We start from the raw sequence: 111249 nt of genomic DNA, 5'->3' as shown, positions 1-111249 counted from the left end.
AGCCGACACAGTTCTACGGTGCGTGGAACGGCGATTGGGCTGTTTGGGGTGGCGCTTCCTTCAAGGTTACCGAAAAGGCCACGATCAACGGCCAGGTTGCTTACGAAGACGAAGGCACGGTTGCTGCCGCTTTGAACGTAGCTTACGAGCTGGTTCCTGGTTTCGTAATCACTCCTGAAATCGCTTACACCTCCTTCGGCGACGACCGCGGTGTAGCAGACGACGCATTCGGCGGTGTCATCCGCTTCCAGCGTAACTTCTAATCCTTTAGGGGATGGGGTATGAAGTCCGGGGGCTTAGGCTCCCGGATTTTTTTTGACTAATCGATATTTTTAGATACAACTGAAGTGTCGCCGGTGTCGTAGAAGGACTGCGGCGCCGACCCCGATGATGAGATCTCCAGTCGCATCATTGTTGACAGACGGTGGGCCTCACGGCTCACCGTTTCTCGTTTAAAGGGTTGACGCGGTCCCGTCACGACTGGTCAATCTATTTGGGTGTCATGCCACGCGCGGCGCCGAATGTTTCAGTAAATGGTGATACCGATCAAACTGCGTCGCACCTGACAAAAGCATCCCGTCCATGTTCGCCGCGACATTACAGAAAGAAACGAACCGGCTGCGTTTTTGCTCCTACGTCGCCGCGATGACTATGGGTGAAGCACCGTCCCGCCAAGCTATCCCTAACACATGGAAAAGCGCCAGCCGGTCTATTCCAGCATTACCTGCATGCATTCCGGCTGCAAGGCTGGGAAGCGTTCGGGAGAGACCTGAATGGAGGCAGTGGTGAAGCTGACAATCTTTATACCTGTCCCAACCGAAGGCGCATAGACTTGAGGGGTGCGTGAACAAGCGTCTCGTTACCGTAGCGCCCATGTGCCCAATTTTGCTCTGCACCAGCGCGCAAGCGGCGGGGCCGCGCAACTGGACTAGCGGAGACAACCAAGTCAGTTGCTGGCTTGGTCGCAAGTCTCCCGGGGCTCCCAGAATTGGTTGCTTGCTCATGGAGCGGCTCAAAGCGAAAGCAGGAGCCCTGTGGAAAGCGCAGTCGTCCGATGCTATACGGAAATGGAGCCAAACTCCGGCAATCGCATAGACCCATCCACGCCCATCGATCGATTTGGTTTACCTCTTGCACGCTCTCACATCGCGTCTGACGTAAGCATCAATGCTCGGGCAGGATTGATTGACTGAGGCGGGATTCAGAAGAAGATTCACATTGTAACCATGGAATAGTGCACTGCAATCACTCTCCAAACATCCTGGCGGCAAACCCAAACTCTGGTATAGGCAATTTTTGCCGCGAACATTTCACCATAATATGTGCCGCTAACTCTTGCGCGCAGGGAAACCGACGCGGCATTGTCCAGCAGATTTATAACGCGGTCATAGACGTCCAATTGCTCCAGCTTCAGGATCCCTGTCCGATGGGCCTCAAGTTCTTCAAGCTTGCCCACTCTCCTGCCGAGGTGATCGATGAAGGTGACATCATCAGCGATCAGCGCATCCAGCGCCTGGACATCACCTGCCAGCGTGGCGGCCCTCAGTTGCCCTTCCAACATGTCGATCGTTAATTCATTCGTCATGGTCACCAATCATTTAGCAGGGATCCGCTCCAGCTTCACGAGCCTTCTCGGCCACAAGGGCGTCGATTGCGCGTCGTACTTCGGTAAAACTCCATCCGGATAGTTCGGCTTCATCGGCAATTGCCAAGATTTCCTTCGTTGAAACCTCATCTAAAAATCGTTCGCGTAAGGCTTCCATACAATGAGCATAGCGATGTTCGGGGCTTTCATATTCCACGTCCGTCAAGGGACCAACAATTGCAGCTCGCATCATAGCGGTAACTCCATCAACGAAACACTAACTCCGATTAATTGAAACAGTTCCGCAATGGCATTCTGCCGGCGTTGGTTATGGTGATCATAAGGGGCGACTTCGCCTGCTATTACGCAAAGGCCCATCACAGGAGCCAACCCGTTCGCGAGGATGTACAAGCATACGCCCCTATGCGACTGCGATGACAAGGACGCCGATCAGGAGCCCCACGCACGCCGGAGTTGCTCGGCCCCCGCTTTCGAACTGCATTGTCTCGAAAGACGGCACAAATTCATCTTCGTCCGAGCTGGAGAACACCAAAACGATGAGGTGTGCCCGCTGACACCCATCGATGATCGCTGCGGGAGATCGGGTGCCAGAGCGTTCACGGAGCAAGCTGACATTCGGATAAGTCGTTTATAACAACGATGGAATGCGCGGGATGCAACTCACTGCAACTGCGGCTTTCGCAGAAAACTGTTGCGATCGGCCGATTTCACCCGCAGCCATGCTTCGCGGCCGTTGCGCAGCACTCTCATGGAAATCTCTGCCCCGGCAGAGCCGCTCGTCCACAGCTTCCGGTAAAAATCAGCCAGCCCATCAATCCCCTCACCTCGGATCTCCGAGATGATGTCGCCCGGACGCAAGCCCGCTTTCTCCGCCGGCCCCCCTTGCGTGACGCTAATAACCACGACTTTACCGTTGCTCTCGGCGGAGAAAGCTCCGAGCCAGGGCCGTGGCGGCTTGTTGACCTTTCCGACAGTGAGAAGATCATCAAGGATCGGCGGCAACAAATTGATCGGCACGATCATATTGACGTCTGCAATCTCGCCATGTCTGCTCATTTGCAATAGCAGCGAGCCAATGCCCAAGAGCTTTCCGTCCGAGCCAATCAGTGCAGCCCCTCCCCATGAGGAATGGGCAGGCGCAATGAAGATCGCTTCGTCCAGGACGTACTCCCAATAGCCAGCAAATTCCTGCTTGGCGACAATGCTGACGCGGATGCATTGTCCGATCCCGTCGGCAAGCACAGCGAAATCGCCTACCTTGGCCTCGGCTGCGTTTCCAAAGGCCACTGCAGAAAGGCCAAGCGGACCAAGCGCCTGCACCAGCCCAAATCCTGTTTCTTGATCGTAGGCGAGTGCATGACCAGGCACGACATGCCCGTCGTGGCGCATCAACCAAACCTCTTCAGCTTCAATAATCAGATAACCAATCGTAAGGACGAGCCCGTCTTCGCGAATGACCACGCCGCTGCCCTCTCGCAGGGTCCCCAACGTCGCAGCTGTGAACGCGTCATCGAAAATTGATGAGCGCACAGCTACAACGGACCGCAAAATCGTATCGAGACTCATGGTTGTCAGTCCTGGCCAGACGCGGCAAACGATGCGACCGCGCAAAGCGGGAAACATGTCGTCCAATATAGGTATGAGCACGCGTGCCCAGGCACAAGGCCAAGAACAGAAATGTCTCTGCGGCCGCAGACAAGCGTCACTATTGCTGCTGCACTTTTCCGTCGAAAAGCGAAGGAAATTGCCGCGGCTGGCACCGGAGATATTGATCAGGTGCAGAAACGCTCTCGCCAAAATGCGCTGCCGCATGCCATGGCCATCTCGGATCGTAAAGAATGGCTCTTGCTATAGCGATCAGGTCGGCGTCGCCGGTGCCGATGATGGCTTCCGCCTGCTCGAACTCGGTTATGAGACCAACTGCTATTACAGGCATCCGGGTGGCAGCTTTGACGGCTCTTGCAAACGGCACCTGATAACTTGGGCCAACAGCGATCTGTTGATTAACTGCCAAGCCGCCGCTCGACACGTGGATGGCGGCGCAGCCGCGCTGTTCGAGAGCTTGTGCAAAGGCGATTGTTTGATCAACGTTCCAGCCCCCGTCGGTCCAATCCGTTGCCGATACCCGCATGGTGACGGGGCGATCGGCAGGAAATGCTTCGCGCACGGTCTCAAACACTTCGAGCGGGAACCTCATGCGGTTTTCCAGGGTGCCGCCGTACTCATCCGTTCGTTGATTTGAGAGCGGCGACAGAAACTGATGGAGGAGATAGCCATGCGCTCCATGGATCTGAACCGCCGCAAGGTCGAGCCGCGCGGCGCGACGAGCCGAATCGGCAAACGCTGCACGCAGCCGAGCCAGCCCATCGCGGTCAAGTGCCATCGGAGCATCATACGATGCATGGAACGGGATGCCACTTGGAGCCATCGTCTTCCAACCGCCCGGTTGGTCTGGGGCGATCTGCCGGCCACCCTTCCAGGGGACTTCGCTCGAGGCTTTGCGGCCCGCGTGTCCGAGCTGTATGGCGATTGGCATGTCTGACCAGCGGCGCACCCCGTCAAGGGTTCGGCGCATGGCTGCTTCGCACTGATCCGAATAAAGGCCAACGTCGCCGTAAGAGATGCGGCCTTCCGGCGAAACCGCCGTCGCTTCGATCGTCAGAATACCGGCACCAGAATGAGCCATTGTCCCAAGGTGAATAAGGTGCCAGTCAGTCATGTGCCCGTCTTGCGCCGAGTATTGGCACATCGGTGCGATGACAATGCGGTTGCGCAAAGTCAAACCGCCAATCGACACTGGCGAGAACAGCTTCGTTCCACTCATAAATCCTCCAAAAATCTTTGCTTTCCACAATTGGTATCTGCCCCAGCAGCTACCTCGTCTCGTTTTTGGCAACCATTGCCAGTGGTGCCGACATGGGACGTTATCACACAAGCCTTGCAACCCTATCAAGTTCCCGCCGATTGCCAGCGGATGTTTGCTTCGAGGATAGGCATGCAGGCCCTGATAGCGTGCTCGCATACATCGCCCTTCCCGGCCCTTGCGTTGCTGGCGGCTAACGCGTCGCACTTGGGGTTGCATTCGGTCGTTGTGCTGCCGCTATCGGCGCGCAAAGCCCAAAATGCGAAAAGCGGTGTATTGAGCGAACGCATTGCGTGTCTAATACCCGGGACATTGTAGAAGGAGCCACCAATGCCCGGCGAGAACAGCCGCCCTCATCGACCTTGACACCGAGATTGTTGCAACGATCTAGAGCCTTGCGGGAAGAACTATGGCTCAGGGCACATGACTTCATGACGCGAGCGCGGGTTGTTCAAGCCCCAGCCCATGCGGGTATATTCCAAGCGTCAAGGTTCACTGTTGAGGCCATTGTATTGCCTTGTCGCCGACGGCGGTGGTGTAACTGCCGTCTTTCCGCCGATGCCGATGTCGCTGCTTTCCGTTCCTGGCGCTGCGGTCGATTGCGATTCCACCTGTTTTGGCATGATGGACCTTGCAGTCGATTTGGCTGGCAAGCTTCGAGGAATTCAGCTCTTCCTCGGTCATACCAGACTTGAAAACCACAGGTTCGTTATCTTGGGATTGAGGTGGACGACGCCCTGCAACTTTCCGAGGAAATTGAACGATGAAAATGACCATCGGCTTCCAAGCCGATGGTCGCGCCTGCCAAACGCCGTCTTTGCCAGAAGCAAATCAGGACCGCTCGCATTGGCAATGCCGACGTTAGCGTGTTTGGCTGCTCTCACACCGGATAGCCAAAATCGTCAACAGGAGCACGATCCTGATGTGCTATTCGTCGATCTGCGGCTCGACGAGCCTTGCCAAGTTTCGCAGCGACTCTTGCCAACCAAGATAACAAGCCTCAGGTGGAATGACGTCTGGCACACCTGCCTGCGTTATATCCAACTCGGTCCCGACCGAAACTTTGGTCAACGTCACAATGACCTCCATTTCGCCAGGCAGGTTGGGGTCGTCGAATTTGTCCGTATAGCGCAGGCGTTCGCCTGGGACGAGCTCGACATATTCGCCGCCAAAGGCGTGGCTTTTGCCGGTTGTAAAGTTGCGGAAGGACATTTTGAACGTGCCGCCGACTGTCGGTTCCAAGTGATGCACCGTGCAGGCAAAGCCGTTGGGGGGAAGCCACTTGGCGAGCGCGTCCGCCTCGAGGAACGCGCGATAAACCTTTTCTGGGCTGGTTGCCAGAACGCGATGCAAGCGTATGGTACTCGGCATAATCGTGATCCTTTTGAATTGACAGTATGGACGAGCCTAGGACGAACGAGGCATTGTTAATCCGACACCGGATCAATCTTTATTGAACTAAAATTACTCAGACCTTTTGACCAAGATCAACAGGGACCGCTGGAAAAACGCCGCTATTACGACCTGTCGAAGAGAGCTGGCCTATCAATCAAGATATAGCGTGCCAAACGGCCACTCATGTTCGCTAATTAATGTGGCCCCCCGCGCTGAAAAAGATGCTTTGACCAGCAGTCAGCGGATGTGCCTCTCCGTTGACCACAGCGGTCAGTTCGCCCTCAATGAGGTAGATGGCTTCATCGTCCTCGGCGTGGACGTGGATCGGCGTCTTCGTGTTTCCGCCGCTGATGTTTTCAAAGAGGCAAAACTGGCCATTGGTCTGCTTGCCGGAGCAGGCGCTTCATCACCACGCTGGCCAAAACAAAGTCTTTCGTTTCTATGCTGCTCGTAGCAATCATCCTGATTCGAATATTAAAGGTTTCGCTCGACCTAACGGTCGGCTCGGTGGATTAATGTCCCCTGCCATCGGCTAAGTGCGACCCGACTTAAGCGAAGGTGACGATTGGAACGAATGAGGCCGGAGAGCGTAAGTTCCAGATGTGTGCAAGCCCCACATTGAGAGGGCTCAGCCAGGCTCAACGGCAAATCCGTGTGCTCACCACTCGGCGTAGCCATAAATGCAGTTGAAAAAAATCCGCAGCGTTCCGGCGGCTGTCGTCGTCTGCGCAGCGCGAACGTTACACATTGCCTTCGCCTGGAGCGCAACTGTTGCACACGTGCACTGGTCATCCTCAAGTTCACGTCACATAATGCGCCTCCTGCGCCAAGAAGATATCTGGGACACTGAGGCAGCAGAGAGCTATGACACGCCGCATGCGGGAATGTTCTCGCCTGACGTGTTGCAGCCAACGGTCGAAAGCTTGCGCGCGAGGGGAGAGCCCTTGGATTCGCGATTGGAACCGGTCGCGTGGCGGTACCGCTACACGAGCGAGGTGTTGCGGCCGGAATCGAACTATCACCTGCAATGGTAGCGCAGCTGCGCAAGAAAGCCGACGATGCGGCGATCCTTGTTGTTCTTGGTGATATGGCGACAACCGTCGCTGCGGGAAACTACTCGCTTGTGTATCTGGTCTTTAACACAATATCGAACTTGTTGACCCAAGCCGAGCAGGTTAGTTGCTTCCGCAACGCGGCGCGCCACCTGGTGCCCGGCGGACGCTTTGTGATTGAGCTATCAGTGCCAGACCTGCGCAAGCTGCCACCAGGTCAGAAGGCGGTCGTGTGGCAGGCAGAACCCGGTTATATTGGACTGGACACTTATGATGTCGTGCGACAGCACGTCGTATCGCATCATTTCAAGTTCGGCGAAGGTCGGCAATCCCGAGTGTTTCGCACCCCTCACCGCTACATCCGGCCCGCAGAACTGGATCTCATGGCTCAGTTGGCCGGGTTCGAACTGGAGAGTAGGCACGCGGACTGGGTCGGGTCTGAATTCACTGCCGAGTCACGTTCGCACGTATCCGTCTATCGAATACCTCTTGAACGTCAGGCCCAAAGACAAAAAACTGGCGCGTCTGCGGTCAAACTTGCGACCTGGGACTCGGGCTAAGCGAATTATCGCATCACAAAAACGCAGAGCGATCATCGGCATACCCGGCAAAAGCCTCGCAGCCACTCGATCCCAGGCGTTCGTACAGGCTTAAGGTCCAGCCGGCAGTGACGATCGTTTGCCGATCGCTCTTACCCGAATGGTATAATTGACACTGTTGGATGCTCTGGCAATCTGATTGCGCGCACCGGAAGCAATTCCTTTATGACCCAACAGATCATCTTGGAATGATATGCTCCCGTGGCCGCCTGTCATGTTTCAGTCAGGTGAAATAGCGACCTGGAGTGATGATGCGAGTACGCGATGGGATCAGCCGGGATCTGGTCAGAAACGCAAACGATCCTTTCTTTCTTGCTTCCGCCGAAAAGCGGGCGCTTCTTCGCGAAGCATCTGCGGCAATCCGTTGCTACCAGGCGCTGGCGGCCATCTCAGGTTCAATGACAAATGATCCGGCGCGCAATATCGCGGTTCAATTGAGTCAATTCGCTGATGATCTTGACTTCCGCTACGCTGACGAAACGAAAGCGATCATGATTGAGGCCGCCGATACCATCAGACTTCTGCGGCTGATGCTCGGCATCAGGCAGGAAAGCGTTTGAGCCTCGGAGCCTTACAACCACGATCCGAGCATGCCAAAACACAACGCCGCCGCAGCAATGGCGAGTATTGATGCTTTCCAGACATGCGCGCCAAAGGCCATCGTGCCAAAGATAGACGCATAAACTGCCTTGGCCAGCGTGTTGGACAGGACCGCAATGGCGATGGCCAGCGACGCGGTCTGTACCGAAAGGGTCGGCAGCAATCCTGCCACTGCTATGGTTGCCGCATCGACGTCCGCAAGGCCTGACAGCGCTGAAGCGATGAACAAACCGGCGTCGCCAAAAGTCTCGCTTGCTGCGCGGGCCAGAAATCCCACACCGACGAGAACCACCGCCATCTTGACAACCTCATCAAGATCAAAGGGATTCTTTGGCAGGACCTCCTGATGCTTGGCTGAACTTTGCCGGGCAAGCAGAACAGAATAGACCAGCATGGCGGCGGCGGCGGAAAACAGAACCGGAAGAAGCTCTGAGGCAAGTGGCCGTGCCAACACAATGACCAAAAAGCTGGTTCGGACCATCGAAACGGCGCCAGCACTGATGGCACCGGCAGCAAGCGGTCTCGTTAGATCTTCACTTGCCGAACGCCGGGCGTTTGAAATCGTTGCTGCCGTGGATGAGATCACACCGCCAATCGCACCGGCGACAATTTCGCCGCGCGCACTACCAAGCAGGCGCACGGCGATGTAACCGCAAAAGGAAATTGCAGCCAGGACAATGACCATGATCAGGCTTTTTGACGGTGAAACACCTCCGAACGGTCCGACCGGCTCAGATGGGACAATGGGAAGAACAACAAAGGAGAGCGCCAGAAGGATCACGGCCGAGCGCAGTTCGGACCAGCGCAGTTTGCGCATGGAGGCGTGGAGAAATTCCCGGCTCGCAAGCACTGCGACCAGAACTACGCCACCTGCGGAGGCGACGGTCATGCTGCTCAGAACGGCTGCACTTGCAAGAGCGAATGTGAGCATCGCAACCACAACCGACGTCGCGCTGTAGTTCTCGTCTGCGATTGCCTCACGCAACTGAAACACCGCAAAAACCGCTGTCAGTGTCACCAGAAATCCGACCACGACAATCCCCGGGATGCCGCCGGGTCGCGCAAGAAAATGTTCGAGTAGTCCGGCCACGCCGCCGAGCAGACCAATGAGTGTAAACGTCCGAATGCCAGCGGTACGGCTGCCTTCCTCTTCGTCCTTTTCACGCCAATGCCGTTCGACACCAACCGCAGCACCGATAGCAAGCGCCAGGCCCATGCGTTGAAATATTTCGATGTCTTCCATAGCCGGAACTATCCGCAGCATATCTGCGGCCCGTCAAGGACAGAATTTGCGGTTTGTCCTTCAACTAAGAACTGCTGTAAGGACAAGCACCCCAACACGCAATAGTACCCCCTTTTTGAGGCATTCGTGCAGGCGATATTAAACCCGGTTACCCCTGGGCTTTGCGCGCCGTATCACATCCACCGGGTACGCCGGGATTGTTGGTTATCCAGGTGCGCAAGGTTTTTCAACAATTCGCGTCCTAGGCCATCGGTGTTAAGGAGAGCCCACGACGTTTGAGTTTTTTCCCCGTTTCCCATTGTTGCGGATATGAGCTGCCAAATTAATCTGGCAGCTCATATCATGCTATGGCGCTTAGCTCTTCAATCGGGAATTGCACAGGCTGTAGTAGCCGCCACCCTTTTGAATCCATTTGAGACCACCAAGGGAGTTCCTTTCCTTGTTGGCGTAATATTGCGCGAGGCATGTGTGCATCCGGGCCTTGCCTGGACTTTCGGTCGAATATTTCGTCGCAACGGCGCTCGGAAAGGACACGCCGCGCGGAGCCGCCGTCGTCGGGGCAGCAGGCTCATCCGTATAGGTAGCCGTATCAGCCGTCGGAGCTGTATCGTCATCGTTTGCCGCGGACGCGCCTGCACTGCATTGTGCCTTGCGGAAATCATTCCATTTCAGACCGCCTAGCGTGCCGGCGCTCTTGGCTGCCTGATATTTTGCACTGCATTCCTTCATGGATAGACCAGAGCCATCGCCACTGTCTGATGGAGCGGTGGCTGTTGTCGTCGTTTGTGGAGGTTCCCGGTTCGTCCCTGCCGGCGCACCTGCACTGCACTCAGTCTTGCGGAAATCATTCCATTTGAGGTTGCCGAGCGTACCTGCACTTTTGGCGGCCTGATACTTGGCGCTGCATTCCTTCATGGTTAGGCCGTCGCTGTCGTTACCGGTTGCAGCTTTGGTGGTTTTGGTTGGGCTTGCAGGAGCTGCAGCAGCAGAACCGGCATTGCACTCAGCCTTGCGGAAATCATTCCACTTTACGCCACCCAGCGTTCCCGCATCTTTTGCAGCCTGATATTTGGCGCTGCATTCCTTCATCGTCAGGCCATTGCCCCCATCGGCGCCACCGGTGGCCGTGGATGTTGCGGTATCGGCCTTTGTCTTGCTTGCCGCCTTTTTCGTGTCCGTCGCTGGGACAGCATCAGAGCCACATTGCGCCTTTCTGAAATCATTCCATTTCAGACCGCCAAGCGTTCCCGCCTCCTTCGCTGCTTGATACTTGACGCTGCATTCCTTCGCAGTGAGTGCGTAAGCTGGTGCAACGGCAACTGATGCCGCGGCAAACATGCCAGCCAATACAAGATTTCGGATGATTGACATTGTAAACTCCCTCAAGTAGCCGGAAGCGCTCGAACGCGCGACCTGCAATGCTTTTCCTTCCCAAGACCGGGAAAGGAAATCTACCAAGCCACCTGTCTTTGTTCTTGCTAAAACTTTGCCTTATTATAAAAAAATGTATCGTTGAACTATAAAGTGTGAAGTATCACTTTTCCCATGAAAGCATGTGCCGATGGGCAGAAACACAGGGAAATGTGATCGAGCTTAGAAATCGACGCGCGGGGTGTCCGGCATAGGATTTTCAAAAAGCATCCAGAACGAGACGCCGTGGGCCCCTTCGTACCAGGCTTCAAAACGGCCAAGCGCCTCACCAATGGCCTGGGAACCGTCCGGCATGCCTTGATCTTGGCCAACCGAGACCCGATGAAGTGCAATGACCACGGGCGCAAAACGCGCAAGCGTTTTGTCGCGCGTTTCACTATCCGACAACCAGCCAAGTCTGACCCGCACCAGAGCAAGCGCGCGGGCGACTGCGATTTCCTCACCACTTTGCCCAACTGGATCGCTGGTGTCGTCCACCTGCGGCTTGGCAGCCTCGGCAACCGACCGCATCAAATTCATGCGGCGAAAAGCGATTGCCCGTTCGCGTTCGAGCGCTGCTATGCGGGTTGCAGCCTCGCGCCGATATGCGACCTCCAAAGATTGTGCTTCATCGGCTGCTTTCTGGAGCCGCTCGATATAGGTGGCAGCGGCTGTCATCGAGAGCTTCCGGGGTTGGTTGAGGATGGCGGAAGAGAGTGGGAGTCGAACCCACCAAAGACCGTCTCTCGGCCCCTCCCGGATTTGAAGTCCGGACGCCCCACCGGGGACGTTTCTCCTCCAAAAACAACGTTTCTAGCCCTCGCACCATCAATGGGACCGGCAAAGAAATCCAGACGGTTCCGGTTAACACGGCGAAGATCACCGCGGCGTAATGTGATGCTGTGGTGATCGAAGAAATCAAGGATCTGAATTGCAACCTTGCGGCCATTTTCAACGCGGTCTCGAAACTGTGCAGCCGTGAACCAGCCTTCAGCAGTGGCCAAGCTCACCTCGGCGGCAATCATTACCATTTCCGCAACCGTGCCGCGCAGAAAGAAATGGTCATGCGCTATTTCGTGCACCTTGCCCATACGACCGCCGAGCTTCAGCAGCTGGCGCACCCGCGATTCTGGCATGGCGAACAATTCAGCAAGGTCGCGGACGCGCGGCGGGCGAAACCGGTCGGCACCGCCGAGCAACGGCTCGATCTCTTTCCAGAATCGTTCATCCGCCGGGGCCATCGTCACTTCATGGCCGGCAAGACGGACCCAGGCTCCTTCGAGTCCAATATCACCGCTACGGGCAAGACTTTGCAGAGCTGAGCGGAATGCCGACAACGGCAGCCGTGGCTCAAGCTGCGACCGCAGCCGTTCAATACCTATCCCCAACAAATCCGGATTGTCAGCATGGAACGTTGCGAGCCGATCCAGCAAATCTCGTTTGAATTCCTTCCAGTGCCCCAACGACATGGCAAAAACCGAAGTCTCCACGGACAACTGCACAACACCTGTTGCTTGCGCCAATGCACTCACATCCTTCCACGCCATCGCCCTGTCGCGGGCGAAGGCAGTAATATCCAGATAGAATGGTGATACCGCCAGCAACGCTGCCATCGCCCGATCCGGCTCGATCAACTCTTGCGCGTCGAGCTGTGCCCTTCGCTCCGCGGTGCGGCGCTTGCGGCCCGGAGGGCGCAAATCCACAAAGCGCCCACCTCCGATCGTGCGTTGTGCCGATGTATCGCGAATAACGTAACGGTCACCAACCGCTGCGGCCACCGGCCGGTCAAGCACAAGTTGTACGCGTGTGCGGGTTCCAGGTGCTGCCGGCTCATCATCCAGAAGGACAATCCGAGCGCCGACCTCGGTGGACGCATGATGAAGCCGCACCGGAAACCAGTGACCGATCGGCTTGCGTTCGCAACCAAGCACACGCAATGTCGCGTCAATCCGGTTTGTTGGCGCGTACAAGCTGCTGTCGAGCACCATATCGCCACGCGTGATGGCAGCTTTTGATATATCTGCGCCAACGAGATTGAGAGCACAGCGATCGCCGGCTCGGCCGACTTCACTTGGCCGGTTTTGTGCATGGATCGAACGAATGCGGGCTGAAAGGCCCGAGGGGCTGACGGTCACATGACTATCGACTGATACCATTCCCGAAAGTACAGTCCCGGTTACGACCGTGCCTGCACCGTGTATTGTGAACGAACGATCGACTGCCAGGCGGAAACCGCCCGCTGCGCTGCGCCGGGTGAATTGGCGGGCAGCACCAACAATCACTTCGCGCAATGCCGCAAGACCTTGACCCGAAACCGTTGACACCGCGATTATCGGCACATCACGAAGCGCTGTGCCTGCAAGCTCGCTTCGTATTGTGGTTTCAAGCTGGATGAGCCGTTCTTTGGGTACAACATCGGACTTTGTAAGCGCAACAACACCATATTCGATACCAAGAAGGTCGATGATTGCCAGGTGCTCGTGCGTTTGCGGCATCATACCGTCATCGGCAGCAACCACGAGCAAGGCAAAATCGATGCCGCTGGCTCCCGCGAGCATGGTGTGGATGAACTTTTCATGTCCCGGCACATCTACAAAGCCAAGCGTCTCTGCCCCCTCCACGGGCATATAGGCAAAGCCGAGATCGATCGAAATGCCGCGGGCCTTTTCCTCTTTCAGCCGATCTGTATCGACGTTGGTCAGCGCCTTAACCAGCGATGTCTTGCCGTGGTCGATATGCCCTGCCGTACCAACGATCATGGCAGGCCCGCCTCCATGACCTCTGGTCTTTCAGCAAGTCGCTCGGCCTGGGCAAGTTGGTCTTCATCGAGTGTCGCACGCACCACATCAAAGAAGGGCGCCGCTAGTGCGCTGCCGCCTTGGCGCGCCATTAGCAGCCACATGAATGCCGCGACGGGATCGCGGACGACACCGTTTCCCAGATGGTAGGCGGCGCCAAGCATTGCTTGCCCGTCGGCGTCGCCAGCTTTGGCACCAAGCTGCCACCAGCGAACCGCCTCCTCCGGGTCACGCGGCACCCCGATTGCGTTGTGGTAGAGCATTCCCAGCCGCGTCATCGCGGCGGCCGAGCCATTTTGGGCGGCCGCAAGTGCCCAACGACGTGCCTGTGCGGGATCTGGTGCCACGACTTCGCCTTCCAGGAGCATCCAGCTCAGCATGTCCTGAGCATCGCAGTCGCCTTGTTCGGCCGCCTCACGATAGAGTGCTGCTGCCTGTTCGTGATCTGGTTCGATGCCCTCGCCCAAAAAGAGCAGGGTTGCCAGGTTGCGCTGGCCCACCGGGTCACCGGCTCGTGACGACAATGTCAGCCAGTCATGGGCGAGGGCAGCATTCCTCGCAACACCCAATCCGCGGGCAAAACATGCGCCGATATTGTTTTGGGCCCGCGCATTTCCCTCCCTGGCCAAAGGTTCCCATAGGAAGAGCGCCGTTGCGTAGTCGCCCTCCTTGGCAGCCATTAGCGCGCGCCCCATCTTCCCCTCACACGAGGCGTCATCCTCTGCTTTTTTTCGCGAGAACCGGCTAAGAAGGCTCATCATCCGACCATCCTTTGGGTGATAGATCAACCCCAACGAGATTGGTGACAAAACCAGTTTCGTCTTCAAGGCAACGCAGATCCAAAACGAGCGATCCGCGCTCGATACGGCCGATGACCGGCATTGGCAGCTGCCTGAGTGCTGATGCCAACGTCGCCAGTGCGCGGCCACTGCTCTCGATCGGTGTCAGCGCCAAGCCTGCGCTCGGCACCGTGGCGAGCGGCAAAGCGCCTGATCCGATCTGACTTTCGCATGCAACAGCCGAAACGTTGAAAGCGCCGTTTAAGGCCTGTTCTATCACAGGCACCAATCGTTGCGCTTGCGCGTCGATTTCACGCTGCGAACGGGTAAGCAGTCGCATAGTGGGGAGGCGTTCGCTCAGGCGATCGGGATCGCGATAGAGCTGCAAAGTCGCCATCAGCGCCGCAAGGCGGATTTTGTCGACACGCAACGCCCGTTTCATCGGGTTTGTGTTGATTTTCTCAATGAGCGACTTGCGGCCTAAAATAAATCCGGCTTGCGGACCGCCCAGCAACTTGTCGCCGGAAAAGGTCACTATGTCGGCACCCTCATTGAGAGCTTCGCGCACGGTTGGTTCGTGGGCAAGCCCGAAACGGGTGAGATCTATCAATGTACCGGAACCGAGATCGTTGACCAGAGGCACGCCCTTGCGGCCAGCAATGGCGGCCAACTCACGTGCGCCCACGTCCTTGGTAAAGCCTTCGATGCGGTAGTTTGAGGTATGGACCTTCAATATCAGGCCAGTTTCGGGGCCAATGGCCTTGTCGTAGTCGCTTGCATGGGTGCGGTTCGTGGTACCGACCTCGATAAGACGAACACCGGCGCGCGCCATGATATCCGGCATACGGAAAGCGCCGCCGATTTCGATCAGCTCACCGCGCGAGACAATGGCCTCCCTTCCCAATGCCAGACTGTTCAGGACCAAAAGGACAGCTGCGGCATTGTTGTTGACAATCGTCGCATCTTCCGCCCCGGTGAGTTTGCAAAGGAGAAAGCGCAGATGATCATCGCGTTCACCACGGTTGCCGCTGTCAAGATCGAATTCGAGAGATACAGCCTCGCGCATGGCCACCATTGCAGCCTCGATCGCCGCTGGCGCAAGCAATGCGCGACCAAGATTGGTGTGCAGCACGGTGCCGGTCAAATTGAACAGCGGCCGGAGCGTTGATTGGTCATCCGCATCAAGTCTGGCAAGCGCGGCAGCCACAATGTTTTCCCCAGTGGGAGCATTCCGGCCCTCACGGATTGCGTTACGCAAATCCGCCACTATAGTTCGCAGCGCTTTTGTGACGGCAGGTCGGCCAAAACGCTCGATTGCATTGCTCGCTGATGCCAACTTCAAAAGCGCATCCATCGAAGGAATGCGGCGCAAATTGGCGTTGCTATCCATAACCGCCCCCTAAAAGCCGGCTAACAGTGGAGAAAAGCCACCGCGATGATAGGGTCCCTCACGCATCAGCAGGTCGAGGCCAAGGCTTGCCACGTCGTCGGCAACAGGATCGACCGCGGCTTCCTTGTTCTGGTACAAGATCTTCGACCAGCCCAGGCATTCGTCGCAGGTTTCAGCCTTGATGACGCCGCTTTGCCCGTGGATTTCCTGATAACCGATGCCCTTGGTTGATCCGCAAAGCACGCATTTGACACGGACATAGTGCCAGAGCGTGCCGCACAGGGAACATGAGCAAAACCGTGCGCCGTGAGAACCGGGCCAGCCAACGACCATTGTCGACGCCGGCATGCTGCCACACACTGGGCAAACGCCATCAGCCACCGGCGCCAGCATTGCCAGATCGAGAACAGACGCAAGCCGGGCAAAGTATACCTGGAGACCCGCCCACACAAAAACATGCTCAGCAATCGCATCTGCGGGCAGACTATTGGAAAACACGCTATGCGCCATGGCGAGGCGTTGGACGTGATCGGCGGCGGTGACGTGAGCAAGCGCTTTGGCTGCGTCAACCGGCTTGTCGATTGCGGTAGCGGCAGCGAACAAGCGATCGAATACACTGCCAACTGCCTTGTCGCCCGCTAACGTGCTTCGGTCCAGCAGCGGCATTTCAAACGCGCGCGCCCGTGCGATTGTCTGCGTGTCGGGTCTTTCGGGTCGCGGCAGACCCGACTGGATATCACTTTGGACGGTCGCGAGTCGGGCAAGGAAATTGAGATAAGGAGCAAGATTGCTGGTCTCGGCCAATTGGCGCAGACGTGCCGCTCTGACGGAGAAAAACGAGGCAGGATCAGGAAGACGCGCAAAGGGAGGTGACGCAACATTTCCAATCACTGTCGGATCCGGTACGACCGCACTTTTGCGACTCATAGCACTCCCTCACGAACCACCCGGGCCACGTGGACCGAGATATCTCATCTCGCCAACACCCCTTCTATTCGGCGGGCGTTCTTCCGGATTTGTCTTTCGATGCTTTCGCGACCAGCTCACGCAACCACTTGCGATGATGCCGCCACGCCCAACCCCCGGTGACGGAGCCGCGGGTCATGGCCCGTATTGTACCACGTACCCAGATCGCTGCGTAGACATGGATTATCCAGACACTGATAGCCAGAATAGCTGCCATTGAATGTATCAGCACAGCCCACCGCTTCTGCTCGATCGTCGTTAAGGCGAAGAAATACTGATCCCAGATCACCACGCCACTCGTTATGAGCACGACGATCAGGATCGACATTGACCAGAAGACGAGTTTTTGCCCGGCATTGTACTTGCCCACTTCCGGCAAGCGTTCGTCGTGTGCAGTCAACACATCCCGAATGCGCGCAAGCCAGGTGCCATCGTCCCGTCTCCAAAGGTTGGCCTTCCAAAAGCGGACAAACAGCCCCAAAAAGCTGAAAAACAGCACCACGCCGATCCACGGATGGATGATGCGCGTCAAGGGACCGCCACCAAAAAATCCGGAGAGGAAAAACAGGCGCGGGTGAAACAAGGCCAGACCGGAGAGAGCCAAAAGCACAAGGCTTGTCGCCGTAATCCAGTGATTGATCCGCGCTCCGGCGGTATAGCGATCAACTGTAACGGGTTTGCCGGCATGAACACTATCGCCCTTGCCCACATCATAATCCCTACTCATGGACGCCGCTCCTCTCCGGCCAACCTTTCCGCTGCCTCCTCGTCCCCTTGGGAAACGCGGTTGGGTCCCGCAACCAGATAGTGCATGAACCCAGTCGCCGCTGCGAGGCCGATCACGGCAAGACCGGCGTATTTGGTGACACCTTTCCAGGCCTCGACGACCGGGCTGATCCTCGGATTGCTCGGCAGACCGGCGTAAATTTCCGGCTTGTCTGCGTGATGCAGAACGTACATGACATGTGTGCCGCCGACCCCCGGCGGATCGTAGAGGCCCGCATTGGCAAAACCACGTGATTTCAGATCGGTGATACGTCCTTGCGCGTGCTGCTTCATTTCCTCCTTGGTGCCAAACACAATTGCCTGCGTTGGGCAGGCCTTCGCGCAAGCCGGCCCTTGCCCTACGGCCACTCGGTCGGAGCAGAGCGTGCATTTATAGGCAGTATGATCGACTTCAGAGATGCGCGGAATATTGAACGGGCACCCCTTAATGCAGTAGCCGCAGCCAATACAGTTCTCGTGGACGAAATCGACAATGCCATTTGAATATTGGACAATGGCGCCTGGCGCCGGGCAGGCCTTCAGGCAGCCCGGATCCTCGCAATGCATGCACCCATCCTTGCGAATAAGCCATTCCAGATTGTTCGTCTCTGGATTCTCCCATTCGGTGAATCGCATCAAAGTGAACATGTCCGGCGTCAGGTCATGCGGGTTTTCGTAAATGCCCGTGTTGACCCCTACTTCCGGATGCGTGTCATTCCACTCGATACAGGCCGTTTGGCAAGCCTTGCAGCCGATACACTTGGACACGTCAATGAGCTTTGCGACCTCACTCTGGCGCTGGGCCGGCGGTGTCACTGTTGACGCCGACCGGCGGATCAGGTCGTGTTCACCGAACTTCGGGGATTTAAGCTGGGTGGTGGGATTTGGAACAGGCGGGAACATGGCGGCCGTCTCCTATGCCACTGGCCCGGCGATGGGCTCGATATTGACCAGGAACGCCTTGTATTCAGGCGTCTCGATATTGGCGTCACCTACAAAGGGGGTGAGCGAATTCGGACCGAAGCCTTTCTTTGCCGCTCCAGTGAAACCCCAGTGCAGTGGTATACCCACCACGTGAACCGGTTTGCCGTCGCAGATCAAAGGTTTGATCCGCTTTGTCACGACTGCCTTGGCTTTGATGGATCCGCGCTTGGACCACACTCGCACCCATCCGCCTTTGACGATGCCCCTCTCCTTGGCGAGTTCTTCCGATATCTCGACGAAGAATTCGGGCTGCAGGACGGCATTCACCCACACATGCTTGGTCCAATAGTGGAAATGTTCGGTCAGACGGTAGGATGTTGCCGCATAGGGAAACTCCTGTGATGCGGGCTCGGCAAATTGCGCGAAATCGCCCGCGAACACCCGCGCTGCGGGATTGCCGCGTACATTCGGGGCAACGAAGTTGGTGACCGGTGATTCGAACGGTTCATAATGGGCCGGAAACGGACCGTCGCGCATCATGCCACGCACAAACAGGCGTGACACACCCTCGGGATTCATGATGAATGGCCCGACATCCGACGGCTTGGCCGTCGGAGCGATATCCGGCACATCATAGCCAGACCATTTCTGCCCGTCCCACTCGATCAGCTTGCGGCTTGGATCCCATGCCTTGCCCTTCAAATCCGCTGAAGCCCGGTTGTAGAGAATGCGGCGGTTGACGGGCCAGGAGAACGCCCACTTGGAATAAGCGCCGGTTTCGTCGGGGTCGGACGTATCCCGGCGCGCCATATTGTTGCCGTTCTCATTGAAGCAACCGGCGTAAATCCAGCAGCCGCTCGATGTGGAACCATCATCACGCAGCGCAGCAAAGCTGGGTACCAGCTTGCCTGCTTCGGCAACCACCTTGGTCGGATCGCTCGGGTCATAGACAGTGGCATAGGCCCTGCCATTGATTTCCTTGGCAAGCTCTTCAGCAGTCGGCTCGCCCGGATCGCCATAGGACCAGTCGAGATTGACGATCGGATCGGGGAAGGCTCCTCCTTCCTTGCGATAAAGGTCTCTCAGGCGCACATAGATCTGCGCCATGATCCAATTGTCCGTCTTCGCTTCTCCAGGAGGCGTGCCGCCCGGCCAATGCCATTGCAGCCAGCGTCCGGAATTGGTCAGCGAGCCCTCATCTTCAGCAAAGCATGTGGAGGGCAGTTGGAAGACCTCCGTTTGGATTTGCGAAGGATCAACATCGTTAAACTCGCCGTGATTCTCCCAGAACCGCGAGGTCTCCGTGTCCAGGGGATCCATCGTAACGAGGAACTTGAGCTTCGACAGCGATGCAGTCAGCTTCGTTCTGTTCGGAGCTGCGAGCAGTGGATTGAACCCTTGACAAATATACCCTGTCATCTTGCCCTGGTTCATAAGTTCGAAGGCGCGCAGCACATCGTAGCTCGGGACATCAAGCTTGGGTAACCAGTCATAGGCAAAATGGTTTTCCGGCGTCGCCGCGGGACCCCACATGGCTTTCAGGAAACTGACGAAGAACTTCTTGTAGTTCTGCCAATAGCTCATCTGGTTGGGCCGAAGTGGTTTGAAACCGCGTGTTGACATGTAGCTGTCGAAATCCACCTCCTTCTCGGTCGGCAGCGTCATATAACCCGGCAAAAGGTTGGACATCAGCCCGACATCGGTGAGGCCTTGAATGTTGGAGTGCCCGCGCAGTGCGTTCATGCCCCCGCCGCGCACGCCGATATTGCCCAATATGAGTTGCAGCATCGCCATCGAACGGATGTTTTGCGAGCCTTTCGAATGCTGTGTCCAGCCAAGCGCGTACATGGACGTCATCGTCTTGGTCGGCGTTGAACATTCCGAGATCATCTCGGCCACCTTCAGGAACTTCTCCTTGGGTGTACCACAGATGCGCTCGACCGTTTCCGGCGTGTAGACCGAAACATGCGCCTTCAGCAGGTTCCAAACGCAGCGCGGATGCGTGAGCGTGTCGTCCACCGTAGCGTACCCGTCATCGCCGATCACATAGTCCCAACTCGACTTGTCATAGTCGCGCTTGGTTTCGTCGTAACCGGTAAACAGGCCGTCCTTGTATGCGAAGCCGTCCTTGACGATGTAGGCGGCATTGGTGAATGCCTTGACATAGTCCCACTGCACCTTGTCGTTCTGGATGCAGTAATTCATGACGCCGAGCAGGAAGGCGATGTCCGATCCCTGGCGAATCGGTGCATACACATCGGCAACCGATGCCGAGCGCGTAAAGCGCGGATCGACGACAATCAGCCTCGCACCACGGTTGGCCTTGGCCTCCGTGACCCATTTAAACCCGCAAGGGTGCGCTTCAGCGGCATTGCCTCCCATGATGACAACAAGATCCGTGTTCTTGATGTCCGTCCAGGAGTTGGTCATTGCACCACGGCCAAATGTTGGGCCCAAACTGGACACCGTTGGGCCGTGTCAGACACGTGCCTGGTTATCGAATACCAGCATTCCGGCGCTGCGTACGACTTTGTAGGTCACAAACGCCGTTTCATTCGTTGTTGCGGAGGCGGCGAGGAAACCAGTCGTGGTCCACCGGTTTACTGTTACGCCGTCATTGTTTTTCTGGACAAAATTACCGTCGCGATCGTCCTTCATCAACCGGGCGATGCGATCGAGAGCTTCTTCCCATCCGATGCGTTCGAATTTGTCCGAGCCAGGCCTGCGAACCATCGGATATTTCAAGCGAGTCTCGGCCTTGACGAAATTGAGAAGCGCCGACCCTTTGGGGCAAAGCGTGCCACGATTTGTCGGGTGGTCGCTGTCGCCCTCGATATGGATAATCTCGGCCTGTTCGCCTTTTCTAAGATCACCCTTTGAGTACATGATTATGCCGCATGCAACGGAGCAGTATGGACAGGTGTTGCGCGTTTCGGTGGTATTCACGAGTTTGAAAGCGCGGATCGCTTCAGCATGTGCTGTCTCGACTTCACCAAAGCCAAAGGCTCCAAGCGCCGTACCCGCAAAACCCGCGCCGGTCGCCGCAAGAAACTGGCGCCGCGAGAGTTCCATGTTCATAGAATGTTACCTCCCCTGTAAGCCGGCTTTGCCAACCCAGCATGCCGGAGATGAGAACAACATCGGCATTTAAAGACAAAATCCTACCTGAGCATATTTTATTGTCAAATCAATAAGAAGCGATCAAATATGAATGGAAATCTCAAATTAAAGATGTGCGGTGGTGAACATAACCAATGTTGTCGATATTGTGCTGTTCGCAACTCAAGCAATGATAAATTGACCTTCGGTCCCAAATGGACAAGAATAGTCGCGTGAGCTTGCTTGTCGCTCCCGAGTTCGGGGCAGTCCTCATATCCTTCCGTTGCAAAGCGCGCCCGGAAAGGGCGTCTTTATTGGGCTGCGCGCCCCTTTCACAAATCACGAAAAGCTTTCACCCCATACATTTCAACTGTCTGCCAGCGCCGTTGATGTCGTCAAATCGGGAGGGCTTAAAATGTTAGATCGTCGCGAATTTCTAAAGGCCGGTACCGCAGCGAGCGTGATCGCCGCAATGCCAGGAAAGGTCTTTGCTGACCCTGCTTTTGCGCCAAGGCCCGGCGCGTGGCGGACCTTCGAAATCACCACCCGTATCGAGCTATCAGGGACGGAAGGCTCCGGGCGCGCATGGGTCCCGCTGCCAGGCTTCAGCGCCAGCGATTGGAATCGGTCAGAGACAAGCACCGTTACGACCAACGCAGCCAGCGCCAGAGTCATGCACGGTGCACCCGATGACGCTGACATGCTGCTTGTCGAGTGGAAAGCCGGCCGGGGCGCGCCAGCTGTCGAGATCATTAGCCATGTAGCCACGCGTGATCGTGCCATGGATCTATCAAGGCCGGGAAGTCCCACCCCGCTAATGTCCGCCGAGCGTGCACGATATCTGGCTGGCAGTCGATTTGTCCCCGTCGACGGCATCGTCGAGGAAACATCCAACAGGATTGTTGGTAGGATAACAAACGAGGTTGAGAAGGCGAGGCTGCTTTACGAGTGGGTGGTCGCAAACACCTACCGGAACCCCGCCACACGTGGCTGCGGTTCCGGCGATGTCGCCGCCATGTTGAGAAGCGGCGACCTTGGCGGAAAATGTGCCGATCTGAATGCTCTTTATGTCGGCCTTGCCCGCGCCGCCGGTCTTCCTGCGCGCGACATTTACGGTTTGCGGGTCGCGCCGTCAAATTTTGGTTACAAGAGCCTCGGAGCGAACAACGAGATCGTCACCAAGGCGCAGCATTGCCGCGCCGAAGTCTATCTTTCCGACTTTGGCTGGGTGCCCGTCGATCCGGCGGATGTGCGAAAGATGATGCTTGAGGAGGTAAAAAGCGGTCTGGGCGCTGACGATCCCAAGGTCGTCGCCGCGCGTGAGACACTGTTTGGTGCCTGGGAAGGCAACTGGATCGCCTATAATGATGCCCGCGACGTGACGCTGCCCAATTCAAGCGGACCGGCGCTGGCTTTCCTGATGTACCCGCAGGCGGAAGTTGCCTCGGTCAGGCTCGATTGCCTTGAGCCCGACGCGTTCAAATACTCGATTCGCTCACGGGAAATCACGATCTGACGAACGACTGGCAAACCCACGCAGAGGATATCATGGATGATCGAACTTCATCGTCGCCGGTACGTCTTACGGCGCTTGCCCATGGTGGCGGCTGCGGCTGCAAGCTCGCGCCTTCAGTGTTGCAGCAATTGCTTGCAGATCAACCTGCAGCTGGGCCGTTCGCCCGGCTGCTTGTGGGAACCGAAACCGGGGACGATGCCGCTGTCTGGCAGCTTGATGACGAAACCTGTGTGATCGCGACTACAGATTTCTTTATGCCGATGGTCGATGATCCCTTTGACTTCGGCCGGATCGCGGCGACCAATGCGATCTCCGATGTTTACGCAATGGGCGGAAAACCAATCATGGCACTCGCCATTCTCGGCATGCCGATCGACAAGATATCCGCTGAAACGGTACGCGAGATATTGAAGGGCGGACGTGCGATATGCGCACAGGCCGGTATCCCTGTTGCCGGTGGTCATTCGATCGATTCGCCGGAGCCGATCTACGGTCTGGCAGTAATAGGCATTTGCCCCGTTGCCAGCCTGCGGCGCAACAGCGGCGCCAGGCCTGGCGACACCCTGATCCTGACCAAGGCCCTCGGTGTGGGGATTTACTCCGCCGCGTTCAAGAAAGGTATGTTGCCGGCGCACGCCTATGGCGAGCTCATTGCATCGACGACACTTTTGAACCGTATCGGTCCCGAACTCGCCCAGGATGCAGATGTGCATGCTATTACGGACGTCACCGGTTTCGGCATTCTCGGCCACGCCCTGGAGGTTTCGCGTGGTTCGAACGTGCAGATCTCGCTGCGCACCGACGATATCGCCCTTTTTTCTCTGGGTGCCGAGCTAGCGCAGCAGGGGTTCGTCACCGGGGCATCTCATCGCAATTGGGCAAGTTACGGCAAAGAGGTCGTCTTGCCCAACGACTTCCCGCCGTGGAAACGTCACGTGCTTACGGATCCTCAAACCTCCGGCGGCCTGCTTGTTTCATGCAGCGCGCAACGGGCGACGGGCGTTCTCCAAAAGATAGTGGCTGCAGGCTATCCGGCGGCCCGGATCATCGGTTCTGTAGGCGCGCCGGGATCAACTCATAGCCTTCAGGTAGTCTAGCTTCGGGGAAGAGGTCACCCAAGGCATTGCCGTTGTTTGAAGGTCAGGTGCGTAGGACCGTGCTGACAGTGTCAAAAGATCCGGGCAGCTCAGTGAGGACCACCCCCAGTTTGGCAGATATTTCCGAGGCAGACTTTGAGAGCGACTTCGCACAAAATTTCCGTGACCCTGATGCCCCGAGGGATGTCCAACACATCTAGAGGCGGGAGGCGAGAACCTTATCGACACGCCGATGGTCAAGGTCGACCACTTCAAAGCGCCACTCGTCGAAATTGATTGCCTCACCCGTTTCCGGAATTCGTTCCAATCGATCGATGATAAAGCCAGCAACGGTTTCGTAATGACGGGTCTTTGGAAGGTCGATGCCCAAGAGCTCTGCCATTTCATCGGCGGGCATCCAACCGGCAAGCAACCAGGAACCATCATCGCGTCGAACAGCCTCCGGCTCGGACTGATCTTCGTCGGAGCGGAATGCCCCAGCTATCGCGTCAAGAATGTCAGCAGGCGTCAGCAGACCTTCGAAGTGGCCATACTCGTCATGAACGAGCGCCATCGGCACATCCGAGTCGCGCAAGACTTTCAGCGCTGCCAAAGCATCAAGCGTATCGGGAACCACGGGAGCACGGCGGATGTGGTCGCGTATCACAACCCGCGAAGCGGATAGTAGCGCCTCGACCATGTCCTTCAGCATGATGACGCCAATGACATTGTCGCGGTCGTCGTCAAAGACGGGCAAGCACGAATGATTGCTCGCGATGAGCTTCCCCTTGAGTGAAGCGACGTCTTCGTCAACCTTGACCATCTCGACGTCGGTACGGGGTGTCATCACGGCGCGGACACTGCGGTCGCCGAGCCGGATCACCCCCGAGATCATCGAACGTTCTGCTTCTTCGATCACTCCAGTACTGCCGGCCTCGGCAACGATCGTGAGAATTTCCTCATCCGTGATGGCGCTTTGCGATGCGGTTGAAACCCCCAGCAGTTTGAAGACGCCACGCGTCGAGGCATCGAGCAGCCAAACGGCAGGAGCGGCAACCCGAGACAGCATATTCATGGGACGTGCAATAAAGCAGGCGATGCGCTCGGGATTCTTCAACGCCAGATGTTTGGGAACGAGCTCCCCGACGATAACGGAAAGATAGGTGATGATGCCGATGACAAGAGCATATCCTCCAGGCTGGGCGATATCGGGGCGAACGCCTGCGCCCGTTAGCAATTCACCCATCCGCGCCCCTAGGGTCGCACCGGAAAATGCACCGGCAACAATGCCGACAAGGGTGATGCCGATTTGGACTGTCGAGAGGAATTTACCCGGACTCTCGGACAGGGCAATTGCGGCTTGCGCGCCGGCGACGCCGCGATCGGCCAGCATTTCAAGACGTATTTTTCGCGCCGAGACCACAGCAAGTTCAGAAAGTGCGAAAACGCCATTAAGCACGATGAGGAAGCCAACGATCAATAACTCAAGCATATGTTTTGGACGTGCCTCTCCGACGATTTCAGTACGGAGGGTATGTTTCCCGTCTGAAAAGCCAATCTATGATCCCGCGCCCCGTAATCCAAGCCATTTCTCGGCAGCGTCGCTCAAGATGAAAACGATCCTCAACGCAAGCCAATATGCAAGCTGGCGCAGGGAATACGCGGCGGTCAAACCCGGCCCAAGCACATAGGTTGTGGCAAACGAAGATTTATTCAGTTCAGTTTCTCAAAATGGCGCCGTTGGGTGATAGCTGATAACCACAATGGCGTCGGTTCAATGTCCAGCATACAGCAACCCGGTTGGTATTAAATTGGGAACGATAAAATTAGCTGCGAGTTGTTGAGGTGCCAAATTGAAACCGGAGCACCAAAATGAAAACGCTTGCAGAGCTATTCGAACACACCCTCAAAGATGTTTATTACGCCGAAAATGCTATCGTAAAGGCTCTTCCAAAAGTGTCCAGCGCGGTAAAGAGCGCAGAGCTTAAAAAGACCTTAGACCAGCACCTGGAGGAAACAAAAGGACAGATCAAAACCCTGGAGAAGGTTTTCAAGACGATTGGCCTAAAGCCGGAAGGCCAAAAATGCGATGGTACGGATGGTCTGATAAAAGAGGCCGATGGCGTCATTGCTGATGCGCAAGGTGTCGCTTTGGAAGCTGGTGCCTTGGCCGCATGCCAAGCTGTAGAACACTATGAAATTGCCCGTTACGGCTCTTTGCGCGAATGGGCAAAAGTTCTCGGAAATGAAGAGGCGCATGTTTTACTGAGCGAGATTCTTGATCAAGAAAAGGCGGCCAATAACAAGCTCACCAACTTGGCAGTCACCTCAATCAACAAATAGCACTTTGCTGGAGTGCACGATTGGCGAGGACGACCATCACCATTATCCGATCAGATCGATGCGGAGTTTGAAGTGGTCACCTCGTCGTCGGTCCTACTTCACCTCGCTACCATATCTAGACACCTTCCAACGCAACTATTCTGGTTCTCGCGCATCGTTCGCGGATGCCTTGAGACACTCGCTGCGACATCTGCAATGAGGTGTACCGACACATGGCGGCAACGCCTTGAAAGGTGTGCTGCGCGCAACATACGCCTTTCCCCTAATCATGGCCCAAGCGGCCATCATCGTGCCGCATGGAGAATAGAGCAGCAATCGTTCAATGCGCGCAGCTTTCTCATCAAGCCGGTGAGGCGATGGCCAGAACGATAGCGATTGCCAGCAATAGCGGCCCCATCCATCTGAAATGGCCTACGAGGTTTGCAAGCCAAGCATTCTGCGCACCTTGATTTGGGGTGGGAAACGAAAGATAGCCAAAGCCGACGGCTGCCATCCATAGTCCGGCGCAAAACATAATGAACTCGTCGATGTAAGCTGCAATCACGCCCGCTTCTCCCTGGAGTCGGTCCAACTTGCCAATTTTCAATGCCGGTGCATGAGAACGCTGGCATGAGAAGTTCGCGCAGGCTGTGGCCAAAGGCAAGAGCGAAACGAATGCATACGCCGGTTCCGGTTTTTAATCCCAAAGCCAGAACGCCGCTCGATCAATGGACAATGATGACATTGTCGCTCTGGTGAGGAAGCCGAGAGCCTAAGGTGTGACATGCCCCCTGTTTCGACCGAGAGCCTCACCAACAAGCGAAGAAGAAGCCCGCCAATTGGTAGTGGCCAATGAGAACGTTGCGGTGTCCATATTAGCTCGTGTCTCGTCTACAAATTTTACGGCGAAAGATCCAGCAGGGCCGAATAACACAAAGAATTCAATAAAATGTGCAGGTGGGACGCTGTGTCGTAACGTAATGATCTTTGCACGCGCCAAATAACAGTTAGGAAATTTGGACGAGGACAAGGTGCATCATTCTAGCCCAATATGCTGAAAAACTTACTCTCGTGGCGGATATACTTCGCAATCCGATTACTGCATAGTCGCGCGCGAACAGTTTTAAGCATCAATAGCTGTCGGCAAACAATCATCTATTACGGATAAGATTCCATGAATGCTCCCCCCTGCTGGGCAGCGTTCAACGATCCCTGCTGCCTTCATGATCACCGTGAAGTCCTCAAGCATCAATGACTCAAGCTGGCTGAAGCAGCATAACGGGGCAGAAGCCAACAACACCAAAATCGTGCTTTCAGATTTTAAGGAGCTTGCGAAAATGGCTGATTCTATTTCCATGCAGCGTGATTTTTGGAACAGATGGAATGCGTCGACGCGGGAGGTGCACCTCGAAGAAGTGTCTTTCCGTCAGGCGCAGGTAGTACGAAGCTGGCTGGCGCAGACACCTGGCATTGAGCGCCGCATTCTGGAGGTGGGCTGCGGAGCGGGCTGGTTCTGTGGTGAGCTAGCGGAGTTCGGCGAAGTTACGGCGACCGATCTTTCCGACGAGGTATTGGCAAGGGCTCAGGAACGTCTGCCCAATGTGAGATTTATCGCCGGAGATTTCATGCAACTCGACTTTGGAGGCGAAAAGTTCGACGTGATCGTCGCTCTTGAAGTTCTCTCCCATATAGCCGACCAGCATGCATTCATCGCCAAGCTTGCCAGCCACCTGCATGATAACGGTCAATTGATGCTGGCCACGCAAAATCGCCCCATCCTTCAGAAATACAATCGTATCCCGCCACCAAGTCCGGGCCAGCTTCGACGCTGGGTGGACAAAAAAGAGTTGACCTCGCTTTTGTCCAGGCACTTCGAGGTATTGCAGCTGTTTTCGGTGACACCCACAGCAAACAAAGGGTTCATGAGAATATTGCATTCCCGAACCCTCAACCGGCCCATTCGAGCCCTTGTTGGCAATAGACTTGACCGCTTGAAAGAGTCTATTGGTCTCGGCTGGACGCTTATGGCGCGGGCACGGAAGAAACCAGTGCCGTGAGCCATTGAGAAGATTTTGAGCGGTCTATCGTTCGCGACTGGTTACGGTCGAGAATCCGAACCGGCCGGCGTTTTCTCACCTGCGGTGTGTTCGCGCTCAATCGCGTTTAGCAATTGCTGAATTCGAGCATCTCCGCCGATCCTGTCGAGGTCCGAGTCATTCCTGAACCACATGACCTGATACGACGAACTATTGGGTAAAACCCTTTGCAAAAGCTCGATGGCTTGGTCAGTGTCTCCGATGATCGAATAAACGCAGGCGACATTGTATTGTGCCACAATGTCGTTAGGGTCGATCGCCAGTGCACGCGCTGCCCACTCGCGGGCGCGCTCTTTTTCGCCAAGATGTGCCCATGCAAGCGCACCGCGGTGGGCTGGACCAGAATTTTCGGGATTGCGACTGAGCGCCCGTTCTGCTCGCCACACACCGATGCGTGCCCAACTTTCGGTTGCCGCGGGCTGTCCCAGCGAGCGATAGGCACTCATAAGGTGGATCGGCGATATATAATCGTCCGGCCTGATCTGGGCGGCACGTTTGAAATAATTGACAGCCTCCTCGAAGTTTCCGTGCATGAAGAAAAAACGGGCATAATGAAAATGTGCCTCGTAAAGATTGGCGTCCAGAGCAAGCGCGCGCTCGAAGGCGGCAACGGCCTGCTTGTCGTGGCCATTTTGATGCAGCGCAAGTCCCCGGGAAGCATGGGCCTCCGCCAGGTCCGGGTCGAGCTCGAGTGCCTTCGCACTGGTGGCCATGATGCTGCTCAGCGGAAAATCATCAGGTTGCCAGTCCCGTAACGCCGCGTCGCAATCGGCTATGCCGGCATAGGCGCGGGCGTAGCCCGGGTCCAACTCCACCGCCTTGCAAAACATACGCCGCGCCAGATGCAGATAAGTCTTGGTCCAGGCATGGGAAAACTGGCGGCCACGCAAATAATACGTGTATGCTTCCACATTAGCAGTGGGTTCGCACAAAATGGCCCTCTTCTCCTCCGGCAACAATTTAATCTTTAACTGGTTCACGATCGCGTGCGTGATCTCATCCTGGATAGCAAATATGTCGGTAAGGTCGCGGTCATATCGCTCGGCCCACAGATGTCCCCCATTTTTTGCATCGATAAGCTGGCCGGTGATACGGATGCGCTGTCCCGCTTTACGCACACTGCCTTCCAGCACGTAGTGAACACCAAGTTCCTGTGCCAGCTGCTTTACCTTGACCGATTTGCCCTTGTAGGTGAACACGGTGTTTCGGGCGACAACTTGAAGGCTGGAGACTTTCGACAGGTCCGTGATTATGTCCTCGGTAATGCCGTCAGAAAAATATTCTTGCTCCGGGTCCTGACTCATATTCGTAAACGGCAGCACAGCAATGAACAGTTGGTGCCGATCAGACGAGCCTGGCCCGGCGGAACCTTGGTTCTGCGCCTGAACCGGAAGACCAAGCGACACGGTGTAGACCCGTACATTCTGTTTTATGTTTTTTAAAGAATGTTCGCCTTTGTCCTCAAATGCCAGATTCAACCGGGAGCCGACCTGGTCGCGCACTGACGCCGAAACGGCGATACCGCCGGGCTCGGCAATTGCTTCGAGTCGCGAGGCCACATTCACACCATCTCCGAAAATATCGTCATCTTCGACGATCACATCTCCAAGGTTGACACCGATCCGGAACTCGATGCGCCTGTCCACGGACACAGCCTCGTTGCGCTGGCGCATGTTTCGCTGGATTTCGGCTGCGCAGGCAACGGCGTTTACAACACTTGGGAACTCGACCAGCATGCCGTCGCCGGTGACTTTCACAATGCGGCCTTTGTGGTCGGCGATCTTTGGCTCGAGTAGCTCGTTTCGATGACGCTTGAACGTAGCAAGCGTGCCAGCTTCGTCCGCACCCATAAGACGACTGAAGCCGACAATGTCTGCAGCAAGTATCGCGGTCAGTCGACGTTCCAAACAGCCCCCGTTTTCATTGGATCTAGCCCCTGAAGGAACTTAGCTTTTTCTTGGGCACCTGTCGTGTCCATACTTTTGGTTAGTTGGCAGCAGGCTGCATGACATTAAGGAGCAAGGATCCCCCTGCCCTTTGGCGGAGAAGGTTCGAAATACGGCATCGATGATTTCACCGAGGTCAAGTACGTCTGTCTTGGCGGGATCGCCTGACGGTCCGCCTCAAGAACGTTGACAAATCTAGTCGCCGGAGCCCTCGCCATTCGCCGCACTCGCCTCAATCGAATTGTGAACGCGTGGTGCTTTTTTTCCGGCTTTTCGTAAGCGCTGTTGTGAGGTTGCCCGCCGATTGGTGCGGCACGTTTCTCATTTTCTCAATAACTACAGGCTAAACCCGGCAGCGAAATAAAACAGTGCGGATATGACTGCAGCCGCCGGCATGGTGACCAGCCAGGCAATGACAATGTTGCTGGCTAATCCCCAACGCACCGCCGAGACGCGCCGGGCCGCGCCAACACCGATGATTGCCCCTGTAATCGTGTGGGTCGTGGACACGGGAATTCCGAGCCATGTCGCTCCGAATAATGTCAGCGCCCCGCCAGTCTCGGCACAGAATCCTTGCATCGGATTGAGCCGGGTGATTTTTGAACCCATGGTATGAACGATCCGCCAGCCGCCAAATAGCGTGCCGAGCGCCATTGCCGACTGGCAGGCAATTACGACCCAAAATGGGACAGTGAATTGGCTTCCAAGATAACCTTGCGAGAAAAGCAATACGGCAATGATGCCCATGGTCTTTTGCGCATCATTGCCGCCATGCCCGAGCGAATCCTGGGGCCATGGAATGCGCTGGCCAATGCATTTTGTTCGAGTCGTCCCGCGTCGCCTCTCGTGGCGTGCAGGCCATCCACCTTGCATGGCAGCAAGTTCTCAGGTCGGGAAACAACCTCTCGCTGGATCAAACAATTGACAGCCGTGAGATCAAACGGCACATTTGGCCGTCGAGGGTCATTCCTTGGCAGTGAGGCTCGGTCCCTCTCCATTCGGAGGGCCACTCCACCGGGTCTCATTAGCCAGTCATGAGGGGGAGGTGCTACAGGAATATCCTCATCAAGAATCACTACCCGCGTTCTGCCATCCTCAGTCTCGGTCGATCCGCACTCGTCTTCTGAAATGCCGAAATCTGAGACCTTCCCCGCAGGAATCCCCTCCCGAAACAGGCTGCTATTTACGGCAACATTTCCAAATCGCGACGTTGGCGCGCCGGAGCGTCTGTTGCTGGCGCGATTCATCTTATTATCACTATGGACCGGATGACGAAGACGCGGTGTGGCATTCGCCGTGCTGGATTTGGGGCCTTGTCAACTCAGGAGCAATTCCAATCCGGGATGGAGTTTCTTGAGGTTGGGCAAAGACTTCGACTGCCAGGGAATTTCGGACGTTCCCTTTATAATAAGTTGGATATTGTGATGTTTGCGAACCTCTATTGTGAACTTGGCCAGGAGGTTGATGCCAGACGAGTTGAGAAATTCGAGATCCGATAGATCGAGTGTGATGGAATCGGGTGTCGAAGCCAGAACGCTTATCATCAAGGACAAAATTGGTGCATACGCCTCGGAACTGGCCAGCCGCACAACTCCGTCGAAGTGAATGTCGCTCCCCTCGGTCCACACGCGATACTGATCTGTTTTAATTTCCATATTTGAATTCATTTCACTTAATGATGAAGTTGTGAGATTGGAAGGGAAGCATATATTTCCAGCGAGACCACGTCGGCCTGGTCGGCGGGACTGAATATCCAGGCGAGCCGTGCGCCATAGTCGCTCATCAACGTTAACAATCCGAGACCGGAGCCCGTCGACTGGGGATCGGCAGCATTGGCCTCGAGCTGTTGAATGAGGAGGTCAGATGGATCTCCCACTGTAATCTGTGACAAAAGACGCTGAAATTCAGTGGCTGTATCGCCATCAACATCGTTCGAAATCTTGACCTTGAAACTCTCCGAATCCATCGACGCCTCGAGCATGATCTCACCCGGCGCGCGAAACTTCACTGCATTTTCCATCAACTCGTTGACAAGATACCCGACGCTGTGGCGAACTTCCCTGTAGTCGTTGCGAGAAGACTGAAATCGCACCGCGAAAAGATCGGCGATAAAGTCGGCCGTTGTTGCGCAATGGTGCCAAGAGATGTCGAGGGGTCCGTCGAATAACCGAACGCGGCTAACGCTTTCGTTCATGCCAATTGCCAGATCCGCTGTCCCAAACAATGTCGTCATTGCTATGTGTGCCTCATAATCACGAGAGTGATGTCATCATGGATCTTCTGGGTGCCAATATGGTCCATCAGGTCTTCAAGAATTCCAGTCTTGATCTCTTCTGCGCTTCCACCATAGCGTTGACGCGCACTTTCGCAAAGACGATCAATACCGTAAAGCCTTCCATCGAGGTCTTCCGCCTCGGTCACGCCGTCGGTGTAAAGCACAATCACGTCGCCCCGACTGAAGGCGATGGTGTGTGTTTCAACGAAGGGCAAAATGTCGAGTTCAAGACCAACTGGCAATCCCAAATTGAGTGTATCAATGCGCTCAACTTCACCGCCTGCCCGAATGACAAGCACCTCCTCATGCTGGCCCGACAATGTCACCCGTTCATCCTCATAGTCGAGGAAGGCCAAACTGAGATGCTTGTCGGTGTTTGTACGTTCTATATTCTTGAAGATCGCTCTGTTCAGTCGATCCAAAAACTGACGCGGGTCACAATCGCCGGTTTCTTGCAACGCGCGTGCCACCGACTGAACCATCAGCATCAACACACCGCTCTCCAGTCCATGACCCGTTACGTCGCCAATTCCGATCTTGATACGAGACCCGTTCTGCAAGACGTCATAGTAGTCGCCCCCTACTTCGTCGGCCGGCCGCATATAGGCAACGATTTCGATCTGAGAGATCGCTTCAAGCTCGTGCTCCCTCGGCAACACCATCAATTGAATTTGTCTGGCAACTGCGAGCTCTGCCCCCAGGCGCAGATTCTCGTCTTGCAATCTGCTGTTGAGTGCAGAGATCTCTTGGTTCGCCCCCTCAAGCTCGCTGGTTCTTTCGTCAACCAGGCGCTCAAGGTTTTCCGTATGGAAGCTAATCTGCTCGGCCATCCGGTTGAACGCAGCACCTGCCTCTCCAACTTCATCGCGTGTGGGAATGTTCACCCGAACTGAATAGTCTTGGGCCTGGAGCCGTCGCGCGGCGCCGGCAAGCGCGCTCAGGCCCGCCGTGATCCGCTTTGAAATTCCCAGCACTGCCGCAAACACGATCAACAGTGACACTGCAATTGCGATGATCTGGTAGATCAAAATGCGGTTTGTTGCCCGGGATATGCCGTCCTGAGCTGCAAACAATGCGGCATAAATTTCCCGTTCGGGAACGACGATCCCAACTGACATTGTTTCCGGCTTTATCGGTCCCGAACTCCAGAGATTTGTCGACCGCAATCTTTTGAGAACGACAATATAGGGAACGCTCTCACCCTGGCTATCGAGCATAATGTGCTGAATGACACCGTCATTGTTCTTGTCGAGAGGCAAGGAGGTAATGGCCGGCTGCGTGCTGTTCCTCAGGGACCTTTCGAGGCCGGTGACACCTTGCGTACCCGTGTCGCTGGATGATTTAAGGCCAATGATCGTCTCACCGGCCGGATTAATGGCGACCACATTGCCGTTCGACATTGTCAGGAAGCCGAACCCGGTTCCAGCGATCTTCACGTTCTCGACAATCTCGGCGAGCTGATCGAGCGTGATATCTGCTCCGGCCGTACCAGCGACGCCGGTCCGATCCTTTGTCCACAAAGGATTAAAGAAGCTGACGATCAGCTTTCCGGTGATGGCATCCGTGTAGGGGGCAGTCTGCGTGATATCGTCGGCGACGGGGCGCGAGGCCGGATCGCTGGCCCATTGTTGCCAGGAGCCATAGATTCCTGGAAAGAAAAATTCCCAGAAGTCTGCCTTGTTATGGCCTGGATAGAGCCGGTCGAAGGTCTGGGCCTGTTCGGTATAAGGTGCAGTGCGGAAGATCGGCTCTTCCTTAGGTCCTATATAATACATCTGCAGCTTGGACGACCCGCCAGCCAGAAGGCTCGGTGCCACGAGATCGAGCACCGCACTGTTGTCGATCACCTGCTGAACGTCGGGCAATGGGGTGTGATCGGGACCCAGCAAATAGCCCCAGACGCTGACCACGGACGGCGCCCCGGGCAGGTTCTGCGCCCAATCGCCTTGGCGGTCGTAGACCACCGAAACGGAACCCGGGGCTTGCCGCGCCAAGGTCGCTCCGATCTGTTCTTGCCTGGCCGGCTCGTCAATCTGGGATTGAAGAACGCCGGCCAACGTTTTGACGTCCGCATGCACCCGGTCAAGCAGGAGATCAACACGCGAAGCGGTCGACTCGGCGTAAGAGCGAATATATTCTTGGTTGGCGGTTGTCAGACCTTCACCAACCTCTAATGCCGCGTCCTGAGACAGCTTTTGCACGTTCCACAGCGCCAAGCCGCCGCTGACGAGCAGGTCGAACAGAACTGCGCCTCCAACGACCAGCACGAATTTCGCCCGGAAGGAGCGTAGACCGAAGCGCTGCGTTTTTTCGCCCTCGCCACTCATAGCGGCCTACGTCCCGAAGCGACCCAGATCGGCCAGCCAGCATAGCCCTTGGGGTGAAGTGCGGCGAAGATATGGTCCTGAAATCCCTGCCGGAAGCGTTCGATGAACTCCGGATCATCGCCGCGGTTTTTGGCCATGTCGCCAGCATAGACGTTCTCCCACGCCGCAATCATATCGGCGAAGTCTTGCGGATCACCGTCAAGGTTCGTGACCATGAAGGATTCGACGCGGATGTCGTCGAAACCGGCCTCGGTCAAATATCGCCGGCTCTTGGGTCCCAGCTCGACGTCCATCTCAAAATGCTCAAACAGCTTTGCGACCTCGTTATAAGTCCACTGAATGCTGTCCGAGCGCGGTTCGCCGAGGCAGTGCGAATTCTTTTCGTTGGTGATGTAGACCCGCCCACCTGGTTTGCATATCCGGTACAGTTCCTTCAGGATGAGCTCGGGTCGATTGAAGATTTGCAACGAATGCCGGCACGTCACCAGATCAAACTGTTCTTCGTCGAGCAACATTTCCGATGCGTCACCATAGGTGTATTCAATGCCCCGAATATCGAAGGTTGCCGCCACGCTTCGCGCATAGGCCAGACTTGATCTGGAGTGGTCAAGGGCAACGATCCGCGACGGTTGAAACTCCTTTTGCACCAGTACGGCAAAATCGCCGATCCCGCAGCAGATGTCGGCCATGACGATCCCTGACTGCATGCCATGGCGTGGCAAAATCGCCCGCTCATGGCGCCAGGTCATCTTCGTCTGTGTGCGAAGGATCGGGATGAACCCGCCTTCTTCCAGAAAACTCTGGCCCGGATAAAACTCGCTGTCGTACTCCTCGACGGTGATGTTTGGTTCAATTCCGCTCAAGCGACGGAATTTCTGTGTCGTCCATCCAACGACACTGGACGTGACAACCACGAACTTCAGATCGGGGTAAGCGCGACAGGCATCAATGATCACGCGTGAGAACGCATGAAACGCCGTGTTGTTCATTTGCGTCAAGCGTCTGATGTTCACATAGAGAACGCCCCGAACCCGACTGATGGAATCCTTCAACAGCGCAATACTGGGCGCAAGCTCATCAATCGTTTGGGGCCTCACCACCCCTGAAATCGAAAACTCCTGATTGTTCACGTCGTATCGCGCCTTGAAATGCGGAACGAGCGGATCGTAGGGGGTCAATGTGGCATCTCCTCGAGTGAGAGATCTACCAGCAGCGTGATCATGTCTGCGTCGGCTTGTCCAAGCTGCAACGTCGCGTTGTAATTGACAGCCAGCTCCAGCAGCACCACTTCACGGCTAGGCGCAACATCGCCCGATACGGAGCTGAGGTATCGCTCCTGGGTATCAGGATCAGCCGCATGCGACACCACATTTTCATAAAATTGTCGCTCGTCCTGTGTGCACGGGAAGGTCAATTCGATCCTATCGGTGGCGCCCTTGCGTGACACTTTACAGGCCAAGTCACCGCCGGAATGGCGCGTGCGGAAGGTGACTTCCAACAACTCATTAAATGCAGATGAAAAAAGATTAGAGTGCCGCACGGAATCTGATCGGTTGTGGCTGATCATGCGTGCCAGATAGGTCGCTATGTGGTCGCAGTGAAACCAGGCCGAGAGGAATGCCTTAATATCCATGTCGAACTGGATCACCGGTTCAAAGATAGCTTTACCGGCTACTTGCTTTGCGCTCACACCCATTGGCCTTCCCCCTTTTCATTCACAACAACAGAGCCGACCGGAGTGGCGGCGCTCCAAAACGGCACGATATTGGATATTTGATCCCGCGCGGCTTCGCCACAACTCTTTGCGTCGCTCCTCTCCAAACCAGACCCTTCCTGTTCTAAAAATTCCGCGCCCTACATCGCCCGGTTCTGCCCCTCGCTCGTTCCAACTGCGCTCGGCACGGACCCTCGGATAAAATCGCGCGTGGTTTCCCCTGGCAGTGGCCGCCCGAGCCAATTGCCTTGCAGATAGTCACAGTCCTCCTCGATCAAGAAACGCGCTTGTCCCGGCGTCTCGACTCCCTCGGCCGTAACACGCATCCCAAGACCATGTGCCAAGCCTATGATTGATCGCACGATCGCCTGGCTCTTTTGGTCGGTTTCCAGATCACTGATAAAGTATTGATCAATCTTTAAAGTATCGAACGGGAAGTTCTTCAGGTAACTCAAGGAAGAATACCGGGTGCCAAAATCATCAAGGGAGATGCGGATACCTAAGACATTCAAAGTATTTAACGTGTCTATATTGTCGACTGTCTTTTCGAGCAGGACGGTCTCTGTTATCTCAAGCTCAAGCCGGTCAGCCCGCAGTCCGGCCGCGTCTATGACCTGTGCCACTGTGTCAGTGAGCGCTCCGCTCAGGAACTGCGCGGGCGACAGGTTCACGGCGACCGTCATCCAGGAAGGCCATGTTCTTGCCTGGCGACATGCCTGTTCCAGAACCCACCGGCCAATGTCATCCATCAGGCCGTCGGTTTCGGCGATCGGTATAAAGACACTCGGAGGGATGGTTCCGACCTCGGGATGATGCCATCGCAACAGCGCTTCGAAGCCCACCACCGATGAGGGGGGGCGAAAAATCGGCTGATATTCCAGATGGAGTTCACCATTGCGCAGCGCAGACCGAAGGCTGCGGCGCAAATTTTCGCGCTGCTCAAGCAGCAGCAGCATCGAGCGATTGAAGATCCGCGCGCAACCCCGTCCATCCCGCTTGGCCGCGTAAAGAGCAATGTCCGCGGCCCTCATCAGTTGCTCGCTCTCCGTTCCGTGCTCCAGTCCGAAAGCGATCCCGATGCTCGCTCCAATGAAGACCGGAATGCCGTTGATGAGGAACGGAGCCTTAAGGGTATCGACCAACGACACGGCGAGGCGCTCGGCCTCGGCAGGCTGCTCTTTGCCCGACTGGATGACAGCAAACTCGTCCCCCGCATAGCGATATGCTGACTCGCCCCCCTGCAACTGGTAGCGGATACGGTCTGCGACGAGCTGAAGCAACGTATCACCCGCGCCATGGCCGAGGGTGTCGTTAACGGCCTTGAACTCGTCAAGATCAATTTGCAGCAGGGCCACCTTCTCCTTGGATCCGTCGACACCCGAGAGGGCTTGCTGTAGCCGTTCACTGAACCGCCGACGATTCTCCAGTCCGGTCAGCGGGTCATGCGAGGCCTGATGCAGGAGCGTCTCATGCTCTTGCGTTTCCCCCGTGCCTTGTCTGCGAGGCTCCGACGTTCTTTCAATGATTCCCAGCCAGTCGGCTGCACCAAAGAGAAATACACGGCCGCGTGCTTCGCTCGACGATACCTCCAGCTCAACATTTGCCGGAGGCCCCCCGTTGAGCACGCGGTCCAGTGCGGCGCGAAGCTTGGGATCGCGGAAGCTTGGATAAATCTCCCAGATGGCGGCGCCTGGCGCGGCCACGCCTCCACTCGTACCCTTGAGGTCAGTCGAGGAGTGTGTCAGCCGGAGATCGCGGTCGTAGAACGACACAATTTCAGTCGTGTTTGCCAAAAGGTTTCCGAAACGCGCTTCGCTTGCAGCTGAATGGCCTGACGCCCGCTTCCTTTTTGCTTTGTCACTCGATGCCCTTCGGCGCAAAAGCCTGCTCCAAAATTGGGAAAAAATCCGTATCGTCCTACCCCTACACTGACGGTAGATAGCATAACCGTAAACGGGAGCACAAAGAGTTTTGGCTTTGTGCGTTAATGGCCACCCATCTAGGGCCATCTGTTGAGCGCAGGTCGTTTGACCTCGTCAATCCGTGCAAGCGTCTTTATGATCTAGTCCAGTTTCGGTGCGTAGCTTGCCGGATCAACACGCGCCGGGCGGCCAGCAAGATGCAGTGCGCTGGTCCGATTTGGCGTCCTGGCTATCACCTTGCCTCCCTTAATCACAGCAAGACGCGTCGCCTTCAGGCGGATTGCTTCAATCGTGTCGACGGCTTGCAGCAACACCATGTCTGCCTTGCACCCGACATCAAGGCCGTAGCCTTTAAGATTGAGAATTTTGGCGGGCTCGGTAGTCACAGCAGCAAAGCATTGGCGCATTGCGGTACGGCTGGTCATTTGCGCCACGTGCAACCCCATGCTCGCCACCTCCAGCATGTCACCCTGTCCCAGAGAATACCATGGGTCCATCACGCAATCGTGGCCGAAAGCCACCGTAACGCCATGGGCCAGGAGTTCTGGCACACGTGTCATCCCGCGGCGTTTCGGATATGTGTCATGGCGACCCTGTATGCCAATGTTGATCAGCGGATTGGCTATCGCTGCAACTCCGGCTTCTGCAATCAGCGGCAGAAGTTTGCTGACATAGTAGTTGTCCATCGAATGCATCGATGTCAAATGCGAGCCCGTCGAACGTCCGCCAAGGCCAAGACGCAGGCTTTCAAAAGCCAGCGTCTCAATATGGCGTGACAGCGGATCATCGGTTTCATCGCAATGCAGGTCGATCATCAGGCCGCGTTCTGCTGCAATCTCACAAAGCGCTCTCACGCTTGCCGTGCCATCAGCCATCGTTCGTTCGAAATGCGGAATGCCTCCCACCACGTCCACGCCCAGATCGAGCGCGCGTTTGAGCAAGTCAACGGCACCTGGGTAGCGGTAATAGCCATCTTGCGGGAACGCGACGAGCTGGAGATCAATATAGGGTGCGACCCGTTTCTTGACTTCGAGCAGCGCTTCAACCCCCAAAAGGCGTTCATCACAGATATCGACATGCGTGCGTATCGCAAGCAGACCCTGCGTGACTGCCAGGTCGCAATAGCGCAGCGCACGATCGATGACGGCTTCATGGGTAAGAAGCGGCTTCAGTTCGCCCCAGATCCGGATGCCGTCAAGCAACCGCCCGCTTTCATTGAACCGCGGCTGGCCGACGGAAAGGGTCGCGTCCATATGGAAATGGCAATCGACAAAGGGCGGCGAAACAAGCAAGCCGCCGGCATCGATAATCTCACCCGCATCGCCGCCCAACTTGTGTTCGACGGCGACGATCTGGCCAGATTTCACACCGATATCAATGCCTGTGCGGCCATCAGGTAAGGTTGCATCGGTGATTTTTACATCAAACATGAGGTGCCCCTTTTTCTCGTAACGACGTCAGTAGCGGACGAGCTTGCGTTTGAAGAGAACCACGATCATGAACAGCCAAAGCGCTGACGACAACATAATCGCTGCTCAGGTGGTTTCTGAACCTAAATCCGCAAATTGTCGTTACCTCGGTTTGGGGATACACCTTCGTGGGCGGCTGGCGCCTTTGCTCTGCGGATACTGAGGGCGATTGCAACGTAGGCTATACCTGCGATCATTAAGGCGATTCCGGCAATGGAGCCAGCCGGCAAACCTATTGTCAGGGGCAATTTCAACAAAATTCCTGCGCTTGCACAAAAGGCAACCACTCCCGAAACGGCGAACCAATACCAACCCTGCGCTTTTCTTACCTTGAATGAGAGCGCAATTTGGAAAACGCCTTGAATGAAAATCACCGAAGCAATAAGCAGGGTGATCGCCATGGCCCCCTTCAATGGGTTGAAATAAACCATGAAACCGCCAATCAGCTCCACGAGCCCGGTAAGTTCTTGCCAGACAAAGCCCGTCCAGTTCTTGACCTGCAGCGATTGAATTATCTTCACTATTCCAACAGCCATAAGAATTATTCCAAAGACAACACTTGATGCAAATGTCGAAACCGCTGGAACGGCCACCGAACATGCGCCGCCAATAAAAAGAGCCAGTCCAAGGACAAGAAAGCCCTTCCACTTTTTGTGTGCAATGCTGCTTGGATCAGAACCAAGATCGCTCTCAACGGCTGCATCCGCCATTGCCGTTACCCCCGTCCACAACATGAATTCAGATTTGTGAAATTTAAAGATGGTTTCACGCAATGAATTGAGAGAACCCGCACTCAGTGGCCTATAGCTGCCGCCCGCGGTTCCGCCGGACAATCATGCGGACGATAAGAACCAGACCAAGCGCAATCAGCGCAATACCCGTCGTCAGGTATTCGGTCGATCCATACCTGTAACCCGCCGCCGTCAGCAGAAACCCCAAGATGATGGCAATCAATCCGCCAAGCTTCTTGAATAATGAGATCGGGTTGGGACCGTTTTTGGCCATATTGAACCTCCGATTTGCTGGTTCCAGAACAACCTTCCTGACCGTTTGATCACGGCACTTCTGCTATCAGTGCTCGAGATGTCACTCATTCCATCGCGTGCTCTCCAATGCCGAACAGGCGGCGCTTCACGGTTTCCCTTATCGTCTGGACGAGAACGTAGAGAACAGGGATCAGCACAAGGCCCACGATCGTGCCCAAAATCAGCCCGCCGAACACAGTCGTTCCAATCGAGCGCCGACTGCCGGCTCCCGCGCCCGTCGCGATTACAAGAGGTATGACCCCGAGAATGGATGCGGCGGCCGTCATCAGCACCGGCCGAAACCGCTCGGATGTTCCGGCCATGGCTGCTTCCATTGTGCCCATTTTCTCCTCGCGTCGTTCCTTGGCGAACTCAACGATGAGGATTGCGTTTTTCGCGGCAAGCCCGATCAGCAGCAGGAGACCGATCTGAGCGTATATATTAAGATCGATGCCACTCGCGAGAAGCGCGAAAAGCGCGCCAAAAACCGCAACGGTCACCGACAGCATCACCGCCAGGGGGATAGTCCAGCTTTCATATTGGGCAACGAGGAACAGATAGGTGAAGAGGATACCCATGAGCACGATGATTGTGATCTGATTGCCTGCCTGCTTCTCCTGAAGCGCTAGTCCGGTCCACTCATAGCCGAAGCCGGACGGCAGCACCTGTTCCGCCAGTGAAGCCATGGTTGTCAAGGCCTGCCCCGTACTGGCTCCCGGGGCGGCCTGTCCATTGACCGCTGCAGCAGGGAAAAGGTTATAGCGGCTGATGGCGTTGGGGCCATAGGCCGTCGATGCGGTCAGGAGCGCCTGCAAGGGAACCAGTTCCCCCCTTTGGCTGCGGACCCTCAACCTCTGGATATCTTCAATCCGGCTGCGGAATTCCGGCTCGTCCTGCAGGCGGACCTGATACACCCGTGAGAATATGTTGAAGTCATCGACATAAGATGAGCCCAGATGCGCCTGCAGTGCGCTGAAGATCGTTGCCGGGGAAACACCGTATAGTTCCGCGCGCTTCCGGTCGATATCCACGAAGACCTGGGGAACGTCGGCGGAGAACGTGCTGAATACACCGGCCAGCCCGGATGTCTGATTTGCCTTGACGATGAGCCCCCGCATCACTTCAGCCAGCTCTTCCTGGCTTTGGCCGGCGCGCGCCTGCAGCCGCATGTCGAAACCGCCGGTTGTGCCGAGGCCGGGGATTGCCGGGGGATTGAAGGGCACGATGGACGCGGTCGAAATCCTCGCAAACTGCGTGCGCAGGCGGCTCATGACGGCGTCAACACTCTCGCCTGAACCGCGTTCGCTCCATGGCTTCAGCGCGGCGATGACCATGCCAGTGTTTGATCCACTGCCGCCGATCATGCTCATACCGGAGATGCCGATGGAGTTGGCGACGCCGGGTGTCCGCTGCAACACCGACACGACGCTCGCCAGAGTCTGTTGCGTCCTCTCGAGAGAGGCCGCATTCGGAAGCTGGACGTTGACGAACAGGTAGCCTTGGTCCTCCGCGGGCACAAAACCCGTCGGCAGCAGACGGTAAAGCCCATAAATGCCGCCGAAGACAGCAAGGACGACAACCGCCGCGACTGGCAGCCTTGTGCCGATAGCGGAAAGCAATTTGAGATAGAAGTCGCGCGAGGCGGCAAGACCCCGATTGAAATATTTAAACAATCTGAAGCGCGCGGGCTGCGGCGGCCGGAGCGTGAGCACGCACAGTGCCGGGCTCAGGGTCAGGGCATTGATGGTCGATAGGGTGATGGTGATGAGGATCGTGACCGCAAACTGCTGATAGAGCTGTCCGGTAATGCCTGGCAGGAAAACAATCGGGACAAAAAGGGCCGCGAGCACAAGTGTGGTCGCGACGATAGGGCCCGTAACCTGCCTCATCGTGCGTACCGTTGCTTCGTGTACCCCCAGTTGATCCTCTTTCATGATGCGCTGCACGTTTTCGACGACGATAATGGCATCGTCCACGACGAGGCTGATGGCGAGAACCATGGCAAAAAGCGTGATCGTATTGGCGGAATAGCCGAGCAGGTAAAGAACGGCAAACGCTCCGATCAATGACACCGGAATCGTCAACGTCGGAATGATTGTCGCACGCCAGTCCTGCAAAAAGATATAGGTGACAGCGACCACAAGCGCGAAAGTGATCGCGAGCGTGAGGCCGATTTCTTTGATGGTCTCGGTCAGAAATGATGTCGTGTCGAAGACGACCGTATAGGCCATGTCTTCAGGAAACTGGGTGGAAAGCGTTTGCAGTTGGGCGCGAACTGCATTTGCGACGGCAAGCGCATTGGCGTCTGAGGATTGGTAGATGACGACAGTGGCACTCGTCTGTCCGTTGAGCGTGGAGGCGGTGTCATAGGACTGCGCGCCGAGTTCCACCCGGGCAACATCGCGCAGTCGAACAATAGCTCCGTCCTTGTTCGTGCGAATGACGATGTTTCCGAACTCCGTGTCGTTTGCGAGGCGGCCCCGCGCCGTCACCGTAAGCTCAAGCTGTTGACCACTCACAGAAGGCGCAGATCCCAGCTGGCCCGCTGCCGCCTGCACGTTCTGGGATTGGATCGCAGACGTCAGGTCGGCGGCCGTGATGCCGAGGGCCTGCATGCGGTCAGGATTCATCCAGATCCGCATGCTATAGAGAGGTCCGAAGACGCTTGCCTCCCCAACACCGGCCACGCGGGCAATGGCGTCCCTGACGTTGATCGTCGCGTAATTACTGATGAATATCTCATCTCTTGTTCCCTTGGGCGAATAGAGTGCGATTCCCATCAGCATGCTTGAGGAGCGGCTACGCACCGACACGCCCGTCTGCGTGACCGCAGCTGGAAGGCGCGCCGTCGCCATGGCGACGCGGTTCTGCACGTTCACCTGGGCTATCGCCGGATCGGTGCCCACTGCAAACGTCACGGTGAGCGAATAGGTCCCGTTGTTGCTGCTGGATGAGGACATATACAGCATGTCTTCCACGCCGTTGACCTGATCCTCGATCGGCGCGCCGACGCTGTCGGTAAGCACGCTCGCACTCGCGCCGGGATAGCTTGCCGTGACCTGCACTTCCGGCGGCGTGATCTGAGGGAACTGGGCAACGGGAATTTGCGTGAGCGCCAGCGCCCCGGCAATGGTCATGACAACAGCGATCACCATGGCCAATCTCGGCCGTCCGATAAACGGCGCGGAGATGTCTTTCATGGCTTCGTCCCCGATGATGCCGGCATCGGGGAACTGCCCCCCCCGGGCGCGCCGCTGACGTCGGTGGCTTTTACGACGGAACCCTGAGGGGCATTCTGGATGCCCTCCACGATCAGTCTCTCTCCGCCCTTCAGACCGTCTGCGACGATCCAGTTCCTGCCCGATTGCTCGGACACGCTTATGCGGCGCATCGCCACGCGGCTCGTGTCGTCAACGACAAACACAAATTTGCCGTCGCGATCTTGCTGTACGGAACCGACCGGCACCACGGGGCGCAGCGTCTCTTTAACGTCTTTCGCCACTACGGTTACGAATTGACCCGGAATGAGAAGCGACTGCGAATTGGGAAACTGTGCGCGGATGGCGATGGTACCGGTCTGTGCATCGATTTCATTGTCAAAGTATTCGATCTCGCCCGGCTGGCCGTATTGATCGCCGTTCGACAGGCGTAGCCCCATCGTGAACTGTTGGCCAAGTTGGTCCTTGCTCAGTCCTCCGGCTGCGGCGAGCAAATTCATTATCGTCCGGTCGCTGACGGAAAACACCACGCGGATCGGATCCATCTGGACCACGCGGGCCAACGCACCAGACGATGTTCCGACGAAGCTCCCCACCGCAAAACCCGCGGTGCCGATCCGTCCGTCGATTGGAGAAGCAATCCGTGTATAGCTGAGATTGAGCTCAGCCTGGCTGACCCTGGCCTCAGCCGACATGACTGTGGCCTTTGCCTTTTCCAGCGCAGTCTCGCTCTGCTCGAGAACGGATTGCGAAATCGTTCGCCCGCTCATAAGAGACCGGTTTCGCTGCAGCTGCCGCTCGGCATCGAGGAAGGCGGCCTGTGCGCCGACGAGAGCAGCCTGTGCGTCTTTCAGCGCAATCTCGTAACTGCTCCTTTCGACAAGGAAGAGATCTTGTCCCTTTCGGACGGTCGACCCCTCGTTGAAGAGCCTGCTTTCCAGGAATCCGTCGATGCGGGTCAGAATATCGACGGTATTGAGCGCTTCGACGCGCCCTACGAATTCAGTGGAGCGCGAGGTGTCTTCGATGGCCACGGGCGCGACACCGACCACGGGAGCATCCTGAGCAATCGCACCGCCTCCAAGGTTCAAGGCAACGAGGACTGCCAACATGGTTCTTCGAAGCCAATTCAAGTTTGGCACCTGAACTACCTCCTTCTCGAAATCCTGCGGACATCGACGACGCGGCCGTTGCTTTGCCTGACGGCAATCTCGAACCGGGAATTTCCTCGCCATGCGCGATAAACAAAGAACCGACCACGGCAATCTATGCGCAGGATGTTGCGAAAGCCGCGATTGCGCAGCAGCCTTTCGCCCTGGCTGCAGGTTATCCCCCTGCCCCTGTTGAGATTGGTTCCGATGGTGATGCTGACGGACTGGGCAATGGCGACGGTGGGCAGCGCCACTGGCGTCATCAGCAGGCTGACAACAAGTCCGAGCGTGACAAAGAAATTCTTTTTCAAGCTTTCCTCCATGACGATTGGCGGTGGGAGCATTGAATCTCGAAGGCCGTAACGGTCTGCCGATGAAGCAGGTCAGCACGGACGAAACAGCTGGTACAATACGTTACAGCCACGAACGGGCTTGTCTCAACCGATTTTGCTATGTTTGCCAAAGATTGGGATGCTCGGCTTATTACTGGGATTCTCAGCCGATCATTGGGGTAGCCCAGTGGTGACGCTGCGGTGCCTCCGTGCGGCCAGGAATGGCTAGGCTGACGCTGCTGGCATTCCTTACGCAAGAAGTGCGAGCTATCGAGCTGGTGATCCTCGCGATCTAAAGTCGACCTGACATGGCATAGGCCATTGACTGGACCTGATCTCTCACGACCGTTTGGCTTACTTAGATATTTGCGTGACGAGCATAGCCGGGCGGGGTGGCCACGCTTCGGTTCGCAATCATTCCAGGCTGAAATAGACGTGGAGCATAGTATTGGGATTCCATGCTGATTACGAGGCCGCCGGCGCAGCGCTAGAGTGACAACCCGGCGCCAGCCGGGTTAACACGACGATCTTGGCACGAGCGTGTGAGCAACATGGATTCAGCTACGAAAGAGCATTTTTCCGTCTGGACATTGATGGCAATGGTTGTGGGCTCGATGGTCGGGGCCGGGATTTTTTCTTTGCCACAGGCCTTCGGACGCGTAACTGGACCATTTGGTGCACTGATCGCATGGTCGATCGCCGGTACGGGCATGCTGATGCTGGCTTTCGTGTTCCAAACGTTGTCACGGCGAAAACCCGACTTGGACGCAGGCATTTATGCTTACGCCAAGGAAGGGTTCGGCAACTATCTCGGGTTTCTGTCAGCTCTTGGCTATTGGTCGGCGGCCTGTCTCGGCAACGTTTCGTATTTCGTGCTGATCAAGTCGACACTTGGCTTGTTTTTCCCCGTTTTCGGTGATGGCAACACACTTACGGCGATTGTTTTTTCGTCAGCCCTTCTTTGGATTTTTCATACGCTCATTCTGCGCGGGGTCAGGGGTGCAGCCGCTATCAATACCCTCGTCACTTTCGCCAAGATTATCCCGATTCTTCTTTTCATCTTCTTTGTGGCCAAGGGATTCCACACTGATATATTCGCCAGCAATTTCTGGGGCGGTGAGGATGTGAATTTTAGCAATGTCGCCAATCAGGTCCGCGCGACCATGCTTGTGACAGTCTTCGTGTTCGTCGGAATCGAAGGGGCCAGCGTCTATTCCCGTTATGCGCGCAACCGCAATGATGTCGGTGTGGCAACACTCATGGGGTTCCTGGGCGTGTTGTGCCTGCTTGCTCTTGTTACGATCCTGTCCTATGGCGTCATGCTGCGTTCCGATCTTGCAGCACTGCGCAACCCGTCTATGGCCGGCGTTCTTGAAGCGGTCGTTGGACCTTGGGGCGCAATATTTGTCAGCCTGGGTTTGTTGATTTCTGTTTTGGGCGCCTATCTGTCGTGGGTGCTTCTCGCCGCAGAAATTCTGTTTTCGTCATCCAAATACGAAACCATGCCGCAGTTTTTGTCACACGAGAACAGGAACGGAGTGCCGGCCAATGCCTTATGGCTCACCAATATCGTCGTCCAGACATTTCTGATCCTGACGCTTTTTACGCAGTATGCGTTCAGGCTGGCGCTCGAGCTAACCAGTTCGATGATCCTCATCCCCTACCTCCTCGTGGCTGCCTACGGGTTTAAAATTGCCTGGACGGGCGAAACCTATGACAGGGATCGGGCTGGCCACAGGACCGATCTGGCGCGTGCGGGCATAGCCCTGGCATACACGGCCGGCCTGATTTACGCAGCCGGAGCGAAACACCTGCTGCTATCGGCCGTGATTTATGGTCCCGGCTCAATTCTATATATCATTGCACGGCTGGAACGCAGAAAAGCCCTGTTTGCGCCAATCGAAATGGCCATGTTCGCCGTTGCAATTCTTGGCGCTGCCATAGCGATCCATGCCATCGCCACAGGTCTTATTTCAGTCTAGCTGAGCGTCGCGAGGCTGTCTGGCAAACGGTATACTTTGGCATCGAATGCCGTTTTGGCCCGGCCAGTCCGCATCGGTTCGCTTGGCCAAAGGCGCGTTGTTTCCAACGGCGTTGGGAAAATCGGGACGCTAGGACTAGTCACGGGATTCTATGCTGATCCCTTGGAGACCCTAACAACACTATAGTGAGGTTTCCCAGCCGTCGCGCGCCGGGATCTCGGTAAAGTTTTCAAGAGGACATCATGACTTCAGACTCTCCTCAAAAACTTTCGCTGTTCGCACTGACCGCGATGGTTGTCGGATCGATGATCGGTGCTGGTATTTTCTCTCTCCCGCGAACCTTCGGCAACGCCACGGGACCTTTCGGGGCGATCATTGCCTGGTGTATCGCCGGTACCGGCATGTACATGCTCGCCCGCGTATTCCAGTCGCTTGCCGAGCGCAAGCCCGAACTCGACGCCGGTGTCTTCGCCTATGCCAAGGCCGGGTTTGGCGACTATCCGGGCTTTCTTTCGGCATTCGGTTACTGGATCGGCAGTTGCATCGGCAACGTCTCCTACTGGGTCCTGATCAAGTCGACCCTTGGGCTGTTCTTCCCGGTATTCGGCGACGGCAACACAATTGTCGCCATCATTGTCGCCTCGGTCGGTATCTGGATATTCCACTTCACGATCCTGAGGGGCGTCCAGCAGGCCGCCTTCATCAACACGGTCGTCACCGTTGCGAAGATCGTGCCGATCATCACGTTTATTTTGATCCTTATCGTGATGTTCAAGGCAGACATGTTCAGCGTCAACTTCTGGGGCGGCGTTGGCATGCCGGAATCGCGTATATTCGATCAGGTTCGGGCCACCATGCTGGTGACGGTCTTCGTGTTCCTGGGCATTGAAGGGGCAAGCAACTATTCACGTTATGCCACAAAACGCTCGGACGTGGGTACGGCGACCATTCTGGGTTTTATTGGCGTAACGGCTTTGATGGTGCTGGTTTCGCTTCTGCCCTATTCGGTCATGGCGCGCGCCGACATCGCGGCGCTGGGGCAACCATCCATGGCCGGCGTTCTTGAGGCGGTGGTCGGGCACTGGGGTGCGATCTTCATCAGTGTCGGTGTCATCATCTCGGTTCTGGGCGCTTATCTCGCCTGGTCGCTGGTTTGCGCAGAGGTACTGTTCATTGCCGCGCGCAATGAAGACATGCCGAAAGTGTTTGCAACGGAGAACCCCAACAGGGTTCCCGCCGCTGCCCTGTGGTTGACGAACAGCGTGGTCCAGCTCTTTGTGATCAGCACCTACTGGTCGCGTGATGCCTTCGCGCTGATGCTCAGCCTGACCAGCGCCATGTCGCTGATCCCCTATCTGTTCGTAGCAGCTTACGGCGTCACGCTTGCAAGGCGCGGTGAGACCTACGAAATCAAGCCTCAGGAGCGCCAGCGTGATCTGATCATAGCCGGCGTCGCGGCCGTCTATACACTGTTCATGATCGCAGCAGGTGGGCTCAAATTCGTTCTCCTTTCTGCGCTTCTCTATGCGCCGGGTACCTTGCTCTACTTCTGGGCACGGCGCGAGCAGCGCAAGGCTGTGTTCAACACCTCCGTCGATTGGCTCATCTTCGCTGCTGCTGCAATCGGCTGCATCGCAGCGCTCATCGGGCTCGCGTCCGGTTACATCACAATCTAGTTCAGCTCTGGAGGTCCAGCATGTCAGCTTCTCCAATTCCTCAAAACAACGATTTCGGGGTTCATTCCGAGGTCGGTCAGTTGCGCAAGGTCATGGTGTGCGCGCCGGGACGCGCTCATCAACGGCTCACACCGAGCAATTGCGACAGGCTGCTGTTTGACGACGTACTCTGGGTGGATAATGCTAAGCGCGATCATTTCGATTTCATCACCAAAATGCGCGATCGCGGCATTGAAGTGTTGGAAATGCACAATCTGCTCACCGATACAGTGGCAATCCCGGTAGCAAAACAGTGGATACTCGACAACCAAGTGGTGGCGAACCAAGTCGGTCTGGGACTGGTTGATGAGATCCGCAGCTATCTTGAGGACTTGTCCGACCGGGAGCTTGCAGAGACCCTGATCGGCGGCCTTTCAACCTACGAGTTTCCCGAAACGCATGGCGGAGAAATGTTGAAGTTGGTCAGGGACGCGGCCGGTATAAACGAGTATCTGTTGCCACCGCTTCCAAACACGCTCTACACACGCGATACCACATGCTGGATCTACGGCGGCGTCACCCTGAACCCGCTGTATTGGCCGGCTCGTCATGAGGAGACGATCCTCGCAACCGCAATATATAAGTTCCATCCCGACTTTGCCGGAAAGGTCAATGTCTGGTGGGGCGACCCGACGCAAGACTGGGGTCTTGCAACCCTTGAAGGTGGCGACGTCATGCCGATTGGCAAGGGCAACGTGCTCATCGGCATGAGCGAGCGCACCTCGCGACAGGCAATCAGCCAGCTTGCGGCAACCCTCTTCGAAAAGGGAGCTGCTGAACGCGTGATCGTTGCTGCCATGCCCAAGCTGCGGGCCGCAATGCATCTTGATACGGTGTTCACGTTCGCCGACCGCGACTGCGTACTGCTCTATCCCGATATCGTCGACGGCATCGATGCGTTTTCCTACCGGCCCGGTGAAAAACCAGGAACGGTCGAGCTGCACAGGGATAAAGGGACGTTCGTCGAGACGGTTCGCGATGCTCTCGGTCTTAAGCAATTGCGCGTTGTCGAAACGGGCGGCAATGCCTATGTGCGTGAACGCACCCAATGGGATAGCGGCGCCAACCTCGTTTGCGCTTCGCCAGGGGTGGTCTTCGCTTATGACCGCAACACCTACACCAATACGCTGCTGCGCAAGGAGGGCATCGAGGTGATCACCATCACAGGCGCAGAACTTGGCCGCGGTCGTGGCGGCGGTCATTGCATGACCTGCCCTATCAGCCGTGATCCGGTGGATTACTGATCCGTCATGGCGCGATACTGCGGCAAATACCAGGCACGCGACGATCAGGAAAATGTGCTGAGCCACGGCGGATAGCCCTCGGCTGTACATGTGGCAAGCATCGAAATTGCTTATGCATGGCAGAAAACAACGACAGTACTATGCGGAGGAGGAGCTTGCAGGCGAAAACCACGGCATTGGCATCGTCAGTATCAGTTATCGGCGTGGCTGTCGGCATTCTCTTCTTCGCTGCATCCCTAACTCCGAGCCTGATGCCACGAACTTATCTCGTTCAAGGCCTGGTCTCCGGATGCTGTGCGGCGCTCGGCTATGGCGCCGGCGTCCTGGTGCATTGGCTTTGGCTCTATCTGGAGCTGCCGCAGCCGCGAACACGCACCCGAAAAATAGCAAAGTGGTCAACGATCGCCATCTGTGTCGCGACTGCGGCTATCTTTCTCTGGAAGAGCACGGAGTGGCAAAATTCCATCCGGAAACTGATGGGGCTCGATTCAGTACAAAGTGCAGAGCCTTTCGAGCTTGCTGCCATTGCGCTGACAGTGTTTGGTTTTCTGTTACTGCTTGCGCGACTCTTCAGGCTGACCTGTCGGTTTCTCTCGAGCGCGTTCGAACGATTTCTCCCAGGACGGGTGTCCAGTGTCATCGGCGCGATGCTCGCCGTTGGACTGTTTTGGTCCATCGCAGAAGGCCTTCTTTTCAGATCAGCGTTGCGGCTGGCAGATTCCACATTCCAGCAGCTCGACGCCATTATTGACGATAATCTGGCGATGCCGGCCGACCCTGCCAAGACAGGCAGCGTGCCTTCTCTTATTGACTGGAAAGAGTTGGGAAGGCAGGGCCGCCAATTCATTTCTTCCGGCACGACAGGCGCTGAGATTGGTGAATTCTTTCAGCAAAGTGCTCCCGATCCCATCCGCGTTTATGTCGGACTCAATAGCGCCGATACTGTTGAGGAAAGAGCTCAATTGGCTCTAGCGGAGCTAAAGCGTGACGGCGCATTCGACAGGTCCATCCTGATCGTCATTGTTCCAACTGGGACCGGCTGGGTCGATCCGGCAGCGGTGGACACTGTTGAATATCTTCACAAGGGCGACGTTGCGAGTGTCGCGCTCCAGTATTCCTACCTGAGCAGCTGGCTGTCGCTGCTGGTGGAGCCAACATACGGTGCCGAAGCTGGGCGCGCCCTTTTTCGCGAAGTTTATCACTATTGGACTACACTCCCTCGCGATCACCGCCCGAAATTGTACCTGCATGGCCTAAGCCTCGGGGCTATGAATTCGGAGCTTTCAGCCGACCTGTTCGATATCGTTGCTGACCCGTTTCAAGGCGCGCTATGGAGTGGACCGCCCTTTCAGAGCCGCACGTGGAAATCAATTACCGCTAACCGCATTCCTCAATCGCCCGCCTGGCTGCCCCGTTTCCGTGACGGCTCGATCGTTCGATTCACCAACCAAGACAATGCCCTTACTATTCCGGGTGCCATCTGGGGACCGATCCGGATCGTTTACCTGCAATATGCCAGCGATCCAGTAACGTTCTTCGATTTTCATGCGCTCTACCGGGAACCTGACTGGATGAAGACTCCACGCGGCCCGGACGTCTCCCCGCAATTGCGCTGGTTCCCTGTCGTAACGATGGTTCAACTTTTGCTGGACATGGCAATGGCGACGACTTCTCCGATCGGCTATGGCCATGTTTACGCGCCGGAACACTATATTGATGCCTGGATCGCTGTCACTGATCCGCAAGGCCTGCAAGCCGATGATGTCATACGTCTGAAGACATCTTTTGCAAACAAATTTCCTCACGGCGCCGAGCCCCCCGCGGGCGGATAACATGTTGGTCAATCGCGGCGCTGGTCTCTTTTGCGTTTATCTGCATCGGTGAAGGCATCAACACATCCCACCGAACGCCCTAAAAAGAGACGCAATGCATGATGACGGGATTCTGTGCCAATTTCCTTGTTGCTTCGGCGCGATATGATTTGATGTGACTTTGTTATTTACGTCCAAGCGCTCGCAATCTGGAGGGGTCATGTCTAGTCTCATCGCCATCGTCTATCCAACAGAAGCCAAGGCTGAAGAGGTGCGCCGCCGTCTCATCGAACTGCAGAAGGAATATTTGATCACGCTCGGTGACGCTGTCATCGCCACCAAGACCGACACTGGCAAGGTTAAACTAAACCAGCTTGTAAGTACGACAGCAGCTGGGGCCGTATCGGGCAGTTTTTGGGGGCTTCTGATCGGTGTCCTTTTCCTCAATCCGCTCATCGGTGCAGCCGTGGGTGCTGCATCGGGTGCCATCGGCGGTGCCCTGACCGATGTCGGCATCAACGACGCATTCATGAAAGACCTGGCGAGCAACCTTCAGCCGGGAAATGCGGCGTTGTTCGTGCTGGTGCAGGAGATGACCGCCGATAAAGTGCTGAAGGAAATATCTGGCTTCGGGGGCGTGGTGCTCAAAACTTCCCTTGATGAATCCAAGGAGCAGATTCTACGCGACGCGTTGCAGAAAGCTTCGGCAACATAGTTTTAAAGTCTGCGGGAACACGGGCTCTGTAGGCCGAGGAGAACGACGCGCTCATGGCGGAGACACTCGTATCGATCTTGATCGAAATCGTTTGCGGCGCTGCGGGCGCAATTGCCCTTGGCGCGTGGGCGCCAGGGCTCAGCCTCGGCCCAGGTAAAAATGCCCTGATGGGCGCGATTGGAGGCTTGATCCTGACCTGGGTGGCGGCACACGTTCCTTATGTAAGTCGCTTTGTCGGCCACGTTGAAAATGCCGCTGACGCTGTCACCCAAAGTGCGGGCGGGCTAACCCCAATTGTTCTCGTCGGCGTTGGCATCGCCGGCCTTTCAGGGGGGATTCTTCTGACCTTGCTTGTCGGGCTGACGCGAAAAAGCCGTGCGGCTCGCAACTATTGAAATTTTCAACGTAGCCGAGTGATCTATGCTGTGGTTCAGCCAGGGCAAAGATCATGTCGCATGTTTCCACGTCCATCGGCAAAGCCGGCAAAGGGTCAACATGGCAAAACAAAGTGGAAGCCAGCTGATTGGACCTATTGCGACCGGCATTCTTGTTCTTGCCCTCCTCCATTTGGCTCAGGCAATCTTCGTTCCGCTCGCATTCGCGCTGTTCGTTATTGCATTGGTCTATCCCATCCAATCCGCGCTGCAGCAGCGGTTGCCGCGCCTCATTGCGCTGCTTATCACCCTTGTCGTAACGCTCGCAGTCATCGTTGCCATCAGTTCGTCGGTAACTTGGGGCCTGGGCAAACTTGGCCAATGGCTGTTCGCCAATGCGGGTCGATTCCAGCTAATTTATGCCAACTGGACCGATTGGCTGGAGGAGCACGGCATCGCGATCGCCGGCGTACTCGCCGACCGTTTCGATGTGCGCTGGCTGGTCGGCTTCACGCAAGGGATGGCGGGTCGGCTCAATAGCTTCGTCGGATTCGCACTGCTGGTTCTGGTCTTCACCATGCTTGGCTTGCTCGAGGTCGACGATTTCAACAAACGGCTGAATAGTTCTGCAGCTCAGCCCCAGGGATTGCAGATCCTGCTCGCAAACCGCGAGATTGGCATCAAGTTGCGCCGCTTCATGATTGTCCGCACGTTCGCCAGTATGCTAACAGGTCTCGTCGTTTGGATTTTCGCCCTCGTTGCCGGGCTCGAGCTCGCGGCCGCTTGGGGTGCCATCGCCTTCACGCTCAATTATATCCCCTTCCTCGGTCCGTTCGTTGCCACCGTATTGCCAACCTTGTTTGCCATTGCCCAATTCGAATCCTGGCCGATGGCGGTCGGGGTTTTCGTGGGGCTCAACCTGATACAATTCGTTATTGGCAGCTATCTGGAGCCTTTGCTGATCGGTACTTCTCTTTCGATTTCACCCTTTGCGGTAATATTCGCAGTGTTCTTTTGGAGTTTCATGTGGGGGGTGCCCGGCGCTTTCATCGGCGTGCCGATTCTTATCGCCTTTATTGTCTATTGCGCACGCCATCCATCCGCCAGATGGATCGCGATACTTGCTTCGGGCAACGCCATTGACGCCAGTTAGCCAATCAAAGCCTGCCTGCGAACGACCGCCGTTATCCCGCGCCGTTCGGGCACGGGAATGGCAAGGCAGAAAGATACGGAAAGGATGGTCCAGGAGATATCCTTCATGATTGGATATCCTCATCGCTCGCACCATCGCAGCGGGGGGAAATATCGGAAGCCATTGTAGCCAGCAATTCCCGTCGTACACAGTAGATTTGGACCTATAGCCAAGGTTTGGAGACGCACAGCGAATGTCATCCTTGACCCAAGATTTAACCTGTTCGTCTTGCTGGATAATGAACGCATGAAAAAACCTGCTCGCAAGACCAAGCTGGGGCGAATGATAGTTTGGAGGCATAGCAACCGAGGGCTCTAACGGTTCACCTGACCAAGCTGTGAAATTCAACCACCGATTTGCATTCGGCTTTGGTAGAATTACCGACTAAACAATTCGGGCTAACTGTGTTATACGTTGTTTTACTGTGACAGGTTTCAATTGATATGGCCATCTGAGCTCCCGGGGGAGGAGCGATGTCAAAACAACAGTTCCAGAACAACGCCGCTATCTTGATCATTGTGTGCGACGGCAAGTCGAATGTTTGGCCGTGGTCCTTATTCACACCCGATAGAGTGAAGCTATGAGAGCCGAAAGCGCGATACGGCAAGATGTGCTACCCACCACAATCTCCAATGCTATCGCTATGGCATCAAAAAGCACCACGCCTGAACCTGGGCGAAAAGTGCGCGCGCCATTGCACCTGCCGGCCTATGAGCTCACAACGCACGACCTTCCCCCAGGTTATCAATTTGAAGCTTGGCGCAACAATTTCGCATCCATGCTTGAACTCAAGTCGCCCGAGGATGTGACCGTCGGTTTTGGTGGTAAGCAAGTCATTTGGGACCTCGGCTGCCTTGCCTTCTCGCGCATCAAGACCGATGCATTGAGATTCGCCAGCCTGCCCGGCCATACGCGGCGCGATCCCCTCGATCACTGGACATTGACGATGTTACTGCATGGCAGCGTCAACACGATTGCGCCAACCAGGACTTTTGAGGGTGGTGCCGGCGTGGTGCAGGTTCACTCACTCGGCCGGACTTTCGAAGGAAATGTCACCGATAGTGAAATGCTCATGCTGTTCGTTCCACGCGATTTTTCCTATGAAGTGACCAAGACCTTAAGTGGCGCGGAATTCTCGACTCTCGACACCGGGTTGGGCCGTCTGTTCTCCGATTTCATGACCGGCCTTGCCAAGCGGCTGCCGGCAGTCGAGGAAGCTGATCTTCCTGCATTGGTCGCTGCAACGCGGGCGATGATCCTTGCTTGCGTTTCTCCAACTGCAGATCATCTGGATGAGGCGCGCGAACCAATTGCGACGGCCCTGATCGAAAAAGCGCATCGGATCATCCAGTCCAGATTGTTCGATCCAGCACTTCGTGCCGAGACCCTGCGGCGCGAACTTGGTGTTTCGCGCTCGCGGCTCTATCGATTGTTCGAGCCGTTTGGCGGCGTCACGCATTACATCCAGCATCGGCGTCTCCTCGACGCGCATGCGGCGCTTTCTGATCCGAACGATCAACGCCGTATCATCGACATCGCCGAGCAACGCTGTTTCAACGATGGAACAGAATTTAGCCGTGCCTTCAGGCGCGAGTTCGGGTGCAGCCCTACCGATGTCAGGAACGGACAGAGCGCCTGCCTGCCTTACAAGCCCGCGGCGGACCTGGCTGCGTACGCGCCTGCAGAGCGGTTCGGCGTGCTGTTGCGCCGGCTTCACGGCTGAGATGGGACGACAATCGCTTCTGGCTGGGCGATCAACGTTTGAGGGAGTTCACATGGAAAATAACGTTAGATCGTTGGTTATCTTTGGCGCAATTTTCATAGGAGCCGCGATCATCTATTTCGCGGTGCAGATGATTTGGTAGGCTCCTTGGTAAGATCAGGACCGGGCTGCAGTGGCATCAACTGCGTTGCCTGGCCGATCAGGCACAGTTTTGATAAACCGTTGCGGGGCCTGCGGACTATCTCTCCCTGCGGTCCACCAAGCTTTAAAGACTTCGCTGGCATGACGCCGGCGACAAGCAGCTGCTGCCGCATCACACAGTAATCTGTCAGGGGATGCTATGAGAAAATTCAGTGTCACAAACTCTGCCCTATGGGGGCTCGTCATTGGAGCGCTGTGCATGTTAGCGATCATTGCCTTTACAGGGAGGGCGCGCAATGTGCCGATGGCCGGTTACCTGATAGACCTGCTCGGCGGGGCTGTGGCCGGGGCCGGTTCGTTCTCCCTGTTGGCGTGGATCCATAATTTGATCATGCGCGCGAAATAACCATTGACGCATCATCACATCCGCGCATCTTCTTTGGCTGGATGCCCTGAACGTTCCGCCTGGTTGGCAATTTCGATCAGACTCGCGGCATGCCTTTCGGCCTCAAATGGCGCTTTTGTGCGGCTATCCTGAAGATGGAGTTGGACGCACCATAACCTCGATATCCGCTACGCTGAACGATTTCAAAGAAAAAGCCCTCGCCATAATTTGGACTGTAGAGCTGAAAATATTCACCGTTTTCATCACGGTCATAGAGGATGTTGGCTGACCTCAGTCTGTCGGAAAGCCCGAGATCGAGACCGAACCGTGCTTCCAGATCATCGTAGTAGTTCGATGATATCTGAAGTGGCGTGAAGCCGTTTTTTTGGAGCGCAGACGCCGTTGCAAATATATCGTTGGTCTCAAACGCCAGATGCTGGACGCCGGATCCGAAATTCTCGGCAATGAAATGTCCAGCAAGAGTGGTGCGGTTTTCTGCGCCATTGAGTGTCAGGCGGAAGCGGCCGTCATTGTTTTCAACGACCTGACTGCGCACGATGCCCGCTGGATCGACGATGTCGACCATGGGCGTTTTGCGCACCTTGAAAATCGAGGTGTAAAATAGGATCCAAGTCAGCATCTCGTCGTACTTCATCGTCTGAGCGATATGATCAACGCGCCGGAGCCCCACACCATCGCGCTCTTCGCCGGCAATCATGTTGAACTCGATCTCCCATATGTTTTTCAAATCAGATTTTTGATCGACAAAATAGATGATACCGCCGCCAACTCCGCGGATCGCTGGCATCGTCAGCTCGCCGGGACCGACGGTTTGTTCGAAAGGCTCTGCAATAAGCGCGCGTGCACGCTGCGCGGTTGCTTTTGCATCCTCCACCTCAAGACCGATCGCGTAGGCCGACGTGCCATGGACCAAGTAAGAGGAATGAGCAAATCCTTCATGCTCGGTGTTGATGACAAGGTTGATTTCGCCTTGCCGGAATAAAGTTACCCGCTTCGTTTTGTGCGTGCCAGCGACGCGGAAACCCAGAGTGCGCAAATGCCCGCCGAGTTCTTCGGCGTCCTCTTCACTGGCAGAAAATTCAACAAATGCCACGCCGTCGACATGAATGCGCTCCGGCATGCTTGGCAGAGCAACCGCCCCCTCCGGCGCGCGGCGCTGTATCTGGTCGCCGAGGTAGATGAGCGATCGATGACCATCCAGCGCGATGGAGCGCGGTGATCCACCACGAAACTGATCATTGAAAATTTCCAATGACAGATATCCATCATAGCCGGTGGCAGCAACGGCCTGCATGAAATCCACCACCGGAAGATCCCCCTCTCCGGGCATGTTGCGGTAGTGGCGGCTCCAGTAGAGAAGATCCATGTCGATAAGCGGTGCGTCGGCAAGCTGGACGATGAATATTTTTTCCTTGGGGATGGAGCGGATCGAATTCACATCGATCTTTCGCGCCAGCGTATGGAAACTGTCGAGAATGAGCCCGATATTGGCGTGATCAGCGCGGCGCACGATTTCCCACGCATCCCGATGATCATGGATGTGCCGTCCCCAGGCCAGCGCTTCGTAGCCAACACGCAGGCCGCGTCTTGAGGCACGTTCGCCAAGTTCGCGAAAATCATCCGCAGCACGATCCAGCCCCCCCAGCGCGACCGGCGATACGTTCGAACAGACAAGCACAAGGTCCGTCCCCAATTCCTGCATCACGTCGAATTTGCGTTCGGCCCGATCGAATGCGCGGGATCGATGCGGTTCCGGCATTCCTTCAAAATCACGAAAAGGCTGAAACAAGGTGATCTCCAGCCCATAATCCCTGACCATTGTGCCGACCTCGCGCGGGGTCGCATCGAAGGCAAGGAAGTCGTTTTCGAAGATCTCGACGCCGCTGAACCCGGCCTTGGCAATTGCTTTGAGCTTTTCAGGCAAATCGCCACTGATCGAAACTGTTGCAATCGACGTCTTCATTTCCGGGTCCTTGCCTCCATAGCACTCTCGGCGGTCATCGACTGAAAATGCTTGAGCATCCGGTTCGCGTCCGGTTCCAGACCGGTAAAAAGCCGGAAGGCTCCTACTGCCTGAAAGACCGCCATGCCGCCGCCATCAAGCGTCAAGCAGCCGCGCAGGCGCGCCTGTTTCAACAACTCTGTCTCGAGCGGAAAGTAGACGATTTCCGCCACCCAGTGGCGACGATCGAGCATCTCCGCCGGCAGCGGAAGTCCGGGATACCTGGACATGCCCGTGGGTGTGGCGTGAATAAGCCCCGACGCCTGTTGCATTGCCTTAAGAAGGTCCCCGTTGGCAATGATTTGCGCATCGGGAAATATTTGCTGCATCGCCATGCTGAGCGCTACGGCACGCTGGCGTTCACGATCGAATATCGCAAACTTGGCCACCCCAAGCGACAAGGCGGCGTACGCCGTTGCAACGCCGGCACCTCCGGCACCAAGCTGAACGACAAACGAGGTGTCGACCTCTGGAAGACCACGACGGAAGCTTTCGGCAAAACCCCACCAATCGGTATTGTGGCCGTAGCGTCTTCCGTCTTTCAAAACCACGGTATTGACCGCGCCAATCGATCTGGCGTCGGCGGAAAGCTCGTCAAGATGCGGCATGACCGCCTGCTTGCAGGGATGTGTGATATTGAGGCCTGAAAAGCCGCGTTGTTCGGCATGCAAAAGGAGCTGCGGTAGATCGTCGACCGACGCATCAAGCGGGCTGAGGTCAATCAGTTCATACTCATAGGCGAGCCCCTGCGCCGTTCCCTCCTTCATGTGCATGGCGGGCGTAAGCGAGGCCTGGATGCCCGCCCCGATAAGCCCCGCCTTGATCGGCTTCAACAGTGTTTCGCTCATCACTTCGATTCCGTTTGTGCTTCGGCGCGGCCCAAGTTCATCAAGCAGTGTCAGCCCGCCGCAAAGGCGGGCTGACTCTTGCCTCTACTGGCCTCGAGCCGCATTCAGTTCCTTGAAGAGTTGCTCGACCGTTTCAGGGCCGATCTCCGCACTGAACTTGTCGATAATGGGCTTGACGGCTTCGCGAAGTTTCTGTGTCTCCTCCGGGCTGAGTTCGGTCACTTCCATCCCGGTCTTCTTGATTTCGTCGATCGAGGCGGCATCCTGCTCGCGCGAGACCTTGCGCTGATAATCACGCGCTTCGTCTGCCGCCGATTGCAACACCGCCTTTTCTTCATCGTTCAGCCCGTCAAAAAACTTCTTGCTGACCAGCACGATCTGCGGATTGTACTGATGGCGCGTAACCGTCATGTATTTCTGAACTTCGTAGAATTTCGCGTTTACGATATTTGCAGCCGGATTTTCCTGGCCGTCCACAGTTCCGGTTTCGAGCGCGGTATAAAGTTCCGTATAGGGCATTGGCACCGCATTGGCGCCAAGACTGTTGAAAAGCTCAATGGGAATGGGCGACTGAATCGTACGAATTTTCAAACCCTTGATGTCTTCGAGTTTGGCGACCGGATGGCGGTTGTTGGTCAGGTTTCGAAAACCGAGCTCCCAAAAAGCCAGCCCCACAAGCCCCGTATCGGGCAGCAATTTCATCAAGCTGGCGCCGAACGGCCCGTCCATGACCTTGTCGGCCTCTTCACCGCTGTTGAACAGGAAAGGCAGATCGACCGCGCCAAACTGTTTGGCGTTGCCGGCCAGGATGCCGGCGTTCAGGACCGTCATCTCGATCACGCCGCCCTGAAGCGCAGACACAGTCTGCACGTCACCGCCGAGCACGCCGCCCGGGAAAAGCTTCACCGTAATCTTGCCATTGCTCTTTTCCTTCACGATATCAGCGAACTTCTCCATGCCCATAACCTGCGGATGGCCTTTGTTGTTGGCCGAAGCAAATTTGAGTTGATGCTCTCTGATCTCGGCTATGGCAGGACCAGTGGTCAAAAAGGCGAGCGGCAGCGCCACTCCCATCAGGACTTTCATTAATTTATTGAGCATTTTTTCCTCCCGGTTGTGGCCGACGTTTCCCCGCGGCCGGTTGAATTCTTCCACCTCGTCAAACAACCGCTCTTCAATGTCCCAGCCAACTGACCGGAACCATCACCAGTTGCGGGAACAGGACGAGCAGCAAAAGCACAATGAGTTCTGCGATGAGAAATGGCATGACGCCCTTCATCAGCTCTTCCATCGAAAGTTTGGAAATTCCGCAGATGACGTTAAGTACGGTACCAACCGGTGGGGTTATGAGGCCGATCGAGTTGTTGATAATGAACAGGACACCGAAATACACAGGATCAATCCCTGCCTCTTTGATGATCGGCATCAGGACCGGTGTCATGATGAGGATGGTCGGCGTCATATCCATTGCAGTCCCGACGACCACCACGAGCAGCATGATGGCGAGCAGCAGCAATGTCTGATTCCCCATCAACGGCTCGATGAGGGCGGCGAGATCGCCAGGCACGTCAGCCACCGTGATCAGCCAGGCGGAAACCGCCGCAGTCGCCACAAGAAACATGACGACAGCCGTAATCTTCGCCGCAGCGACGAAGACATGGAAAAGTTTCGCCGGCGGCAATTCGCGATAGATCACCATGGCGACGAAAAGTGAATAAACGGCTGCGACCACGCCGGCTTCGGTGGGCGTGAACACGCCGAATTTCAGCCCTACGATGATGATCAGCGGCAGCATGAGAGCCCAGATACTGTCAATGAATGCCTTCAACCGGACGGTACCCGATTGCCGTGGGGGCAGGGCGAATTGCTCCTTGCTGGCGACCATCAGCCACGTGATGCAAAGCGCCAACGCTATCAAAAGACCAGGAAATATTCCGGCAAGAAACAGCTTGGTAATCGATACGCCGCCGACGACACCGTAGAGGATGAAACCGATCGACGGCGGGATGATTGGTCCAATGATCGACGCAGAGGCGAGCAGCCCGCCTGCCCGGGCAGGATCGTGACCCGATTTCAGCATCATCGGCAGCAGCAAAGTACCAAGCGCGGCCGCGTCCGCCACCGCAGAGCCCGAGAGGCTCGACAGCACGCAGGCAGCAAAGATTGCCACAAAACCCAGACCGCCGCGAATATGGCCGACCATGGCCATGGCCAGAGCGACGATGCGCCGCGATAGCCCTCCCGTATTCATCACTTCGCCAGCAAGCATGAAAAACGGGACTGCCATCAACGGGAAACTATCTGCGCCGTTCAACACATTTTGCGCAACGATCTGCGCATCGAACATGTCCAGATACATCATCAGCGCAACGCCGCTGATGATCAGTGCGAAGGCGATCGGAACGCCCAGCGCCATGGGCCCGAGAAGTGCACCAAGGAAAATCGCCACCGTCATCCTTGGCTCCCCAGCGTATTTGCTGAACGGCCCAGCGCCGTGCTCGAATGGTCATCGTCGGCGATCTGTTCTTCGGAGTCGCGTACAAGCTCGGCTGTCGCCAGATCGATGCGGCCGGTTGCGACGCAGAAGGCGTCCCAAAGCAGGATGAGAAATGCGGGGACCCCGAACGCAAGGCCCGCGCCGTAGAAGAATGCCATGGAGATGCCGGTCGCAGGAGTTTTGACATGCAGATTGATCAAAGTCTGATCCCAGCTGCCGCTGATCAACAACCACGTCGCCACCAGCATGAGGAAATGACCGCCTATGACGGCCGCCTTGGCAATATTGGGTGGCAATCGCCGGATAACCGAGTCGACGCCCAGATGGCCGTGTTCGTGCATGGCGACAACAGCACCAAGAAACGTCAGCCATACGAAGAAGAGCCGCGAGAGTTCTTCGGAGTAGGTGATGCCCTGGTTGAACGCGTAGCGTAGGACAACATTGCCGAAAACCAGCACCACCATGCCGGCAAGCAACAGTGCGATTGCTATCTTCAGCATGAAAAAGCAGAATTCGATTATGCGAACCATTCGCTCCTCCCGGCGAGTGACCTGTTTCGAACAGTCTTTTTGTCTTTCATGCAAACGGCAAGCGCCCGAAAACCAGGCACGCTATCCGTATGGCCGGCGCTCCTCCAGCACAGGCCAAATTGCATATTGCCTTAAAATGTACTAACCAGTTCGAATGTCAAGCGCTTCTATTGAAAGATCGGTTGAAGCTGAATATGACTTCAAAGGCACCGAGGCAGGGTATTCGGCGCGACGATTGCACACGCCGGGAATTTTCACGTCTACATTCAGTTTGCTTGATGCGAGGGGAGCGCGCTTGAATTGACCGCAGCGGCAGTGAGCGCAAGAAAAAACGATCCGCAGAGAACGCAGGAAGACATCCTCGTTGTGGCAACGGAGGAGTTTTCAACCCATGGTCTTGCTGGGGCCCGCGTCGATGCCATCGCGGAGCGCACCCGCACGTCCAAACGAATGATCTATTATTATTTCGGCAGCAAGGAAGGTCTCTATCTGGCCGTATTAGAACGATCATATCGCAAAATCCGAACACTTGAAGCAGATCTGGAGCTGACGAACCTGCCGCCAGAGGCAGCATTGCGCACGTTGATTTCAACCACATTCGATCATGACGAAGCCAATCCAGATTTTGTCCGATTGGTAAGTATCGAGAATATTCATCACGCCTCCCATATGCTTCGGTCCGAAGCGATCCGCGATTTGAATGTCTCCGTGATCGAGACAATAGCCGGCATCCTCAAACGCGGCATCAAGGACAAGGTTTTCTGTCGGAACGCTGATCCAGTTGACGTCCATATGATGATAAGCGCGTTTTGCTTCTTTCGCGTCTCGAACCGATATACGTTTGGAACGATTTTTCGCCGGGATCTGTCAAAACCGGAAACCATGGAGCGCCATCGCAACCTGATTGCTGACGCGGTCGTCAGTTATCTCAAGACCCCCGAGTAATGTCGGACGCCGTTCGAATATTTCTTCATCGTGTCGTCGCCAGCCAGAGCTTTCCCCTTGAACTCAAGGTCCCCAACCAAACAACCCGTGCCGCCCTTGCTGAGGCTCGTGAGATCAGGAAGGCACGCGAGGCAAGCACATGTCGGTGGTGATTTTCTTCTGACTATGATGCCGATGACGACTTTGTCGAATTCGTCAGCTCATTCAGAGTTGGTCGGACGATGAAAGATTGGGGGGTAGAGGACAGTCCCACTGATGGTTCTTGCCGCCTAATTCCGCCTTCTTGCTTCACTCGCTCCAGCGCAATCCTTAACCCGGCCGCTGTGGGGCCCGAGGCGATTACCTTTGCCCGGGCAATCACAGCGCCTACCCGCGCTCGCCAGTTACGGGCCCGTCGCCACTTGTCTAGCTCCTGGGGTTCGGGCACGGACCGAGGATATTATCGCGCACGGTCCCAATGCCGGCATAAGGGCGCACAGGGTACGGGCCGCAGGCGCAAAATAGAGCCCGTCAGCTTTTCGGACGGCGTATCGCTCTCACCGTCCCGCTGCTTCCGCCTCCGCAGAAGAACTGATCGCCACCATCCGACTCGAGTCCCGATACGCCTGCTCCAGGCGGCATCTCGAGCTTCTCCAGGACTGCGCCCGTCTCAGGATCGACGCGCCTGACATCGCTTTCGTCACCCTCCCAGGTGCCATGCCACAGTTCACCGTCTATCCAGGTGACCCCTGTGACGACGCGCTTGGATTCGATGGTGCGAAGTATCTGTCCTGTTTGGGGATCGATTTGATGGATCTTGCGGCCTTGATGCTGACCCACCCATAATGTGCCTTCGGCCCAGGCGAGCCCGGAATCGCCACCCTTGCCGGGCGCTGGGATCGTGGAGAGAACACGACCGCTCTTCGGATCTATTTTCTGGATGCGATCTTCAGCGATCTGGTAAAGATACCGCCCGTCAAAAGCCGTCCCCGCATGTGCGGCAACCTCAATCGTCCGAACCGTGTTGCCACTCACCGGATCAAAGGCATTCAGCTTGTCGCCGGACGCAAACCAGACGCTCTGGCCGTCAAACGTGACACCGTGCACGTGATCGGTTTGCGGGAAGGGTCCATACTCACGAAGTATTTCGGCAGCGGAGCTTTTCATGATTGCATCCTGATCCTGGCAATTCGACAATACTAGTCGCCCGGCAACGGACCGGGGAGTAACAAAATAGTCGGGAAACCTGGCACGGGCGGTGTTATCCACCGGCGCGCTCGCCCGCGCCCAAACGACTGCACCTTGCCTGTGGTTGCAAGCTGGTCGAGCGCTCGCTGGATGGTGCGCGGGCTGGCTCCCAGCACAATCGCCAAGGCAGAGCTCGACCACGCCTCACCGTCAGCAAGACAGGCGAGCACATCGGCATGGCGTTCTTCAACGGGCGGGGCCAGTGTGACGACGTCGCTTGTGTCACGCGGCTCCAGCACAAAGCCACGCTTCGTCGCGCTGACGTCGGCAAACGGCCCGATCTCGGCGCGCAATCGCCCGACCTCGACCCGCAGCCGCGCACGATGCGATTCGTCGACGTGTTTTCCTCCAAAGGCGCGTGCGATCAGTGTGCTGCGTGCCGCGTCTTCTGGCCATGCTTCAGCCAATGCCCGGGCCAGCGCAAACAATACCGGGCGCGTCGCCAGCGAAACTGTCGTGCCTGACTTGCGCACGGCGTGGCGGCACGCGTCCACGACGAGCGCACCCGACACCAGCAGTGCTTCAACGCCTTCGATCAGCAGGGGGTGTTCTTCGCCGCGCGCGATCAATCGTGCTGCAGGCGTATTAAAGACGAGAAACGCGCTTTCGACCTCCGCCGTCAGAGCGGGAATGTCAGCCAGGTGAGCGGCTTGTTTTGCCTGTGAAAGCGCGGCGCGAGCCGCCTTCGTATCCAAGCGCCGGATAGCGATGCCCGCGACCACCAGCGCGTGAGCCGCTTTTGAGGCAGGAGGCAGCGGCCCAGGATGAAGCGCGGCGAGTGTGCGCTCGGCCTCGTCGATGCGGCCGATCAGCAGCAGGCGTCGCACTTCGAGATTGCGGGCATGCGCGGCATTAACGCCGTCGCCGTGCGCTTCCAGCGTCGCCCGCGCTGCATCGAGCGCTTTGGCCGGCCAGGAGAGGTCGCGCGAGACGAGTGCGATCTCGGCTTCGGCGACGACACATCGCGCCCGTGCCACCGCCTCTTTGTGGCCGAACGCGCGCCCGGCACTTTTCAGGAGCGCTTTTGCTCGAACGAAATCGCCGAGCTGCGCCATCACAATGCCTCTGAGCGCGAGCGCTGGCGCGTCGTCACGCAAGGCGACCCGCTTCAATGCCCCGAGGAGATCACCTGCCGCCAGAGCGCGCGCCGCGGCTGTGATCATCGAGTCCATCGGAATCCCGTCATACTTGTAACTCCCGTGGTTTGATACCCGGCGCTAAGATCAATGCATGACCAACAACTTCCGCGAAACCCACGTTGCGCGAAATAGATGACCGATCAACCCCACAAGCGAAAAGAGACGAGAATGACCCACCGAACCGCGACCCGTGAAGAATGGCTGACAGCACGGCTTGATCTGCTCGAAGGGGAGAAGGAGCTTACGCGCCAAAGCGACAAGCTGGCGCAGCGACGCCAAGCGCTGCCATGGGTCCGCATTGACAAACAATACCGATTCGAGACCGATGATGGGAGCGCCGCGCTGCCAGACCTCTTCCATGGACGCTCGCAGCTCCTCGTCTACCACTTCATGTTCGGGCCCGACTACACCGCAGGGTGTCCGTCCTGCTCTGCAATCGCGGACGGGTTCAACGGCATCGTGGTCCACTTGGCCAATCACGACGTTGCGTTTACGGCAGTGTCACAAGCTCCCCTTGCAAAGTTGCGTGCCTACAAGCAGAGGATGGGCTGGAGCTTCCCCTGGACGTCCTCGCTTGGCGGAGAGTTTAACTTTGACTTCAGCGTTTCACTCACCGAGGAGCAACAGCGCGAGGGGGCACAATACAACTACCGCCGCGAGGCGGCGTGGGCGCAAAGCGGAATCGGCGATTCCTTGACGAAACGGGGTGAGGGGCCTGTCGCCCAAATCGCGGCGATGACCGGAACCGACGTGACCAGATACACACGCGAGAGACCGGGCGTGAGCGCGTTCGCACTTGAGGACGGCATCCTCTACCACACCTATTCCACCTATTCGCGCGGATTGGACGGGCTTTGGGGCATGTTCCAGTGGCTCGACCGCGCTCCAAAGGGGCGCAACGAGACGGGGATCTGGTGGCGCCGCCACGACGAGTACAACACGTGATTTCCCCCGAGAGGTTTTCTTCGATGAATGCTGCTGAGCATGAACCTGCAGGCGGCGGTGGGGGAAGCGCCAACACGACCGCCCTTGGCGCTGCCGATTGGCTATCGCTCGCGGCCACGCCCACCTTCGCAATCATGGCGCTGCTGACGCTTCTTGGCGGCACGCCGGACATGATCTGCTCGGTTGTGCAAGATGCGTCACCACTGGGCGGAATGGTCCCGATGTACTTGCTCATGAGCGCATTGCATTTGACGCCTTGGCTGAAGCTGGTTTCCAGCCGGCGGCGCGGCGTTTGCCAATCATGATCCGATGCCAGATCAAACTGCAATTTTGGTGCGCGACCTCGTGGAAGTCCTCACGTCCCAAAGCAGTCCGTCGGTCACCCCGGAAGCGGATTCATTCAGCAAGTTGAAAACCCGGTATGGCTGACATCAGCATTGCACAGGTAAAGGTGGCCTGTTGTGGCAGTGACGTTCAGCTGTTGAGGCTAGGGGAATGTTGCAAATTCTGCACGCACGGATCATAACGAGGCAGAGCCTAACGTCGTTAGTTTTCGTCCTTATCACAGCGAACACGACAACGACGTTTTAGGCCAAAATGAACCGGCCCTCCCGCCGGCAAATGCTATACGAACACCATGGACGCTGGGACCGCGGTATACATTGCCGATCGGCGTCAAAGCATGCAAGTTGCCTGCCGGCAAGGCTTAAGCATTCAGGGGTCAACTATGGAAGAATGGGATCCGGCGATCGTCAAGTTGTTCAGCATTTTTATGCCGACCACCTTTGAGAGGCGATTTGCCATTAAAGACTATTCTCGCTTCGTTCACTATACGACAGCAGCAAACCTGTTTCGTATCTTGGACAAGGAGGAAGTCTGGTTTCGAAACGCAAGATGCATGAACGACCATCGCGATATTGAAAATGGCATGGTTCAACTGCAACAATGGAACAATGATGCGGAACGCAATGCCCCATTGATCCGTGCACTTGAGGCGTGCATTCCTGGGGTGTGGAAAGACGGCCTTAGGAAATATCACCACTGGCTTCCGAACTTGCGAAGTCAATCTTATGTTTTGTCCGTGGCGGAACATGATCCGGATGAGAATGAGACCGGCAGATTGGCACTGTGGCGCGCTTATGAAAAAGGTGTGGTTGGCGTTGCCGTCGTCGTGAGCGTTGCACCATTCATGCGGATGACGGATGCCTTGAAGGCTTATCCCAGTCCAGTGGCATACTGGACCCGCCAACAGCTCGATGACGAGTTCGAAGTCGTAGCCCACCGCATAGTGGCCAACAAGGATTTCCTGTCCAAACTCAACAAGGCCGCGGTGACCGAGATGGTGTTCTTGATGTTGCTGTTCGCGGCTATGTGCTCCAAACACGCTGGATTTCACCAAGAGCGGGAATGGCGTGTTTTGACCAATCCGCTGCTCTGGCCTTCGACCCGGTTCATCGAACAACAAGATATTATCGACGGTATTCCGCAGACAATCTACAAATTGCCCCTGAAGAATAGTCCAAACGAAAATCTAACCGGGATAGAGCTGCACGAATTGATCGACCGTGTGATTATAGGACCGTCGTCTCATGCTGGCGCGATCCGTGACGCAATCGTGGCAAAACTGGCAGAAAGAAATGTCCCTGATCCTCACTCAAAAGTCGTCGTCTCGGGGATACCGGTACGCGCAACCGGCATGGGTTGATCCGGTCAACTTGCATTCCTGATCTGTCCAATATGGACGAAAAGTGTCGTGCGCGATCCAAATCAGCACCGCGCACGCTCGAGGGCTATCGCGGAGCCCGCCACCTCGATCTCATGCAAAGGCAACGTCGTCGGGCGAAAGATCGGCCATCGAGATGTTCTCTATGAAGATGCCATTCGTATCGCCGTCGAAGCTGACATAAACGCCGCCTTGGGTATCATGTGATGCCGCGATAAAGCTCTCGTAATCATGGATACCGGTTGCATTGCCAGAGGCGAAATTCCAAAAACTGATCACGTCGCCGCTGTCCGTGGCAAAATCGGTAATGCGGTCGGTGCTGTTATCGGCACTGACATCGGAGTAATTCCAGATGAAGGTGTCAGCCCCCGAACCGCCTTTCAGGATATCGGCGCCGCTGCCGCCGTCCAGCGTATCGGCCTCAAAACCCCCGTCGAGGGTGTCATTGCCATTCCCGCCTTCCAGGATGTCGGCCATGGTACCGTACATGGACCCTCCCCCGTAGTCGGCATCAAGCGAATCGTCGCCATCGCCGCCGATCAGATGGTCGTCGCCGGTACCACCCAGGAGCACGTCATCGCCGCCACGCCCGTCCATGACGTCATCGCCGCTGGGTCCGCCCTTGTACGTGTCGAGGCTCACGAAATAATCGTTGCCGTCAGCGCCATAAAGTTCGACTCCCTTATAACCGGTGATCACGCTTATCCTGAAGTCTTCGATCGTCGAGTAAGACGCGGCGTCGAATACGAAATTCTCAGGCGTGGCGTGGAAATGTAGGTCAGCCTTGTCATAGCCTTCGCCACCATCGAGTGTACCGATCTGACCTTCTGTCGAATAAAGGCTGAGGCTGTCATTGCCGGCACCACCATGCATCTGAGCGTTTCCGCCCATGTAGTATTCCTCACTGCCATCGATCAGGACATCATCACCATCACCGCCATCGAGGACATCGTAACCTTCGCCCTGATAACCGATCGCGCTCTGCAGGAAATCATTACCTTCTCCGCCTTCGATGTGATCATCTCCGGCGCCGCCGTAGAACCGGTCATCACCAGCGCCACCTAGCAAATGATCAGCACCGTCCTCGCCAAACAGCAGGTCATTGCCGATGCCGCCCTTGATGGTGTCGTCTCCATTGCCACCACCGAGACTGTCACTGCCATCGCCGCCATTGATATTGTCATCCCCATCACCGCCGTCGATCTGATCATCGCCGCGGCCGCCTGCGAGACTGTCATCGCCAGCATCGCCGAAGACCTGGTCGTTGCCGTTACCGCCGTCGACGTGGTCATCTCCGCCGTCGCCGTGCAGCTCGTCATTGCCCTCACCGCCGAACAGCACATCCCTGCCGTCGCCGCCGGATACGAGGTCATTGCCATTGCCGCCCTCGACGCGATCATTGCCGGCACCCGCATGGACATTGATTTGCGTAAAATTGGTGGCGATGATTTCGTCATTACCACTGCCCGTCGTCAGATTCAGCCGCTCGATATCAACAAAATACAGATGATTGGCGCCCACGGCGGGATCACCGAAGCGGGCATGTCCGTTTGCACCATTCAACGTGAAGGCGTCGGCCGTTGCAGAAAGATCGACAACAAGCGTATCGACACCGTCACCGCCGCGCGCCGCACCACCGACCCCAGTAAATGCCAGCCGGTCATTGCCATCGCCGCCGGTAAATTCGTCAAAGCCACTTGAGCTCGACAGGACGTCATCACCGCTCCCGCCAACAAGGAAATCATTCCCCGCGCCACCATCAAGATCGTCATTGCCGGCAAGAGCCCAAAGGTGGTCTTTTTCGTCCGTGCCGCGTAGCGTATCGCTTGCGTCCGTACCAACGATCGTTGCCATCACATCCTCCTCCTTAAGATTAAGGAAGCAGGTTATAAGCACCCAATCGCTACAATCAAGTATTACATTTATGACACATTATTAGAATCCTCTCTGTCCGAACTAATTCGGTTATAATTCAAAACTTAAATTAATATCCATGCAACCTTCATAAGCAACGAAGGCGAAGCGGCAACAGATTTCGATACTTTGTAGTAAAATCGCCATTCAACGGGAAAACAATCCTTGATTGAATATACTCCCAGCCGCAGACGAGGGCTCGTTTGCCAATGATGTCGCATTAAACGGTACAAGGATTGGCGAACCACACCAACGGTGTTCCAGGATGCTGTTCGTGCGCGCCAACATCTCGTTTCTTCGTTCCGTACAAGCTTCGACACACTTACGCCACATCAAGTCGAAAGTATTTTGAAACCAGAGAACAGTTGATTTTTTCCGCAAAGGATATCGACATGAAGCTGGATATCAATTTCCCGCCCGATTTTCGACCGCGCTATGGATATGCCTGCGATATTTCCAAACATATTCTGGCGATATTCTCGCATCACGATGCGAAAATGCGCGAGATGGTCAAGGATCTTGCAAAGTATCGCACTCTCTTTTCTGCAATTCCTATCGGAGCTGATGCCAAGAGCTTGCAACCGCGCTGGATAAACGGTTGGTTCCCCAGCCTCGATTGCATGATGCTCTATCACCTCTTGGCACAGCGCAATCCGCCGACCTATGTCGAGATCGGCTCGGGAAACTCTACCAAGTTCGCCCGTCGTGCGATCGAGGACCACCGTCTCGGGACGCGGATCGTCTCGATCGACCCGGAGCCGCGCACTGAAGTCGATGCAATCGCCGACGAGGTTATTCGCTCGGGCGTCGAATCCGTCGATGTTTCGCTGTTCTCGCAGCTCGACACCGACAGCGTGGTCTTTTTCGACGGCAGCCACCGCTGCTTTCAAAATTCCGACGTGACCGTCTTCTTCATCGACATCCTTCCAGAGCTGAAGGCGGGGACCACTGTCGGCATCCACGACGTCTATTGGCCGTGGGACTATCCGCCCGCCTGGGTGGAGCGATACTACAACGAACAGTATATGCTCGGCACCTATATGCTCGCCTTCGGCCTCGCATTCCCGCTGATCTTCGCTTGCGCGCATGCGGCGCGAACGTTCCAGCGCGAGCTCGCCGAGGTGTTACCCGAAGCCGTCGTTGCCGCCGTGCAGCAAAAGTCCGGCTATGTCGGTGGTAGCGGTGTCTGGTTCGAGAAGCCGGCAATCGATTACGGCATGACCCCGGATCCCTTCCCGAGTTAAGCCCGCACCGACGGCATGCCCGCAGCGCATCCCAAAAGCGACCGCTGCCGCTGGCCATCGAGACCTTGTCGTGCACGGGCGCTCGGGGCCCACCTCCGAAGACGGCATTCGCCAACCCGAGTTTGAAGGAATTGCGTCGGCGAGAAATCGAGAGCGACTTCGACGGCGAGGGCCTCGTGCTCGCGCGATGCGGTGGTGGCTGATGCGAGCGACGCCAGCGGCCGAGAATTCGCGGGACCGTCCGCGCCTCCATCCGCGGGCTGGTGATCGGCAATGGCGCTGCCACTACGTGAAGCGGTGCGAAGCTTGCTTCATCAATTGATCGAGCCGCACGGTCTGGGGGAACGCCCAGGCATCTGCGACATTCGCCGCTGCCAAAGCCGACCGTTTTGCCTTGAATGCGTTTGTCGGTTCAGCTTATGGTGCCGCATATCGCAAACCGGCGCGCAGTCGATCGATATCCAGGGCCCTGATATGTTATGCAGATGAAAAATCGAGCTGTGCTCCTTCATTCCGGACATCATTCAAGCCTTGCATGTTGCCAACAAATTGGAATTACCTGAAAAGTGCCGCGAGAAGAACCGTTTCCCCATAAGAAGATCGCATTGGATTCCTCCCCCGTTTCTTTCATCCATCGGTTGGCAAGTCATTGGGAAACCTTCAAAATTCAATCGCGACTGCGAATGAGAAATGCCCGACGGGTTGCAATTTTCTCGCTGCGTTCAGGCGACATCCGGACCCTGACAAACAGCGATATTCCGTTGGTTTTCTTAACCCGCAACGCTGAGAACTTTCTGCCGTCGTTCCTTGCACATTACCGACAGCTTGGTGTGACACGATTCTTGTGCGTGGATGACCAATCTTCCGACGCGACACGTGAAATCCTTTTGAAGCAATCCGACGTTGAACTGTTCGGCTCGCCAATTCGTTATGGCGAAGCAGATCGTGGCAGATTGTGGAGACAGGAACTGTTCCGCCTGTTCGGTATCGGCCGCTGGTATCTCAATGTGGATTGCGACGAATATTTTATCTATGATGGCTATGAGGAAAAGTCTCTGCATACATTGATCTCACAACTTGAGGCGTTGAAGATCATGCATTGCCCTGCTCCCATGATTGACCTTTATCCAGAAGGTGTCATCTCATCGGCGGTTTTTGATGGGTCGAGCGATGTGATGCCCTGGCAAGTTGCAAGTATGTTCGATGCGAGCGGGTACCATCTTAAACGGGACAATCGGTCCATGTCACTTACGGGGGGGCCGCGCAAGCGCATTCTCAATGAGCATGTCGAGCTCATGAAGTACCCCTTGCTATACGTACAAAACCCTCTTGCTTTGGCCTCCAGCATTCACAAACCTTTGCCATATTACCGAAACTTTTCCCCCATCCTCGGCTCCTTGCTGCACTTCAAATTCTTCAGCGATGCGCTTTTGTTTGCGCAGGCGGCTGTGGCCGATGGCCAATACTATGGTGGTGCCCACGTCTATAAAAATGTTGTCGAGGTTTTAAGCGCACACGACGATGCGACTTTGGCTGGGCCCCACTCCGTTTCGTTTAAGAGTTCGCGTCAACTTGCGGATTTGGGTTTTTTTGCGCATTTGCCCGAACAATAACGGCGGTTGCAAATGCTTATGAACGACCGGCTGGATTTGCAATGACTTGGCAAAGTCTGTTTGCCGAACCTTTTGGGCGCGGGACACCCGGATGAACATTCTTCATGCCCGGTATGGCAGACCAGGAAGTACCTCGGCGAGCCTGATCGAAAGGTAGCGGGGAGGACGGCTCGCTTCCTTTTTTAGCACCAGGAGCGGACCCGTTTGAAACGAAATTGCCGCGCTCGATCAGTTGACCTTTACAGGACACCTCCAATAGGCTTTGCAGGTGGCCAATTGAGGGCGATTTGTGCGATTTCTGTTTGTTTTAAAGGATTTGGGACCGCATGGTGTGGCGAACACGCGGATACGCTATTCAAGGGAACTTGCGCGCCGTGGGCACGAGGTAACCATACTGGCGCTGATCAAGGGAGAGACACGAACGATCCCGGAGGGTGTAAGATTTGAGATACTCGACGCCGAAACCACCCATAGTTTGCGCACGGTATTCCAGCAGGTCCGCTTTGCCTTCAGGTTGCGCCGATGGTTCAAACGAGAAACAAGAACCTGCCCTTTTGATTTTGTTTCCTCATCCATGACACCAACGGACCGCGTTGTTGCACGTTCAGGTCTGGTGAACGTCTATCACTGGATTCATATAGCGACCACGGAACTGCTTGGAGCCGTCACCGACAAACGCAAGCGGGCACGCCGTACGCGCCTCTTGCAAGCTGTTTATCGTGGCAAGCCGGTCATCGGTGTTTCGCAAGGTGTCATCGACGATTTATCGACGTTCAATGCGGCACCCTGCCGATCCACGCTCATCTATAACGGGTTTGACGTGGAGCGTATTCGAGCGATGGCAAGCGAACTTCCCGCCGATCTGCCGCAGGAGCCTTATTATATCCATGTCGGGCGCTTCGCCGGGGCCAAGCGGCACGATATGTTGTTCCAAGCGCTGGCCCGCAGCGGTTCAGGGCGCAAATTGTTGCTGCTCACCGACAAGCCGCAGGAAGCGAGCAAACTTGCGCAAGAATTCAATGTCGCTGATCGGGTAATCGCCCTTGGCTTTCGCGACAATCCCTATGCATACATGCAGGCTGCCGATGGACTCATCCTTTGCTCGGACCTCGAAGGGTTCCCGAACGTGCTGGTCGAAAGCCTCATCGTAGGCACACCCGTACTATCAACGGACTGCCCCTATGGCCCGGCGGAAATTCTCACCGGTCCCTATTCGCAATGGTTGTCACCGGTAGGGGATTGCGATGCGCTCGCATCCCAGATTCAAAATCTGGAAACCGTGCCTTACGCAATCGAGCCCTGGGTTTATGAGCGTTTTTCCCTCTCATCTTCCATCGATACCCTCGAAAGGCTTGCCAAGTCAGCGGACCGTCCTTCCCTCGGACGATTCAGATTGCGGCTCAAACCTTGCGACACAGACGATCCTGGCAATAAATCGTAGGGAGCGATGTGCCTGCAAGTCCCCTGTTCTGCAGCCCTATGCACCCTCTTTATCCAAGTTCGAACGTGGTGATCCCGTAGATTTGTCCAAGGGGTAAATCGGGCGCCCGGCCGCGATACATCCGTGCCGTCTCGAACACCGGCTTCAGATTGTAGCGATCGCAAAGCGCCTGCGCGGCGGCGTTCGGCTCGGGGATATCGAGAAAGATCTGGCCACCGCCGACGCTCGTCACCAGTTTGCGAAAGATGAGATCCGCGCTGGTCTGCGTATCGGCAAACAGCGGTCCAATCTTGTGGCCCTCCCGGCAGGCGCGGATGGTGCCGTAGCCCAGGATCTGTGCGTTGCAGATGAACGCAACGCTCTTGCGCGTTGCGAGGGGCAGCAGCCATTTGCGCAAGAACGCATCGCGCCGGGCCGGATTGAAACGCGCGTCGTAGTCGACCAGGATCGGCACATGCACCGGAGAGACGCAAACAAGCCCCGTGCCCGGTGGCTCAACACATTGGACTTGGCCACCATAGCGTAAATTGGCATGCGCATAGACGAAACCCGATTTGCGGTAGCGGTCCTGCTGCGCCACCACGCCATCGAGCCCGATCGTACGGTCTCCCGCGCTCGATACCGCCTTTTGCCAGAGGGCAAAGCCGATGCCCTGGCCGCGATAATCCGGGTGCGCAATGTAGAAACCGAGAAAGGCATAGGTCGCATCAAAACGGACCAGGGAAAGCGCCGCCGCGACAACACCGTGTTTTTCGGCAATCCAATATCCTTGCGTGTCTGCCGCCCAAAAGGCAGCGGCATCGTCAAGGCCGGGATTCCAGCCCTCCCTTGCGGCCCAGTCAATCATGATATCAAGTTCGGCGCGGCCGGCTTTTCGAATGATCGCGGGCATCCCGGGTCCTGTTTAGAGTTTCCAGCTTAGCGAAGCTGTTGTCCACCATTGCCACCATGGCTCGGCGCCTCGCCGACGTGGCCAGTAGTATTTTGGCCGGTGTGTCAGGCGTTGCCTTGCGATAGTAGTTGCATGTTGAATATCCTGCATAGAGATACTTTTGCCCACACCATGAGCAATCCGGTTTCCCGCCAAGGCTTGTCGGCGCTAAATTCTTTGGCAGTTTCCACCAGGTCCGGGGCCTTTTCAGCAATGCCGCGATACTGCCGGCAGAACCGAAGAACCGGCATGAAGTCATTTGACCGGCCTTGAGGGCGATGACGATCGCCACCTCGCGCTGCGTATCGCGCCGTCCCTGTTGCACATGTTGCGCCTTCGCACGTTACGGGGTTCGAAACGACGTATTGGCAAGTCCGTGCGCTATGCACCCTGACCGTCTTTACCTCGGCAAGGCAGTCATTCAATGGCTGGGCGAGCCCTCGTCAAAGAGCGGTCAGAATTTAACAAGTCCAGCAATATTGAATTTTAGTATTTGAAGGCGACCCGGCTCGATTCATTGCTTTGGCACTCATCAAGTAGTCTTTGCTTGTGCAATCATTGAGTAGTATTGTTTGAATTGGGCATGAAGGCCCGGGCTTTTGGGAGGAACAAATGACCAAATCAAGGACCCAAACAGGGGACAAGACCTCGCGCCGCAAGTTCTTGGGCGGTGTGGCTATGGCCAGCGCGGCGATCGTTGCTGCACCAAGTGTCGTCAAGGCGCAAGGGCCAGTCAATATGCGCTGGCAGAGCACATGGCCCTCCAAGGATATTTTCCACGAGTTCGCGCTCGATTTTGCCAAGAAGGTCAATGACATGACCGGCGGAGACCTCAAGATCGAAGTGCTTCCGGCGGGCGCGGTGGTGCCTGCATTTGGCCTGCTTGATGCGGTGTCGCAAGGAACGCTGGACGGCGGCCACGGCGTGCTTGTCTACCACTACGGCAAACAGACGGCGCTGGCACTATGGGGATCGGGCCCCGGCTTTGCGATGGATGCCAACATGCTGCTGGCGTGGCACAAATATGGCGGCGGGAAGGAGCTCCTCGCAAAGCTCTATGACTCCATAGGTGCCAATGTTGTGTCATTCCCGTATGGTCCCATGCCGACTCAGCCGCTCGGCTGGTTCAAGAAACCCGTTGCCAAGGCAGAAGACCTCAATGGCATGAAGTTCCGCACCGTTGGCATCTCCATTGATGTCTTCACGGGTCTGGGCGCTGCGGTCAACGCACTGCCGGGCGGCGAAATCGTCTCGGCACTGGACCGCGGACTGCTTGATGCGGCCGAATTCAACAATGCCTCGTCTGACCGGGTGCTTGGTTTTCCTGACGTATCCAAGATCTGCATGCTCCAGAGCTATCACCAAAATGCGGAGCAGTTCGAGATCCTGTTCAACAGGACGAAATACGACGCACTGCCAGAACAAATGAAGGCCATCATCGCCAATGCGGTCGAGGCCGCTTCGCAGGATATGCACTGGAAGGCAATTGACCGCTATTCGAAAGATTATCGAGAGATGCAGACGACGGACAAAGTCAAATTCTACAAGACACCGGACGCGATCTTGAAGAAACAGTTGGAAGTTTATGACGAGGTGGTGAAGAAAAAGGCCGGCGAAAACCCGCTTTTCAAGGAAATCCTCCAATCGCAGCTCGCCTTTGCCGAGCGGGCAACGCGTTGGGAACAGGACACCGTTGTCAGCCGCCGGATGGTGTTCGATCACTATTTCGGCGAGAACGCGGCGGCAAAGAAAATCTAAGACGCAGTTCGAACAAAGCATCGTTGGGAACATGACCGGGATGCTTTGTTCGGCAAAAATATCTCGCCATCGGGGGCAGGTGTGAACGTTCAGCAATTTCTGAATGCGGTCGATGCAATCAGCGTGTGGGTGGGAAAAGCCGCAGCGTGGCTTATTATCGGACTGATGACGCTTGTCTGCGTCGAGGTCTTCAAGCGCTATATCATGAACATGCCGACGGCGTGGATATTCGACGCCAGCAGCATGTTCTATGGCTCGTTATTCATGCTCGCCGGCGCGTACACGCTGGCGCAGAACGGTCATGTGCGCGGCGATTTTCTCTATAGTTCGATGCGGCCACGCACGCAGGCGGGGCTTGATTTGATATTGTACATCGTCTTTTTCCTGCCGGGGATCGCGGCCCTTGTTTACGCAGGCTACGACTACGCAGCACTTTCATGGCGGATCGGCGAGCATTCAACCGTGACCGCAGAAGGCCCGCCGATCTACTACTTCAAATCGATCATTCCATTGGCTGGGGCCCTGGTGATGCTCCAGGGCCTGGCGGAAATTGTTCGTTGTCTCGTTTGCCTCAAGACGGGGGAATGGCCCAGCCGGCTCAAGGATGTGGCTGAAATTGACGTGGTCGAGGAGCAACTCGCGCACAGCGAGCACGTGGATGAGGAAACGCGCAAAGTCGCGATCGAGCGGGCACAGCAAATCGACGAGACGGCGCGCAAACGTGGTTCGGGGGGAGATTTGCAAACGTGAGTGATCCAGTTCTTGGAATCACGATGCTCATGCTCATCGTAGTCGTTATCATCATGGGATTTCCGACGGCCTTCACCCTGATGGGCCTTGGCATGTTTTTCGGCTTCTACGCGTTCTACAACCCCGCCGAGCACTGGATAGATAATCGCGTCTTCGACCTGATGGTGCAGCGCACTTATGGGGCCATGACCAACGACGTTCTGATTTCCATCCCGCTGTTCGTGCTCATGGGTTACGTGATGGAACGCGGAGCATTGGTCGACAAGATGTTCTACAGCATCCAGCTTTCGTTCCGGCGTGTGCCGGCATCCCTGGCCGTTGCCACGCTCATCGTGTGCACGTTCTGGGGTATCGCCAGTGGTCTCGTTGGGGCGGTGGTGGTCTTGATGGGCGTGATTGCTTTCAACCCGATGCTGCGGGCCGGATACGATGTCAAGCTTGCTTCTGGCGTGATCACCGCGGGTGGCACACTGGGTATCCTGATCCCGCCGTCTGTCATGATTATCGTCTATGCGGCAGTCGCAGGACAGTCCGTTGTAAAGCTCTATGCCGCCGCGATGTTTCCCGGATTTTTCCTGGCTTTCCTTTATCTCGTCTACATTCTTGCCTGGGCGACAATCAACCCAAGGATCGCTCCCCCCTTGACGGAGCAACAAACAAAGGTTCCCGTGCCGGCCTGGATGCGAAGCTTTCAGACGCTCTACTCACGCAATATGCTTGTTGGACTTTTTTCGGCATTGCTCGCGCCATCCAGAGCCATGGCCCTCATGACAGACAATGGACGCCTTACCTATTGGAAACTGTTGAAGAATTTCAGTGCCGCTCTGATACCTTTCGCCCTGACGACATTCACCCTTTTGCTCGTTTGGTGGTATGTCGTTATCCATCCGCAAGCATCGAGCGAACTTGAAGCTCCATCCGGATTGGAGCAGCTCGGCTCACCGGTCGTGGAGGCGGCCCCCACGACGGCTGCTGGGCCGGCGAGCGGTTTTTACATCGCGTTCGCCCTCATTGCCGTGTTGGCTGCGCTGATACTCGGCCGCTACTACCGGAACATGAATGCCGAGCGGTTGGAGGTTGTTAAGCTTCTGACCTCCTCCGTCATGCCGCTTGGCATTCTCACCGCGGTCGTGCTCGCCGTCATCCTGTTTGGAATCACGACGGCTACCGAGTCCGCGGCAGTCGGTGCCGCCGGGGCCTTTCTGCTGGCGTTTCAGGCGCGAACGCTCAACTGGAAGCGCACCAAGGAAGCGGTGTTTTTGACCGCGAAGACGACGGCCATGGTGTGTTGGCTCTTTGTTGGATCGGCACTGTTTTCGGCTGTTTTCGCAATTCTTGGCGGTCAGGCGCTGCTCGAGCAATGGGTCCTGTCGCTTGACCTGTCGCCCATCCAGTTCATGATCCTGTCGCAAGCTATCATATTCATTCTTGGCTGGCCGCTCGAATGGACCGAGATCATCATCATCTTCGTGCCGATCTTTCTACCGATGCTGAAGCATTTCAACATCGACCCGGTTCTTTGGGGAGTGCTGGTTTTCGTGAATTTACAGGCGGCGTTCCTGTCGCCGCCCGTCGCCATGTCGGCGTTCTATCTAAAGGGTGTCTCCCCAGCGCATGTCACACTCAATCAAATATTTGCCGGCATGATGCCCTACATGCTGATCGTCATCGTGTGCATGATCATCATGTATATCTGGCCCGGCATAACGCTCTGGCTTCCGAACTACCTTTATGGCGGTTAAGGGCGACCGCCCTGCCTTAACCGCCGAACCCAAACTAAAAGGGCCCATCCGCGTGAACTGGTGCGGTCCGCATGCCATGCCGCCGCGCAGACCCTTGAAAACGGACAAGGTGTGCAGCGCATGGATTTTCAACTCTTGGTTGCAATACACGGACGATGCGCTACACTCGCGCAAGCCGTAGCGGTTCCCCCATTTTTCCCGCGTCGGCTGTTCCCCCATGAAGGTTCTCAGCCTTCACAATTGCCGGACTGTTCAGTCCGGCTCTTTTTATCGGGGACAGCGTCTTAAGGCGCAGCGACAAAAGACCATTTCCCCGAATGAGCCGAAGGCCCTATAATTGCATCGTAGCCGCATCCACGGAGGGTGCTGTCGATGAATGACCTCATTGCCTTTATGTCGCTTACAACCATCGGCCTGATAATCGTAACGAACCTGCTCATGATGATCTACGATTAACATGGTGGAGGGTTAGACTGGCGCACGAAGATCAGCGAACAGGGTTACTGGCGGGATCCGCATTCGCGTAACCCGGCTGCAACACCTTGCTTGGTGATGCATCGTTTTGGTGTTCCGCATGCCATCAAAGCGCTGCCATAGACAGCTGTGCTTAACGTTTGCGAGAAAACCGAAATCCGCCTTTTTTAGATTCTTATCGTCCGTTCTTTTGTCGCCAGGCGGCAAAATCGATCTTCGGTTTTTCGCTTGTGGCTGGGTAAAGCCCGATGATCGTTGCGCCATTCATGACTTGCTCGGTGACAAAATCTTCATAGGCCGTCATCTCGACCGTTTCGTCGGCAATCTCGTCGGCGAGATGGGCCGGAATAACCATGACCCCTTCATTGTCCCCAACGAGCACATCGCCCGGAAAGACAGCGACATCGCCGCAGCCGATTGGGACGTTGATATCGTAGGCTTGGTGATGGGTCAGGTTGGTTGGCGCCGAAGGACGATTGTGGTAAGCGTGAATGGTCAAATTGGCAATCTCAGGGCTGTCGCGGAAGCCTCCGTCGGTAACGACACCTGCCACACCCCGCACCTGCAGCCTTGATATCAGTATGGAGCCGGCCGAAGCTGCCCGGGCATCCTTGCGACTGTCCATCACCAGGACACTTCCCTGCGGACATTGCTCCACCGCGGCGCGCTGCGGATGGTTGGGATCGCGGAACACCTCGATCGTGTTAAGGTCCTCGCGGGCCGGTATATAGCGCAAGGTAAAGGCCTGCCCGACCATGTTGGTTTTTTTTGCGGACAGTGGTCGCACGTCTTGAATGAACTGATTGCGCAGCCCGCGCTTGAACAGCGCCGTCGCAATTGTTGGCGTGGCCACGCCCATCAGCTTCTTGCGCGTTGCATCGCCCAGATCATAGTTAGTCATTCGCTGTCCTTGCATGTCAGTAAATATCCGGTTCAGGAGCCGAGGGCCCAAAGGCTGTTTCGAGAAAGTCAAAATCCGCCCCCGTGTCGGCCTGGCCCACGTGTTTGGCAAACATCCAGCCATAGCCGCGGCCGGCCTTGTCGGCGGGTTTTTGCCATTGTGAACGACGGCGTTCGATTTCACGGTCATCGACCAGCATGTCGATACGGCGCGCATTCAGGTCAAGCCGCACGATGTCGCCTGACCGCAAAAGTGCCAGCGGTCCCCCGACATGCGATTCCGGCGACACGTGCAGAACGCAGGCCCCATAGCTGGTCCCGCTCATGCGCGCATCGGACAGACGCAGCATGTCGCGATATCCCTGCTTGAGCAGGGCCTTGGGCATCGGCAACATGCCCCACTCCGGCATGCCGGGTCCGCCCTGCGGGCCCGCCCCACGCAACACCAGGATATGATCGGGCGTCACGTCGAGGTTTTCGTCGTCGATGGCTGCCTTCATTTCAGGGTAGCTGTCGAAAACCAATGCCGGACCCTGATGCTGATGCAGCCTTGGATCGCATGCCGCTGGCTTCATGACAGCGCCGGTGGGCGCGAGGTTGCCCCTCAAGACCGCAAGCGAGCCTTCCTGATAGACAGGGTTGTCGAGCGAGCGGATAACGTCGTCATTGAAACATTTGGCCCCCTCCAGCGTTTCCCCGAGCGTATGGCCGGAGACTGTGAGCACCGAAAGATCGAGCCTTGATGCAAGTTTTGCCATGAGCGCTCGCAAACCGCCGGCATAGTAGAAATCTTCCATCAGATAGCTATCGCCCGTTGGCCTTATGTTTGCCAGAACCGGGGTGGTCCGGCCCGCTTGATCAAGATCGTCCATTGTCAGGTTGACCCCTGCCCGGCGCGCCATTGCAACGAGATGGACAATGGCATTGGTCGAGCATCCGGTGGCCATGGCGACACAAACGGCATTGTCTACGGCCGCCCTGGTCAAAATCTCGCTCGGGATCAGGTCGTCCCAAACCATGCCGACGATCCGCCTTCCCACCGCGGAAGACATGCGGATGTGATTGGAATCTGCCGCCGGAATGGAACTCGCCCCGGGCAAGGTCAATCCGAGTGCCTCGGCAATCGCTGTCATGGTGCTGGCCGTGCCCATGGTCATGCAATGGCCGTAGGAACGTGCGATTCCGGCTTCCACCTCGACCCATTCATCGGTCGATAGATTGCCTGCACGCCGTTCATCCCAGAATTTCCAGGCGTCCGAACCGGAACCCAGAGCTTTTCCGCGGTAGTTGCCGCGCAGCATGGGGCCGGCCGGCAGATAGATCATCGGCAGGCCGGCGCTCACGGCTCCCATGACCAAACCCGGTGTGGTCTTGTCGCAGCCACCCATCAGCACGGCACCGTCGACCGGATGCGAGCGCAAAAGCTCTTCAACCTCCATCGCCAGCATATTGCGATAAAGCATGGTCGTTGGCTTGACGTAGCTTTCCGACAAGGACAGGGCCGGCAATTCGAGCGGAAATCCGCCGGCCTGAAATACACCGCGCTTGACGTCCCCGACACGGTGTTTGAAGTGTGCATGGCAAGGGTTGGCATCCGACCAGGTGTTCAGGATGGCAATGACCGGCTTTCCTGTCCATTCTTCCGGTGCATAACCCATTTGCATGGTTCTTGATCGATGGCCGGAGCTGCGCAGGTCGTCAGGAGCGAACCATCGGGCGCTTCTCAATGTGTCCGGGATTTTCTTCATGTTTATCTGCTCAGCCTTGCAAGGTCATGGATAGCGACGGGAATGAACGGCTTATTCCTGCATGCCCCATTTTTGAATCGTGTGGCGCTCAATGGTCTGAAAGACCAGGTTCTCGACGATGAGACCGATGATGATCACGGTGAGGAGCCCGGCAAAGACTGCAGGAATGTCCAAGAGATTTCGGTTCTCAAAGATGAACCAGCCGAGCCCGCCCTGTCCCGACGAAACACCGAATACGAGTTCGGCGGCAATCAGCGTACGCCAGGCGAAGGCCCAGCCGATTTTCAGGCCGGTCAGGATCGACGGAAACGCAGCGGGAACGAGAATCCGCATCACATAGGATAAACCGGTCAATCCATAGTTGCCTCCGACCATGCGCAGCGTTCGTGACACGCCAAGAAAGCCCGCATGGGTGTTGAGCGCCACCGCCCAAAGCACCGAATGGATCAGCACGAAGACAAGGCTGGAAGCGCCGAGCCCAAACCAGATCAACGCAAGCGGCAGCAACGAGATTGCCGGCAACGGGTTGAACATTGCCGTCATGGTTTCCAGAAAATCGGTGCCGATCCGCGTGTTGATGGCAAGGATTGTCAATATGGCTGCAAGCACAGTCCCTGCCACATAGCCTGTGATCAGCACCTGAAGCGTCGTCCAGATGCGCGACGGCAATGTGCCATCGACGAACCGATCGTAAAGAGTGACCAGCGTGTCACTGAGGGTCGGGAAAAGCAGCGGGTTGTCGAGATAGCTTGCGTAGAGCTGCCAAATGATGGCGAGACCGATAATCAGCACCGTCTTGCGCACCGCGCTGATCCCCCAGATAAGTTCGAGGGAACCCAGCTTCTGTTCGACCTCGGCTACATTGGCATGCTGCCTGTTTGTTGTGACGTCGGCTGCAAGGATGATTTGCGGACTGGTCATGATCGTCACTCCCTGTGGCCAGGCTCGGAAAAGAGCAGATTGTGGATATCGCGTTCAAGTGCCAAGGCACTGCCGTCGTCCTGACGGGCATGATCAACGTCGACCACCTCTGCCTTCACGCGTCCTGGATGAGGCGACAACAGCAAAATGCGGTTGGAGACCTTGATGGCTTCAGCGATCGAATGCGTGACGAAGATCACCGTAAACCTGGTGTCTTCCCAAAGCTGCAGCAGCTCATCTTGCATCTGGCGCCGCGTGAGTGCGTCGAGCGCTGCAAACGGCTCGTCCATCAGCAAAATGTCGGGTTGCATCGCCATGCCGCGGGCGATGGCCACGCGCTGTTTCATCCCGCCGGAAAGTGTGTGCGGGTAGCTGTCCGCGGCTCGGGTGAGCTTTACCTTATCAATGTATTCCCGCGCCCGCTCCTCCGCCTCCTTGCGTGGCAGTTTGCGCGCAACCATCAGTGGAAACATCACGTTATCAAGCACCGTTTTCCAAGGCAAAAGCTGATCGAATTCCTGAAACACCATCATGCGGTCGGCGCCCGGTCTTTTCACCGGACGTCCATTGATGTGAATCGAACCGCTCACCGGTGCCATGTATCCGCCAACAGCCTTCAAGAGGGTGGATTTGCCGCAACCGGATGGTCCGAGAAGCACGAAGCGGTCCGATCGATTGACTGAAAAACTTACGCCCTCGGTCGCTGTAATGAGCAGGTTTGGCGTCTTGTAGCGTAGCGTGACCTTATCGACCGTCAGGAGCGGTGCGCCCGCGCTCTGCGCAGCGGGGGTGACAAGAGACACGGTTTCAGGATTATTTTTTTGCTGCACGGCCTGTAACATCTCGGCCTCCATAAGCATTGCGTGGAAAGACCTGGCATCTCATGCCAGGTCGATATCGTTCGAGTGAGTATTAATTGCCATGCAGATCGGCAGATTCAGGCAGATAGTAATCTGTCCACGCCGCAGGCATTGTCTTGAGCGTTCCGACCTTGTGCAGATGGGCGGCAAACTTCATCGTACCCTGCGGATCGGTGCGGAACTCCATCATGTCCGGCTGCTCAATGATTTTCACCAGGGCATCGAGATCGGTTTTATCCCCCGATACTTGCTTGTAGGCGCTCAATGCGTCGCGCGGGTTCTTCTTGATCATGTCGATCGCTTCGACCGTGGCTTCACGGACGGCTTTGATGATAACGGGATTTGTCTCGGCAAAATCCGTTGTCGTAAAGAACGTTGCCTGGGTTAAAGGACCGCCAATGATGTCCTTGGAATTGACCACGATGTGATTTCCGGCATCAATCTCCAGATATTGGAACGGCGGGGCGGAGAAATGACTGGCCACCTCGTGGCTCTTGTTGGCCAGCGCCGCCATTGCATCGGGATGCCCAAGCTGCACGGTGTTGACATCAAAATGCTTCAGATCGCTGTCTCCAAACATTTGGCCCGCTGCCATTTGCAACAGGATCGCCTGCGTCGAAACGCCAACCGTTGGCACAGCAATCTTGTCGCTCGGACCGATGTCTTTCAATGATTTGATCTTCGGGTCACGCGATACCATGATGACTGGCTGCGCCGAGCTGGTGATGATCCCTTTCACCTTGCCACGCGTTCTGTCCCACAGCAAAAGCAAGTTGCCGGTTCCGGTATTGACGATGTCAACATTCCCCGAAAGGAGCGCATCCGTCTGCGCACCACCGCCGCTGAAGGTCCGCCAATTAACGGTAACACCTTTCAGGCCATCTTCTGCCGCGTGTTTTTCGATAAGCTTCTGCGTCTCCATGACATGGCTGGCCAGGTAAAGGATTCCTGGCTGGCGGGTGATGGAGATATCGGTTTTCTCTTGGGCATGGCCGGACGGGCCCAAACCCACAATGATAGCAAATGCGGCGATAGCGCCTTTAATCAATCGCATATTTTCCTCCCGATCGTTTTGCGTGTCGTATGCACGAGGGCGACGAACCTCCGACATCGCTCAATTCATTAAAGCACTAATGCATCAGTGCATCAACCCAATAGTTGTGATAGCGTGTTGGAGACAGAAAACGAGAGACAACATTCATGAGTGGCAGGGTGCAAAACAGTGTGCTGGATCGGACAAGGCAGGTCGCCCATCAAATCCACGAGATATTGAGAGACCGTATTCTGTCCGTCGAACTTACACCCGGAACAATACTTTCCAGGGCATCGCTTCAAATGGAGTTTGGCGTCAGCCAGACCCCAGTTAGGGACGCGCTGATGCGCCTTGAGGAGGAGGCTCTCGTTGAAGTCTATCCGCAATATGCCACAGTCGTTGCAAGGATCGACATCGATCATGCAAGGCAAGCACAATTCCTTCGGCTCTCAATCGAACTCGAAGCCGTTCGCCGCCTTACCACGGAGTGTCCGGCCAAAATCGCCGCAGACCTCGAGGAATTGCTGGCAAGACAGCGGCAAGTCGCCTCTCCGCAGACATATGATCTGTTCGATGCGCTGGACAAGGATTTTCATCGGAGGATCTATGAGCGCGCAAACATCCTCAACCTCTGGTCGACCGTGCGTCGCCAGAGCGTCCATCTTGACAGGTTGCGCCGCTTGAATCTGCCGATGCCCGGCAAGATGCAAACTGTGCTTGAAGATCACCAAGAGATCATCAATGCGATACGATCGGGACGCGCAGATACCGCTGAAATCGCCCTGCGCAAACACTTGTCTGGAACACTGTCCATCATTGATCTTATAAGCGATCAATTCCCCGATTATGTTCGCAAGTGAGTAACGTTCACTTGTGGCCAGAGTGGCCACCCTGTTCAGTCGGATCGAACTGTTGGGTTCGCTATTACCATTTTCGCGAAATTGGTAATAGATTCCTTTCGCTGCCTGTGATGTGATCATTTTCGCATAACTGGTAATAGCACAATGCAGCTTATCGACCACACCTATCAGGTGCTTTATTCCCCCTGGCGCAGCGCTCGCTCGATGCAGCGTTTACGGGCGACTTTCCTCTCGACGGCCGGTTTATCTCAATGGAAAGTCGTGGTCGCCGCTACTGGTACTTCGATACCGCAAAACAGGGCGGCGGCAAGGTCCGTCGCTATGTCGGCCCGGTCGACGACGCAGAAATTACCCGCAGCGTCGAGAGTTTCAAAGACCTCAAGGCCGATGCCCGAGCACGGCGCAAGCTCGTCTCAACACTAGTCCGGGAAGCCCACCTTCCGCGGCCGGAACCCTTTGTGGGTGCGGTGGTCCAGACCCTGGCGGATGCCGGCTTCTTCCGTTTGCGCGGCGTTCTTGTCGGCACCGTGGCCTTCCAATGCTATTCGGCGATCCTCGGCGTCCGCCTGCCGAACGCGGCGTTGCAGACCGCCGATGCCGACTTCGCCCAGTTCCACTCCATCTCAACTGCGGTCGGCGACGCACTCCCGCCGATCCTCGACGTGCTGCGAACTGTCGACCCGACATTTCGTGAAATCCCGCACCAGAGCGATAGCCACCTATCGATCAAATTCGCCAACCGTTCCGGCTATCGGGTCGAGTTTCTGACACCGAATACGGGATCAGACGATTATGGCCGCCATCCAGTCCCTATGCCGGCACTGGGGGGTGCGGCAGCCGAGCCCTTACGGTTTTTGGATTTTCTCATTTACCAGCCGGTACGTGCAGTGCTGCTGCATGGACCAGGTGTCCCGGTCCGGGTACCGGCGCCGGAGCGCTACGCCATTCATAGACTGATTGTGGGATCACGCCGCCGCACCGACGCCGATGGTTCGGCGAAGAGCCGCAAGGACAGGTTGCAGGCCCGGATATTGATGACAGCGATGATCGACACGAGACAGAGCGACGTTTTGGCCGATGCTTATATGGCGGCCTGGGTCAGAGGAGACGCATGGAAAGACGCGCTTGCTGAAAGCATGCGGACCTATGACGAACCGACGCAGGTCCTGTTCAAAGACAGTCTGGCAAAAGGAATGGCTGATCTGGAAGCAGACCCGAAAGACTACGGTCTGGGCAAGAGCTGAGCCGGTGATCTTGACGTCAATGACGCATGTCTAGTGCTGCGGATTGGTCTTCATCAGCGGCAGCGGTCGCGTCATACCCCTGGCGTGCGAAGCCGCAGCTGAATTAATTCGACGGCTTCAACCGGTGAGCCGGCCCCATGAATCTTCGCGATGTCCCATCTAGGGGGGTACCCTATGAACAGCCAGTCACCCCAACGACTGCTTCTTCGAGTAACAGGCGTTGGCCGAATATCGGGGAATGACCGCAGTGCGGACAGCATGGTCATTCGATGATTTTTGGGCCGCCGCCGAAGCGGCACGTTAAGCGGTGTCAGGTTCTTCGTGCACGGACACCTCTGGCGGTGCAGCACCCAGGCGCGATGCGCAACGTCCCTGTGACAGGCACTCGACGGCTTTGAGGCGAAAAGCCCGTCATTCCGCGATCAGCAGCGCCTCGAGCTTGCCATAAACTTCGTCCAGGCCGTCGGTCATGCCGATGGCAATCGCGGCGGCCCGCGCCTCGGCATTTGCATAGCGCATCACCTGGGTCATGCGGGTCCCGGCTCCCCGCGCGACCAGATCGGTTATGATCTCTTGACCCGAAGAGGTATCGCCGTTGAAATATTCATGGGTCATGTGGTGCGGGGATCAACGGCCAGGACCGGCCCGGAAAAAAGAACTCTTCCTATTCATAGTGAAGGGCCCCGCCCGGACGCAGGTCCACCTCGCAGCGTTTCATCGTGCCCATCCACTGGGGAATCAGCGCTGGCTCGGTCAACGCAGGCCAGAGGCGGGCGGGTGGATGGGTGAAATCGCGACGCACGATGATGGTTTCGCCCTCATGCGACCGGCACGCCAATGGCCGCACCGAGGGTGGGCTGAACTCCAAGCGCCGATGCGGTGGGCGTCTATAATTTTCCTGTCTGCCATCGCCTCGCGGCAACGGTATTGTTTGGTTGTGCGTCCAGAGCCCAAGGGGAGCCCAATCACTCCCAGCCAGCGCAATCAAGTTCCTGCCGAAATAGTAATCTGTTGACAGTCTTCAATTTGCTGCCTACGTTCTAGGTAGCCACGGAGGCGGACTTTTTTCCGCGAACACTTGGGAGGTGTGATGGCATTCCTGGAATTAGACGGTTTGACGAAAAGCTACGGCAGTTTGACGGTTGTCAAAGGCGTGAACTTGTCGGTGGACAAGGGAAAACTTGTCTGCCTCCTGGGACCGTCGGGTTGCGGCAAGACGACGACGCTGCGCCTTGTCGCCGGCTTCGTTCCCGCAAATGGCGGAGAAATTCGAGTCGGTGGAAAGACCGTATCCTCGGCTCATTCCACGGTGCCGCCGGAAGCCCGCAACATGTCGATGATCTTCCAAAGCTATGCGCTTTGGCCGCATATGACTGTTTATGAGAACGTGGCGTACGGGCTGAAGCTGCGGCGAATGCCGCAAGCGCAAGTTACCGAACTTGTCCGCACGATCCTTTCCGCCACTCAGCTTCTCGCGCTTGCGGAAAGATATCCGGGTGAACTGTCGGGCGGACAACAGCAGCGCGTATCCCTGGCGCGAGCACTGGTGATCAAACCTGAAATCCTGCTGCTTGACGAGCCGCTGTCCAATTTGGATGCGAACCTGCGCGAGGAAATGCGCTTCGAAATCCGCAGGCTTCATGACGAGTTTCGCTATACCACCGTATACGTTACTCACGATCAAGCCGAAGCGATGACGACGGCGGACATCATCGTCGTCATGAACGACGGGCGCATCGAACAGTCAGGCTCGCCCGAAGATATCTATGAACGGCCGGCGACCGAGTTCGTCGCGCGGTTTATTGGCGGAACCAATATTTTCAGCGGAACGCGCAACGACAAGGACACCGTTCTTTGTCAGGCCGGTCTGGTTTTGCGGTGCGGCAATGGAACCACCGACGGATCGAGCAAGACAGCCGTCTCCATCCGCCACCATGACATTGAGCTTTCGACCAAGCCGAACGGCGCCAATACCAACACGACTGTCGGCACGGTCACGCGGCAAATCTATCTCGGTTCGCACCGGGATTATCTCGTCTCCATCGCTGGTGGAGAAATGGTGCGCACCGTCGCACCAGTCAACGTTGCGATCCCGGTTGGCCAGGAGGTTTGGCTGCATTTCCCACCAGAGAAATGCCGGGCGCTCGCGCAATAAGGGAGGAAATATGCATGTGGAAGAAAGCGCTGTCTGCCGCTCTTTTGGCTTCGGGACTTGCGGCAATACCCGCCGCTGCCCGGGCCGAGGCACCGGCACCTTATCAAATTACCCCCGAGCTGGAAGCAGCGGCCAAGGCGGAAGGCAAGGTCGTGTTCTACACTGCCACGGACGTAGCGGTCGCGGAAAAGCTGGCTGAACACTTCAAGACCAAATTTCCCGGCATCGACGTGCAGGTTGAGCGCGCCGGATCCGAGCGCGTCTTCCAAAGGATCGGCCAGGAATATTCGACGAGCATTTATAATGCCGACGTCATCGAAACGTCAGACGCCGTGCATTTCGAGTACTTCAAGCGTCAAGGCTGGCTCGAACCCATGGTGCCGCAGGAAGTGGCCGACAAATGGCCGGCAGATGAACGTGATCCGGACGGTAACTTTGCCGCCTACCGCGCCCACCTTTCCGTATTGGCCTACCGGACGGATCTGATGAAAGAAGCAGACGCCCCCAAGACCTGGGAAGATCTGCTTGATCCGCGCTTTAAGGACAAGATGGTGAAGGCCCATCCCGGGTATAGCGGCACCGTGATGACCTCAACCTTCGTCCTTAGCCAGATGCTTGGCTGGGACTATTTCGAAAAACTCGGCAAGCAGAACATCATGCAAGTCCAGTCCTCTACAGAGCCGCCGAAAAAGCTGGCTCAAGGGGAACGGGCGCTCGAAGTCGATGGCAATGAATACAATGTCTTCCGACTTATCGACGAGGGCAAGCCGATCAAGATCGTCTATCCTGACGAAGGGACCCCGCTTGCCGTGGGAAATGCCGCGGTGCTCAAGCAAGCCCCGCACCCAAATGCTGCCAAGCTCTTTTATGCGTTCCTGTTTTCGCTCGATGCGCAGCAGCTCAACAGTGATTTTGGCGGGCTGAGATCGTTCCACCCTGACGTGAAGGAAAAGCAAGGGCGCACGCCGCTTTCGAAGATCAAGGTCCTTCATTCTGATCCGGCAAAGCTCGAGCCCGAAATTCAGACCATCAAAGCCAATTATGAAAAATTCTTTGGGACGTAATTGATCATGACCAGCATCGCTCAGGTTCAGGGTCGGCGCAGCAGCATCGACCTTTCATGGCCCACCTTCGCTCTGTTGTCCCTTGTCCTGAGCGTTCTGGTTCTGCTGCCATTGTTTTGGCTCGCCTACTACAGCTTGCGCAGCGATACGGGTGGGGGAGCAACGCTTGACAACTTCATCGCTCTTGTCGCTGATCCAACCCTGCTGCGGGCGTACGGACTGGCGATCTCAATGGCGCTTGCGGTTGGCATTCTTGCCTGCCTCATCGCTACTCCAATGGCCTGGCTGGTTGCGCGAACCGACCTGCCTGCAAGGCGGATCATTCGCATGCTGGTGACGGCATCGTTCGTTACGCCGCCCTTCATCGGCGCCATCGCCTATGAAATTCTCGCCGCGCCCAATAGCGGCATTGTCAATATCATCTACCGAAGCGCCTTTGGCCTCGATCCGTCTCAATATCTGGTGAATATCTACACCTTCAGTGGTCTGGTCTTCGCCATCGCCTGCTTCACTTTCCCTTATGTTTTCACGCTCGTTGCCAATGCGCTCGACAAGGTTCCGTCTGATCTGGAGGACGCTTCGTCGATCCTTGGCGGCAAATCGATGACGACATTGCGCAAAGTCACGATTCCCCTTGTATTGCCGGCAATGCTGGCTGGTACATTGATTGCCATCCTCCAGGCGCTGACCATGTTCGGCTCTCCCGCCATCCTGGCGCTGCCCGCTGGTTTCCATGTCATCACGACGAAGATCTGGAGCCTGTTCCAGTTTCCACCGCGTCTTGGACTTGCGGCCGCTGCCGCGTTGCCGCTGCTCATCATCACCGTCGTCCTGCTGCGCGCCCAAAAATCAATTCTCGGGCGCAAAGGCTATACGGTTCTTGGGGGCAAGAGCGGTACACCGCGGATTACCAAGCTCGGCAGCTGGAAATGGGTTGCCGTCGCCTTTGTCTTTTGCATCCTCAGCCTGACCATTCTTTTACCCTATCTTGCGATCTTGAAGACGGCCTTCACGGGTACGGTCGGCGATCCCATCAATTTCGATACGCTGACGCTGCGCCATTGGAAGTTCGTTCTGTTCGAATTCTCCGCAACCCAGCTTGCGCTCAGGAACACCTTCCTCCTTGGGTTCCTGACTGCAACCGCGGTTACGGCGATCGCGCTGGTCGTATCCTATCTTGTCATCCGCCGCTCGGTCCCGGGGGCGCGTTACCTTGGCGTCCTGGCAACCGCGCCCGTAGCCATTCCGGGGATTGTCCTCGGCGTTGGCCTGTTCCTGAGCTACGCCAACCCGACATTCCAACTCTACGGCACAATCTGGATCCTGCTTATCGCGTTCATGACCATCGAATTGCCCGCCGGTTATCAGCAAATGTCGTCCGCCTTCGCAGGCGTTCATCCCGAACTTGAAGAAGCTGGCCGCATCATGGGCGCATCACGTTTGCGGACTTTGTGGGACATTACCGCTCCGTTGCTGCGAACAAGCGTCGTCGCGGCGTGGTGTTTTGTCTTCGTCGGCACGATCCGCGAACTCTCAGCAACGATTCTGCTGACAACCGCCAATACCAAACTCGTCTCGGTGATCATTTACGATCTCAATGAGAGTGGTGACCTTGGCGCAATATGCGTTCTTGGCATCATATTGCTGGTTGCCTCCTTCGCCGTCGTCTTTGTTGCCAACCGGGTTCCGGTCCTTGGCGGCTCGCAAATGAATGCGCGCGGCTGAGGTGTTTGGAGCGTTGGAAACCCATGATACTGTGGTTTCAGCAGGGTCGCCAACGCATGTATTTGCTGATAAACGAAAGCTTGGGAGCGAAACCCTAATGGTGAGATTCGATCCCTTTTATGGACCCGTCACAATGGCTTGCTCATGACAGACACTACCAACGCCCCGCACAATTTGTCCGCGATCGATTTTCTTCGCACCCGTTCGCTTGCAAATGTGGTGCAAGCGGAGATCGAGCGCATGATCATCGATGGCGAGCTTAAGCCGAATGAACGGGTCAACGAGAATGGTCTGTCGCAGCGCCTTGGCGTAAGCCGCGGCCCAATCCGCGAGGCTTGCAGTGCATTGGCAGCGATGGGCCTGATTGAAATTATCCCCAATCGTGGTTTTTTCATCCGCGCCCTCACCAATGATGAGGCGCAGGATCTTTCCGAGGCACGTGCCGGTGTGTTTGGCTGCATGGCGATGATGCTGGCAGAGCGTATCACCGATGCCCAGATTGCCATCTTGAGAGCGCTCTTGGCGCGCATGGACGAAATCGTCAAACTTGGCGACGTTCATATTTACTACCCGGTTAATCTGGAATTCCACAAGCAGCTTACGCACATGGCCGGAAACAACCGGCTGGAACTCATCTACCAGAGCTTCGTACGTGAACTGCACATCCAGCGCTATCGGGCTCTCTCGAGCAGGGACGTGCTGCATATCTCCAATCAGGAGCACCGCGCCATTGTCGATGCCCTTGAGGCACGCGACCCCGTACGCAGCTTGATTGCGGCCCGTACCCATATTCTCAATGGGATTGTCCGCACCCGCCAGGCCGGGCAACCCGGCTTTGGCGACCAGGTCGCGCCGCAAAAGCCCGGGCGCAAAACTGCGTCCGACACGGCATCCGGCGAAAACATTTAAAAAAATGCCATCCGTTGCTGCAGTAATTTTGCAAACACAAAACTGTTGACAATTAACAATCCTCCGAGCATGGTCAAAACGGAAATACGTTTTGGGACTGCGACAAACAGAGGATCAGGGATGGACCAGAAACACCAGGAAAATGTCGAGCTGACGAAATACGTTGCCAGTTTCATTGTTGAAACGGACTTTGATGAACTCTCGTCAAACGTTATTGACCTTGGCAAGAAATCCATACTCGACGGCTTGGGCTTGGCCCTTTCTGGTTCTGTTGCCAAGAGCGGCGAGCTCGTGCGTCAGCACCTTGACAATTTGGGCCTTGCCGAGGGCGCCGCAACGGTCATCGGTGGTGGACGCAAAGTGGCCCCACGCTTTGCAGCCTTTGCCAACGGGGTTGGCATTCACGCCGACGACTATGACGATACGCAGCTCGCCGTCGCCAAGGACCGCGTCTATGGTCTGTTGACCCATCCGACAGCGCCTGCACTTCCCGCAGCACTTGCTGTCGCCGAACTCGTGAATGGTTCCGGCAAAGACCTCATGCTGGCCTATCACCTCGGCGTCGAAGTCGAGTGCAAGATTGCCGAAGCGATTGCCCCGCGCCACTATCAGACCGGTTTTCATGCAACGGCGACATGCGGAACATTCGCTGCTGCCGCAGCCAGTTCCAAGTTGATGAAGTTCGATGTTCCGACTACCCAGCGCGCGCTTTCGATCGCTGGCAGCCAGTCTGCCGGCCTGCGCGAGAACTTCGGCACGATGACAAAGCCTTTCCATGCCGGCCGCTCGTCTGAAAGCGGTGTCGCCGCCGCCCAATTTGCATCCTATGGCTGGACGGCCGCGGCGCGTATCCTGGAAGCGCCGCGCGGCTTCTTCTCTGCGGCCGGCGGCGGTTATGACGAGAATGCGATCTTCAACAAACTCGGTGCGCCCTGGACTTTTGCCGACCCCGGCATATCCATAAAGCCGCATCCATCGGGCTCGCTCACGCATCCCGGAATGACGGAGATGCTGCGGCTGATTACGGACAACAATATCCGCGCCGAGGATGTCGAGCGCGTGCGCGTCGGCACCAACTCCAACATGCCGAACGCACTCATCCATCACCGTCCCAAGGACGAATTACAGGCAAAGTTCTCGATGGAATTTTGCATGGCAATTCTATTGCTCGATCGCCGCGCCGGTCTCAATGAATTCACCGATGCCGCAGTCGAACGCGACGACGTCAAGGCCATGATCGAACGGATTGATTTCGTCATCGATGACGAAGCTGAAGCCGCCGGTTACCACCTGATGACGACCCTCCTCGACATCCACCTCAAAGACGGTCGCAAAATCTCGGGACGCGCTGATTTCGGCAAGGGAAGTCCTGCCTTTCCCATGAGCTATGACGACGTCGCCGGCAAATTTCGCGAGAATGCCGACTTCGCCGGGATGACGCAGGCGAGGGCAAACGCGATCGTCGAACTCGTGCGGGGGTTGGAGAACGTTACGTCGCTGAGCGATCTGACATCGCTGCTGATCTCCGTCGACTGACAGTATAAGCTTGCGATGCCGGATTCCGGGACAATGCATGATGGGCACGGTCAGCGTTTGTTTGATCGTGAACCTGCCAAAATTGCTCTGGCATTTCTGCTCGGCGTCCTGGGGGCCCTGGCTGCCAGATTGTTTGCGATGCCCCTTCCCTTCCTGCTGGGTCCGTTGCTTACCTGTGCCGCAGCATCGATCCTCGGTGCGCCGATTCTGGCGCTCCCCTATGGACGTGAATTGGGTCAGGTCGTCGTCGGGCTTGCCATAGGCTTGCGATTTGTTCCCGCGGTGGTCTTCGCAACAATTGCAATGCTGCCGTTCATGCTGGGTGCGACAGCCTTGATGATCGCGACAACCATGGCCGCCGCCTTGATCATCAGGAAGCTCGCCGCGCTTGACCTTAGAACCGCTTTCTTTGCCACGGCTGCTGCAGGGGTTGCAGAGATGGCCATCCTCGCCCATCAAAAGGGCGCCGATAGCGATACGGTCGCGCTTGTTCACCTTATCCGCGTCGCCTCGATCGTGACGACAGTGCCATTCCTTGTTGCGTTTTTCGGCGAAAATGGCGGCATCGATCCGGTGCCGGTTGCCTTCAGAGCCGAGTTGATGCCGATTATCGCGCTGTTCATTGTGGCGGTCCTTGCCAGCTATCTCGTGCGGCGGCTGAAAATACCGAACTCATGGCTGCTTGTCCCCGCCCTGATCGGCAGTCTTGTGGCGGGTTTCGGCCTTGGCCCCTTCGCCGTCCCATCTGCGGCTCTGGTGGGGGCGCAGATCGTCATCGGCGTTTGGCTTGGCTGCCGTTTCCGCCGATCTTTGCTGGGCCGGCTTTCACGCGTGACCTTCTCAGCGCTTGTGACGACGACATTCCTGCTCGCCATGGCCATGGCGACAGCGTGGGTTCTATCGGCAACGACTGGTTTGTCCTTTGTCACAAGCCTGCTCGCCGTCGCACCGGCGGGCGTCACCGAAATGGTGCTGACGGCGACAGCAATGCATCTCGACGCCACAACCGTGACCGCGTTCCAGATCACCCGTATCGCCGTGGTCATGACGACGATCCTGTTGACGCTGAAGATATTTGAAAGAATTGCGCGCCGGCGCGGCGCTGCACCCGGATGAAAGGACTGCCCTATGACTGCCCACCTCGTAATCGGAATCCTCAACGGCGACGATATAGGACTTGAGATCGTGCCCGCGGCCGTTGAAGTAACGCGCGCCGCTGCCCTCAAGACAGGTCTTGAAATCGACTGGCGGGCCATGCCCATTGGGCGCGCCGCGCTTGAAACCCATGGTTCGACATTTCCGGAACACACGATGGAAACACTCGCCAAGATGGATGGCTTCATCCTTGGACCCATCGGACATCAGGCGTATCCAAAGGTCCCAGGAGCAATCAATCCACATCCAATCATGCGCAAAGGCTTCAATCTTTTTGCCAATGTCCGTCCGACCAAGTCGTTCCCCGGATTGGGTGCCATCCACGAAGGCATCGATCTCGTCATCGTGCGCGAAAACAACGAAGGTTTCCAGCCGGATCGCAATGTCGTTGCCGGATCGGGAGAATTCAGGCCAACCGAAGACGTAACCATTTCTGTGCGGGTAATCACCCGCCTGGGTTCCGCGCGCGTCGCCCGGGCTGCCCTCGAAATTGCGCAGCAACGAAGGAAGCGCCTTACCCTTGTCCACAAGAACACCGTGTTCAAGCTTGGTTGCGGCATGTTTGTCGAAGAATGCCACCGCGTGGCCAAGGAGTTTCCGGACGTCACGGTCGATGAAGTGATCGTCGACACGATGGCCATGCGCCTCATTCGCGATCCGCAGAGTTTTGATGTGATCGTTACCACGAACATGTTCGGCGACATATTGACGGATGAAGCTGCCGGGCTGGTCGGTGGTCTGGGCATGGCGCCAGGCCTGTGCATCGGCGAAGGCAATCTGGCAATGGCGCAGGCGACCCACGGCTCAGCACCCGATATCGCCGGCAAGGGTATCGCCAATCCCTTCGCGATGATTGAATCCGCGCGCATGATGATCGAATGGCTCGGGCACAACCGCAAGATTCCGCAAGCTGTCGAAGCAGCTTCGATCATGGAGCGTGCGATTGCCGTTGCGCTCGGCAATCCCGCGACCCGCACCCGCGATATCAGGGGAACCGCCGATACCGCAGGGATGACACGAGGCATTTTGGCAGCAATCGGTTGACGTCATTCCTTTTGATGTCCGCCGATCATGAACGTGACCGGCGGAGATAATTGCTCAGACCGGCGGCACCGCTCCATGGCCGCTAAAAAACGTCCAAAACGCATCATAGACGATATCCGGCCGTTCCTCAGCGGGGTAATGTCCCGTGGGGATTGCCCAGCCGCGCAAATCCTTCGCCCAAGGTTTCCATGCCTCGAGCGGTTTGAAATGACGGCCACAATGACTGTTTGAACCCCACAAAGCCAGCACAGGGCAGTCGATCGTCTTCTTGCCGAAGTCGGCAGTATCCATGGCAAGATCAACGCTGACGGTGGCGCGATAGTCTTCACACACGGCATGGATCTGTTCAGCCGTCGTGCAGCGCTTGTATTCGGCCATGGCCTGCGGGCTAAATATCTTCAGACCGACCCCTTTCTTGTTGAGCTTGTAGTTGATGTAATAATCAAGGTCCGCTGTCAGAAGCTTCTCGGGAAATGGCGCCTTTTGAGCCATGAAGAACCAGTGATACGCCTCAAGCCCCCAACCCAGTGTTACATTGGTTAGCGCGTGATATGTTGGGACGATATCCAATGCCGCTACGCGCTCGATGCGATCAGGATAGTCGAGCGCCATGCGGAATGCGACGCGCGCTCCCCGATCATGCCCGGCCACCTGAAAACGATCGAAACCGAACGTCGACATGAGCTCGGCATTGTCGTTGCCCATTGCCCTGAACGAATAGCCGCAATGGTCCTCGCCTCCGTCGGGTTTGGAACTGTCCCCATACCCTCGAAGATCGGGGGTGACCACGGTGAAACTCCTTGCGAGGGTCGGCGCAATCTGGTGCCAGCTGACATGGGTCAAAGGATTGCCATGCAGCAGAAGCAGTGGAGGTCCCTCGCCAGCGATCGCCACATTGATCTCGGCGCCGCTCGTTTTGACCCGATGATAGCGAAATCCAGGCATCAACTGCCCTTCGGTGTCAACGAGCGGTGGCACTTTAGATGGCGGCTCTGTTGGCGACATGATCTATCTCCTTCAAACTTTCCAAATCGAGCAGAACGAAACTTCATGCCCTTTTTAGTAAATTGTCAACAGTTTGTAATTGACAATTAGGAGAAAGTTCGGCATCTCGATAGTGTGTTGCTGCAGCAACGGGAGCCGTTTAATGAAAACATATAGCATCGCCGCCATCCCAGGGGACGGCATTGGCAAGGAAGTCGTGGCCGCGGGCCTGCGGGTTCTTGGGGCCTGCGCCAGCCGCGACGCCAATTTCCAACTCAGCATCGAGGAATTTCCGTGGGGGTCTGACTTCTACAAGCAGCACGGACATCTCATGCCTGAAGATGGCGTGGATCAACTGAAGAATTTCGACGCCATCTACTTCGGCGCCGTCGGCGCGCCGGACGTGCCTGATCATCTGACGCTCTGGGGCCTGCGCCTTGCCATCTGCCAACCCCTGGATCAGTATGCGAATGTCCGACCCACCAGAATCCTGCCTGGAATTGAAAGTCCGCTGCGCGGCGTCACAGCCAAGGACCTTGACTGGGTGATCGTTCGTGAAAACTCCGAAGGGGAATATGCCGGCCAGGGTGGACGCTCGCACCGCGGTCTTGCAGAAGAAGTGGCGACGGAAGTCTCAATTTTCACCCGTGCTGGCGTAACCTGTATCATGCGCTTTGCGTTCAAACTGGCGCAGTCGCGCCCGCGCAAGCTGCTTACAGTTGTCACCAAATCGAATGCGCAGCGCCATGGCATGGTGCTATGGGACGAAATCGCGAAGGAAATCGCTGCGGAATTTCCCGACGTGACCTGGGACAAAATGCTTGTCGACGCCATGACGGTGCGCATGACGCTCAACCCAGGATCGATCGACACAATCGTTGCCACGAACCTTCATGCCGACATCCTTTCCGACCTTGCCGCCGCTCTCGCAGGTTCAATCGGCATCGCACCGACGGCAAACCTCAATCCGGAGGGGCGATTTCCCTCAATGTTCGAACCCATACATGGTTCGGCATTCGACATCACCGGCAAGGGCATCGCCAATCCGATCGGGACTTTCTGGTCGGCGGTCATGATGCTTGCACATCTTGGCGAAGCGGCCGCAGCAGCCCGCCTCATGCGGGCAATCGAGCGGGTGACCGCTAATCCGTCACTGCACACGCCGGACCTGCGCGGCACTGCAACGACGCAGGACGTCACCGAGGCGGTCTGCGCCGCTGTCCTTGGCGACAACGAGTAAAGGACACCCCATGCCAGCCAATCGTCGTAGGATTGCAGTGATCACCGGAGACGGGATCGGCAAGGAAGTGATGCCGGAGGGCTTGCGCGCACTCGAGGCCGCAGCCGAGCGCTTCGATCTCGATCTCCAGTTCGACACGTTCGCGTTTGCCTCGTGCGATTACTATGCCGAACACGGCCGCATGATGCCTGAAAACTGGAAAGAACTGATCGGCGGACATGACGCGATTTATTTCGGTGCGGTGGGCTGGCCGGCGACGGTTCCCGATCACATCTCCTTGTGGGGCTCGCTTTTGCAGTTCCGCCGCGAGTTCGATCAATATGTCAATCTGCGGCCTGTCCGCCTCATGCCAGGCGTTCCGTCACCGCTGAGCGGACGCAAACCGGGCGACATCGATTTTTTCGTTGTCCGCGAAAACACGGAAGGCGAATATTCTTCCATCGGCGGCAAGATGTATCCGGGCACCGAACGCGAGATCGTGGTGCAGGAAACGGTAATGAGCCGGGTCGGCATCGACCGCATTCTTCGCTTCGCGTTCGATCTGGCGCAAAGCCGCGCCAAGAAGCATCTGACCTCGGCGACCAAATCGAACGGCATTTCGATCACCATGCCCTATTGGGATGAGCGCGTTGAGGAAATGGCGAAATCCTATGGGCAAGTGCGCTGGGACAAGTATCACATCGATATCCTCTGCGCCCATTTCGTGCTCAATCCCGATCGCTTCGATGTGGTTGTTGCCTCCAATCTTTTCGGTGACATTCTCTCCGACCTCGGTCCGGCCTGCACAGGGACCATCGGTATAGCGCCGTCCGGCAATATCAATCCCGAGCGCCGCTTTCCTTCCCTGTTCGAACCTGTTCACGGCTCCGCGCCCGATATCGCAGGCAAGGGTATCGCCAATCCCATCGGCCAGATCTGGGCTGGTGCAATGATGCTCGACCATCTCGGCCATCCGCATGCGGCAGCATCGATTGTATCGGCAATCGAAACCACTCTCGCAGAGCCTGCGCTGCGCACCGGCGACCTTGGCGGATCGGCAGACACCATCACCTCCGGCAAGGCGGTCGCCGAAGCAATCAAGTCGTCTGCATCGGATATTGCGAGGAAGTCATGACGTTTGAGCTGCCCATCATCGCCCTTACGCCTGGCGATTGCACCGGGATCGGTCCTGAACAGACGGCCCGCATTCTCCATGACCGGCGCATGAGCGACGTCGCGCGCATTGTCGTGATCGGCGATGCCCGCGTCCTCGACATGGGTATGCGCCAAGCGGGCGTTTCGTTCCAGTACCGGCGCTACCCGGCCCCGGCCAGCGTCGATTGGACGGACAGTGCAATTGCGCTCATCGACCTTTTCAACACCGACGTCGCCCTCCATACACCAGGTGCGGGTAGCGCTGCATCCGGCCGGGTGACCGGCGAAACTTTGGCGCGCGCCATCGAATTTGCCAAGGCTGGAGAAGTCGACGCGGTCTCGTTTGCACCCCTGAACAAACGGGCGATGTATGACGGTGGCTGGAAATTCCCCGACGAACACAAGATGTTTGCCCACCTTCTTGGCCACCAAAGCTATTTCAGCGAGATGAACGTGCTCGACAATCAATGGATGTCGAGGGTGACGTCACATGTCTCGCTCCGCCAGGCCGTCGAGCAGATCACGCGTCAAGCGATTGAAGATGCCATCATCCTTGCAACGACGATGATGCGAAAAGCTGGCATCCCGGCGCCTCGCCTTGCCGTCGCGGCTCTCAACCCGCATGGAGGCGAAGGCGGTCTCTTTGGCACCGAAGAGATCGATATCATCCGCCCTGCCGTCGAAGCCATGGCAGCGAAGGGGGTCGACTGCAAGGGCCCTTTTCCCTCCGACACGGTCTATCTGAAAGCCTTTGCCGGAGACTTCGACGGAGTGCTCGCCATGTATCACGACCAGGGCCAGATCGCGACGAAAATGCGCGGCTTTAACCGCGGCGTGACTGTCACTGCAGGTCTTGATACGGTTTTCACCACGCCTGCCCACGGCACAGCCTTCGACATCGCTGGGAAGGGTATCGCGGACACGGGGGCTTTGGAGAACGCGATCAAGCTCGCCAGCAGGCTGGCGCAGGTCAAACGGCTGGAGGCCTAACCGGCAAACGACAGCATCGCAGCGCCCAACCCTCCGAGGGTCAAAACACCCAAGACCGGAAATCGCGGGAACATGTAAAAAATCGCGGCGGCGAGGCTGATGATGACAACGGCCACGACACCGCCATTGGAGAGCCGGAAAAGCGCGATGATGCCGGCAATAATCAGTCCGACACCGACCGGGGCCAACCCTTCTCGCATGGCCCGGTGCCACCTTTTGCGCCGATGGGCGTTGGTCAACTTGAACACTGCGTAGCACAGCAGCGAAGACGGCACGAAAAGCGCGAAGGTAGCGATCAGTGCTCCAAGCCAGCCCGCCACGCGCCAGCCGATAACGGTGGCCAGCATCATACCGGGTCCGGGCGCTGCGCGCGAAACGGCAAAAAGATCAAGAAACTCGCGCGAATTCACCCAGCCGTGGACGACAACAGTCTCGTGCTGAATACCGGCGACAATGGCACTGCCGCCGCCGATCGAGGTCAGCGAGAATGGTATGAACACCAGGGCAAGTGCAATGAGTGTGTCGAGCCGCAACGTCAGGCCCTCCGCCACGCCAAAGCGACGCTGATCGGTGCGATCAGCACAACGACCGGAATGAGCGGCAATTGCAGCAGGCCCACGAGAACGGCCGTCAATGCAATTATGGCAACGGAAGGCGGAAACCGCAGCGCTCGGCGCACGCCACGCATGCACATGACAACCAATAACCCCATTGCGGCAAATGCAACGCCATCGGAAATCGCGGGCAGCAAGGCAAAGTCTGCGAGCGCATCGAAGACCTGGCAAAGTGCTATGACTGCAAAAAACGGTCCAACGAGAAACCCGAGAACGCAGCTGAGCGCGCCCACTGGACCACGAAGCTGCTCACCCATACATATGACCAGATTGACGACGTTCGCACCCGGCAACATCTGCGATATGGCCAGGCTGCTTGCAAAGTCGTCTTCCTCTATCCAGCGATTTTTGAGGACGAAGCCCTGATAAAGCCAGCCGGTGAGGCCGCCGCCAAAGCTTAAGATTCCGATCTTGAAGCAAAGGATGAAGAGCGAGCGAAGACGTGGCGATTGGAACCCGGAGCAAGGATCTGACACTGCTAATGCCATCCTTTCATTGAGAAAAACCTGAACTTGAATTGGCTTTGGCTTGCCAGCACCAATACCTCGCCTTCACGCGCGCCGCATGCGGCCGGATCAGGGCAGAAACGCCCCGCCGTTTACATGCAGCGTCTGACCGGTAACGAAGCGGGCATTTGATCCGGCAAGATACAGCACTGCCGCGGCCACCTCCTCAGGCGTTCCGCGCCTGCCGACCAGCGTGCGCGTCGTATTGTGATGGGCCGGGTCACCGCCGGACGAGCTGTGAGCCCGGTTGGTGTCGATCATTCCAGGAGAAACCAGATTGACCGTGACACCGCGCGATCCGAGCTCATTTGCAAGCGCCTTGGTGAATCCGTCAAGTCCGGCTTTTGCCGATATGACATGGGCACGGTGCGCCGCGCCGGTATAGGCCGTAAGGCCACCAATGTTGATGATCGCCCCCCGGTCGCTGGCGAGCAAATGCGGTATTGCAGCGCGGCTCATGAGGAATGCGCCATCCAGTGTCACGCCCATCACTTCACGCCAGTCTGAAAACGCCAGCGTTTCGATTGGTGCTTCACGCCTGATTGCGGCATTGTTGATGAGCAGATCAAGACGCCCCAATCTTTTGACCGTTTCCCCGACAAGCTGCTCGGCATCGGCTTCCTGCGCGACGTCACCAAGCAGGACGATGGCAGATCCGCCCATCGCCTCGATCTCGTGCGCGACAGCCTCCGCCGCGGCCCGATCCGAGCGGGCCACGACGGCGATTTTTGCTCCTGCGTCCGCGAGTGTTCGCGCTATGGAGCGCCCGATATTGCGCGAAGCGCCAGTCACCAGCGCGACACGTCCTTCCAGTTCTCGATTTGTCATGTCCTCTCCCCTCATGCGCGCGCACCGGACAATTCGACACTGTCTCCGCCTGCGATCCGGTCAAGCGCGGTGCGCAGCGCTGCGATGGCAGCATCAGAAAATCCGCCGAAACGCAGGTTTGCCGCGAATTTGCTCGACAGTTCGGCATCCGGCAAGGGCTCTTTTGAACCGCCTCGCATGTGGGGCTGGTAAAATTCCCGCACAGATCCATCCTTCAGAACCGCCTTCAAATGTCCGGTGAAATTTCGTGGATAGGGATCGTCGGGATTTACTTCGTAGGAAATCTTGGCCGCCAGAGCCTGAACGTGCGGATCCCTGACACGCTCATCGGTAAACTGGCCGAGTCCCGCCTCGCCGTCGAGAAAGCTGACAGCCATGCAGTAGGGTGTTGAGAACTTGCCTGCGTAACCATTGGGGGGCCGGTGTTTCGCGGCAAGCGGCTCCCATAGCCGATGCACCGTCCCCTCACCGACACTGCAAACGATCGAAACAATATCATCGGCCTTGACGCCGGATGCAGCAAGCTTTCGGACGCAGTCTATGAATGGCTGGGTCATCGTCCCGCACGCATAGGGTTTGAATGCCAGTGTCTCAACGATCCAGCTATCGCCGAGATCCTCGATCAAAGGGGTAAAGTCCGGAACTTTCGCGGGGGCAAAGGCTTTGTACAGTCCATGCGCGCCTTCAAAAACCGATATCGGTCCAGTGAAGCCGGCCTCTGCCAGCAGCGCGGCGCGCAATCCGGATTGAGCCGCAGCGCCGGCATGAAGCCGCTTGGTCGAGCTTCCATCGGCGAGATATTCGATAATGCCCGAAGCAAGACTTCCCGCAATGCCGAAGGCCCGGCCGATCGTCTCCGCATCCAAGGAGAGTGCGGCCCCAACCGCGGCGGCGGCCGCAGGCGCCCCGAAAATTGCGGTGGGGTGAAAGCCGGCCTTGTGCGTTGCCTGGGGAGCCACCAGGCTCATGCGGCACATGAGTTCGGCGCCCACCACAATGCCGCGCATCACTGCACAACCATCAAGGCCCCGCTTTTCGGCAATCGCAACAACCGCAGGGACAATAACCGCACCGGCGTGGACCGGCCCCCCCTCAAAAGTATCGTCGAAATCCTCGCCGTGTGCGGCGGTCCCGTTAACGAGGGCGGCGTCGTAAAGTCCGAGGCCGCGGCTGTGGCCATAGGCGGTGCAGGTTCCATCGTCGGTCGCGCTTGCCAGCGCCGAGCGGACGTAGTCGGTATGACGGGCGGCAACCGCAAGACCGACAATATCGAAGAGCAGGCGTCGGCCGACGGCTTTTACCGCTGCGGGTGGCAGCGCGGCGGTCGCAAATTCTGCCAACTTCGCCGCGACCGGCGTCGATGTCGCAACTCTCTGGTTCATGAAGGAACTTCCTCTATTTTGGCCTTGCGGGCCTCGCGCAGTTCACGGCTGAGCGAGAAAGCGACGAAGATGAAAGCGATGGACAAGAGCGCGACGGCAATAGGATCCTGCAGGAAGATCATGTGATCGCCGCCGGAAAGGACAAGCGACCGGCGATAGCTTGATTCAACCATGTGGCCGAGAACCACGCCAAGGATCATCGGCAAGACGGGAAACCCGGCCAGGCGCATCAGGAAGCCTACGAGCCCGAGGACAAGAGCGATACCGAGATCGAACAAACTGTTGTTGAGTGTAAAGATGCCCGACAGGATCAGGGCAAAGATAAAGCCGGCGCGGTAGGGTCGCGGCCGGTTGACCAGCCAGATACAGGCCGGAAGAATGATGATACCGACACCGATCTGGGCGATGATGGCAATGAACGAGCCAACATAGATACTGTCGATCACCTGGGCGCTTTGCTCGAACAGGCGCGGACCGGGGATCAGGCCATGCATCAACAGACCGCCGAGCAGGACGGCCGTCGAATTCGAACTTGGAATACCGAAGCTGAGCAGCGGAATGAGGGCCGTGCTTGCCACTGTGTTGTTGGCGGCCTCCGGTGCCGCAACGCCTTCCTCCGATCCCTTGCCAAAAAGATGCGGCGTTTTCGACCAGCGCTTTGCTTCGTTGTAGGACATGAAGGCTGCGATCGAACCGCCGCCGCCGGGCGTCAGGCCCTCAAACAGGCCGAGGATGCAGCCGATGAACTGCGAGCGCTTGAGCTTGTTCATGACGGCAAGGCTTGGCAGTTTGATCCTGATTTTCTGGTTGAGCTGCGTGACCGTGGTTGAACCCGATTGGCACATCAATTCGGTAAGCGCGAAGAGTCCGACCATCACGAGGACCGGCTCGACACCGCCGAGCAGGTCGGGAATATCAAAGGTAAAGCGTGTTACGCCGGATATTGGGTCGGTCCCAACCGTTGCGATCATCAGGCCGATGATGGCGGCCGCAAGACCCTTGATCAGCGATCCTCCGCTCATGGAGGCGATGACGCTGAGGCCAAGGATGCCCAGTCCGAAATAGGATGCTGGGGTGAATGCGAGCGCAAGCCATGACAGTGGCTCGGTAAGCAGTATCAGCATCGCCAGGCCGAAGAGGCTGCCGATCACGCCCGACATGAGCGAGATGCCGAGCGCTTCGCCGGCCCGTCCCTGCCGGTTAAGCTCATAACCGTCGATGACCGTTGCCGCAGAGGAGTTCGTGCCGGGAGTCCTGATCAAAATGGCCGGAATTGAACCGCCATACTCTGCGCCGATATAGACGCAAGCGAGCAGTGCGATCGCTTGGGCCGGGTCCATTGTATAGGTGAAGGGTAAGACCAGAGCCATCGTTATCGAGGCGGAGATGCCCGGAAGGGCGCCGCCAAGGATGCCCCAGGTCAAGCCAGCTATGGCAACGAAAACCAGTGGTGTTTCCGTCAAGAGCCTTATTATGTCCAGAAGCGTCGTCATCAGAACAATCCTTGAATCAGCGAACCCACCGGCTGGTGGACGCCGAGCAATTTTACGAATATGGCCCAGTAAAAGACGCCGCCGCCGATGGCGGCAGCCGGTACGGTCCAGTTGCGCGCGGCGCCCTCGTAAAGCGCAACACCGCCGATCAACAGCGCTGTCCCAATCACGTATCCGGCGAACGGCAGCACGATCACATAGGCCGCGCCAAACAGCAGGAATCCTACCGCACGCGGCAAACCGGCATCGCTTTCATCGGTGCTGTCATCCACCGTTACTGTCCGTGGCTTGCGCGCCAGCAATGTCCGCCCGATCAGGAGGGTGCCGAGAATGGCAAGAACGACGGCAAGCGCATGCGGCAAACCTGCTGCGCCGACCTCGTCCGACAAGGTGCTGTCAGCGATGGCTCCAGACCACGAGTAATAGATACCCGCTACCGCGAGGAGAACGAGGCCGCTGATAAGGTCTTTTCTCATGGATCAGCCCTTCCGGTTGAATGGTTGAAGGGGGACGGGCAAGCCCGCCCCCATTCAACGCCATCACTTGATGGCGCCTGTCGATTTGAGGAATTCCTCCGTCGACGCGCCGAAATTGTTGATGAACGCCGGATAATCCTTCTGGCCGATGAGCTGGGGAACGAGCACCTCCGCCGTATAGGCCTTCTTGTAGTCCGGATCAGCCAGCAAGTTCTTCACGCCTTCGTCCCAGATCGCTTTTGTCGATTCTGGCACACCCTTGGGTCCAGCAAGACCGCGAAACTTGACGAGACTGACGTCGTAACCCAGTTCCTTGACCGTCGGCACATCGGGTTTTTCGGCAATACGCTCGGGATTGAATGTGGCCAGCAGCGTAATCTTGCCGGCATCGAGCTGCGAACGGAGCTCTTGAATCTCGCCGATGCCTATATCGAGAGTTCCGTTGAGGACGTTGAGCATCATGTCGCCGCCACCCTCATGGGTGACGATTGCCGGGGTAACACCGGCAGCCCGTTTCAGTTGCTCGGCAGCCTGGCGCTCCAGCGAGGCGGGATTGGCAGCACCCCAGCGACCCCGTTCCTTCTTTGCATGCTCGATAACGTCCTGGAGCGATTTGAACGGACCATCGGTGCGCGTATAGATCACTTCGCTATCGGCAAAGATGTTCACCAGGGGATCCATGTCCTTATAGGTGTTCTGCGGCTTGCTCATCAACGACGTGTAGATGTATGTCGGTGTGGTTGCGTAGAAAACGCTGCCGTCAGCCGGGCCGGTCGCAACGCGGGCCATGGCTTTTGCACCACTTCCGCCCTGCACGTTTTCGACGATGAAGGTTGCGTCGATATACTTGCCAAGATATTTCGACATTTCGCGTAGGAAAACATCACTGCCGCCACCTGGGCTGGAATGCGTCACCAGCGTGACCACCTTGCTAGGGTAAGGCAACGGGTCAGCATTGGCGCTGGTAGCCGAAAGAATTGCAATTGTCGCAAGGCCAAGAACGGCCGCACCGATCGATTTCATCAAGGTCATTTCTCTCTCCCATTTAACCACCGTTTCTCCAGAACGGCTTCCTCAAACTCAGCTCACCGGGCTTTTCCTTCCCCGCTGATCAGCTGTAAAATGCGCTGCACATTCGCCCCCGCATCGACACCACGCACCTGTCCCAACAGTTCTTCCTGCGTGCCGCTATCAATTACGCCCTCGGCGCACATGCGGAACTTGGCGTCGAGCCCCGCATCGCTGATGGGGTTGGAGGGACCGCCGCGGTAACGTTCGTCTGCCCATTGCACCAATGTCCGGCCGTCTTTGGTATCCACCTCTATGCGCGAGCGTATCTTGTCGTAGCCGGCCGCGTCGATGCTCGGATCGTTGATGACATCCGTCCGCGCCTGCAGGTCCTGCATATCGTTGCCAGCGACGAAACTATCCTCGAACTCGTGATGGCTGGCCCGCCGACACAATATGATCATTGCAAGCAATGCCGGCATGGAGAATTTCGCTTGGAGATGGTTCCGGGCGATCGGATAGCGGATCGGTTCAATAATATTCTTTCCGGCAAAAAAGCGGATACGTTCGACCTCTTCTGCTTTCAGCTTATGGTCGATGACGAGCTTCAGCATGGCATCCATCGATTGATGGGTGAGAATGCCCGAAGGGTAAGGCTTGATGCTGACGCCGGGCTCGACAATGGTCAAGGGCGACGAAAAGCCCATGGCGGCTTTATCGGCATCAAAGCCTTCGCCCATCACCGAGAAGAATCCCCATTGCCCATCAAGCGCCGATGGATCGGCCTCAAAGCCGCGGGCAGCCAGAAACGCCGCGGTAACACCGTTCTCGCAGGCACGCCCCACATGAAGCGGCTTTGTCATCGTGCCGAAGTTGACCCTTATGCCGGCGGCGAAACTTGCTGCTAACCCAAACGCGTGAGCAAGCTTATCACCCTGAAGTCCCAGAAGCTTCGCGGCAGCCGCGGTAGCGCCGAACGTGCCGACGGTTCCGCTGGTGTGATGCCCACGGCGGTAGTGACGCGGCTTCATCCATTCCGCGATCTTGCATTCGACCTCAAAGCCAACCTGAAAGGCGAGCATGAGTTCACGTCCATCAACCTTGCCTTCCTTGCTCGCAACGATAAGCGCTGCGGTAAGCGGTGGAACCGATGGGTGCGTGAGCAGCCCGTACACATGCGCCGGATCGTGGGAAACTTGCGTGTCGTCCCAATCATGTGCGTGCCCGGCGGTGCCCCAAACCCGAGCGGCCAAAGGGGCTGGGACTTTGCTGGGTCCATTGCCGGGCAATGACGCGTCTTTCCGGCCACCTTGGGCCAAGGCGTCAGCGATCAGAATTTGAACGGATGCCTCACGGCTGCCGGCCAGATATAATCCGACCGTATCAACCATGCACCGGCGTCCCACAATGAGAGCCTCATCCGGCAAGTCCGCGTAGGTCGTGCGTTCGATAAAACGTATGGCCTGGGCCGTAATGTCGAAAGAGGTATTCACGTGGCAGGTCTCCAATACTTATACAAGATTTGTTGTGGCCGACGTCAGTCGGCCTTTTGCCGCCTCGACGTGCTTGAAGTGCGCTTCGAAGGCCGCGGCTGGATCGCGCGCAGCGATGGCATCAACCATCACTTGATGCTCGCAATGCGACGCATGCATCGCCTCGCCAAGCATCAGACTGTGCGTGCGATAGAGCTTGAGCTGCTTAACCAATGTCAGATATTGATGAGCCAGAACCTCATTGCCGGAAGCGGCGACGATGAATTCGTGCAGGGCGAAGTTGAGCTTCACATAAAGCCTGAAATCATCTGCCAAGACGGCGGCATCCATATCAGCCATGAGCTGTTTTAGCCGTTCGATGCCGTCACCGGTAATTCGTTCGGCCAGAAGTTTCCCGGCCAGGCCGAAGAGAACGGAGCGCACATCATAAACGTTCGAGGCCTCGGACGCACTTAATCGGCGCACAAAGAATCCGCGGTTCGGTACCTGGTCGACGAGCCCAGATGCCTCGAGCGATCGCAACGCTTCGCGCACCGGACCGCGGCTGATGCCGAAGCGCAGCGCCAGTTCCTTTTCGTTCAAATGATCGCCAGGCGAGAATTGACCACCGAGAATGACACGCTCGATCTCCTGCTCAAGCAAGATTGGTAGTGAACTGGAACGTAATATTTCGAAGGCTGTCAACGTCATGGAACCATCCCCGTTGGAGCGGTGATAGATTGAAGATTGCTTATTGTCAACAATTTATCGCAGACCGCTTTCAATTCACACGGCCGATCGGCATACCAGTTGTAGGTACAGTTTCCCGACTGTGGTGCGGGTCGGCCCGCCGTTGCGTTGCCTTACGCTCGTTGTTGGTTTGTCCCCATCGAGCCAGGGGCATCCGTCACGCAATTTTGCCCCACTGATCCCGGGTGTAACCGGGGCAGATTTGGCGGCAGTTGCTCGTTGGAGCAGAATTTTTTCGGGATTGCGCAGCCGGGAATTGAAGTAGTTGTGCATAAGCTCCCGCGTCGAATCTAAAGAGCGTTGGCCCCGATTCC

97 protein-coding genes, 1 tRNA gene and 3 pseudogenes are annotated in these 111249 nt (G+C 56.7%); 41 read left to right on the top strand and 60 right to left on the bottom strand.

The features are described from left to right. Positions 1-263, top strand: a 263-nt coding sequence (locus CU103_RS28510; RefSeq protein ID WP_210203851.1) for a porin, incomplete at its 5' end; no start/stop codon positions are given. 950 nt (positions 264-1213) lie between these two features. Here the strand turns inward: CU103_RS28510 and CU103_RS28505 are convergent. From CU103_RS28505 to CU103_RS28480, 7 genes and pseudogenes are all read right to left on the bottom strand, one after another. Beyond that, entirely contained in the window at positions 1214-1585 is a 372-nt protein-coding gene (locus CU103_RS28505; protein WP_106667405.1) for a nuclear transport factor 2 family protein, read from the bottom strand. 13 nt (positions 1586-1598) lie between these two features. After that, on the bottom strand, positions 1599-1838 hold the full coding sequence (locus CU103_RS28500; RefSeq protein ID WP_106667404.1) for a hypothetical protein: 240 nt from the start codon (positions 1836-1838) through the stop codon (positions 1599-1601). Between the two features lie 428 nt (positions 1839-2266). Then, complete coding sequence (locus tag CU103_RS28495) at positions 2267-3172, bottom strand: S1C family serine protease (RefSeq protein ID WP_106667418.1); 906 nt, start codon at positions 3170-3172, stop codon at positions 2267-2269. A gap of 139 nt (positions 3173-3311) precedes the next feature. Continuing rightward, complete coding sequence (locus tag CU103_RS28490) at positions 3312-4430, bottom strand: NADH:flavin oxidoreductase/NADH oxidase (protein WP_106667403.1); 1119 nt, start codon at positions 4428-4430, stop codon at positions 3312-3314. A gap of 278 nt (positions 4431-4708) precedes the next feature. After that, positions 4709-4822 (bottom strand): annotated as a pseudogene (locus CU103_RS28485) (transcriptional regulator); the annotation flags it as partial. Positions 4823-4961: 139 nt separating this feature from the next. Continuing rightward, complete coding sequence (locus CU103_RS31660) at positions 4962-5246, bottom strand: hypothetical protein (RefSeq protein WP_162707296.1); 285 nt, start codon at positions 5244-5246, stop codon at positions 4962-4964. A gap of 150 nt (positions 5247-5396) precedes the next feature. Then, positions 5397-5840 (bottom strand): SRPBCC family protein, encoded by a 444-nt coding sequence (locus CU103_RS28480; RefSeq protein ID WP_106667402.1) that lies wholly within the window; start codon positions 5838-5840, stop codon positions 5397-5399. A gap of 106 nt (positions 5841-5946) precedes the next feature. Here CU103_RS28480 and CU103_RS32945 point away from each other — a divergent pair, with 106 nt between their 5' ends. The 4 genes from CU103_RS32945 (at position 5947) to CU103_RS28465 (ending at position 8075) form a co-directional block, all read left to right on the top strand. Next, complete coding sequence (locus CU103_RS32945) at positions 5947-6318, top strand: hypothetical protein (RefSeq protein ID WP_425350674.1); 372 nt, start codon at positions 5947-5949, stop codon at positions 6316-6318. 226 nt (positions 6319-6544) lie between these two features. Continuing rightward, positions 6545-6898: a hypothetical protein gene (locus tag CU103_RS32340; protein WP_245449053.1), complete on the top strand. Its 354-nt coding sequence runs from the start codon at positions 6545-6547 to the stop codon at positions 6896-6898. Continuing rightward, a complete protein-coding gene (locus CU103_RS28470; RefSeq protein ID WP_245449051.1) occupies positions 6835-7476 on the top strand; it encodes a class I SAM-dependent methyltransferase in 642 nt (213 codons plus the stop codon). The genes CU103_RS32340 and CU103_RS28470 overlap by 64 nt, the downstream gene beginning before the upstream one ends. A 287-nt stretch (positions 7477-7763) precedes the next feature. After that, complete coding sequence (locus CU103_RS28465) at positions 7764-8075, top strand: hypothetical protein (protein WP_106667401.1); 312 nt, start codon at positions 7764-7766, stop codon at positions 8073-8075. Positions 8076-8086: 11 nt separating this feature from the next. Here CU103_RS28465 and CU103_RS28460 read toward each other — a convergent pair whose 3' ends face one another. From CU103_RS28460 to fdnG, 11 genes and pseudogenes are all read right to left on the bottom strand, one after another. Then, on the bottom strand, positions 8087-9358 hold the full coding sequence (locus CU103_RS28460) for an MgtC/SapB family protein (RefSeq protein ID WP_106667400.1): 1272 nt from the start codon (positions 9356-9358) through the stop codon (positions 8087-8089). 354 nt (positions 9359-9712) lie between these two features. Continuing rightward, positions 9713-10729 (bottom strand): hypothetical protein, encoded by a 1017-nt coding sequence (locus CU103_RS28455; RefSeq protein ID WP_106667417.1) that lies wholly within the window; start codon positions 10727-10729, stop codon positions 9713-9715. 222 nt (positions 10730-10951) lie between these two features. Further along, entirely contained in the window at positions 10952-11446 is a 495-nt protein-coding gene (locus CU103_RS28450; protein ID WP_106667399.1) for a hypothetical protein, read from the bottom strand. A 26-nt stretch (positions 11447-11472) separates the two neighbouring features. Continuing rightward, positions 11473-11568 (bottom strand) — tRNA-Sec (locus CU103_RS31655). A gap of 126 nt (positions 11569-11694) precedes the next feature. Beyond that, positions 11695-13527, bottom strand: a pseudogene (gene selB / locus CU103_RS28445) (selenocysteine-specific translation elongation factor); the annotation flags it as partial. After that, the gene (locus CU103_RS28440; protein ID WP_106667416.1) at positions 13524-14324 is read right to left on the bottom strand and encodes a tetratricopeptide repeat protein; all 801 of its coding nucleotides are present in this window, start codon (positions 14322-14324) and stop codon (positions 13524-13526) included. The gene CU103_RS28440 and the pseudogene selB, both read right to left, overlap by 4 nt. Then, the gene (gene selA / locus CU103_RS28435; RefSeq protein WP_106667397.1) at positions 14311-15735 is read right to left on the bottom strand and encodes an L-seryl-tRNA(Sec) selenium transferase; all 1425 of its coding nucleotides are present in this window, start codon (positions 15733-15735) and stop codon (positions 14311-14313) included. The genes CU103_RS28440 and selA overlap by 14 nt, the downstream gene beginning before the upstream one ends. Positions 15736-15744: 9 nt before the next feature. Next, a complete protein-coding gene (gene fdhE / locus CU103_RS28430) occupies positions 15745-16662 on the bottom strand; it encodes a formate dehydrogenase accessory protein FdhE (RefSeq protein WP_106667396.1) in 918 nt (305 codons plus the stop codon). A 64-nt stretch (positions 16663-16726) separates the two neighbouring features. After that, on the bottom strand, positions 16727-17428 hold the full coding sequence (locus tag CU103_RS28425) for a formate dehydrogenase subunit gamma (protein ID WP_106667395.1): 702 nt from the start codon (positions 17426-17428) through the stop codon (positions 16727-16729). Next, positions 17425-18369 carry a formate dehydrogenase subunit beta gene (gene fdxH, locus CU103_RS28420; protein WP_106667394.1) on the bottom strand — a complete coding sequence of 315 codons (945 nt, stop codon included), beginning with the start codon at positions 18367-18369 and terminating at the stop codon, positions 17425-17427. The genes CU103_RS28425 and fdxH overlap by 4 nt, the downstream gene beginning before the upstream one ends. A gap of 12 nt (positions 18370-18381) precedes the next feature. Further along, entirely contained in the window at positions 18382-21468 is a 3087-nt protein-coding gene (fdnG, locus tag CU103_RS28415; protein WP_146147886.1) for a formate dehydrogenase-N subunit alpha, read from the bottom strand. A gap of 436 nt (positions 21469-21904) precedes the next feature. On the opposite strand from fdnG, the gene CU103_RS28405 reads away from it, so the two are divergent. Together CU103_RS28405 and selD are read left to right on the top strand one after the other, a co-directional pair. Beyond that, positions 21905-23005 carry a transglutaminase-like domain-containing protein gene (locus CU103_RS28405; protein ID WP_106667391.1) on the top strand — a complete coding sequence of 367 codons (1101 nt, stop codon included), beginning with the start codon at positions 21905-21907 and terminating at the stop codon, positions 23003-23005. Positions 23006-23037: 32 nt separating this feature from the next. Then, positions 23038-24102, top strand: coding sequence for a selenide, water dikinase SelD (gene selD, locus CU103_RS28400; RefSeq protein WP_106667390.1), 1065 nt, complete (start codon positions 23038-23040; stop codon positions 24100-24102). A gap of 196 nt (positions 24103-24298) precedes the next feature. Here the strand turns inward: selD and CU103_RS28395 are convergent, their stop codons facing one another. Beyond that, positions 24299-25573 (bottom strand): hemolysin family protein, encoded by a 1275-nt coding sequence (locus tag CU103_RS28395; RefSeq protein WP_106667389.1) that lies wholly within the window; start codon positions 25571-25573, stop codon positions 24299-24301. Between the two features lie 380 nt (positions 25574-25953). Between CU103_RS28395 and CU103_RS28390 the strand changes: the two genes are divergently transcribed. Beyond that, on the top strand, positions 25954-26424 hold the full coding sequence (locus CU103_RS28390) for a YciE/YciF ferroxidase family protein (protein WP_106667388.1): 471 nt from the start codon (positions 25954-25956) through the stop codon (positions 26422-26424). Between the two features lie 340 nt (positions 26425-26764). Here CU103_RS28390 and CU103_RS28385 read toward each other — a convergent pair whose 3' ends face one another. Further along, complete coding sequence (locus CU103_RS28385; protein WP_106667387.1) at positions 26765-26968, bottom strand: hypothetical protein; 204 nt, start codon at positions 26966-26968, stop codon at positions 26765-26767. A 658-nt stretch (positions 26969-27626) separates the two neighbouring features. Here CU103_RS28385 and CU103_RS28380 point away from each other — a divergent pair. Further along, entirely contained in the window at positions 27627-28460 is an 834-nt protein-coding gene (locus CU103_RS28380; RefSeq protein ID WP_146147885.1) for a class I SAM-dependent methyltransferase, read from the top strand. A 41-nt stretch (positions 28461-28501) separates the two neighbouring features. Here the strand turns inward: CU103_RS28380 and CU103_RS28375 are convergent, their stop codons facing one another. The 14 genes and pseudogenes from CU103_RS28375 to CU103_RS28310 all read right to left on the bottom strand — a co-directional run bounded on the left by CU103_RS28375 (position 28502) and on the right by CU103_RS28310 (position 45857). Continuing rightward, on the bottom strand, positions 28502-30406 hold the full coding sequence (locus CU103_RS28375; RefSeq protein WP_106667386.1) for a TPR end-of-group domain-containing protein: 1905 nt from the start codon (positions 30404-30406) through the stop codon (positions 28502-28504). Positions 30407-30781: 375 nt separating this feature from the next. Then, a pseudogene (locus tag CU103_RS28370) lies at positions 30782-31228 on the bottom strand (anion permease); the annotation flags it as partial. Positions 31229-31761: 533 nt separating this feature from the next. Then, positions 31762-32100 carry a slr1659 superfamily regulator gene (locus CU103_RS28365; protein ID WP_106667385.1) on the bottom strand — a complete coding sequence of 113 codons (339 nt, stop codon included), beginning with the start codon at positions 32098-32100 and terminating at the stop codon, positions 31762-31764. Between the two features lie 17 nt (positions 32101-32117). Beyond that, on the bottom strand, positions 32118-32678 hold the full coding sequence (locus tag CU103_RS28360; protein ID WP_170117142.1) for a slr1658 superfamily regulator: 561 nt from the start codon (positions 32676-32678) through the stop codon (positions 32118-32120). A 2-nt stretch (positions 32679-32680) separates the two neighbouring features. Beyond that, positions 32681-35047 carry a SpoIIE family protein phosphatase gene (locus tag CU103_RS28355; protein ID WP_106667384.1) on the bottom strand — a complete coding sequence of 789 codons (2367 nt, stop codon included), beginning with the start codon at positions 35045-35047 and terminating at the stop codon, positions 32681-32683. Then, entirely contained in the window at positions 35044-36225 is a 1182-nt protein-coding gene (locus tag CU103_RS28350) for a class I SAM-dependent methyltransferase (RefSeq protein WP_106667383.1), read from the bottom strand. Before CU103_RS28350 ends, CU103_RS28355 begins: the two co-directional genes overlap by 4 nt. After that, the gene (locus tag CU103_RS28345; RefSeq protein WP_106667382.1) at positions 36222-36743 is read right to left on the bottom strand and encodes a ubiquinone biosynthesis methyltransferase UbiE; all 522 of its coding nucleotides are present in this window, start codon (positions 36741-36743) and stop codon (positions 36222-36224) included. The genes CU103_RS28350 and CU103_RS28345 overlap by 4 nt, the downstream gene beginning before the upstream one ends. A gap of 158 nt (positions 36744-36901) precedes the next feature. Next, a complete protein-coding gene (locus tag CU103_RS28340; RefSeq protein WP_245449050.1) occupies positions 36902-38554 on the bottom strand; it encodes a putative bifunctional diguanylate cyclase/phosphodiesterase in 1653 nt (550 codons plus the stop codon). 269 nt (positions 38555-38823) lie between these two features. Beyond that, positions 38824-40113, bottom strand: a complete 1290-nt coding sequence (locus CU103_RS28335; protein WP_106667380.1) for an amidohydrolase family protein — start codon at positions 40111-40113, stop codon at positions 38824-38826. A 122-nt stretch (positions 40114-40235) separates the two neighbouring features. Further along, entirely contained in the window at positions 40236-40925 is a 690-nt protein-coding gene (locus CU103_RS28330) for an HdeD family acid-resistance protein (RefSeq protein ID WP_245449049.1), read from the bottom strand. 28 nt (positions 40926-40953) lie between these two features. Continuing rightward, positions 40954-41157, bottom strand: a complete 204-nt coding sequence (locus CU103_RS28325; protein ID WP_106667378.1) for a hypothetical protein — start codon at positions 41155-41157, stop codon at positions 40954-40956. 85 nt (positions 41158-41242) lie between these two features. Then, positions 41243-44377, bottom strand: coding sequence for an efflux RND transporter permease subunit (locus tag CU103_RS28320; RefSeq protein ID WP_106667377.1), 3135 nt, complete (start codon positions 44375-44377; stop codon positions 41243-41245). Then, positions 44374-45507 carry an efflux RND transporter periplasmic adaptor subunit gene (locus tag CU103_RS28315; RefSeq protein ID WP_106667376.1) on the bottom strand — a complete coding sequence of 378 codons (1134 nt, stop codon included), beginning with the start codon at positions 45505-45507 and terminating at the stop codon, positions 44374-44376. The genes CU103_RS28320 and CU103_RS28315 overlap by 4 nt, the downstream gene beginning before the upstream one ends. A gap of 35 nt (positions 45508-45542) precedes the next feature. After that, entirely contained in the window at positions 45543-45857 is a 315-nt protein-coding gene (locus CU103_RS28310; protein ID WP_245449048.1) for a hypothetical protein, read from the bottom strand. Between the two features lie 572 nt (positions 45858-46429). On the opposite strand from CU103_RS28310, the gene CU103_RS28305 reads away from it, so the two are divergent. The 9 genes from CU103_RS28305 (at position 46430) to CU103_RS28265 (ending at position 57181) form a co-directional block, all read left to right on the top strand. Next, positions 46430-47860 carry a basic amino acid/polyamine antiporter gene (locus tag CU103_RS28305; RefSeq protein ID WP_106667375.1) on the top strand — a complete coding sequence of 477 codons (1431 nt, stop codon included), beginning with the start codon at positions 46430-46432 and terminating at the stop codon, positions 47858-47860. Between the two features lie 242 nt (positions 47861-48102). Further along, on the top strand, positions 48103-49536 hold the full coding sequence (locus CU103_RS28300; protein ID WP_106667374.1) for a basic amino acid/polyamine antiporter: 1434 nt from the start codon (positions 48103-48105) through the stop codon (positions 49534-49536). A gap of 20 nt (positions 49537-49556) precedes the next feature. Then, complete coding sequence (gene arcA, locus CU103_RS28295; protein ID WP_106667373.1) at positions 49557-50819, top strand: arginine deiminase; 1263 nt, start codon at positions 49557-49559, stop codon at positions 50817-50819. Positions 50820-50935: 116 nt separating this feature from the next. Beyond that, positions 50936-52651 carry an alpha/beta hydrolase gene (locus CU103_RS28290; protein ID WP_425350672.1) on the top strand — a complete coding sequence of 572 codons (1716 nt, stop codon included), beginning with the start codon at positions 50936-50938 and terminating at the stop codon, positions 52649-52651. Between the two features lie 199 nt (positions 52652-52850). Then, entirely contained in the window at positions 52851-53345 is a 495-nt protein-coding gene (locus CU103_RS28285; RefSeq protein WP_106667371.1) for a DUF1269 domain-containing protein, read from the top strand. Between the two features lie 53 nt (positions 53346-53398). After that, positions 53399-53740, top strand: a complete 342-nt coding sequence (locus CU103_RS28280; RefSeq protein ID WP_106667370.1) for a hypothetical protein — start codon at positions 53399-53401, stop codon at positions 53738-53740. Positions 53741-53840: 100 nt separating this feature from the next. After that, positions 53841-54872, top strand: a complete 1032-nt coding sequence (locus tag CU103_RS28275) for an AI-2E family transporter (RefSeq protein ID WP_106667412.1) — start codon at positions 53841-53843, stop codon at positions 54870-54872. Between the two features lie 619 nt (positions 54873-55491). Then, positions 55492-56634, top strand: coding sequence for a helix-turn-helix domain-containing protein (locus tag CU103_RS28270; RefSeq protein ID WP_106667369.1), 1143 nt, complete (start codon positions 55492-55494; stop codon positions 56632-56634). A gap of 400 nt (positions 56635-57034) precedes the next feature. Beyond that, positions 57035-57181 (top strand): hypothetical protein, encoded by a 147-nt coding sequence (locus CU103_RS28265; RefSeq protein ID WP_170117141.1) that lies wholly within the window; start codon positions 57035-57037, stop codon positions 57179-57181. Between the two features lie 76 nt (positions 57182-57257). Here CU103_RS28265 and CU103_RS28260 read toward each other — a convergent pair whose 3' ends face one another. The 5 genes from CU103_RS28260 to CU103_RS28240 form a co-directional block, all read right to left on the bottom strand. Beyond that, the gene (locus tag CU103_RS28260; RefSeq protein ID WP_106667367.1) at positions 57258-59144 is read right to left on the bottom strand and encodes a bifunctional sugar phosphate isomerase/epimerase/4-hydroxyphenylpyruvate dioxygenase family protein; all 1887 of its coding nucleotides are present in this window, start codon (positions 59142-59144) and stop codon (positions 57258-57260) included. After that, complete coding sequence (locus CU103_RS28255) at positions 59141-60031, bottom strand: shikimate dehydrogenase (protein ID WP_106667366.1); 891 nt, start codon at positions 60029-60031, stop codon at positions 59141-59143. The genes CU103_RS28260 and CU103_RS28255 overlap by 4 nt, the downstream gene beginning before the upstream one ends. Positions 60032-60115: 84 nt before the next feature. Next, positions 60116-61132 carry a TRAP transporter substrate-binding protein gene (locus tag CU103_RS28250; protein ID WP_106667411.1) on the bottom strand — a complete coding sequence of 339 codons (1017 nt, stop codon included), beginning with the start codon at positions 61130-61132 and terminating at the stop codon, positions 60116-60118. A 73-nt stretch (positions 61133-61205) separates the two neighbouring features. Beyond that, complete coding sequence (locus tag CU103_RS28245; RefSeq protein ID WP_106667365.1) at positions 61206-62486, bottom strand: TRAP transporter large permease; 1281 nt, start codon at positions 62484-62486, stop codon at positions 61206-61208. Beyond that, positions 62483-63058, bottom strand: a complete 576-nt coding sequence (locus CU103_RS28240) for a TRAP transporter small permease (RefSeq protein WP_106667364.1) — start codon at positions 63056-63058, stop codon at positions 62483-62485. Before CU103_RS28240 ends, CU103_RS28245 begins: the two co-directional genes overlap by 4 nt. A 300-nt stretch (positions 63059-63358) precedes the next feature. Between CU103_RS28240 and CU103_RS28235 the strand changes: the two genes are divergently transcribed. Together CU103_RS28235 and CU103_RS32940 are read left to right on the top strand one after the other, a co-directional pair. After that, a complete protein-coding gene (locus CU103_RS28235) occupies positions 63359-64003 on the top strand; it encodes a TetR/AcrR family transcriptional regulator (protein ID WP_106667363.1) in 645 nt (214 codons plus the stop codon). After that, complete coding sequence (locus CU103_RS32940) at positions 64003-64155, top strand: type II toxin-antitoxin system RelB/DinJ family antitoxin (protein ID WP_106667362.1); 153 nt, start codon at positions 64003-64005, stop codon at positions 64153-64155. The genes CU103_RS28235 and CU103_RS32940 overlap by 1 nt, the downstream gene beginning before the upstream one ends. Before the next feature lie 358 nt (positions 64156-64513). Here CU103_RS32940 and CU103_RS28225 read toward each other — a convergent pair whose 3' ends face one another. Continuing rightward, the gene (locus CU103_RS28225; RefSeq protein WP_106667410.1) at positions 64514-65149 is read right to left on the bottom strand and encodes a Vgb family protein; all 636 of its coding nucleotides are present in this window, start codon (positions 65147-65149) and stop codon (positions 64514-64516) included. A 32-nt stretch (positions 65150-65181) separates the two neighbouring features. Further along, a complete protein-coding gene (locus CU103_RS28220) occupies positions 65182-66402 on the bottom strand; it encodes a helix-turn-helix domain-containing protein (protein WP_106667361.1) in 1221 nt (406 codons plus the stop codon). Positions 66403-66537: 135 nt separating this feature from the next. On the opposite strand from CU103_RS28220, the gene CU103_RS28215 reads away from it, so the two are divergent. The 3 genes from CU103_RS28215 (at position 66538) to CU103_RS28205 (ending at position 69019) form a co-directional block, all read left to right on the top strand. Next, entirely contained in the window at positions 66538-67314 is a 777-nt protein-coding gene (locus CU103_RS28215) for a DUF899 domain-containing protein (RefSeq protein ID WP_106667360.1), read from the top strand. A gap of 23 nt (positions 67315-67337) precedes the next feature. Further along, positions 67338-67619 (top strand): hypothetical protein, encoded by a 282-nt coding sequence (locus tag CU103_RS28210; RefSeq protein WP_106667359.1) that lies wholly within the window; start codon positions 67338-67340, stop codon positions 67617-67619. A gap of 422 nt (positions 67620-68041) precedes the next feature. Next, entirely contained in the window at positions 68042-69019 is a 978-nt protein-coding gene (locus CU103_RS28205; protein WP_106667358.1) for a DUF2971 domain-containing protein, read from the top strand. 111 nt (positions 69020-69130) lie between these two features. Here the strand turns inward: CU103_RS28205 and CU103_RS28200 are convergent, their stop codons facing one another. Further along, entirely contained in the window at positions 69131-70891 is a 1761-nt protein-coding gene (locus CU103_RS28200) for a calcium-binding protein (protein ID WP_106667357.1), read from the bottom strand. A 452-nt stretch (positions 70892-71343) separates the two neighbouring features. Between CU103_RS28200 and CU103_RS28195 the strand changes: the two genes are divergently transcribed. From CU103_RS28195 to CU103_RS28185, 3 genes are all read left to right on the top strand, one after another. Next, positions 71344-72195 (top strand): class I SAM-dependent methyltransferase, encoded by an 852-nt coding sequence (locus CU103_RS28195; RefSeq protein ID WP_146147883.1) that lies wholly within the window; start codon positions 71344-71346, stop codon positions 72193-72195. A 605-nt stretch (positions 72196-72800) separates the two neighbouring features. After that, entirely contained in the window at positions 72801-73808 is a 1008-nt protein-coding gene (locus CU103_RS28190) for a glycosyltransferase family 2 protein (RefSeq protein WP_245449047.1), read from the top strand. Positions 73809-74139: 331 nt separating this feature from the next. Continuing rightward, a complete protein-coding gene (locus CU103_RS28185; protein ID WP_162707185.1) occupies positions 74140-75249 on the top strand; it encodes a glycosyltransferase in 1110 nt (369 codons plus the stop codon). A 49-nt stretch (positions 75250-75298) separates the two neighbouring features. Here CU103_RS28185 and CU103_RS28180 read toward each other — a convergent pair whose 3' ends face one another. Continuing rightward, entirely contained in the window at positions 75299-76141 is an 843-nt protein-coding gene (locus tag CU103_RS28180) for a GNAT family N-acetyltransferase (protein WP_106667353.1), read from the bottom strand. A gap of 651 nt (positions 76142-76792) precedes the next feature. Here CU103_RS28180 and CU103_RS28170 point away from each other — a divergent pair. From CU103_RS28170 to CU103_RS28160, 3 genes are all read left to right on the top strand, one after another. Continuing rightward, a complete protein-coding gene (locus tag CU103_RS28170; RefSeq protein WP_106667351.1) occupies positions 76793-77938 on the top strand; it encodes a TRAP transporter substrate-binding protein in 1146 nt (381 codons plus the stop codon). A gap of 81 nt (positions 77939-78019) precedes the next feature. Then, the gene (locus tag CU103_RS28165; protein WP_106667409.1) at positions 78020-78688 is read left to right on the top strand and encodes a TRAP transporter small permease subunit; all 669 of its coding nucleotides are present in this window, start codon (positions 78020-78022) and stop codon (positions 78686-78688) included. Next, positions 78685-80430, top strand: a complete 1746-nt coding sequence (locus CU103_RS28160; RefSeq protein WP_106667350.1) for a TRAP transporter large permease — start codon at positions 78685-78687, stop codon at positions 80428-80430. The genes CU103_RS28165 and CU103_RS28160 overlap by 4 nt, the downstream gene beginning before the upstream one ends. A gap of 649 nt (positions 80431-81079) precedes the next feature. On the opposite strand, the gene CU103_RS28155 is transcribed toward CU103_RS28160, so the two are convergent. The 5 genes from CU103_RS28155 to CU103_RS28135 all read right to left on the bottom strand — a co-directional run bounded on the left by CU103_RS28155 (position 81080) and on the right by CU103_RS28135 (position 86387). Next, the gene (locus tag CU103_RS28155) at positions 81080-81805 is read right to left on the bottom strand and encodes a ribonuclease activity regulator RraA (RefSeq protein ID WP_106667408.1); all 726 of its coding nucleotides are present in this window, start codon (positions 81803-81805) and stop codon (positions 81080-81082) included. A 16-nt stretch (positions 81806-81821) separates the two neighbouring features. Beyond that, on the bottom strand, positions 81822-83552 hold the full coding sequence (gene araD / locus CU103_RS28150) for an L-arabinonate dehydratase (RefSeq protein ID WP_425350670.1): 1731 nt from the start codon (positions 83550-83552) through the stop codon (positions 81822-81824). A 51-nt stretch (positions 83553-83603) separates the two neighbouring features. After that, on the bottom strand, positions 83604-84473 hold the full coding sequence (locus tag CU103_RS28145) for an ABC transporter permease (RefSeq protein ID WP_106667348.1): 870 nt from the start codon (positions 84471-84473) through the stop codon (positions 83604-83606). Between the two features lie 5 nt (positions 84474-84478). Further along, positions 84479-85315, bottom strand: coding sequence for an ABC transporter ATP-binding protein (locus CU103_RS28140; RefSeq protein WP_106667407.1), 837 nt, complete (start codon positions 85313-85315; stop codon positions 84479-84481). A 70-nt stretch (positions 85316-85385) separates the two neighbouring features. Further along, entirely contained in the window at positions 85386-86387 is a 1002-nt protein-coding gene (locus tag CU103_RS28135; protein ID WP_106667347.1) for an ABC transporter substrate-binding protein, read from the bottom strand. 146 nt (positions 86388-86533) lie between these two features. Here CU103_RS28135 and CU103_RS28130 point away from each other — a divergent pair, with 146 nt between their 5' ends. Both CU103_RS28130 and CU103_RS28125 read left to right on the top strand, forming a co-directional pair. Next, complete coding sequence (locus tag CU103_RS28130; RefSeq protein ID WP_106667346.1) at positions 86534-87226, top strand: GntR family transcriptional regulator; 693 nt, start codon at positions 86534-86536, stop codon at positions 87224-87226. Between the two features lie 251 nt (positions 87227-87477). Next, the gene (locus CU103_RS28125; RefSeq protein WP_245449046.1) at positions 87478-88470 is read left to right on the top strand and encodes a nucleotidyltransferase family protein; all 993 of its coding nucleotides are present in this window, start codon (positions 87478-87480) and stop codon (positions 88468-88470) included. A gap of 411 nt (positions 88471-88881) precedes the next feature. Here CU103_RS28125 and CU103_RS28120 read toward each other — a convergent pair whose 3' ends face one another. Continuing rightward, the gene (locus CU103_RS28120; protein ID WP_106667345.1) at positions 88882-89085 is read right to left on the bottom strand and encodes an SRPBCC family protein; all 204 of its coding nucleotides are present in this window, start codon (positions 89083-89085) and stop codon (positions 88882-88884) included. A gap of 49 nt (positions 89086-89134) precedes the next feature. Beyond that, positions 89135-89272, bottom strand: coding sequence for an SRPBCC family protein (locus CU103_RS32935; RefSeq protein WP_425350675.1), 138 nt, complete (start codon positions 89270-89272; stop codon positions 89135-89137). A 288-nt stretch (positions 89273-89560) separates the two neighbouring features. Between CU103_RS32935 and CU103_RS28110 the strand changes: the two genes are divergently transcribed. From CU103_RS28110 to CU103_RS28080, 7 genes are all read left to right on the top strand, one after another. Then, complete coding sequence (locus tag CU103_RS28110) at positions 89561-90625, top strand: ABC transporter ATP-binding protein (protein WP_106667343.1); 1065 nt, start codon at positions 89561-89563, stop codon at positions 90623-90625. A 14-nt stretch (positions 90626-90639) separates the two neighbouring features. Next, positions 90640-91689, top strand: a complete 1050-nt coding sequence (locus CU103_RS28105) for an ABC transporter substrate-binding protein (protein WP_106667342.1) — start codon at positions 90640-90642, stop codon at positions 91687-91689. A gap of 6 nt (positions 91690-91695) precedes the next feature. Then, entirely contained in the window at positions 91696-93414 is a 1719-nt protein-coding gene (locus CU103_RS28100; protein WP_106667406.1) for an ABC transporter permease, read from the top strand. Positions 93415-93558: 144 nt separating this feature from the next. Then, positions 93559-94323, top strand: a complete 765-nt coding sequence (locus tag CU103_RS28095; protein ID WP_146147882.1) for an FCD domain-containing protein — start codon at positions 93559-93561, stop codon at positions 94321-94323. A gap of 120 nt (positions 94324-94443) precedes the next feature. Further along, positions 94444-95859 carry an MmgE/PrpD family protein gene (locus CU103_RS28090; RefSeq protein ID WP_106667340.1) on the top strand — a complete coding sequence of 472 codons (1416 nt, stop codon included), beginning with the start codon at positions 94444-94446 and terminating at the stop codon, positions 95857-95859. A gap of 33 nt (positions 95860-95892) precedes the next feature. Further along, the gene (locus tag CU103_RS28085; protein ID WP_162739835.1) at positions 95893-96975 is read left to right on the top strand and encodes an AbrB family transcriptional regulator; all 1083 of its coding nucleotides are present in this window, start codon (positions 95893-95895) and stop codon (positions 96973-96975) included. A 12-nt stretch (positions 96976-96987) separates the two neighbouring features. After that, positions 96988-98058: an isocitrate/isopropylmalate dehydrogenase family protein gene (locus CU103_RS28080; protein WP_106667338.1), complete on the top strand. Its 1071-nt coding sequence runs from the start codon at positions 96988-96990 to the stop codon at positions 98056-98058. Positions 98059-98112: 54 nt separating this feature from the next. On the opposite strand, the gene CU103_RS28075 is transcribed toward CU103_RS28080, so the two are convergent. Further along, positions 98113-99063: an alpha/beta fold hydrolase gene (locus CU103_RS28075; RefSeq protein WP_106667337.1), complete on the bottom strand. Its 951-nt coding sequence runs from the start codon at positions 99061-99063 to the stop codon at positions 98113-98115. 142 nt (positions 99064-99205) lie between these two features. Between CU103_RS28075 and CU103_RS28070 the strand changes: the two genes are divergently transcribed. Genes CU103_RS28070 through CU103_RS28060 form a run of 3 tightly spaced genes read left to right on the top strand, consistent with a single transcriptional unit; the run spans position 99206 to position 102406 of the window. Then, positions 99206-100282, top strand: a complete 1077-nt coding sequence (locus CU103_RS28070; protein WP_106667336.1) for a tartrate dehydrogenase — start codon at positions 99206-99208, stop codon at positions 100280-100282. Between the two features lie 10 nt (positions 100283-100292). Then, complete coding sequence (locus CU103_RS28065) at positions 100293-101396, top strand: tartrate dehydrogenase (RefSeq protein ID WP_106667335.1); 1104 nt, start codon at positions 100293-100295, stop codon at positions 101394-101396. Further along, positions 101393-102406, top strand: coding sequence for a PdxA family dehydrogenase (locus tag CU103_RS28060; protein ID WP_106667334.1), 1014 nt, complete (start codon positions 101393-101395; stop codon positions 102404-102406). The genes CU103_RS28065 and CU103_RS28060 overlap by 4 nt, the downstream gene beginning before the upstream one ends. Here the strand turns inward: CU103_RS28060 and CU103_RS28055 are convergent. From CU103_RS28055 to CU103_RS28015, 9 genes are all read right to left on the bottom strand, one after another. After that, positions 102403-102939: a chromate transporter gene (locus CU103_RS28055; protein ID WP_162707189.1), complete on the bottom strand. Its 537-nt coding sequence runs from the start codon at positions 102937-102939 to the stop codon at positions 102403-102405. The two genes, CU103_RS28060 and CU103_RS28055, sit on opposite strands and share 4 nt — an antisense overlap. A 2-nt stretch (positions 102940-102941) precedes the next feature. After that, the gene (locus tag CU103_RS28050; RefSeq protein WP_162707190.1) at positions 102942-103496 is read right to left on the bottom strand and encodes a chromate transporter; all 555 of its coding nucleotides are present in this window, start codon (positions 103494-103496) and stop codon (positions 102942-102944) included. Positions 103497-103595: 99 nt separating this feature from the next. Beyond that, positions 103596-104354 carry an SDR family NAD(P)-dependent oxidoreductase gene (locus CU103_RS28045; RefSeq protein WP_106667331.1) on the bottom strand — a complete coding sequence of 253 codons (759 nt, stop codon included), beginning with the start codon at positions 104352-104354 and terminating at the stop codon, positions 103596-103598. A gap of 11 nt (positions 104355-104365) precedes the next feature. After that, positions 104366-105736, bottom strand: a complete 1371-nt coding sequence (locus CU103_RS28040) for an MmgE/PrpD family protein (RefSeq protein WP_106667330.1) — start codon at positions 105734-105736, stop codon at positions 104366-104368. Beyond that, the gene (locus tag CU103_RS28035; protein ID WP_106667329.1) at positions 105733-107229 is read right to left on the bottom strand and encodes a tripartite tricarboxylate transporter permease; all 1497 of its coding nucleotides are present in this window, start codon (positions 107227-107229) and stop codon (positions 105733-105735) included. Before CU103_RS28035 ends, CU103_RS28040 begins: the two co-directional genes overlap by 4 nt. Beyond that, on the bottom strand, positions 107229-107705 hold the full coding sequence (locus tag CU103_RS28030) for a tripartite tricarboxylate transporter TctB family protein (RefSeq protein ID WP_106667328.1): 477 nt from the start codon (positions 107703-107705) through the stop codon (positions 107229-107231). Before CU103_RS28030 ends, CU103_RS28035 begins: the two co-directional genes overlap by 1 nt. Positions 107706-107768: 63 nt before the next feature. Continuing rightward, on the bottom strand, positions 107769-108737 hold the full coding sequence (locus CU103_RS28025) for a tripartite tricarboxylate transporter substrate binding protein (RefSeq protein ID WP_106667327.1): 969 nt from the start codon (positions 108735-108737) through the stop codon (positions 107769-107771). 53 nt (positions 108738-108790) lie between these two features. Next, a complete protein-coding gene (locus tag CU103_RS28020; protein ID WP_106667326.1) occupies positions 108791-110206 on the bottom strand; it encodes an MmgE/PrpD family protein in 1416 nt (471 codons plus the stop codon). A gap of 18 nt (positions 110207-110224) precedes the next feature. Then, positions 110225-110896: an FCD domain-containing protein gene (locus CU103_RS28015; RefSeq protein ID WP_106667325.1), complete on the bottom strand. Its 672-nt coding sequence runs from the start codon at positions 110894-110896 to the stop codon at positions 110225-110227. Between the last annotated feature and the right edge of the window lie 353 nt (positions 110897-111249).

The sequence above is a fragment of the Phyllobacterium sophorae genome (assembly GCF_003010965.1).
Lineage (GTDB): Bacteria > Pseudomonadota > Alphaproteobacteria > Rhizobiales > Rhizobiaceae > Phyllobacterium > Phyllobacterium sophorae.
The sequence above is the reverse complement of the archived record's forward strand: the minus strand, read 5'-3'. Positions and strand labels throughout refer to the sequence as shown.

Excerpts from the sequence above, each read along its gene's own strand:
- CU103_RS28480 (WP_106667402.1), bottom strand. The coding sequence starts at position 5,840 with ATGCCGAGTACCATACGCTTGCATCGCGTTCTGGCAACCAGCCCAGAA.
- CU103_RS28075 (WP_106667337.1), bottom strand. The coding sequence starts at position 99,063 with ATGTCGCCAACAGAGCCGCCATCTAAAGTGCCACCGCTCGTTGACACC.
- CU103_RS32940 (WP_106667362.1), top strand. The coding sequence starts at position 64,003 with ATGTCGGACGCCGTTCGAATATTTCTTCATCGTGTCGTCGCCAGCCAG.
- fdhE (WP_106667396.1), bottom strand. The coding sequence starts at position 16,662 with ATGAGTCGCAAAAGTGCGGTCGTACCGGATCCGACAGTGATTGGAAAT.
- CU103_RS28275 (WP_106667412.1), top strand. The coding sequence starts at position 53,841 with ATGGCAAAACAAAGTGGAAGCCAGCTGATTGGACCTATTGCGACCGGC.
- CU103_RS28250 (WP_106667411.1), bottom strand. The coding sequence starts at position 61,132 with ATGCTCAATAAATTAATGAAAGTCCTGATGGGAGTGGCGCTGCCGCTC.
- CU103_RS28455 (WP_106667417.1), bottom strand. The coding sequence starts at position 10,729 with ATGTCAATCATCCGAAATCTTGTATTGGCTGGCATGTTTGCCGCGGCA.
- CU103_RS32340 (WP_245449053.1), top strand. The coding sequence starts at position 6,545 with ATGCAGTTGAAAAAAATCCGCAGCGTTCCGGCGGCTGTCGTCGTCTGC.
- CU103_RS28355 (WP_106667384.1), bottom strand. The coding sequence starts at position 35,047 with ATGAGTGGCGAGGGCGAAAAAACGCAGCGCTTCGGTCTACGCTCCTTC.
- CU103_RS28135 (WP_106667347.1), bottom strand. The coding sequence starts at position 86,387 with ATGCGATTGATTAAAGGCGCTATCGCCGCATTTGCTATCATTGTGGGT.
- CU103_RS28215 (WP_106667360.1), top strand. The coding sequence starts at position 66,538 with ATGACCCACCGAACCGCGACCCGTGAAGAATGGCTGACAGCACGGCTT.
- CU103_RS28220 (WP_106667361.1), bottom strand. The coding sequence starts at position 66,402 with ATGGACTCGATGATCACAGCCGCGGCGCGCGCTCTGGCGGCAGGTGAT.
- CU103_RS28500 (WP_106667404.1), bottom strand. The coding sequence starts at position 1,838 with ATGATGCGAGCTGCAATTGTTGGTCCCTTGACGGACGTGGAATATGAA.
- araD (WP_425350670.1), bottom strand. The coding sequence starts at position 83,552 with ATGAAGAAAATCCCGGACACATTGAGAAGCGCCCGATGGTTCGCTCCT.
- CU103_RS28335 (WP_106667380.1), bottom strand. The coding sequence starts at position 40,113 with ATGTTTGATGTAAAAATCACCGATGCAACCTTACCTGATGGCCGCACA.
- CU103_RS28305 (WP_106667375.1), top strand. The coding sequence starts at position 46,430 with ATGGATTCAGCTACGAAAGAGCATTTTTCCGTCTGGACATTGATGGCA.
- CU103_RS28505 (WP_106667405.1), bottom strand. The coding sequence starts at position 1,585 with ATGACGAATGAATTAACGATCGACATGTTGGAAGGGCAACTGAGGGCC.
- CU103_RS28195 (WP_146147883.1), top strand. The coding sequence starts at position 71,344 with ATGAAGCTGGATATCAATTTCCCGCCCGATTTTCGACCGCGCTATGGA.
- CU103_RS28025 (WP_106667327.1), bottom strand. The coding sequence starts at position 108,737 with ATGACCTTGATGAAATCGATCGGTGCGGCCGTTCTTGGCCTTGCGACA.
- CU103_RS28030 (WP_106667328.1), bottom strand. The coding sequence starts at position 107,705 with ATGAGAAAAGACCTTATCAGCGGCCTCGTTCTCCTCGCGGTAGCGGGT.
- CU103_RS28280 (WP_106667370.1), top strand. The coding sequence starts at position 53,399 with ATGGCGGAGACACTCGTATCGATCTTGATCGAAATCGTTTGCGGCGCT.
- CU103_RS28265 (WP_170117141.1), top strand. The coding sequence starts at position 57,035 with ATGTTAGCGATCATTGCCTTTACAGGGAGGGCGCGCAATGTGCCGATG.
- CU103_RS28155 (WP_106667408.1), bottom strand. The coding sequence starts at position 81,805 with ATGACTAACTATGATCTGGGCGATGCAACGCGCAAGAAGCTGATGGGC.
- CU103_RS28125 (WP_245449046.1), top strand. The coding sequence starts at position 87,478 with ATGGAAAGTCGTGGTCGCCGCTACTGGTACTTCGATACCGCAAAACAG.
- CU103_RS28495 (WP_106667418.1), bottom strand. The coding sequence starts at position 3,172 with ATGAGTCTCGATACGATTTTGCGGTCCGTTGTAGCTGTGCGCTCATCA.
- CU103_RS28390 (WP_106667388.1), top strand. The coding sequence starts at position 25,954 with ATGAAAACGCTTGCAGAGCTATTCGAACACACCCTCAAAGATGTTTAT.
- CU103_RS28140 (WP_106667407.1), bottom strand. The coding sequence starts at position 85,315 with ATGTTACAGGCCGTGCAGCAAAAAAATAATCCTGAAACCGTGTCTCTT.
- CU103_RS31660 (WP_162707296.1), bottom strand. The coding sequence starts at position 5,246 with ATGGTCATTTTCATCGTTCAATTTCCTCGGAAAGTTGCAGGGCGTCGT.
- CU103_RS28095 (WP_146147882.1), top strand. The coding sequence starts at position 93,559 with ATGACAGACACTACCAACGCCCCGCACAATTTGTCCGCGATCGATTTT.
- CU103_RS28405 (WP_106667391.1), top strand. The coding sequence starts at position 21,905 with ATGTTAGATCGTCGCGAATTTCTAAAGGCCGGTACCGCAGCGAGCGTG.
- CU103_RS28170 (WP_106667351.1), top strand. The coding sequence starts at position 76,793 with ATGACCAAATCAAGGACCCAAACAGGGGACAAGACCTCGCGCCGCAAG.
- CU103_RS28440 (WP_106667416.1), bottom strand. The coding sequence starts at position 14,324 with ATGAGCCTTCTTAGCCGGTTCTCGCGAAAAAAAGCAGAGGATGACGCC.
- CU103_RS28270 (WP_106667369.1), top strand. The coding sequence starts at position 55,492 with ATGAGAGCCGAAAGCGCGATACGGCAAGATGTGCTACCCACCACAATC.
- CU103_RS28460 (WP_106667400.1), bottom strand. The coding sequence starts at position 9,358 with ATGGAAGACATCGAAATATTTCAACGCATGGGCCTGGCGCTTGCTATC.
- CU103_RS28060 (WP_106667334.1), top strand. The coding sequence starts at position 101,393 with ATGACGTTTGAGCTGCCCATCATCGCCCTTACGCCTGGCGATTGCACC.
- CU103_RS28365 (WP_106667385.1), bottom strand. The coding sequence starts at position 32,100 with ATGGAAATTAAAACAGATCAGTATCGCGTGTGGACCGAGGGGAGCGAC.
- CU103_RS28210 (WP_106667359.1), top strand. The coding sequence starts at position 67,338 with ATGAATGCTGCTGAGCATGAACCTGCAGGCGGCGGTGGGGGAAGCGCC.
- CU103_RS28325 (WP_106667378.1), bottom strand. The coding sequence starts at position 41,157 with ATGGCCAAAAACGGTCCCAACCCGATCTCATTATTCAAGAAGCTTGGC.
- CU103_RS28200 (WP_106667357.1), bottom strand. The coding sequence starts at position 70,891 with ATGGCAACGATCGTTGGTACGGACGCAAGCGATACGCTACGCGGCACG.
- CU103_RS28425 (WP_106667395.1), bottom strand. The coding sequence starts at position 17,428 with ATGAGTAGGGATTATGATGTGGGCAAGGGCGATAGTGTTCATGCCGGC.
- selD (WP_106667390.1), top strand. The coding sequence starts at position 23,038 with ATGGATGATCGAACTTCATCGTCGCCGGTACGTCTTACGGCGCTTGCC.
- CU103_RS28225 (WP_106667410.1), bottom strand. The coding sequence starts at position 65,149 with ATGAAAAGCTCCGCTGCCGAAATACTTCGTGAGTATGGACCCTTCCCG.
- CU103_RS28380 (WP_146147885.1), top strand. The coding sequence starts at position 27,627 with ATGATCACCGTGAAGTCCTCAAGCATCAATGACTCAAGCTGGCTGAAG.
- CU103_RS28450 (WP_106667399.1), bottom strand. The coding sequence starts at position 11,446 with ATGACAGCCGCTGCCACCTATATCGAGCGGCTCCAGAAAGCAGCCGAT.
- CU103_RS28315 (WP_106667376.1), bottom strand. The coding sequence starts at position 45,507 with ATGTTGGCAGTCCTCGTTGCCTTGAACCTTGGAGGCGGTGCGATTGCT.
- CU103_RS28255 (WP_106667366.1), bottom strand. The coding sequence starts at position 60,031 with ATGAGCGAAACACTGTTGAAGCCGATCAAGGCGGGGCTTATCGGGGCG.
- CU103_RS28015 (WP_106667325.1), bottom strand. The coding sequence starts at position 110,896 with ATGACGTTGACAGCCTTCGAAATATTACGTTCCAGTTCACTACCAATC.
- CU103_RS28240 (WP_106667364.1), bottom strand. The coding sequence starts at position 63,058 with ATGGTTCGCATAATCGAATTCTGCTTTTTCATGCTGAAGATAGCAATC.
- CU103_RS28070 (WP_106667336.1), top strand. The coding sequence starts at position 99,206 with ATGAAAACATATAGCATCGCCGCCATCCCAGGGGACGGCATTGGCAAG.
- CU103_RS28105 (WP_106667342.1), top strand. The coding sequence starts at position 90,640 with ATGTGGAAGAAAGCGCTGTCTGCCGCTCTTTTGGCTTCGGGACTTGCG.
- CU103_RS28120 (WP_106667345.1), bottom strand. The coding sequence starts at position 89,085 with ATGACCCATGAATATTTCAACGGCGATACCTCTTCGGGTCAAGAGATC.
- CU103_RS28300 (WP_106667374.1), top strand. The coding sequence starts at position 48,103 with ATGACTTCAGACTCTCCTCAAAAACTTTCGCTGTTCGCACTGACCGCG.
- CU103_RS28090 (WP_106667340.1), top strand. The coding sequence starts at position 94,444 with ATGGACCAGAAACACCAGGAAAATGTCGAGCTGACGAAATACGTTGCC.
- CU103_RS28345 (WP_106667382.1), bottom strand. The coding sequence starts at position 36,743 with ATGGGTGTGAGCGCAAAGCAAGTAGCCGGTAAAGCTATCTTTGAACCG.
- CU103_RS28130 (WP_106667346.1), top strand. The coding sequence starts at position 86,534 with ATGAGTGGCAGGGTGCAAAACAGTGTGCTGGATCGGACAAGGCAGGTC.
- CU103_RS28290 (WP_425350672.1), top strand. The coding sequence starts at position 50,936 with ATGGCAGAAAACAACGACAGTACTATGCGGAGGAGGAGCTTGCAGGCG.
- fdxH (WP_106667394.1), bottom strand. The coding sequence starts at position 18,369 with ATGTTCCCGCCTGTTCCAAATCCCACCACCCAGCTTAAATCCCCGAAG.
- CU103_RS28360 (WP_170117142.1), bottom strand. The coding sequence starts at position 32,678 with ATGACGACATTGTTTGGGACAGCGGATCTGGCAATTGGCATGAACGAA.
- CU103_RS28205 (WP_106667358.1), top strand. The coding sequence starts at position 68,042 with ATGGAAGAATGGGATCCGGCGATCGTCAAGTTGTTCAGCATTTTTATG.
- CU103_RS28040 (WP_106667330.1), bottom strand. The coding sequence starts at position 105,736 with ATGAACCAGAGAGTTGCGACATCGACGCCGGTCGCGGCGAAGTTGGCA.
- CU103_RS28180 (WP_106667353.1), bottom strand. The coding sequence starts at position 76,141 with ATGCCCGCGATCATTCGAAAAGCCGGCCGCGCCGAACTTGATATCATG.
- CU103_RS28490 (WP_106667403.1), bottom strand. The coding sequence starts at position 4,430 with ATGAGTGGAACGAAGCTGTTCTCGCCAGTGTCGATTGGCGGTTTGACT.
- CU103_RS28080 (WP_106667338.1), top strand. The coding sequence starts at position 96,988 with ATGACTGCCCACCTCGTAATCGGAATCCTCAACGGCGACGATATAGGA.
- CU103_RS28395 (WP_106667389.1), bottom strand. The coding sequence starts at position 25,573 with ATGCTTGAGTTATTGATCGTTGGCTTCCTCATCGTGCTTAATGGCGTT.
- CU103_RS28110 (WP_106667343.1), top strand. The coding sequence starts at position 89,561 with ATGGCATTCCTGGAATTAGACGGTTTGACGAAAAGCTACGGCAGTTTG.
- CU103_RS28045 (WP_106667331.1), bottom strand. The coding sequence starts at position 104,354 with ATGACAAATCGAGAACTGGAAGGACGTGTCGCGCTGGTGACTGGCGCT.
- CU103_RS28065 (WP_106667335.1), top strand. The coding sequence starts at position 100,293 with ATGCCAGCCAATCGTCGTAGGATTGCAGTGATCACCGGAGACGGGATC.
- arcA (WP_106667373.1), top strand. The coding sequence starts at position 49,557 with ATGTCAGCTTCTCCAATTCCTCAAAACAACGATTTCGGGGTTCATTCC.
- CU103_RS28100 (WP_106667406.1), top strand. The coding sequence starts at position 91,696 with ATGACCAGCATCGCTCAGGTTCAGGGTCGGCGCAGCAGCATCGACCTT.
- CU103_RS28245 (WP_106667365.1), bottom strand. The coding sequence starts at position 62,486 with ATGACGGTGGCGATTTTCCTTGGTGCACTTCTCGGGCCCATGGCGCTG.
- CU103_RS28035 (WP_106667329.1), bottom strand. The coding sequence starts at position 107,229 with ATGACGACGCTTCTGGACATAATAAGGCTCTTGACGGAAACACCACTG.
- CU103_RS28145 (WP_106667348.1), bottom strand. The coding sequence starts at position 84,473 with ATGACCAGTCCGCAAATCATCCTTGCAGCCGACGTCACAACAAACAGG.
- CU103_RS28260 (WP_106667367.1), bottom strand. The coding sequence starts at position 59,144 with ATGAAGACGTCGATTGCAACAGTTTCGATCAGTGGCGATTTGCCTGAA.
- CU103_RS28285 (WP_106667371.1), top strand. The coding sequence starts at position 52,851 with ATGTCTAGTCTCATCGCCATCGTCTATCCAACAGAAGCCAAGGCTGAA.
- CU103_RS28465 (WP_106667401.1), top strand. The coding sequence starts at position 7,764 with ATGATGCGAGTACGCGATGGGATCAGCCGGGATCTGGTCAGAAACGCA.
- CU103_RS28320 (WP_106667377.1), bottom strand. The coding sequence starts at position 44,377 with ATGAAAGACATCTCCGCGCCGTTTATCGGACGGCCGAGATTGGCCATG.
- CU103_RS28085 (WP_162739835.1), top strand. The coding sequence starts at position 95,893 with ATGCATGATGGGCACGGTCAGCGTTTGTTTGATCGTGAACCTGCCAAA.
- selA (WP_106667397.1), bottom strand. The coding sequence starts at position 15,735 with ATGGATAGCAACGCCAATTTGCGCCGCATTCCTTCGATGGATGCGCTT.